This is a genomic window from Rhodococcus sp. 06-418-5 (assembly GCF_002258285.1).
Classification (GTDB): Bacteria; Actinomycetota; Actinomycetes; order Mycobacteriales; family Mycobacteriaceae; genus Rhodococcoides.
In genome coordinates this window covers 1-113,239 of the sequence record NZ_NOYE01000037.1, presented here as the reverse complement: position 1 = coordinate 113,239, position 113,239 = coordinate 1, and the positions used below count along the sequence as shown (strand labels likewise).

The following is a 113,239-nucleotide window of genomic DNA, read 5'->3' as shown; positions in this document are numbered from 1 at the left end:
GCGGCGGCGATGGGCGTCGCGATCGGTGGACTGTTCTGGGCGGTGCTGGTAGCCGTCGGGCTGGCGGCGATCGTCGAGCAATCCGCGACCGCGTATCGCGTCGTCAAGATTCTCGGCGGACTGTATCTGCTGTACCTGGGCGTGAAGGCTTTCCGCGCCCGACGGAAGAACAAGGTGGCCGGTGAGCCGCTGGTGCCTGTCGCTGCGTCTGCGTGGTCGGCGTTCGGTGCCGGAGTTCTCTCGTGCGCGCTCAATCCCAAGGTCGGGCTGTTCTACCTCGCAGTGGTGCCGCAGTTCCTCACCGTGGTCACCTTCACCGGTGCCATGACGCTCGGGCTGGTCGAGGTGGTGGTGGCCGCTCTGGTGATGGGAGTGTTTTCCGTTCTCGCCTCACGTGCGGTGGCTCTGCTGAGCAGGCCCGCGGTGACCGACTGGCTGGACCGCATCAGCGCCGGATTCCTGGTCGCGCTCGGCATCGGAACTGTCGGGTCCGCCGCCTAACGGAGCGCGCCGATCACGGCTCGAGGTCCGGCTCGCCCACATCCCAGCCGCCGCGTCGGATGCGCAGGATGTAGACCAGTTCGTTGCTGCCGAACGCCTCGACGGTGGTGAACCGTTTCGGCTCGGTGTTGACCTCGGGATTGCGTGCGTGAGCTTCCTCGTAGAGTTGAGTGGCTCGCAGATCGGCCAACTCCACACGGGTCCAGAAGTCGTCGGACTGCACCGAGTAGACCAGCCTGGGCGCGCCGTCGGTGACGTGTGCGATGTCGATGTCGTCATCGTCGGAATCGGAGTCCTCGAGGTCCAGATCGAGGTCGTCCTCGGAATCGGTGTCCTGCTCTGCGTCGGTTCCGATCAGATAGACACCCGCCTGCAGGTCACCAGCGGCGACCGTCATGTACTCGGCGTAGTCGCCGGTGTCGATTCCGTCCACGTCCATGTATGTACGGTAGCCATGTGCTGCTTCGTTCACTGAACCCACTCGCCGTTGCGCGGGGAGACGATATTCCCGACGCCATCACGATCGACGGAGTCTCCCTCTCTCGTGCCGATATCCTGGGCGCGGCGACGTCCGTGGCCGAGCGCATCTCACGAGCCGACCGCCTCGCGATCTACGCGACGCCGTCGGTGAAGACGGTGCTCGCCGTCGTGGGTGCACTGATCGCCGGTGTCACCGTGGTACCCGTTCCGCCCGATGCCGGGGTGGCCGAACGTGAGCACATCCTCCGCGACTCGGGCGCGCAGGCGTGGCTCGGTGAAGCACCGCCCGATACCTCCGGCCTCGATGTTCTGCCGGTGCGTCAGCATGCACGGTCGTGGCACAGCTACCCCGAACCTCTGCCGTCCTCGGTTGCGTTCGTGCTCTACACCTCCGGTACCACCGGCCCGCCGAAAGGCGTCCTGATCTCTCGCAGCGCCATCGCGGCCGGGCTCGACGCGTTGGCGCAGGCCTGGGCATGGACGTCGAAAGACACTGTGGTGCAGGGGCTTCCGTTGTTCCACGTGCACGGCCTCATTCTCGGTGTCCTCGGCCCGCTTCGGGTGGGCAGCCCGCTGATCCACACCGGTAAGCCGACGCCGGAGCTGTACGCGGCCGCACGCGGATCCCTGTACTTCGGGGTGCCGACCGTATGGTCGCGCATCGCCGCGGACGAGGACTCGGCCCGCGCTCTTGCCGGTGCCCGTCTGCTGGTTTCCGGCAGTGCCCCGCTTCCGGTCCCGGTGTTCGAGAAGCTGCGTGAACTCACCGGCCAGGCTCCGATCGAGCGATACGGCATGAGCGAAACCCTCATCACCATCAGCACCCGCGCCGACGGGGAGCGTCGCGCAGGCTCGGTCGGACTGCCGGTCGCGGGCGTCGAGACACGGTTGCGCGGTGAGAAGGGCGAAATCCTGCCGCACGACGGCGAATCCATCGGAGCGTTGCAGATTCGCTGCCCGATGCTGTTCGACGGCTACCTGAACAACCCCGAGGCGACGGCGAAGACCTTCACCGAGGACGGGTGGTTCGACACCGGGGACGTCGCTCTCATCGAGCCCGACGGCTTCCACCGAATCGTGGGACGAGCCTCGACCGATCTGATCAAGTCCGGCGGATATCGCGTCGGCGCAGGGGAGATCGAGACGGTGTTGCTGGGGCATCCGAGCGTCGACGAGGTGGCCGTGGTCGGTGTGCCCGACGACGATCTGGGTCAGCGCATCGTCGCGTTCGTCGTCGGAACCGATGTGGAGGATCGGGTGCTGATCGATCTGGTGGCCACCGAGCTGTCGATTCACAAGCGGCCCCGTGAGATTCGCGTCGTCGACTCCCTCCCGCGTAATGCGATGGGGAAGGTGCAGAAGAAGTTGCTCGGCTGACGCTGTTGACGTTATAGGTTAGGCATGCCTATTGTTCTGGGCCATGACCGCACCTGCGCCCGCAATCGCCATCGGGGCAACCCAGCTCGAGACCGGCACGATCGAGGCCGCGACGCGTCGTGAGTTCCTCATCGGCAGCGTCGCGATCGCGGCCCTGCTCGCCGGATGCGGTACCGGTGAGGAGCAGGCCCCGGGCGACGGGACGGCGGCGGACGGCTATCCGCGCACGATCGTCGACGATGCCGGTGAGTCCGTCGTGATCGACCGTCGGCCACAGCGGGTGGCGTGTGTGGCCAACCTGTGGGATCTGGACACGGTGCTCGCGCTCGGTGTCGTCCCCGTGCAGTTCGGGGTGCGTGAGGGCTTCGCCGAGATGACCGGCGCACCGAACCGGTCGTGGGAATGGCACGAGAACGCTCTCACCGAACTCGGCGGGTCGAGTGAGCGGATCTCCCTCGGCGAGTCGATCGACACCGAGCGCATCGCCGCGGCGGAACCGGACCTCATCATCGGAGACGACGGGGTGGCCGAGTCTCGTTCCCAGCTCGAATCGCTCGCCCCGGTGCTTCAGATCGCGTACTTCGATTGGCGACGCAACCTGCAGATCATCGGAGACGCACTCGATCGGCGAGATCGCGCGGACGAGCTCATCTCGGACACCGAGGCGAGAATGTCCGCCGCGCTCGAAGGCCTCGACGTCGCGGGTGCGACGGTCGGTCTGATTGCCGCCTACGACACGGCGACGTTCTACGGACTCGGTCACGAGTCGATCCCTGCCGTGGATCTGTTCCGGCGGGCCGGGTTCACGACGGTCGCCGCCCTGTCCGACGGAGCGACCGCCGACGCCCCGCGCCCCGAGTTCTCCGCAGAGAACGCCGACATCCTCGCCGATGCCGACGTGCTCGTCGTGTTCGACTTCGGCTCGACCGGGATCGTCGATACCGGACTGTTCACCTCGTTGCCGAGCGTCGCAGCGGGCCGGGTGGTGGTGCTCGAACAAGGTGAAGTGGCTCAGGGCTTCTCGACGTTGAGCCCGCTCAATCTCGACATCTGCATCGATGTGGTCCGCCGCGCAGCCGAACTGCTCTGATGAACGCCGTCGTCAGCGAGAGTGCGAGGCGGCGGTTAAATTCGAGAGATGACCACTATCGATGGTGCGCGCATTCTCGTATTCGGTGCCAGTGGCGGTCTCGGCGGTCCGATCGTCGAGCAGCTCGCGAAGGCCGGTGCTCGGCTGACCGTGAGCGGCCGGAGCATCGAGTCTGACCACCACACGGTGAATGCCGATCTGACGCTGCCTGATTCGGCTCGCTCGGTGGTCGCGGAGGCCGTCGAACACCACGGCGGACTGGACGGGATCGTCATCGCCGCAGGTGTCGTGGCGTTCGGGCCGGTCACCGAGGTGGACGACGACACCGTCGACGAACTGTTGCTGCTCAACTATCTCGCACCACTGCGGGTACTTCGAGAAGCGCTGACCACCCTGGATCAGGGCGGGTTCGTGCTCAACATCAGTGCCGTCGTGGCCGACAAGCCGATGCCGAACATGGGTGCCTACTCGGCGAGCAAGGCCGCGGTGACGGCACTGCTGAAAAGCGTTCGTACAGAGGCACGTAAGTCGAAGATCAGGATCGTGGACGTGCGTCCGCCGCACACCGAGACGGGTCTTGCGACGCGGCCGATCGCCGGGCAGGCACCGAAACTGCCCCAGGGTCTGACGCCGGAGGCGGTGGCGGAACGTATCGTCGCGGCGATCACCGACGACGAAACCGACGTCGGCGCAGACCAGTTCTCTTAGGCTATTGTCGGCACCGTGACCGAGACACATGTGACCGACGCGGGCAGAAGGCTCGTGCGTCGTCGCACCATCGATCTGTGCCTGGTCTGCACTTCTTCCTGTTCGTAACTGTCGATCGAACCCAGCCCCGACGAGCTCTACGTGCTCCTCGGGTTCTTCCGGCAACCTTTTTCGACGAACAGGATCACTCATGACCACATCTGTGTCCCACCTCGGCGGCATCATCGCCGCCACCGACGAGGCCGTGCAGGCCGACGCCAAGAACGCCCAGGCGGTCTTCCGGGCCTCGGTCACCGCGCACGATGCCGTCGCCAGCACCGTCACCCTGGGCAAGTACAGCGTCGAGGTCGACGAGCCGCCCGCCCTCGGTGGTGAGAACAAGGCGGCCAACCCGGTCGAGTACTACCTGGCGTCACTGCTGTCCTGCCAAGTGGTCACGTACCGCGTCTGGGCGGAGAAGCTCGGTATCGTCGTCGACGACATCAAGGCCAAGGCCGAGGGTGACCTCGACGTTCGCGGATTCTTCGGTTTCGACGACGACGTTCGTCCCGGTTTCGGTGAGGTGCGGGTCGTGGTGACCGTCACCGGTCCCGAGTCGCGGGAGCGGTACGAGGAGCTGCAGCAGGCCGTCGACGATCACTGCCCCGTGCTGGATCTCACGCGCAATCCCACCCCGATCCACACCGTTCTCGAAACGGCCTGACGTCATGAGCGAACGGACATTCGGTCTGCGTACCAGAGCAATTCACGCCGGAGCGAGACCTGACCCTTCCACCGGTTCGCGTGCGGTGCCGATCTATCAGACGGCGAGCTACGTGTTCGAGAATTCGGCGGACGCGGGCGATCTGTTCGCTCTGCAGAAGTACGGCAACGTCTACAGCCGCATCGGGAATCCCACCGTCGCCGCCTTCGAGGAGCGCATCGCGAGCCTCGAAGGCGGTATCGGGGCGGTCGCGTTCGCCAGTGGGTTGTCGGCCGAGTTCGCGGTGTTCGCTGCGCTTGCCGGTAGCGGAGACCACATCGTTGCCGCGGCCGGGCTCTACGGCGGCACGGTGACCCAGCTCGATGTGACCCTGCGCCGCTTCGGCGTCGAGACCACCTTCGTTCCCGGCACCGATCCGGCGGATTACGCAGCGGCGGTGACGGATTCGACCAAACTGATCTACGCCGAGATCATCGGCAACCCGTCGGGCGAGATCGCCGACCTCGAGGGTCTCGCCGCTGTCGCGCACGATCACGGAATTCCGTTGGTGATCGACGCGACGATGGCGACTCCCTGGCTCAGTCGGCCCATCGAATTCGGTGCCGACATCGTGATCCACTCGGCCACCAAGTTCCTCGGCGGACATGGTTCCACCCTCGGGGGAGTGGTGATCGAATCCGGTCGATTCGATTGGGGCTCGGGAAAATTCCCGCAGATGACCGAACCGGTTGCGTCGTACGGCGGGCTGTCGTGGTGGGGGAACTTCGGCGAGTACGGCTTTCTGACGAAGCTGCGCAGCGAGCAGTTGCGCGACATCGGGGGCGCATTGGCACCGCAATCGGCATTCACGTTGATCCAGGGAGTGGAAACGCTGCCGCAACGGATGGATGCGCACGTCGGTAATGCCCGAGTGGTCGCCGAGTGGCTCGAGGCAGATCCCCGGATCGAGTACGTGAGATGGGCCGGGCTGCACAGTCACCCACACCACGACCGAGCAGCGAAGTACCTCCCCACCGGTCCCGGTGCGGTGTTCGCTTTCGGAATCGACGGTGGCCGCGAGGCCGGGCAGGCGTTCGTCGAGAGCGTCCAGGTCGCCAGCCACGTCGCCAACATCGGTGACGTGCGCACGCTGGTTATCCACCCGGGCAGCACCACGCACCGACAACTGACCGACGAGCAACTGCGCGGAGCAGGTGTCGGTCCCGAGCTGATTCGTATCAGCGTCGGCCTCGAAGACGCCGAGGACATTCTGTGGGACCTGGATCAGGTCCTGACGCTGGCAACAGGAAAGGCTCGGTCATGAGCGAACGCACCTGGCAGGGCCCGTCCGCGCCGCAGCGGCAACGCATCCTGCGAGAGACGAAGACCGTCGCGATCGTCGGTGCGTCGAAGAACCCCTCGCGGGCAAGCTACTTCGTCAACCGATACCTCTCGTCGACGAGCAACTACGAGATCTTTCTGGTGAACCCGACGGTCACCGACATCGAAGGAACGACGGTATACCCCACACTCGCCGAACTACCGAAGCCGCCGGATCTGGTCGACGTGTTCCGCAAGTACGACGACCTTCCTGAAGTGCTTTCGGAAACCATTGCAGCGCAGGCGAAGACGATCTGGCTTCAGCTGGGGCTGTGGCACGAGCAGGTGGCCAACGACGGCGAGGCAGCGGGATTGAACGTCGTCATGGATCGGTGCCTCAAGATCGAACACGCCCGATTCCACGGGGGATTGCACCTGGCCGGATTCGATACGGGAGTGATCGATTCGCGTCGGACACGGGGGTAGGCGCGCGTACGCCTCACCACGTGAGGACGGTGTTGTCCTCGAAAACCAGTCCGGTGGGTCCGTCGGCGTCGAGGGTGGCGAGTCGAATCGCCACGGCCGCACCCTCGTCCGGCGATCGCGTTCCGCGGAATCCATTGAAGTCGGTGGCGACGTGCCCAGGAGCTGCTCCGTTGACCTTGATCGGGGTATCGGCAAGGTCTCGGGCGTAGTGGACGGTGAGGGCGTTCAGAGCGGTCTTCGAGCTCGAATACGCCATCGATGGCGTGCCCACCCATGCGCCGTCCTCGCCGATGGAACCGCGCTTGCTGGTGACGTTGACGATCCGACCGGCCGGGGACTCTCTCAGTAGCGGCAGGAATGCGTTGGTCACATCGACGACGGCGAAGACGTTGACGTCGTACACCTTTCGCAGATCCGACGAATTCTCCTCGATAGGGCGGTGATAGCCGACGTTGATGCCTGCGTTGTTGATCAGAGCGTCGAGGTGGCCCACTTCGGTGTCGATGTGTCGGACGGCCTCGTCGATGTCGTCGGCCGAGGTGACATCGAGCCGAATCGGGCGTACGTCTCCGTCGATCCCGGTGGCCGCGGTGACGCCCCCGGCGAGATCTCGCGAGCCCAGATAGACGACAAACCCCTGGGCGGCGAGGCCGCGGACGATGGCAAGGCCGATGCCTCGGTTGGCACCCGTGACCAAAGCAGTGTGTGTTGTCATATCAACACCATGCACCCGGTTGTGTTGTCATGTCAACAGGTCGGTGGATAGGGTGGCGCAATGACGCTGTTGAACGAATCCGAGATGGCCCTGTGGCACGCGTGGAAGCGGGCGCAGGACGCCGTATGGACTCGCGTCACCGCGGAGATCGCGGACAGAACTGGCTTGTCGGATCAGGACTTCGCGGTTCTGACCCGAGTGCACGAAATAGGGCATGGGGTGCTGCGGCAGAGCGCATTGGCGGCGTTGCTCGAGTGGCATCGCAGTCGGCTGTCGCATCATCTGACCCGAATGGCCGACCGCGGACTGATCACTCGTCGTCCGGTCGACGGGGGAGTGGAGGTAGTTCTCACCGAGGTGGGGCGCGACGCCGTCGTGCGCGCGCGGCCCGTTCACGCGGAGGCGGTCAGACGGTATCTGCTCGACGCGATTCCGGCTTCCGAGCGAGTGGTGTTCGAGCGCATCCTTGCCGGCCTCATGCTTTCAGCAGGCGACCACTGATCACGGTGGCCAGTGCACGTGGAGCAAAACGGACACTGCCGGCGCTGATCTTGTTGGACAGGCCGGACACGATGCTGGCGGGGGTGCGGCGAGAGTCCAACGCGCGCAGAGCCGTCGCGACCACTTGCTCGGAGGTCTGGAAGTTGCCCACCGCGGCGTCTTTGGACCCCACGACGTCGAAGAACTCGGTGCGGGTGGGGCCGGGGGAGAGCGCGAGAATCTTCAGCGGCGAGCTGCGGTGCTCGAAGGCCAAGGCCTCGGTGAAGTTGAGGACGAAGGCCTTCGTGGCACCGTAGACAGCCATGTTGGGGGTGGGTTGGTACGCAGCGGTACTCGCGATGTTGATCAGCGCGCCGGTGAGGTTGGGCAGAAACGCATGCGTCAGGTCGACCAGCGCGCTCACGTTCAGCGCGATCTCTGCGGCGATGCGCTCGGGATCCTCGTCGGCGAATTTCCCGTGAGTTCCGAAACCTGCGTTGTTGACGAGTGTGGTGGGGATGATTCCTTTGTCGGCCAATGTGGTTCGGAGGGTCTCGCCGACGCCGGGAACTCCCAGATCCATCGCGACAACGGTTGCGGTGACGCCGTGGTCGGCTTCGATACTTCGTGCCAGGGTGTCCAGTCGGTCGGCACGCCGTGCCACCAGGACGACGTTCTCGCCCCGTGCCGCGAATCGAGTGGCGAACTCCTCGCCGAGGCCCGAACTTGCTCCGGTGATCAGTGCTGTGGAAGTCATGTCCGCCAATGTAGGCAGTGTCAGCATTGTTGTCAACGCCAACATCGCCTAGGGTGGAACCCATGGCAACGCAGCGGTACCACCACGGTGACCTGCGCGCGGTACTGCTCGACGAGGCCGAACGGAGCATCGCGCACCGCGGAGTCGACGCGTTGTCACTTCGACAGCTGGCCAGAGATGTCGGGGTCAGTCACGGTGCTCCCGCGCGCCACTTCCGCGACAAGCAAGCGCTGTTGGATGCGCTGGCCCTGCACGGTTTCGAGGAGCTGAACCGCCGGATGGTCGCCGCGGCAACTGGACCCGGTGAGCTGATGGCTCGGTTTCGTGCAGTCGCTCGCGCCTACCTCGGATTCGCCGTCGAACATCCGGAGTTGCTGGACGTCATGTACAGCACCAAGCATCATCCCGACGCCAGCGAGAAGCTGAAAACTGTTGCGCACGAGAGCATGACCGCCACCGAGGCATTGCTCGGCGAAGCCATCGCCGCGGGTGTGATCACCGATGCCCCGCCCGCGATCCTCGCGCGGGTTGCTTTCGCGAGCGTGCACGGACTTGCGATGCTGGCCACCGGGGACCTGCTCGACGGCGTCGCGATCGAGGATCTTCTCGACGCGACCGTCGACACGCTGCTGCGTGGGTTCACCTAGGTTGAACGGCATGACCGAATACGACCTGCAACGCTTCGTCGATGCCCAGGACCCCGTCTGGACCGCGGTGACGAAGGAACTGAAGGCGGGACGCAAGCAGACACACTGGATGTGGTTCGTGTTCCCGCAGTTGGCGGGACTGGGGCGTAGCGCGACCGCTCAACACTTCGGCATCGCCGATCTGACCGAGGCGGAGTTCTATCTCTCGCACGAAGTGCTGGGCCCTCGCCTGAAGAAGGCGGCAAGGCTTGTTGCAGCTGTCGAGGGGCGGACGGTCGACGATATCTTCGGTTATCCCGACAACCTGAAGTTGCATTCGTCCATGACGCTTTTCGCCGAAGCTACCAAGGGCCCGTCCGTATTCGGCGAAGTGTTGCAGAAGTATTTCGCCGGTGAATTCGATAGCCCGACACTCGACTTGCTCGACGCGCGATACCGCTAGCATCGCATCCATGACGACTCCACTCGCCGGATCCATTGCCTTCGTCCACGCCAGCTGGCACTTGGACATCGTCGATCGTGCGCGAGTGGGATTCGCTGCCGAGCTGAAGAATCTCGGAGAAACCGAGACGACTGTCGACGTGTTCGAGGTACCCGGGGCCTTCGAGATCCCACTGCACGCACAGCGGCTCGCCAAGACGGGCAAGTACTCCGCGATCGTCGCCGCTGCACTGGTGGTGGACGGCGGAATCTACCGACACGACTTCGTCGAAACGGCGGTCATCGACGGCCTGATGCGAGTGCAGCTGGACACCGACGTGCCGGTGTTCTCCGTGGTGCTGACGCCACACCACTTCCACGAACACGCCGACCACAACGCCTTCTTCACCGCTCACCTCGAAACCAAAGGCGCAGAAGCCGCGCGGGCTGTAGTGAAAACCCTGGCGTCACTGGGGACCATCGGCTGACGCTCGGCGGGCAATCCTGTGTTCGACGAGTATGCGGTGCTCGAGGAGCTCGAACGACGAGAGCCGATTTTCCATCGCCGTGAGTTCGGCATCACGCGTGAGGATTTCGATCGCCTGACGGACGTGGGTTTCTGGGAGGTCGGTGCGTCGGGCAGGCGATACGACCGCGAGCACGTCTGGGCCGTTCTCGAAAAGCGATACGCATCCGACCCCACCGGGCAACTCGATGTCGACTGGACAGCCAGTGAATTCGAGCTCCGAGAAATTGCCTCGAATACGTATTTGCTGACCTACATTCTCGAGCAGGGCGGCCGATCCACCCGCAGGATGACGTTGTGGCAACGCCGCGCGGGTGATTGGAAAATCCTTTATCACCAAGGCACGACCGTATCCGATACCACACCCCACCGACAGGTTTGGAATACTGAATAGTCAAGCAGCGCAATAGTTTTCGATTCAACGAAGGTTGTCAGTCGAACGCACGTTCGATACACTTCATGGCATGACCACAGCGATCTGGCAACTGACCGAGGCCGAACTCCTCGCCGACGCCGCCGCGGTCTCCCACCAGATCCAGCTCCTCGAAGCCCGACGCATCGCCCTCGTCGCCGACATCGACACCCGCGTGAGCCGGGAGAAACTCGGCTTCCCCGGACCCGCAGTCTGGCTCACCTCCACCACCCTGCTCTCACCGTCCAAGGCCACCAAGATCGTCGCCCTCGCCCGCGGACTGAAGAACTTCCCCGACATCGCCGACGCCGTGAACGCCGGCGTCATGACCATCGACCATGCCGCCCTGATCCTCGCCTTCGCCGAAACCCCACCGAAAAAGCTGCCGCAAGAAGGGCAAGACATCGCCCGGAAAGCGATGATCACCGCCGCCACCGGACCTGGAGCCCGCACCGGCCGCATCCGGGAAGCGATCACCAGACTCCACGACACCTACGGCGGCAAGACACCACCCGCCGACGACACCGATCGCAACGAACTCCTTGCCTCCAAAACCCTCAACGGGCGGCTGGTGTTGAAAGGGGACTTCGATGCCGTCACCGGCGAGAAGCTGCTTACCGCACTCTCACCGTTGACCGAACCACGACCCGACCCCGACGGCACCGAGACACCCAAAACCGGAGACGACCGCAGCCCCGCCAAGCGACGAGCCGACGCCTTCGGACACATCCTCGACCAATACCTTGCCTCGAGTGATCGACCCATCGAAGGCGGCGAGAGACCGCACCTGAACCTGCACATCACCCTGCGCGATCTCACCGACCTCCGCGACAATGCCGACGCAGACGACATCGCCGACGACGAAACCACGCGCGCTGCAGCCGAATCCGACACAGAAGCAGGCGATCCGGTCGACATCAACACCGGTAGCCTCATCATCGACGACGCACCAACCGAGCCGGACAACGGCAGTGGCAGTGACCGCCGTGCAACGGATCGCGGCGCATACCGGGACCTGTTCGGCGACGGTACTTCGGTCGGGTGGCTGCCCTGGATGGGACCGCTCTCCCGCAACACCTCCCGGCAACTGGCCTGCGACTGCCTGCTCACCGCCATCGTCATGGACGAGAACGGCTCCCCGATCAACCTCGCTCGCACCGCACGCACCGTCACCGCCAAACAGAAGAAGGCGCTCATCGCCCGAGACCACACCTGCGCCTTCCCCGGCTGCGGTAAACCCGCATCCTGGACAGAGGCACACCACATCCGGCACTGGGCAGACGGCGGACCCACCGACATGAACAACCTCGTCCTACTGTGCGGATTCCACCACCGACTCCTCCACCACAGTGACTGGGAAGTGTTCATCGGCGTCGACAACCACCCCTGGTTCGTGCCACCGGCCACCGTCGACCCATATCGACAACCCCGACCATCCCACGCCCGAGCAGGCCCCCACATCGCCTGAGCCTGCCCAGACGAACCGCAGAAACAATCCAGCCCCGCACCGAGAACACGGTGCGGGGCTGGAAGAGGTTGGCAGTAAGCCTGATTCGGGAATTCAGCTCTCAGTCGTTGGCGTGCAGTGCCGCGTTCAGTTCGACGCCGGTGCCCTTCCACGGCACCACCTCGACAGCGCCCGACAGCGAGTTGCGACGGAACAGCAGGTTGGACTTGCCGGACAGTGTCGCCGCCTTCACCACTGTTCCATCCGGGCCACTCACCTTGGTTCCTGCGGTGATGTAGAGCCCGGCCTCGACGACGCAGTCGTCACCGAGTGAGATGCCGAGTCCGGAGTTCGCGCCCAGCAGGCAGCTCTTTCCGACGGAAATGACGTTCTTGCCGCCGCCGGAGAGCGTGCCCATGATCGACGCGCCGCCGCCCACGTCGGAACCGTCACCCACGACGACGCCCGCGGAGATGCGACCCTCGACCATCGAGTTGCCGAGCGTGCCGGCGTTGAAGTTGACGAAGCCCTCGTGCATGACCGTCGTTCCGCTGGCCAGGTGCGCGCCGAGACGAACGCGGTCGGCGTCGGCGATCCGAACGCCGGTGGGAACGACGTAGTCGACCAGGCGCGGGAACTTGTCGACTCCGTACACGGTCACCGGACCACGGGCACGAAGTTTCGCGCGCACCGTCTCGAAACCGTCCACCGCTGCGGGCCCGAAGTTGGTCCACACCACATTGGACAGCAGACCGAACACGCCGTCGAGGTTCTGCCCGTGCGGCTGAATCAACCGGTGCGAAAGCAGGTGCAGTCGCAGATACGCGTCGTGGGCGTCGATCGGAGCGTCGTCGAGAGAGGCGATGCTGGTGCGCACTGCGACTACCTCGACGCCGCGCGCCTCGTCCGGCCCGACGAGAGCGGCCAGCTCCTCGGGGATGTCCGAACCCTCGAGCCGGACGGTGCCGGTCTCGAAGCCCGACCCGAGCTCCGGGTTCGGAAACCAGGTGTCGAGAACGAGCCCCGACGTCGTGATGTTGGCAATACCTACTGCTGATGCTCCCTGTGCGCTCACGGCTCGAAGAATACGCGGTGGACCCGGAGGGCGGGTTGGCCCGTCATTGCGGGAACGTCGACTGTTCCTGGACGCCGTTCCCGACGCGGCGTCGGTTCGTTATCGGTTCGACCGTCGAGCGTGATCGCATCGGAATGCCGGCGGAGGCATCGACGGCGGGGAAGCTGACAGAGTTTCCCGGTGACCACACGTCCCGACTCCCGCATCCGTGGAGTGACCTCGGTGATGGCGGACGGTGTGTCCTTCACAGGGTTGGTGACGACCCTGGCGACGACGATCGTGCTCGGGGTCGCCCTGGGTTTGCATGTCGCAGGCGCGTGGTAGACATCGTCATCGGCTGACAGGGGGTCGCCGAGGTTGGGGGAGTGTCATGGGTTCGAGCAAGTCCGCGCGTATGCGTTCGGTCGTCACGGCGATCGCTGCTGCGATGGTGGTGGCCGGGAGCGTCGTCGTCGGGTCCGGCACCGCAGTCGCTGATCCCTCCTGCGCCGGCGCAGGCGGTCCGTCGGCAGTGGTCGCACGGATCCCGGGTGCGGCTCTGGAAGGCCTGGCGGTCGACGCGTCGGGCCGGGCCTACGTCACCGACATCGTCTCCGGACGGGTGTACCGCATCGACGCGCCGGGGCAGGCCGCCTACCCCATCGCGACGGTTCCCAGCGGCGGCGGTGGTGCCCTGGCCTGGATGCCCGACGGCACCCTGCTGGTCGGCTACGGGGCCGACCCTCGCGTCTTCGTCGGAGACATCGTCAAGGCCGCCGGGATCGTGCGGCTCGACGTGAACACCCTGACCGTGACCCCGTTCGCCACCGGTCTGAGCGCAGCCAACGGACTCGCCGTCGCTGCTGATGGAACGGTGTACGCCACCAACGACTTCGGCTCGCTCATCGGCCGGATCGGCCCCGATGGTTCGGTCGACCCGGCGTGGGCGAGCTTCCCCAGTGCCAACGGCGCAGTGCTCGACGCCGCCGATCGGTACCTCTACGTCTCGCGCACCTTCGTGAACCCGGGCGTCAGCCGGATTCCGCTCGCCGACCCCTCGGCACCGGAAAGCGTGCTCGACCTGACGGGGCTCGACTCGTTCGCAGCTCCGGACGGGCTCACCCTCGACGACGCCGGACGTCCGGTGGTGCCGCTGAATGCAGGCGGCTCCGTCGTCCGCATCGATGCGCCGGGGGCGACGTGCGTCATCGGCACCGGAACTCGGTTGACCAGCGTCGTCGCCTACGGTCGCTCCGACCAGGGGTTCTCGAACGGAAGATTGTTCGGTGCAGGCTTCGACGGCGTGGTCCGCGAGATTCCGGGATCCACGGCCTAGAGTTTTCACCCGTGACGCTCGAACTGAATGCAGACCCGATCGACCTCACCGCGGCGCTGGTGGACATCCCCAGTGTCAGTGAGGACGAATCGCGCATTGCGGACGAGGTGGAACAGGCGCTCCGCGACCAGACCACCGGCTTCGAGATCATCCGCAGTGGCAACGCCGTGCTGGCCCGGACCAACCTCGGGCTCGGGTCGCGCGTGATGCTCGCCGGGCACCTCGACACGGTTCCCATCGCAGACAACGTGCCGTCGAGGCGGGAACACGACAGCGCCGAAGGTGACATTCTGCACGGCTGCGGAACCGTCGACATGAAGTCGGGCGACGCAGTGTTCCTGCATCTCGCCGCGACGATCGACAATCCTGCGCACGATCTCACTCTGGTGTTCTACGACTGCGAGGAGATCGCGGCTGCCCGCAACGGGCTGGGCCGCATCGAACGCGAACTTCCCGAATGGCTGGTCGCCGACGTCGCGATCCTCGGCGAACCGTCCGGCGGGTTCATCGAGGCCGGTTGCCAAGGGACACTCCGTGTTCGGTTGACGGCGTCGGGAACACGGGCCCACAGTGCCCGGTCCTGGTTGGGCGACAATGCAATTCACAAATTCGGAGCGGTCCTGAACCGGCTCGCAGCGTACCGCGCACGCACCGTCGACATCGACGGCTGCGTGTATCGGGAAGGGCTGCAAGCGGTCCGGATCTCCGGTGGGGTCGCGGGCAACGTCGTTCCCGACGCGGCCGAGCTCGATGTCAACTTTCGCTTCGCACCCGATCGCAGCGTCGACGACGCCGTCGAACACGTTCGTGAGGTGGTCGAGGGACTGGATCTCGGCTTCGAGGTCACCGACTCGTCGCCGGGTGCCCTTCCCGGACTGAACCAGCCTGCGGCGGCTGCGCTCATCGAAGCCGCGGGCGGACAATTCCGCGCCAAGTACGGCTGGACGGACGTCTCCCGGTTCTCGGCGCTCGGTATTCCGGCGGTCAACTACGGGCCCGGCGACCCCAATCTCGCCCACAAGCGCGACGAACGCGTCCCCGTCGAGCAGATCACCCACGTCACGCAGGTTCTCCGGAGCTACCTCACTGCCGGATAGCCTGAACGCCATGAACAGCGACCAGGACCCAGGTAGTTCCGAGGAACACGGCAGTTCCGAAGAACACAGCAGTTTCGAGGGGCACAGCAGCGAGAAGCCGGCCAAGCACAAGGGATCCGTCGTACTTCGGCGTGGCCGGAACACCGAGACCTCCACCTCGGATCAGCGCCTGCTCGACGAGCGAGGACCAGGGAACTGGATTCACTCCGACACCTGGCGAGTCTTGCGAATCCAGAGCGAATTCGTCGAGGGATTCGGTGCACTCGCCGAGGTCCCCAAGGCCGTGACGGTGTTCGGTTCGGCGCGCACCCCCGTCGACCATCCCGAGTACGCCCGAGCCCGGCAACTCGGAGCCGCTCTCGCGAAGGAGGGCTTCGCCGTCATCACCGGTGGTGGGCCGGGCGCGATGGAGGGGGCGAACCGAGGTGCGAGCGAGGCCGACGGCTACTCGATCGGGCTCGGGATCGAGCTGCCGTTCGAGCAGGGCCTCAACGAATGGGTCGATCTGGGCGTCAACTTTCGCTACTTCTTCGTTCGCAAGACCATGTTCGTGAAGTACTCGCAGGCGTTCGTGTGCCTTCCCGGCGGCTTCGGTACTCTCGACGAACTCTTCGAGGCGCTGACCCTGGTGCAGACGGCCAAGGTCACCAGGTTCCCGATCGTGTTGCTGGGCAAGGACTTCTGGTCGGGACTGCTCGATTGGATCAAGACGACTCTCGTGAAAGAAGGCAAGGTGTCCGAGAAGGACCTCGAACTGATCCACTGCACCGACAGCGTCGACGAGGCTGTCCGGATCGTCCGCGAGGCCCAGCAGTGAGCGATCGTGGCACGACCGAACGCGCGATCAGTGTCTGCGTCTACTGCGCGTCCGGTCCCGTCGACTCCTCCTTCATCGACCTCGCCGCCGAGGTCGGCACCGAGATCGGCCGACGAGGCTGGCAGCTCGTCTCGGGCGGCGGCAACGTGTCGATGATGGGCGCCGTTGCTGCGGCGACGCGAGCTGCGGGCGGCAACACGGTCGGTGTGATCCCCAAAGCACTCGTGCATCGCGAGGTCGCCGATGTCGATGCCGACGAGTTGATCGTCACCGACACCATGCGCGAGCGGAAGAAGATCATGGAGGACCGCGCCGACGCGTTCATCACCTTGCCGGGTGGCATCGGGACGTTGGAGGAGCTGTTCGAGACGTGGACCGCGGGCTATCTCGGGATGCACAGCAAGCCGATGGTGATGCTCGACCCATTCGGACATTTCGACGGCATGATGCAGTGGATCGACGGGCTGCTGGCCACGGGCTTCGTCCAGCAGCGCGCTGTGGATGCCCTGATCAGAACCGCGTCGGTCGAGGCTGCCCTGGACGCCTGTGCAACGTTGTGACAGGTCACCAACCGTGGCCGACGAGCGCGCTCCTCAAAGTTGTTACTCTCAAGTAGGGTAAGAAATCTCACATCGTCTTCAAAGGGGAGTACATGGCTGTCGATGCCCGTCAGAAAATTGGAGTGACCGACCTCGCGGTCGCGTTGCCGAAAATGGTGACGGAGGTGCCCAGTCTCCTCAAGGGCCTGGCGGGATTCACCCGCAAACCCGACCACAAGGCGTCGATCGGTCAGGTCTTCCAGGATGCCGCCGCGAAGAACAGCGACCGTCCGTTCGTGCGGTTCGAGGGTGAGTCGATCACCTACCGGGACGCGAACGAGCTCGTCAACCAGTACGCCGCGGTGTTCGCAGACCACGGAGTCAAGCGCGGCGACGTCGTCGGCATCCTCAGCAAGAACCGTCCGGAGGCGCTGTTCGCCGCACTTGCCGCCGTCAAACTCGGCGCCACCGCGGGAATGCTGAACTACAACCAGCGCGGCGATGTACTCGAACACAGCCTGGGCATTCTCGAGGCGAAGGTCCTCGTACTGGACGAGAACGCGCAGGAGGCGCTCGATTCGCTCGACGGGGAGCCGAAGGTCGGTGCCGTACTGCCGCTGAAGAAACTCGCCGAACTCGCCGCGACGGCGTCGACAGCCAACCCGAAGGTGACCGCCGAGATCCAGGCCAAGGAGAAGGCGTTCTACATCTTCACCTCGGGCACCACCGGCATGCCGAAGGCGAGCCTGATGAGCCACTTCCGCTGGCTCAAGTCCATGTCCGGTCTCGGCAACATGGGTGTCCGGCTGCGCAGCAACGACGTCATCTACTGCTGCCTGCCGCTCTACCACAACAACGCGCTGACGGTGACGCTGTCCTCGGTGCTCGCGGGCGGCGCGACGATGGCCATCGGCAAGCAGTTCTCGGTGAGCAATTTCTGGGACGACATCCGGGTCAACAAGGCCACCGCGTTCACCTACATCGGCGAGCTGTGCCGCTACCTGCTGACACAGCCGAAGAAGAGCTCCGACCGCGACAACTCGGTGAAACTGATCGTCGGCAACGGACTGCGCCCGGAGATCTGGGAGGAGTTCACCGAACGATTCGGCATCTCCCGCGTCGCCGAGTTCTACGGTGCAAGCGAGTGCAACATCGCGTTCATCAACGCCCTCAACATGAAGAAGACCGCCGGAATCTGCCCGCTCCCGTACGCCGTCGTCCAGTACGACGAGGAGTCCGGCAAGGCCAAGCGCGGTCAGGACGGCAAGCTCCGCAAGGTCGGAAACGGCGAGGTCGGACTGTTGCTGTCCAAGGTGACCGACCGGGCACCGTTCGACGGCTACTCCGACGACAAGGCCACCGAGAAGAAGTTGGTGCGCGACGGCTTCAAGGACGGCGACGCGTGGTTCGACACCGGCGATCTGGTTCGTAAGCAGGGCTGGATGCACGTCGCATTCGTCGACCGTCTCGGCGACACCTTCCGTTGGAAGGGTGAGAACGTGGCCACCACCCAGGTCGAAGGTGCGCTCGGTGGGCATCCGTCGATCGACGGTGCCGTCGTGTACGGCGTCGACATCGAGGGAACCGACGGCAAGGCAGGCATGGCTGCGGTGACGCTGCGCGAGGGCGAGACCTTCGACGGCAAGTCCACGGCCGCGCACCTCTACGACAAGCTCCCCACGTACGCGGTGCCCCTCTTCGTCAGGGTCGTCGACAGCCTCGAGCAGACGTCGACGTTCAAGAGTCAGAAGGTGGCCCTGCGCAAGCTCGGCTACGAGGAAGACGGCGACAGCGACCTGTACGTGCTGCGCGGCAAGTCCGGTGGCTACGAGAAGGCGTACGACGGCTACGTCGCCGAGGTCGCCGCAGGCAAGGCTCCCAAGGGCTGAGCACCCGAAAGATGCGCTCGTGCCACTATTGATTTCATGAGCACCCTCTGCGGCAAACCGGTCGCCGACGATCGCGCATTGGTCATGGCCATCGTCAATCGCACCCCCGATTCGTTCTACGACGGGGGTGCGAACTTCAGCGACGACGCTGCGATGGCGTCGGTGCACCGGGCTGTCGCAGAGGGTGCCGACATGATCGACATCGGTGGTGTGAAGGCAGGTCCCGGCGACATCGTCGACGCCGAGGAGGAGATCCGCCGTGTCGTTCCGTTCGTCGAGGCCATCCGGGACGCGTATCCGGAGCTGCTGATCAGTGTGGACACCTGGCGCAGCGAGGTAGCTCGACTGGCCTGCGGTGTCGGAGCGGATCTGATCAACGACACGTGGGCCGGGGCCGACCCCGAGCTGGTGCGCGTCGCTGCCGCCGAAGGAGTCGGCATCGTCTGCTCGCACACCGGCGGTGCGGTGCCCCGTACTCGCCCGCATCGGGTTCGGTACGCCGATGTGGTGGCCGACGTGATCACCGAAGTCACCGCCGCCGCGGAGAACGCCGTTGCGGAGGGGGTGAAAAAAGATTCGATTCTGATCGATCCGACGCACGATTTCGGGAAAAACACCTATCACGGGCTCGAGTTGTTGCGTCGCGTGGACGATCTTGTAAACACCGGGTGGCCTGTGCTCATGGCGCTGAGCAACAAGGACTTCGTAGGCGAGACTCTAGGGGTAGAGCTCGCCGACCGGTTGGAGGGAACATTGGCAGCGACAGCATTGGCCGCAGCAGGCGGAGCCCGAATGTTCCGGGTGCACGAAGTTGCGTCGACCAGAAGAGTCGTCGACATGGTGGCAGCGATCCAGGGACTGAGAACCCCGGCGCGGACGGTCAGGGGTCTGGCATGACACTTGCAGATCGAACGGACGTCACCCGGGCGTGGTCCGAGACCAACAGCTGGGACACCCCGGAGTGGACCATTGCCGAGCTCGAGGCCGCCAAAGCGGGCCGAACGGTGTCGGTGGTACTGCCGGCACTGAACGAGGAACAGACGGTCGCCGCTGTCATCGACACCATCCACCCGTTGCTCGGTGGCCTCGTCGACGAGCTGATCGTGTTGGACTCCGGTTCCACCGACGAGACGGCCGTGCGCGCGACAGCGGCCGGCGCACGCGTCATCAGCCGAGAAGAAGCGGTACCCGGCGTGGACCCGGTACCGGGCAAGGGCGAGGTGCTGTGGCGATCGGTCGCCGCGTCGACCGGTGATCTCATCGCGTTCGTCGACTCCGACCTGATCAACCCCGATCCTGCGTTCGTGCCCAAGTTGCTCGGCCCCCTGCTGATGGGCGACGGCATCCACCTCGTCAAGGGCTACTACCGCCGTCCGTTGCGGACCAGTGGAACAGAGGACGCCAACGGCGGTGGACGCGTCACCGAGCTCGTGGCAAGGCCGCTGCTCGCTGCCCTTCGGCCCGAGCTGACCGGGGTCATTCAGCCCCTCGGCGGTGAGTATGCCGGTACGCGTGAGCTTCTGTCCGCGGTGCCGTTCGCACCCGGCTACGGAGTGGAGATCGGGCTGCTGCTCGATACCTACGACAGGCTCGGACTGCGGGCGATCGGCCAGGTCAATCTGGGTGTGCGCAAGCACCGCAACCGCCCGCTGGTCGAACTCGGGGCCATGAGCAGACAGATCGTCGGGACGATGCTCAATCGGTGCGGGATGGTCGATTCCGGTGCCGGTCTGATGCAGTTCCGGGTCGACGGCGACTCGTTCGAGCCGTTCTCGACCGAGGTGTCGTTGCTGGACCGACCGGCGATGAACTCGCTGAAGTAGCGTGTCGGGCGGTCGTGACAAGATCGTGGCATGTTGACGCTGCTGATCTACGTCGTCGTCATTGCCGTCGTCGCCGCTGCATTGTTCTTCGTGGCGTCAGCGGTGTTCGGTCGCGGTGAGGAACTGGGCCCGCTGCCCGAGGGAACCACCGCGACCGTTCTGCCGGCCGAAGGCGTCACCGGTGCCGACGTGCACGCGCTGAAGTTTCAGCAGAGCCTGCGCGGCTACAAGCCCAGCGAGGTCGACTGGGCGTTGGAGCGACTGGGCGGCGAGATCGACATGCTCCGTTCGCGACTGTCGGCTGCGCAGCAGGCACAGGAGACGGTCGCCCCGTCCCCGGATGAGCCGGACGAGCGATGAGCGCTGTCGCCGGACCGGACGGCCGACTGCGCTGCCCCTGGGGTGCCACCGACGACGACCTGTACCGGAACTACCACGATCTCGAATGGGGACAGCCGCTCCACGGCCGCAACGAGCTCTACGAGCGGCTCTGTCTCGAAGCGTTCCAATCGGGCCTGTCGTGGATCACGATCCTGCGCAAACGCGACAGCTTCCGCACGGCATTCGCCGGATTCGATCCCGGGCTGGTGGCCCGGTTCGGCGACGCCGATGTCGAACGGTTGATGAACGACGCGTCCATCGTGCGCAACAGGCTCAAGATCGACGCAGCGGTGAGCAACGCGCGTGCCATCGTCGATTTCGACGATACCGACCTCGACACCCTGCTCTGGTCGTTCGCTCCGAAACCCAGGCCGGCGCGCCTGACCGAGTTCTCCGATGTGCCCGCCTCGACTCCGGAGTCCACCGCTCTGGCCAAGGAGCTCAAGCGGCGGGGCCTACGGTTCGTCGGTCCGACAACTGCCTACGCCTTGATGCAGGCCACCGGAATGGTCGACGATCACCTGTCGGGGTGTTGGGTGCAGGTCGTCAATACCGACTCCGGTTCCCGGTATCGACGACGATAGGGAAGAATAGGGGACAACACCCGTCGCCCCGCGACGAAATTGTCTTTTTGGCCTAGGCGCCGAGCTGGTGGGCGCAGATCTGGAGGGAGCAGAGGATGGCGGCGATGAAGCCCCGGACCGGGGACGGTCCCCTCGAAGCAACCAAAGAGGGACGAGGAATCGTCATGCGCGTCCCGCTCGAGGGGGGCGGCCGATTGGTCGTCGAATTGACCCCCGACGAGGCCGCGGCGCTCGGTGACGAATTGAAGGGTGTCACCGGCTGACCGTTCTGTCGATCGATCATCGCTCAGCCCCGCTCGCCGTGACGGCAAGCGGGGCTTTGTGTTGTGTTCACGACTGTGCCGTTCGGCAGAGTCGTGACGGAGGAGGTGTCCGATGCTGACCGACGTCGTGGATGTGCTGCTGTGTCCGCAGTGCCGAGCACGCGAGGTCGACTCCGGGCTCGGTGTCGGCGACACGGATCGGGCGCTGTGGTGCGATCGAGGGCACTCGTTCGATGTCGCTCGGCAGGGGTACGTCAGTCTGCTGACCGGTGACGGCGGCAAGTTCACCGGCGACTCGGCCGAGATGATCGCCGCGCGCGATGCGTTCCTGGGGGAGGGGCACTTCGACCCGATCGCCCGAGCAGTGTCTGCGGGGGTCCCGGTGGACAGTGAGGTGGTGCTCGACGTCGGGGTCGGAACCGGTCACTATCTCGCGGCTGTTCTCGACGACCACCCCGAGGCTCGGGGGATGGGCGTCGACGTGTCGAAGTTCGCGGCCAGGCGCGCTGCCCGGTCCCATCCCCGGCTGGGGTCCGTGGTCGCCGACATCTGGAGCGGACTTCCGGTGCGGTCGGGTGCCCTGTCCGCGGTGACGTGCGTGTTCGCTCCGCGCAACGCCGGAGAACTGAATCGGGTACTCGTCGACGACGGCGTGTTGGTGGTTGTCACGCCCACGACGCGGCATCAGCGCGAGTTGCGGGGGCCGCTGGGACTCATCGGTGTCGACGAGGACAAGCCCCGCCGCCTGAGCGAATCGTTGTCCGGTCTGTTCGAACCGGTCACGGAATCTCTGCTGGAATATCCGATGATGCTGTCGCACAACGACATCGAGGCTTTGATCGGCATGGGCCCGTCGGCGCGTCACGGTGACCCCGAGGCGCGGGCTGCGGCGCTGACGCAGCTACCGGACACCACCGAGGTCACCGCGTCGGTGACGGTGTCGATCTATCGCAAGACGAATCGCTGAGTCGTCCCGATCAGCGGCGGCGCGCCAGAGCGTCGTTGTAGACGGCGAGAGTCTGCTTCGCGATCGACGCCCAGGAGAACTCGGCGACGGCCCGCTCTCGACCCGCCTTGCCCATCGCTGCCGCGAGCGCGGGATCGAGGGCGACCTCGTTGACGGTCTCGGCCAGGTTCCGCTCGAAGGCATCGGGTTCGTAGGAGTTGTAGTGCACCAGGCGTCCGGTGCGGCCCTCGTCGACGACCTCGGGAATGCCGCCGACATCCGATGCCACCACAGCAGTTTCGCAGGCCATCGCCTCGAGGTTGACGATGCCCAGTGGCTCGTACACCGAGGGGCAGACGAAGACGGCTGCTGCAGTGAGGATCTCGCGAATCTTGTCGGTGGGCAGCATGTCCTTGACCCAGAACACACCGCCGCGCTGCTCGGCGAGCAGGGCGACGGCCCGCTCGGTTTCCGCGGCGATCTCCGGAGTGTCGGGGGCACCAGCGCACAGGACGAGTTGGATCGACGGGTCGAAGTGGTGGGCGGCAGCGATCAGGTGGCCCACACCCTTCTGCCTGGTGATGCGGCCGACGAACGCGACGATCGGCTTGCTTCGATCGACGCCGATCTCGTCCAGAGTTGCGGTGCCCTGGTCGGCGAACCACCGCTGCGTGTCGATTCCGTTGCGCACCACATGAACACGGCTCGGATCGAGCCGCGGGTACGCGTCGAGCACGTCTTTGGCCATGCCCTCGCTGACGGCGATGACCGCGTCTGCGTATTCCACGGCATTGCGCTCGGACCACGACGAGATGCGGTAGCCGCCGCCGAGCTGCTCGGCCTTCCACGGCCGCCGTGGTTCGAGGGAGTGTGCGGTGAGGATGTGCGGAACGTCGTACAACTCGGCGGCGAGATGGCCCGCGAGGCCGGTGTACCAGGTGTGTGAGTGCACCACATCGGCGTCGGCGGCGGCGTTGGCCATCCGCAGCTCGGCCGACAGCGTCGTCAACGCGGCGTTCGCTCCGGCGAGTGCGGGATCGGGGTCGTGTACCTGCGCGGTGTCGCGCGGCGCGCCCATGCAGTGGATGTCCACGTCGCACAGCGATTTCAGCTGCGCGGTCAACTCCGTGACATGGACTCCTGCGCCACCGTAGATCTCCGGGGGATATTCCTTGGTCATCATTGCTACGCGCACGTGAACGAACCTACATTCCCCAGCAGTTGTGCGTGTACTGCTAGCAAGGTTCTCTCGGTGCGGATAGGTTGAGTGGGTGAGGACACAACCGCACGTACTAGGGATTGTGCTTGCCGGCGGTGAGGGTAAGCGCCTTTACCCGATGACCGCGGACCGAGCCAAGCCAGCCGTGCCCTTCGGGGGCGCCTACCGACTCATCGACTTCGTACTGAGCAATCTCGTCAACGCCGGCTACCTCCGGCTCTGCGTGCTCACCCAGTACAAGTCCCATTCACTGGACCGCCACATCTCGCAGACATGGCGACTGTCCGGTTTTGCCGGGGAGTACATCACTCCGGTCCCGGCACAGCAGCGTCTCGGGCCCCGGTGGTACACCGGCAGCGCCGACGCCATCTTCCAGTCGCTGAACCTGGTGTACGACGAGGACCCGGAGTACATCGTGGTCTTCGGAGCCGACCACGTATACCGGATGGACCCGGAGCAGATGGTGCAGCAGCACATCGACTCCGGTGCCGGCGTCACCGTCGCCGGCATCCGGGTTCCGCGTAGCGAGGCATTCGCGTTCGGATGCATCGACTCGGACGAGAACGGCAAGATCACCCAGTTCCTCGAGAAGCCGGCGCAGCCGCCCGGGACACCCGACGATCCCGACGTCACGTACGCCTCGATGGGCAACTACGTGTTCACCACCAAGGTGCTCGTCGACGCCATCAAGGCCGACTCCGAGAACGTCGACTCCGACCACGACATGGGTGGCGACATCATTCCGGCACTCGTCGAAGCGGGCGTCGCCTCGGTCTACGACTTCAACGACAACGTCGTTCCCGGTGCCACCGAACGCGACCGCGGATACTGGCGAGACGTCGGCACCATCGACGCCTTCTACGACGCCCACATGGACCTCGTGTCGGTGCATCCCATCTTCAACCTCTACAACCGTCGCTGGCCCATCCGCGGATCGGCCGAGAACCTGCCGCCCGCCAAGTTCGTCCAGGGCGGCTTGGCTCAGGAGTCGGTCGTCGGTGCCGGCTGCATCCTGTCCGCGGCCACCGTCCGCAACTCGGTTCTCAGCTCCAACGTCATGATCGACAGTGGTGCGACCGTCGAGGGCAGCGTCCTGATGCCCGGCGTCCGTATCGGCAAGGGTGCCGTGGTGCGGCACGCGATCCTGGACAAGAACGTCGTCGTCGGTGACGGCGAGATCATCGGTGTCGATCACGAACGCGACCGCGAACGCTTCAACGTCAGCGCCGGGGGAGTCGTCTCCGTCGGCAAGGGCGTCTGGATCTAGAGCCTGCGGCATGTGAGTGGTAATTGGTAGTCTGCTACGAAGAACCACTCACATGCTTACGCTCGCGACGCGCAGATCAACCCGTCGCCCAGAGGCAGCAGCACCGTCGTCAGGCGCTCGTCCTCGGCGATGGCCCGGGCGGCGGATCGAACGGCAACCGCGGTGGCGTCGCGCTGAGTCGGGTCGGCGACTCGCCCACCCAGTAACGCGTTGTGCAGCACCAGAACTCCACCGGGTCGCAGGAGTCGAACACTCTCGGCGACGAAGTGCGGATGGTCGGCCGGACTGGCATCGATGAAGACCAGATCGTAGGTGTCGTCGGCCAACCGGGGGAGCACATCGAGCGCCCAGCCGTTGATCAACCGGGTGCGCGAAGGCGCAATTCCCCCCGCGCGGAACGCTTCTCGGGCTGCACGCTGGTGCTCGGGCTCGGTGTCGATGGTGGTGAGCACACCGTCCACGCGCATCCCGTCGAGCAACCACAGACCGCTGATTCCAGCGCCGGTACCGATTTCGACGACAGTCTTCGCACCGAGCATCTGGGTGAAGATGGACAGAATCGCTCCGACCGACGGCGGTACCGGTGCGGCACCCAGGTCGACGGCTCGCTCTCTGGCTGCGATCAGAACCTCGTCCTCCTGAGCGGAGTCTTCGGCGTAGGCGAGCATCTTCTCGGCGTTGGTCGGCACGCCCCGAGGCTATCGTGCCCAGGGCACATTCTCACGCACACATTCTCAGGTGCGCCTCAGCTGTTTCATACCGGACCCACACGCGGGTCCGTCAGGCTGTGCAGGAGTCGAAGGTCCATCTCGATTGCGAAGTGTGAGCTGGAACATCCGAGGGTAGTCGTCGGTTGAATCAGAAGGACGTACGCAGTCCTGAGCAGGAGGATCCAACTATTTACAAGATCAACGGCGATCGCGACAGCGCGCGTCTACCCGAGTCCGTACCCGCACCCGACGATCTCAGCGGCACCGCAGTGTTCGATGCGACCGGCGAGAACTCCAGCATGCCGTCCTGGGACGAACTGGTTCGCGAACACGGCGACCGCGTCTACCGACTGGCCTACCGCCTGTCCGGCAACGCCCAGGACGCCGAGGACCTGACGCAGGACACCTTCATTCGCGTGTTCCGCTCCCTGTCGAATTACCAGCCGGGCACCTTCGAGGGGTGGCTGCACCGCATCACCACCAACCTGTTCCTGGACATGGTTCGTCGTCGCAGCCGCATCCGTATGGAGGCGCTCCCCGAGGACTACGACCGCGTTCCCTCGGACCGACCCAACCCCGAGCAGATCTACCACGATGCTCGCCTCGACCCCGATCTGCAGTCCGCGCTCGACTCGCTGGCACCGGAGTTCCGTGCCGCAATCGTGCTGTGCGACATCGAAGGACTGTCGTACGAGGAGATCGGTGCGACACTGGGCGTCAAGCTCGGAACTGTTCGCAGTCGCATTCACCGTGGACGCCAGGCGCTACGCGAGTACCTTCGAGTGCACGGGAAGGTCGACTCCGGTCACGCAAGTGTCCACTAGCTACGAGGAGGGTTGGATGACGCAGGCGCGCAAGCCGAAGCGATTCAGCTCCACCGAACATCTGGCCAGTGAGGCCATCGCGGCGTACGTCGATGGCGAATTGCGAATGCCCGCCTATCTCCGCGCAGCAGACCACCTGTCCGAGTGCCCCGAGTGCGCCGCCGAGGTCGAGGCCCAGCAGCAGGCGCGCAAGGCACTGCGTGGAGCAGGGGAGATGTCGATGCCACACTCCTTGCTCGGCCTGCTCAGCCAGATACCGTCCTGCGCGGGCGAGGATCGGCCGACCCACACCAAGAGAACGTTCATGTCCGCCGTCGCCGACGTCCGCCGTCGCCGACGCTGATCGCATCGACATCTGCCCCACGACTTCTCACCTGCATCGAGCCGCGCCGACCGCTCGAGTGATACTGAACTCTCACACCGACGTATGCGAGGGGTAACCGGACGCGTGACATCGAATTCGACCAGCACCGAGGCCGCAGGCACCGACCCATCGGAGATCGAGCCCGACGGCATCGGCTCGGCGGGACCGGAGGGTCCGCGGTTGCCACCTCGTCCGGTGTATCGACCTTCCGTCGATCCGGTGTCTGCTTCGGTGTTCGGACGTCCCGACGATGTGGACGGTTCGTTCTCTCCTCGTAGGCCCGGTGAGGAACTTCCCTCACGTGTGTCGGTGCGTCCACCCGATCCCATCCTCGCCGAGGCGTTCGGACGCCCCGACGATGCCACGGAATCGCTGCAGCGCGACCCGAACGCCGAAGACGACAGCGACGCCGCTCCGTCGGCTCCGGCAGATCCGTGGCGCGACCCCACCGCTCGGGTGTCCCTCGGCAGCGCGGCGCTCGACACCCCGCCCCCTCCTGTGCTGCCGCCGGGAACCAAACTCGGTGTGCGCGACGTGCTGTTCGGGCGGTCGGTATCGGCCCGAGCTCTGGTGGTGCTCGGTGTTCTGGCACTCGTCATCGGATTGGTCGGCGGGTTGTTCGGTCGCCTCACCGCCGAGGTGACCGGCGCGTTGACCAGCCAGAAAGTGACTCTGACCCAATCCAGCGGCGACGACATCCCGCGCGGACAGATCAGCAAGGTCGCCGACGCGGTCCTGCCCTCCGTGGTGTCGATCCAGGTGACGCTCGGCGACACCGGCGGTACCGGCTCGGGCGTCGTCATCGCAGGTGAGGGCTACATCGTGACGAACAATCACGTGATCTCACTGGCCGCATCCGACCCGGAGAACTCGACCCTCGAAGTGACCTTCTCCGACGGCACCAAGGTGCCCGCGGACATCGTCGGACGAGACACCAAGACCGACCTCGCCGTCCTCAAGACCGACGTCGGCAACCTCACCGTGGCCGAGCTCGGTCGTTCCGCCGACGTTCGCGTCGGGCAGGACGTGATCGCCGTCGGCTCACCGCTGGGATTGAACAAGACCGTCACCTCCGGCATCGTCAGCGCGCTCGACCGACCCGTCGCCCTGTCGGGTGAAGGCACCGACACCAATGCCGTCATCGATGCCGTGCAGACCGACGCCGCCATCAACCCCGGCAACTCCGGTGGCCCGCTCATCGACTTCGAGGGCCGCGTGATCGGCATCAACTCCGCCATCCGCAGCGAGAGCGGCGGATCGGTCGGCCTCGGCTTCGCCATTCCGGTCGACGAGGTGTTCGAGGTGACACAGGCGCTGATCCGGGACGGCGTGATGCGGCACCCCGACATCGGAATCAATGCCCGCTCGGTCATCAACGACACCTCGGCCGGCGCGGAAGTGGCGAACGTCCGCTCGGGGGGTCCTGCCCAGCAGGCCGGAATCGTCGAAGGAGATGTCATCACCAAGGTCGGTGACCGAGCAGTGGGCGACGCCGACGAACTGGTCGTCGCCGTGCAGGCCACGACGATCGGGGAGCCCGTTCCCGTGCAACTCGTTCGGTCCGGGCGGCTGGTGGACCTGTCCGTCACGCCGGTTTCGGACTGACGACGTAGGCTGGCAGACGTGTTCGGCAACATCGGTTGGGGAGAGCTCGTCATTCTCCTCGTAGCAGCTCTCGTCATCCTCGGCCCCGATCGCCTCCCCGGCGCGATCAGCTGGGTGTCCAAGTCGATCCGCCAGGTCAAGGACTACGCCAACGGCGCGAGCCAGCAGCTCAAGGACGAACTCGGCACCGACTTCGAGGACCTCCGCAAGCCGCTGGCGGATCTCAACCAACTTCGCGGCATGACCCCTCGGGCAGTGATCACCAAACATCTGCTCGACGGAGACGACTCGGTCTTCAAGAACCCACTCGAGGACACCTTCAAGGGCAAGCCCTTCGACGCCAAGCCGAAAAGCTCGGGCGGCCCGACGCCCCAGATCAACACATCACAGGGTGGGGTGTCGATGAGCAAGAACGAGCCGAAGCTGTCCGCAGGCGACACCCCACCCATCGACGCCGACGCCACCTGACGCTGCTTCGCGCATGCCGACCCCGCTGCTGCGTGAATGGACCATTGCACACGTCTGAGCGCGGGAATGGTCCATTCATGCCGACCCCGCTGCTGCGTGAATGGACCATTGCACACGTCTGAGCGCGGCAATGGTCCATTGACGCAAAGGGGAGCGGGGCTAGAGGACCTTGTTCAGGAAGTCCTGGGTGCGCGGGTTCTGCGGGTTACCGAACAATTCGTCGGGGGTTCCCTCCTCGACGATGACGCCCTCGGCCATGAAGATCACGCGATCCGCGACCTCGCGTGCGAAGCCCATTTCGTGGGTCACGACGACCATCGTCATGCCGCCCTGCGCGAGGTCTCGCAACACCTGCAGGACTTCGCCCACCATTTCTGGGTCGAGAGCACTGGTGGCCTCGTCGAACAGCATGATCGACGGGCTCATGGCCAACGCTCGGGCGATGGCGACGCGCTGCTTCTGCCCGCCGGAGAGGTTGGCGGGTTTGTAGTCCGCGCGCTCGGACAGGCCTACTTGTTCGAGCAACTTCGCAGCCGACTCCTTCGCCTGCGACTTCGACATCTTCTTCGTCTCGACGGGCGCGAGCATGACGTTCTCGAGTGCGGTCATGTGTGGGAAGAGGTTGAAGTGCTGGAACACCATGCCGATGTTCTGGCGCACCTTGTCCAGGTCGACGTTCTTCGCGGTCAGGTCGGTGCCGTCGACGACGACCGATCCGGCAGTGATGTCTTCGAGCTTGTTGAGGCAACGCAGGAACGTGCTCTTGCCCGAGCCGGATGGCCCGATCACGCACACCACTTCACCGTTGGAGATCTCGGCGTCGATGCCCTTGAGGACCGTGTTGTCGCCGAACGCCTTCTGCAGACCCTTGATGGAGATCTTGGTTCCGGAACCGCTGTCGACCGGCAGGTCCTTGGTCAGGTCGGTGCTCATTTGTTGATCCTCTTCTCGAGCCGGTTCGACAGCTTGGTGAGAGCCATGATGATGATGAAGTACAGAACGCCGACGATGAGCCACATGTTGAACGACTCGAAGTTGCGGGCGATGATCAGACGACCGGTCTGTGTCAGTTCGGCGAGGCCGATGACCGAGAGCAGTGACGTGTCCTTGAGCGTGATGACGAACTGATTGATGTACGACGGGATCATCGTGCGAATTGCCTGTGGCATCACCACTTTTCGCATCGACTTGAGGTAACTGATGCCGAGGCTGCGGGACGCTTCCATCTGGCCCTTGTCGACGGCGAGAATGCCACCGCGGACGATCTCGGCCATGTAGGCACCGGCGTTGAGCGAGAGCGTGATGATGCCCGCGGTGAACGCCGACATCTGGAAGTTCAGCGCCGCGGGGACACCGAAGTAGATGAAGAATGCCTGCACCAGAAGCGGTGTGCCACGGAAGATGTCGACGTAGGTGGTGCCGATGCCGCGGAGCACGATGTTGGTCGAGACGCGGAACAGGCCGAAGATCGCGCCGAGTACCAGCGCGATGGCGATGGAGATGACGGTCAGCACGATGGTCAGCCACAGGCCCTTGAGCAGCAACTGCCAGCTGCTGGCGATCAGGCCCGGGATGGACGTGTCGGCGGTGGAGGCATCGGCATTGAGGTAGGTGTCGAGAATCTGGTCGTACTGGCCGTTGGCGCGCAGGTTCTCGAGGCCGGTGTTGAACTGTTCGAGCAACTGGGCGTTGGTGCCCTTGGCGACGGCGAATCCGTAACTGGCACCGGCTTCTTTCTCGGTGACGGTCTTGAATCCGTTGCCCTGGGTGATGCCGTAGGCGAGCACCGGGTAGTCCTCGAAGGCGGCCGCGGAGTTGCCGGTGCGCACTTCCTCGAACATCGTTGCCGAGTCGTCGAAGCTCCGGATGGTGAAGCCGTACTGATCTGCGATCGACGCGGCGAAGGTCGCGCCCTCGGTGCCGTTCTTGACTGCGACGGACTTGCCGCGCAGATCCTCGTAGCCCTTGATCTCGTCGTTGGAATCCAGAATCGCCATCTGGACACCGGAATCGAAGTACGGCTCGGAGAAGTCGAAGGTGGCCTTGCGTTCGTCGGTGATCGACATGCCGGCGATCATTCCGTTGAACTGGCCGCTGGTGACGCCCTGGAGTGCGGTATCGAAACCGACCTGCTCGACGGTGTAGTCGAAGCCCTGATCCACCGAGATCGCGGCGAGTAGGTCCATGTCGATTCCGACGAGTTTGCCGCTCTCGTCCTGGAATTCGAACGGTGCGAACGTGGTGTCGGTCGCGATCGAATAGTTCTGTGCAGGCGGGGCGGGTTGTGCGGATGCCATAGCGGGACCGAGCAGCGATCCCAGCAGGGTGATCAGCAGTGCGATCAGAACCGGAACGACGACCGGCCTGACCCGATGCGGCTTCTTCATGAAGGCCACTCTCTATCGACAATAGGATCGAAGGCAAATCCTAAGGCCCCAACCCTGTTTCCCGCGTCGTTTGTCGGGTATAAGCGCGACTTATAGTTTGCGCGCCGAATCGATGCCGAGTGACATTCCCACCAGACCGCGCTCGCGTACGGCGAGTTTCGCTGCGACGGCCTCGAGTGCCTGTGCCGCAGGCGATTCCGGGTTACTCAGCACGATCGGCGTGCCTGCGTCACCGCCCTCTCGGACGGCGGTGTCGAGCGGAATCTGGCCGAGAAGGGGAACGCTGGCACCCACTGCCTTGGTGAGTCTGTCCGATACGTCCTGTCCGCCACCGGATCCGAAGATGTCCATGCGGGTGCCGTCGGGCAGTTCGAGCCACGACATGTTCTCCACGACGCCGGCGACGCGCTGCCGAGTCTGCAGTGCAATTGCACCCGCGCGCTCGGCGACCTCGGCCGCGGCCTGCTGCGGGGTGGTGACCACGAGGATTTCCGCGCTCGGAATGAGCTGAGCGACAGAGATTGCCACGTCTCCGGTACCGGGAGGAAGGTCGAGCAGCAGTACGTCCAGGTCGCCCCAGAAGACGTCGGCGAGGAACTGCTGCAGCGCACGGTGCAGCATCGGTCCGCGCCAGACGACCGGAGTGTTGCCCTGCGTGAACTGGGCGATCGAGATGAACTTCACGCCGTGCGCCTGCGGCGGCATGATCATCTTCTCGACCTGGGTCGGTCGTGCGTCGTTGCCGAGCATGCGAGGTACCGAGTGACCGTAGATGTCGGCGTCGAGCACACCCACCGACAGCCCACGAGCGGTCAGCGATGCAGCGAGGTTGACCGTCACACTGGATTTGCCGACGCCACCCTTGCCCGACGCCACCGCGTACACGCGCGTCAGGGATCCGGGTTGCGCGAAGGGAATGATCGGCTCCGCGGAATCGCCGCGCAGTGACTTGCGGAGTTCGGTGCGCTGCTCGTCGTTCATCACGTCGAGTTCGACCGAGACGGTGCCGACGCCTGCGACGTCGGCGACTGCGTTCTTGACGCGGTCGCTGATCTCGGTCTTCATCGGGCACCCGGAGGTGGTGAGGTAGATGCCGACGCCGACGGCTCCGTCGTCGGAGATGTCGATGCTCTTGACCATCCCCAGATCGGTGATGGGTTTGCGGATCTCGGGGTCGATCACCTTCGAGAGCGCGGTCCGAACGTCGGATTCGGTCAGTACAGCCATTGCCTCATGCTAGGCGGTGGGCTGTGCGCCGATGGACAGCAGGGCAGGCGCGGACGGCCGATCAGTGAATGCGCGGGAGCTGGTCCGAGGTCGGGACGATGCCGGTGGCGTATCCGGCCGACCACGCGAGCACGTTCGCCACGTAGGCCATCGAGTTGTTGTAACGCAGGATCGCTTTGGTGGTCGATCCCAGGTCACGCATGTTGGTGCCGTCGTCGCACAGGTACATGCCGGTGGCCAGGGCCGCGTCGAACAGATTCTGTGGGTCGGAGACTCCGTCGCCGTTGCCGTCGGCGTGATAGAGGTTCCACGTCGAGGGTAGGAACTGCATGGGTCCGACGGCACGGTCGTATTCGGTGTCGCCGTCGAGCGCGCCGCCGTCGGTGTCACGAATCACCTGATTGCCCGCGAGGGTGCCGTTCAGTCGTGGCCCGAGGATGGGCTCGTGCAGCTCGCCCGAGTCGTCGACCTTGCCGTTGTTGGCATGGGTGGATTCGACACGGCCGATGCCGGCGATCACGGTCCAGCTGATGCCACAGCCGGGTTGCTGCTGGGCGAGGATGCGCTCGGCGTTCTTGTACGCCGAGACGTTGACGACCGGAATCGCGATGGGACTGACCGCGAGGTTGGTGGGCAGCTCCGGTGTGGGCGGGATCTCGGGAACCGGCGCGGGTGCGGGGACGGCAGCGGGCACGGGAAGCTCGGCCTGGGCGACCGGCTGCGCCTGTCCGTCCTGGGCGATCGGCTGCGGAGTTTCGACGACGGAGTTCGATTCCTGCGCGGCGGGGGACGTCTTCGCGCTGACGAACGGGATGTATTCGGTGGCTCCGGCGCTGGTGGCGGCGGTGACGAGTCCTGCGGGGACGAGACCTGCCAGAGCAATCACCGAATTCCGTCTGACCTTGGAATTCGATGCTTTTCTGTGACGACCCACGCGTGCTGTACCTCCTGATTTCCCCGGATGACAACCGGGGCCCGACCTGATGACCGGGATCGAGGGTACCTGATTCGAGACTGTTCCGTTATCGGGCTGTTACCGAGCGGACCTAGTGCGTATCGGGGTCCGACGCGTCCGGCATGCCCATGTCGTCGTGCACCCGCGCGGCCGCCTTCTTTCGTGCCTTCTTGGGAGAGACCGTAGGTTGACCCGTCGCCTGCTCGAGGAGTGCCTTGATCTCGTCCAGTTCGCGGCGCAGGTAGTCGCGGGTGGCGACCTCGCCGACGGCGATGCGCAGCGCGGCGAGTTCACGAGCGAGGAACTCGGTGTCGGCCTTGGTCTGTTGGGCGCGAGAACGGTCCTCCTCGAGGGAGACGCGGTCGCGGTCGTCCTGCCGATTCTGGGCCAGAAGAATCAACGGAGCTGCGTACGCGGCCTGGGTCGAGAACGCGAGGTTGAGCAGGATGAAGGGGTAGGGGTCCCACTGGAGGTTGACCGCCACGACGTTGAGGAAGATCCAGACGATCACGATTCCCGTCTGGATGGCCAGGTAGCGGCCGGTGCCGAGGAATCGTGCGGCCTTCTCGCCCGACTTGCCGAGGTCGAAGTCGAGGTTCACATTGAACATCCGCGACCCGCGCGGCGTGTCCATTCTCTGGCGTGCTGTTTCTTTCACTGTCCCGCCACTTCCTGATCTCGCCAGTCCTCGGGCAGCAGGTGATCGAGGACGTCGTCCACGGTCACGGCCCCGACCAGGTGGTCCTCGTCGTCGACCACCGGGCCGCAGACGAGGTTGTACGTCGCGAAGTACCGCGTCACGGCGGTGAGACTGTCCTCGGGGGACAATCGCGGCAGAGCGCTGTCCACCACACCGCCGACCAGGCTCGCCGGGGGTTCTCGAAGCAATTGCTGCAGATGCACGCAGCCGAGATACGGGCCGGTCGGTGTCGCGGTCGGGGGCCGCACGACGAACACCAGGGAGGCCAGCGCAGGCGTCAGATCGGGATTACGTACCCGGGCGAGCGCCTCGGCCACCGTCGTCGACGCGGTGAGAACCACCGGCTCGGGGGTCATCAGACCACCGGCGGTATCGGGGGAGTGTTCGAGCAGACGACGGACAGGCGCGGAGTCCTCTGGATCCATCAGGCGCAGAAGCGATTCCGCCTCGGTCTCGGGCAGCTCGCCCAGCAGGTCGGCGGCGTCGTCCGGGTCCATGGCCTCGAGCACGTCGGCACCACGGTCGACACCGAGGTAGTGCATCAACTCCACCTGATCGTCGTCGGGCAGTTCCTGGACGACGTCCGCGAGCCGCTCGTCGTCGAGAGCGCGCGCCACCTCCATCCGGCGCTTGACGGGCAGCTCGCGCATCGCGTTCGCCACGTCGGCCGCGCGAAGATCCTCGAACTGCATCAGCAGCTGCGCCACACCCTGATCGGGCATGGACAGCTCGTTCTGTGTCAGCCCCTGTACGTGCTGCCAATCGACGACGTGGATGGCACCACGCCGCGCGAGCCGTTGCCGTTGCTTGCGGACCGCCACCCGCGCGACCACCCAGTCGCGAGTTCGGGTGAGTTCGATGCCGAGGTCGACGACGATGGAATCGACGTCGTGCAGCTCGTCGAGCTCGGGGTCGTCGACGCGCACCTTGGAGTCGAGGATCTGCGCGAAGACCAGGATCTCGTTGGCGCGCTGGGTGAATCGACGAAGACTGACGTTTCCGGTCGTGAGTTGAACGGAATTGGGCTCGATGCTCGTCACTCGTAGCATCGGCACGAAAATTCTTCGGCGAGTTGCCAATTCGACCACAAGGCCGAGGACTCTCGGCTGCGCTCTGCCGACACGCATCGAGACGACCACGTCACGAACCCGGCCGATCGATTCGCCGTCGGGGCCCAGGACGCCCAGGCCGGCGAGCCTGGCCGCGAATACCTTGCTCAGTGCTGCCATGATGGCAAGGTTAGAGGCTCGGCAGTACAGAGGGTGAATCAGACAGGGGTTGTGCTTTCGTGAGAGCTTCGGGCATGCGGCGGTCGGTACTGGCCGTTCCGGGCAGTTCGGACAAGATGATCGACAAGGCGAAGGGACTGCCCGCCGACGCGGTCTTTCTCGATCTCGAGGACGCCGTCGCGCCGCTGGCGAAAGTGGCGGCCCGAGCGCGCATCGTCGACGCACTCAACTCCGACGGTTGGGGCGATCAGATCAAGGTCGTGCGCGTCAACGACTGGACGACGCAGTGGACGTACGGCGACGTCATCGACGTCGTGTCGGGTGCCGGACGCAATCTCGACGCCATCCTGCTGCCGAAGGTCGAATGCGCCGCGCACGTGCAGGCGCTGGATCTGCTGCTCACTCAGCTCGAGAAGGAGCACGGTCTCGAGGTCGGTGCCATCGGGATCGAGCCGCAGATCGAGAGCGCACGCAGTCTGCGCAACATCGACGAGATCGCGACGGCGAGCCCGCGCGTGCAGACCCTGGTGTTCGGCCCTGCGGATCTGATGGCGAGCGTCAACATGCGCACTCTGGTCGTCGGCGAGCAACCGGTCGGATACGACACGGGCGACGCCTATCACCACATTCTGATGACCATTCTGCTCGCTGCCCGGACCCACGGTCTGCAGGCGATCGATGGCCCCTACCTGCAGATTCGAGATCTCGACGCCTTTCGTCGGGCGGCCGGGCGCACGGCCGGCCTCGGTTTCGACGGCAAGTGGGTGCTGCATCCGACGCAGATCGAGGCCGCCAACGAGATCTTCGCGCCGCGTCAGGCCGATTACGACAAGGCCGAGATGATTCTCGACGCCTACGAGTTCCACACGTCCGCGGCGGGTGGCGGTCGCGGTGCGGTGATGTTGGGCGACGAGATGATCGACGAGGCGAGCCGCAAGATGGCGCTCGTCGTCTCGGCGAAGGGCCGCGCCGCAGGAATGACGCGCACGACCGCTTTCGTGCCGCCCACAACCTGACCGACCACGTCCTGACCGACCGTCAACCTGCTGTGAACCGCTACAACGGGTGTGCCGGGTGTCCGTTTCGGGGCACAATGGAGTCATGACTAATCCCCTCTCGCAGTCGGGCCGCCCAGGGCAGGGACTGCCGACGCCGCCTTCCGGTTGGCCGATCGGTTCCTACCCCACCTACGCCGAGGCGCAGCGCGCCGTCGACTACCTGTCCGACGAGGAGTTCTCGGTACAGGACGTGACGATCGTCGGCGTCGACCTGATGCAGGTCGAGCGCGTCCTGGGCCGGCTCACGTGGCCCAAAGTGATTGGTGGAGGCATTGTTTCGGGTGCATGGCTGGGTGTCTTCCTCGGCCTGGTCCTCGGTATCTTCAGCGAGAACATCCTCGGAGCTCTGCTCATCGGCGTCGGCGGCGGCATCATCTTCGGCCTGATCTCGGCGTCCATTCCGTACGCGGCCACCAAGGGGCAGCGAGATTTCGCGTCGAGCATGCAGTTGGTCGCCGGTCGTTACGACGTCCTCTGTGAACCCCGTACCGCGGAGAAAGCGCGCGACCTGCTCGCGAAACTGTCGATCTGATCACACCTGGTGGACGACCAGGCAACCGGCAGGTAACGGAATAGCCCCAATCTCCCCTCAATGCCAGTGAGTTCGGTTACGTTTCTTTCGTGCACGGCAGTCCCACACAGTGTGCTGCGCGAGTAACTGAACGTACGGAGGCGGAAAGTGCCGAGACATCGTGGTCGTAGGCGTGGAAAAGCAACGAGGATAGGGGTGTTGGCGGCAGCGGCTCTGGTGACGAGTCCGTTGCTCGCAGCGTGTGGTTCGTCCGACAGTTCGGTTCCGGTTCTGAGTTTCTACACTGCCGCAGACGGCGCAGAGCAGTACGCCGCTGCGGCACAGGTGTGTTCGGATGCCTCGAACGGTCGCTACCGCGTGGAGCAGCGAACGCTGCCCAAGAGCGCAAATGATCAGCGTCTCCAGCTCGCGCGGCGCCTCGCAGGCAACGACCGGACGCTCGATCTGATGACACTCGACGTGGTGTGGACGGCCGAATTCGCCGAAGCCGGATGGGCATTGCCCGTGCCCGACGACCTGTCCGAAAAGCTGCGCGACGGCTCCACCCTCGAAGGTCCGCTCGCCACGGCCGAATGGCAGGACCAGCTCTACGCGGTTCCGCTGAACTCCAACACCCAGTTGCTCTGGTACCGGCCCGACGAGGTGCCGGACGGGGTGCCGCCGCAGACGTGGGATCAGCTGATCGACGTGGCCGAGGCCAATGCGGCCGCCGGTAGGCCCTCGGAGATCGGCGTCCAGGCCAAGCAGTACGAGGGCTTCATGGTCTGGTTCAACTCGCTGCTCGAGAGCGCAGGAGGATCGGTCGTCGGCGAAGACGGAACGACGGTGACACTGAACGACACTCCCGAGCACCGCGCCGCCACCGAGAAGGCCCTCGAGATCATCAAGCGGGTCGCCACCGCCGATGGCCGCGACCCGTCGGTCTCGCAGAGCGACGAGGGAACCTCCCGGCTCGGGATGGAAGCGGGACGGATGGCCTTCCAGGTCAACTACCCGTTCGTGCTGCCCGGTCTGAAGGAGAACGCCGTCGCCGGTGCCGTCTCGTTCCTCGACCTGTCGAACGTGCCTGCCGACCAGCAGGACGCGCGGATCGCCGAGGTCTTCCGCAGCGCCCCGTATCCGGAGGTCGATGCGGGCGAGCCCGCCAAGGTCACCATCGGTGGGTTCAACATCGGCGTCGCCAAGACCACCCAGCACGAGGACCTCGCGTGGGAAGCCGTCGAGTGCCTCACCAACGAGGAGAACCAGCGCAACAACGCCGTCAACGGTGGTGTGCCGCCGGTGCTTGCACGCCTGTACGACGATCCGGAGTTCCAGGCCGTCTATCCCGCGTGGGAAGGGGTGCTCGGTTCCATCGAGTCGGCGGCCGTCCGGCCCGTTTCACCTGCGTACCAAAGCATCTCGATTCTGTTGACCGATGCGCTCAACCCGCCGCAGAACATCGATCCGGTGGCCGACGTGGACAAGCTCGCTGATCTGGTCACCAAGGCCGTCAATTCCGAAGGGTTGATTCCATGAGCGCCACCACCGAGTCACAGCCCGCATCGCAGCCTGTCGACAAGCAGGCGGCTCTGAAGAACGTCTCCGACGGCAAGAAGGCCGAACGACGGTTGGGTCTGCTGCTCATCGCACCCGCAGCCCTGCTGATGATCGCGGTCACCGGGTACCCGATCATCTACGCGTTCTGGCTCAGCCTGCAGAAATACAACCTCGCATTCCCCGAGGATCGGGAATTCGTCGGCATCTCCAACTACGTGACCGTGCTCTCCGACGGCTACTGGTGGACCGCGTTCGGTGTGACGGCGGGCATCACGATCATCTCGGTGATCATCGAGTTCATCCTCGGCCTGGCGGTGGCTCTGGTCATGCACCGCACCATCTTCGGCCGTGGACTGGTGCGCACCGTGGTGCTCATTCCGTACGGCATCGTGACCGTCGCCGCCGCGTACAGCTGGTACTACGCGTGGACCCCCGGCACGGGCTACCTCGCCAATCTGCTGCCCGACGGCAGTGCCCCGCTCACCGAGCAGTTCCCGTCACTGGCGATCGTCGTGTTGGCCGAAGTGTGGAAGACGACGCCGTTCATGGCGCTGCTGCTGCTCGCAGGCCTGGCGTTGGTGCCCGACGACCTGCTCAAGGCCGCCGAGGTCGACGGGGCGGGTGGCTGGACCAGGCTGATGCGGATCACCATTCCGTTGATGAAGCCGGCGATCCTCGTCGCGGTGCTCTTCCGCACCCTCGACGCGTTCCGCATCTTCGACAACATCTACGTCCTGACCCGAGGCAGCAACGAAACCGGATCGGTCTCGATTCTGGGTTACAACAACCTCTTCGGTGCGTTCAACCTCGGACTCGGGTCGGCGATCAGCATCCTGATCTTCTTCTGCGTCGCGATCATCGCGTTCGTGTTCATCAAGTTGTTCGGTGCATCGGCACCGGGATCCGACGACGGAGGCCGCAAGTAATGACCACTGTTACGCCTCGCAAGAAGGTCGGTTGGACGGTCGTCAACGTCCTCGTCCTGCTCTACGCACTCGTTCCGCTGCTGTGGATCATCAGTCTCTCGTTCAAGTCGACGGCGACCATCGCCGACGGCAGGTTCATTCCGCAGTCGTTCACCCTCGAGAACTACAAGGGCATCTTCCAGACGAACCAGTTCACCTCGGCACTGGTGAACTCGATCGGCATCGGACTGATCACCACGGTGATCGCCGTGGTGATCGGCACGATGGCCGCGTATGCCGTTGCTCGCCTTGACTTTCCGGGCAAGAAGGCGCTCGTGGGTGCGGCACTGCTCATCGCGATGTTCCCCCAGATCTCGCTGGTGACACCGCTGTTCGACATCTCCCGCTCGCTGGGGCTGTTCGACACCTGGCCGGGACTGATCATTCCGTACATCACCTTCGCGTTGCCGTTGGCGATCTACACCCTCTCGGCGTTCTTCCGCGAGATTCCGTGGGAGCTCGAAAAGGCAGCGAAGATGGACGGCGCGACGCCCGCACAGGCGTTCCGCAAGGTCATCGCTCCGCTGGCCGCCCCCGGCATCGTCACCGCCGCCATTCTGGTGTTCATCTTCGCCTGGAACGACCTTCTGCTCGCCATCTCGTTGACGGCGACGGAACGTTCGGTCACCGTCCCGGCGGCCATCTCGCAGTTCACCGGTAGCTCTCAGTTCGAGGAGCCCACGGGGTCGATCGCGGCGGCAGCAGTCGTCATCACGATCCCGATCATCATTTTCGTGCTCTTCTTCCAACGACGTATCGTGGCGGGCTTGACGTCCGGCGCAGTGAAGGGATAACCGTCATGGCCGAAATCGTTCTCGACAAAGTCACCAAGCTCTACCCCGACGGCGCAGCCGCGGTCAGCGACGTCGACATCACCATCGCCGATGGCGAATTCATCATCCTCGTCGGGCCCTCCGGTTGCGGAAAGTCCACGACGCTCAACATGATCGCCGGTCTCGAGGACATCTCGTCCGGAGAACTGCGCATCGCGGGGGAGCGCGTCAACGAGAAGGCACCGAAGGATCGCGACATCGCGATGGTGTTCCAGTCCTACGCGCTGTACCCGCACATGACGGTGCGTCAGAACATCGCCTTCCCGCTGACGCTCGCGAAGCTCTCGAAGTCGGAGATCAACACCAAGGTCGAGGAGGCAGCCAAGATCCTCGACCTCAGTCAGCACCTCGACCGCAAGCCGGCGAACCTCTCCGGTGGTCAGCGTCAGCGAGTTGCCATGGGCCGTGCCATCGTTCGTACCCCCAAGGCCTTCCTGATGGACGAGCCGCTGTCCAACCTCGACGCCAAGCTACGCGTGCAGACTCGCGCCGAGATCTCGCGCCTGCAGAAGCGGCTCGGCACCACCACCGTCTACGTCACGCACGATCAGACCGAGGCCATGACCCTCGGCGATCGCGTCGTGGTGCTGCGCGGCGGGTTGGTGCAGCAGATCGGTTCTCCGCAGGAGCTCTACGACAAGCCGCGAAACCTGTTCGTGGGCGGCTTCATCGGATCACCCTCGATGAACTTCGTTCCCGGACAGCTCACCTCGAACGGCGTGTCCACCGCGCTCGGTGAGATCGACATCCCACTCGAGCGGATGGATGCGATCAAGGCCAAGAACCCGGGCCGCGAGGTGGTCGTCGGCATCCGCCCCGAGCATTTCGAGGATGCGGCGCTGATCGACGGCTACCAGAAGATGAGCGGTGCCACGTTCACGGCGACCGTCGACGTGCTCGAGTCGATGGGTAGCGACAAGTACGTCTACTTCACGCTGAAGGGTGCCAAGGTCGAGTCCAGCGAACTCCAAGAGCTCGCCGCCGATGCAGGCATCGCCGATCTCGGTGGCGCACAGGTGGTTGCGCGTCTGGCCGCCGAATCCAAGGCCGCCGAGGGTGGTCAGGTGGAACTGTGGTTCGACCCGGCGAAGATCTCGGTGTTCGATCAGGCCTCGGGTGCCAACCTGACGCTGTAGAGCGCTGCGCGCATGTGCACGGAACTTCGTAGTGGGCTACGAAGTTCCGTGCACATGGGTCAGAAGGCAGAGCCCGTGCTCGGCAGCTGGTAGCCCTGGAAGAAGTCGAACGGCACCACATTCGGTGCCGGGTTCTGCAGCTGCGGTGCCGGTGCCTGTGGGAACAGTTCGGGCAGGCGGAACTGATCGGGCTGCTGGTTCTGCTGATACTGCGGCGCGCTGTGGTCACGATCGTCGCTGCCGGACCACAGCGGATCGGCCGACGCGGTGCCGGTGACCGCCACCAGAGGGATGGCCACCAATGCTCCGGTGACTGCTGCGCGGGTGAGGATCTTTCGGGTGTTCATGTGTTCCCTTTCGTCGTGGTTCGTACCTCCACGACAGTAGGTATTCGTGAGTTCGCCCGAAAGGCAGATTCGTTGACTCCCAGTAGATTACGAGTTTCCTGCCAGGGGCCCCGACCAGCGGATGGACGGTCTTCGTCCTGGTCGGACGAGGGTGTCGGCTGTCAGGTCGCTGTGTAGCGGTCGGCAGGGCGTCACGCCGCCATGTTCGACGTGCTGGTCGGTTCGGACCCCGCCACTCGCACCGATTCCCGCGCGGCGGGGGTACTCCTGATGGCCAGGGCCGCGAGTACGACGACGAGGCAGGCCACCGCACCTGCGACGAACGCTGCGGTGTACACGCTCTCGCGGGCGACGGCTGTCCCGTCGATGGTGAACATGGCGAGGACGGTGGACAGCGTGGCACTGGCGATCGAGGTGCCGACTGTCCGGACGATCGAATTGACGCTGTTCGCCACCCCGGTGTCCGCTGCGCTGACCTCGGCCATGAGCAGGTTCGGCAGGGCAGCGAACGCAAGACTGACGAACATGTTGATGACGATGCCTGCGGTGATCAGCTGCCAGGTGTGATCGTGGGCGAGTGCGACGAAGACGAATCCGACCATCCCGATCACGGCTCCTGCGATCAGTACTCGGCGCGGCCCGAACGACCGGATGAGGCGGCCACTGACGACGGCCGCGACCACTCCGACCGCTGCGCCGGGCAGCAGATAGACGACACTCGCCTCGAGAACGTTCGCGGTGAAACCGTAGCCGGCCACAGCTCGTGGTGTCTGCACGAAGTACGAGCAGGCGAGGAAATTGACGAACATCCCGATACCGACGAAGAGGGTGGCGACGTTGGTGGCGAGCAACGGTCCGTGGGTGAGCATTCGGGGTGCGACCAATGGCTCGTCGGCGCGCTTCTCGAAGGTCCACCAGATGGCCCCCGCGACCACACCGCCGACCGCGCAGCCGATGGTGGCAAGCGAACCCCACCCCCAGGTGCGGCCCTGGGTCAGGGCGAGGAACAGCAGCAGCAGAGTCACCGCGAGCAGTGCAGCTCCCCACCAGTCGACGGTGCCGCGGCTGGATCTCGGGCGCGCCGGTACGCCGAACCAGGCGATTGCGAGCGCGAGCACCACGAACGCAACAGTGAGCCAGAACACGCGGTGGTAGTCGGCACCGTTGGCCGTCAGTAGCCCGGTCAACACCAGTCCGAAGCCGCCGCCCACGCCGAGTGTGCCGGACAGGACGGCCATCGAGCCGACGAGCTTACGAGGAGGCATCTCGTCACGGAGGACGGCAAGGGCGATGGGGAACAGTGCGTAGGACACTCCCTGCAGGACGCGGCCGACGATCAGCCACAGCAACGAGTGGGTCAGGGCAGCGAGGAGAGATCCGGCGAGGACGACGGTGAGCACACCGATCAGCACCGGACGCTTGCCGTGCAGGTCGGCGAGCCTACCGATGACCGGGGTGGCGATCACCGCCGCGAGGAGGTTGGCCGTCAGTACCCATCCGGCGGCGGTGGTGCCGACCCCGAGTTGGGTGCCGATGGTCAAGACGATGGGGACCACCATCGTTTGCAGAACGGCGAGAGTCATGACGATGAAACAGAGTCCGGGCAGCAGTATGCGGCGGGAGGACATGAAGGAACTACCTCGTTACGTATCGACCAAGCGATGGAACCGAAAAAATTAGAATGATGAACGCATCTAAGTAACTATCAGAGATCGGTGCACCAGGGAAGTGAGCCGGGGCCGTTACCACGGCCGAGCATCGACGCAGGCCTACTGATGCTTCCCCAGAGCTTTCTGACGCAGTTCGCTGACGATCTCGTCGTTCCAGACGTGTTCGCGCACCAGGCGGTAGCGCTCCCGGCTCATCCAGAGGTACGCCTCTGCGTCGGTGCGGTCCTCGAGGATCTCCGCTGCGCGCACCATGCGCACCACCGGTAGGTACTCCTCACCGAACCAACGCCGCGCGACGGTACCGCGGTCGACGAATTCACCGACCTCCTGCATCAACCGGAATCCCCACGCTTCCACCGATTCGCTCAGCTGCGCGTAGTCGAAGGGATCGGTGACCTGGACGGCCTCGCGGGCCCGGCCCACCAACGGAACTCGACTGAGGAAGATGCGTCGGTGATCCTTGATCAGCAGGTCGCCGCGTCGGGTGATGCCCTCGGGGGAGATGCGGGTGATGATCTCGGTGACCACGGCGTCGATCGTCGTTCGGTGCATGGCGAAGGCGATCGACACTCGATGATGGCCGTCGACGACGAAGTGCATGCCACCGATGCGGTACACCTGGATCGGGGGCATCGCCTCGCCGCGGCGTTGGGCGGCTGCAAGTCGCTGCCAGCGTTCGCGGATGCGCGCCGACGTCGGGCGGAAGAAGCGGTCGAAATCGCGAGTGCGGTCGACGCTTCCGACGATGGTCTCGACGCGGATGACCTGCAGACCCAGGTGTCGCTCGCCCACCTTGCCGAGGGCGGCGACCACCTCGTCGAACGGCAGGATGGTGTTGACGTCGTCGGGTTGGCGACGCAGCCACCCGACCAGACGTGCGACGTCGGCGCGTCGGCGCTGGCGGGTGAAGTCGTTCTCCGCGTCGGCGGCCGGGAATCCGGTGTCACGTGCCATGTCTGCGCCTCACGATCTTCGGTGTCTCGAAATCCGTTCTCTCGCTGCCCGGTTCGATCTCGAGAAGGGTGTATCCGACGGTGTTGATCACCGTCGCGCCGTGCAGGGTCAGGTCATCCGGGGTGTGACCGTGTGGATGAATATGCCCGTGCAACAACAACTGTGGCGACAGTCGACGCGTCACCTCGTCCAGGCAGTCGAAGCCGATGTGCGCGGGGTCGGTGTCGTCACCGACGCCGAGCGGGGGACTGTGGGTGAGCAGAATGTCGACGGGGCGAGGATCCTTGCGCACGTTGCGATGCCACGCGAACGTTCGAGTCAGGGTGCGCGATCGCCGTCGTTGCTGCCGTTGGGTCCACTGATTGGGGCCACCGTTGTAGCGGATGGACCCACCGAGGCCGGCTATCCGTAGGCCTGCGGCGGAGACTATTCGACGGTCGACGTTGACGGCACCGACCGGTCCGGGCCAGGTGGCGGGCAACCCGGCGCGCATCCACCCTGCGCGTCCGGCCGAGTATCCGGTGAGGTCCGCGTCGTGATTGCCGGGAACGAACACACACGGAGCGTTCAACGCGTCGGTGAGGTACTCGAGGTAGTCGAACGGGAGGTCGCCCGCGCCGAGAATCAGGTCGACTCCGAGCGTCTTCACCTGCGGACTCCACAGGGATTCGATCGTTTCGTCGGCAACTGCGAGAACGGAGACCACGGGTACGACGGTACCCACCTCCGGTGCGGTGATACCTCCGAACGGACTTCTCGGGCATCGGTGGTGTTGGATGGGTCAGGTGAGCGACAGTGTCATTGCAGCGGTACGCGCACATCTGGTGACCGAGATCGGCGACGAGAATCCGTCGTCGGCGTCGGTGACGTTCCTCGGCCTCGAGTCGCTGGACGTGCTGAGATTCGGCGCGGACTCCGACGTGGTCCGGTACGTCAGTCTCGGCTGTTCTCGTCACCCCATGGCCGATCCCAACGAACTCGTCGCCGATCCCTCGCGCGGCCCCCGAGCAGAACTGGTGCTGACTCTTCGCGGTGGGGCAGGCGTGGCGTCGGGCGTGCACAAGTCACTGGCCGTGCTCGCTGCCTCGCCCGCGGTGGAGGGGGTCGTGCTCGTCGAGGACGCGCTGCTCGATCTGGGCGAGCCGCTCTGGACCAACGCGCCGTTCACCGCGGTGCTGCTCGGCGACAGCGACATCGCCGATCTGACGCTGCCCGAGCCCTACGATCCGGTTCGCTTTCTCGCTGCCGTGCCGTTGACCGGTACCGAGGCCGCCTGGGTGCGTCTGCGCGGTGCCGCGGCCCTGCGTGAGGCCTGGGCCGAGGCCGGGATCGACGTGCGCGATCCGAATCGGTCCGCGGCCAGTCTCTGACCCGGAGTCACCGAGCGTAGGACGCCAATTCCGGTTCTGCGGTGACGGAGTCGTCGATCAGGTGCCGAGGTACCTGGGCCAGGTACTTCAGGCCGGTGATCGCGGCATGCGCGTCGTAGCGCAGGTTCGGCATGCTGGTGGTGAAACACAGATGGTCCGGAATCCGCTCGCGGACAGCAGGTCCGTCGTGTTCGAGTGCATCGAGGACGATACGGAAGGCGACGTTGTCGCCGATGATGTTGAAGTGTTCGACGGGCCGCAGCGGGCAGACGTCCTGAACGGCGATGTTCGCGGCTCCGGCAAGAGTGCTGGCGTGCGGTTGCGGATAGATCAGCTCGTCGAAATTGGTGTAGATCGAGGTGTAACCGGGTCCCTCCGGCAACGGACGCGCCGCCAGCGCGGTGAGGAACTTCGATCCGGTGGCGATCTGCCAGTTCGCAGGCGGGCACTCCTGCGAGTCGTCGCATCCCGAACGCGCCGAGTCGGTGCCGTTGTACGGGGTGGCGAGCGAGATGAGATCCGACACCAGAGCAGGCAGATCCGGCCAGAACGTCAACGCCCACAGCTCGTCGAGCGGGCCGTGCTGGTGGCCCATCATGACGACCTGGCGACCGCTGTCGGCGGCCATCGTCCGAACCGCGTGCACCACGTACTGGGCGGCGATCTGCAGGTCGCCGTACCCCTCGTCCGGCAGGGAGAGGCTGCACACCGGTATTCCGGCGGCGGGCAGCGACTGCAGATAGTTCCACCCGAACGACTGCTGGTCGGTGGCGAAAGCCGGGGTGAGCAGGACCGGATCGCGGGTGGCGTCGTGCAGATCGGGGGTGCACGTCAGAGCGTGGTCGAGGGCGGCCGGATCGACGGTCAGTGCGGGACCCGGATCGAGGTTCGACCCTGCCGTTGCGGTTCCCGGTACCACCGTGGACAGCAACGCGACGGTCGACGCCAGTACGAGTGAGCGGATTCTCATCGATCCCTTCCGGACGACAATGCAGGGCTTCTGCAGTCTCATCCGGCCCGAACCGGTGGGCTCGTCACCGGTCGGCAGTCGGGGCAATCACCAACGATCGGACGATTCGGTTGGGCATCGTCCAATCGAATCGTCGGCCCCTAGAGCCAGTTGTTCTTGTGGAACGTCCTCCACAGTCCGATGCACACGCACAACACCACCGCGACCATCAGGTGGTAGCCGTACGTCCAGTGCAACTCGGGCATGTTGTCGAAATTCATCCCGTAGATCCCCGCGACCATCGTCGGCACGGCGGCGATCGCCACCCACGACGAGATCTTGCGCATGTCCAGGTTCTGCTGCATCGTCACTCGCGCCAGCGCAGCGTCGACGAGTGAGCTGAGCACCTCGTCGTACTCGGAGATGCGTTCGGCGACCGTCGTGTGATGGTCCTGCACGTCGCGCAGGTAGCGTCTCACCGCTTTGGGGACGCTCGGCTCCTGCACCAGACGCGCCAACGGCGTCGACAGTGGTGTCACCGACCGCCGAAGTTCGACGACCTCGCGTTTGAGCAGGTAGATGTTTTCGATGGGCACGTGGTGGTGCGGCGAGAACACTTCCTCCTCCATACCGTCGACGTCCCGCTCGATCGAGTCGGTCACCGCGAGATACTCGTCGACGACGTGGTCGGCCACCGCATGGAGAACTGCCGACGGGCCGAGCGCGAGCTGTTCGGGGTTGCCCTCGAGGCGTTGACGCACGCCGGCCAATCCCGAATGCTCCCCGTGCCGGACGGTGATGACGAAGTCACGGCCGACCATCACCATGATCTCGCCGCTCTCGACGATCTCGTTGGCGGTCGTCACCGACTCGTGCTCGACGTACTTCACCGTGCGCAGTACCAGGAACGCGACGTCGTCGTAGCGCTCGAGTTTGGGTCTCTGGTGGGCGTGCACGGTGTCCTCGACCATCAGCTCGTGCAGGCCGTAGCACTGGGCGATCGCGTTCATCTGTTGGTCGTCGGGTGCGTGCAGACCCACCCACACGAATCCTTCGCCGCGTGCACGCACCTCCGCGATGGCCGAGGTGTGAGTGAATCTGCCGGGCAGTCGAGCGCCCTCGACGTAGACCGCACAGTCGACGATTGCGCGAGCCGTGGGCACCGGAATTCGCGGTGCGTGCACCGGACCGGCCTTGGCCGATCGTCGATGCAGGGACGGCAGCGACGGGCGTGGTGGAAGGGACGGCATGGCGGGCAATCGTACGCCAGCAAAACGACGAGAGAGTGGGCCTGGAACACTGTGCAGGTGCTCATCGACCTTCACACCCACTCGACGGCGTCCGACGGCACCGACAGCCCGGCCGAGCTGGTCCGGGCCGCAGCCGAGGCGGGACTGTCGGTGGTGGCTCTGACCGACCACGACACCACCTCGGGATGGGACGAGGCGGCCTCAGCACTGCCGTCCGGTCTCACGCTCGTGCGCGGCATGGAACTTTCCTGCACCGGGCGAGGCGAGGACGGCCGGCCGGTTCCCGTGCACCTACTGGCGTATCTGTTCGACCCCGCGAACGAGGTGTTCGCAACCGAGCGCGCGCGGTTGCGCAGCGAGCGGGTCACGAGATTGCGTGCCATCGCCGAGAAGATGGCGGCGGACGGTCTGCCCATCGACCCCGACGCGGTGCTGGCCTCGGCCGGTGCGGCGGCCGGGCGACCCCATCTGGGTCGCGCACTGATCGATGCCGGGTACGTCCCGGACATGAACGCCGCGTTCGCCGGTCCGTTGGCGACCGACGGCAAGTACTACGTCGAGAAGGTCGACACTCCCCTCGAAGTAGCGGTGGACATGATCGCTGCGGCAGGCGGTGTCAGTGTGCTCGCGCACGCCAGAGCTCGTACCCGCGGCCGCATCCTCGACCTCGATCACATTCGCGAACTCGCAGCTCGCGGTCTCGGTGGAGTGGAGGTTCATCACATGGATCACTCTCCGGAGGACACCGCGGTGATGGCCGGCCTCGCCGCGGAACTGGACCTGATCGTCACGGGATCCTCGGATTACCACGGCACCAACAAGACGGTGAAGTTGGGCGAATACTCCACTGCCCCAAAGCAATACGACCGTCTGGTTACGGCGGCGCGGCCATGACTTTCGATGTGACGCTCTACTTGACGGTGCTGATCACCCTGTTCGTCATCATGGACCCGCCGGGCGCGATCCCGGTGTTCCTGTCTCTGGTCGGGCGCAAGAGCAAAGAAGTGCGCAACAAGGCCGCGTGGCAGGCCCCCGCGGTTTCGCTGACCGTCATCTCGGTGTTCGCGATCGGCGGCCAGGCGATCCTGAGCTACCTGCACATCGGCATTCCGGCATTGCAGGGTGCGGGCGGGTTGCTGTTGCTGCTCATCGCGTTGTCGCTGCTCACCGGAAAGGGTGCGGGCGGGGACACCGCCGCGGAGGACGTCAACGTGGCACTCGTGCCGCTCGGGACTCCGCTCATGGCAGGCCCCGGGGCCATTGCCGCGGTGATCGTCTACGTCAGCCAGGCCGACGGTGACGCCGGTTCGTTCCTGGCAATTGCGTTGGGCATCATCACCATTCACATTCTGTTCTTCCTGGTGCTTCGATTCTCGACCGCGCTGATCCGGCTCCTCGGGGAGGGCGGTATCTCGCTGTTGGCACGCATCGCCGGTCTGTTGCTGGCCGCTATCGCGGTGCAGTTGATCGCGGACTCGGTTCGCGGATTCGTGGCAGGCGGATGACCGGGGCAGGTGCCGGGCTCCGATTCCTGCGCGGGCTCAGCGGTATCGTCACCGGGGGACTGGTGGTGCTGGCCCTCGGCGTCGCCGTCACGCAGTATCTGGGCCACTCCCGCGGCTTCCCCGGTCCTGGCGCTCTCTCGGTTGCCGCCCATATCGTCGCCGCGATCGTTGCCGTGATCGCGCAGCGCATCACCGATCACCGTCGCGGATTCTCGGCCGTTCTCGGCGCTCTCGTGGTCCTCGTCGCCGCAGGCCTCGTCCTGTGGACACAATGGTGGCAGTGAGAACCGGTGCCGGTGGTTCCTGACGCTGTGGTCAGGTGAGGCGGCGATATGGCACACTGGGGCACCGACAGGGCTACAGCCCATCGCTGATCGTGCAGGCGTACCCGCCTCACATGCGAGACACGCTCTCGGCAGTTTGCAGCCAGCACTGGCGCACTCCGACGGGCCCTCATTTCCACCACTCACTTCGTTGACACTTCGTCGCCTTGCTGGTCGAGGTCGACAGTGCGAGGAGCTTTCACCGTGACGGCAGTCGAAGACACCGCAGCAACACACACCGCACCGGCAGGACCGGCGGCGATCACCGACGAGGAGATCTTCGCCGGGCACCTCGGCGGCAAGCTGTCGGTCGAGTTGGCAGCGCCGCTCGACACGCAGCGCGATCTCTCGATCGCCTACACCCCCGGAGTGGCGCAGGTCAGCCGCGCCATCGCCGCCGACGCCTCGCTGGCCAAGCGATACACCTGGACCGATCGCCTCGTGGCCGTCATCTCCGACGGTTCCGCAGTGCTCGGCCTGGGCGACATCGGTCCGCGCGCGTCGTTGCCGGTGATGGAGGGCAAGGCCGCGCTGTTCAAGAAGTTCGCAGACCTCGACTCCATTCCGATCGTGCTCGACACCAACGACGTCGACGAGATCGTCGAGACCATCGTGCGGATGCGGCACAGCTTCGGTGCCGTCAACCTCGAAGACATCTCGGCACCGCGCTGTTTCGAGATCGAGAAGCGCGTCATCGAGGCGCTCGAATGCCCCGTCATGCACGACGACCAACACGGCACCGCCATCGTCGTACTCGCTGCTCTCAACGGGGCTGCGAAGGTTCAGGGCCGCAGTACGTCCGAACTGAAGGTCGTCGTCTCCGGAGCCGGGGCAGCGGGCGTCGCGTGCGCGAACATGCTCCTCCTGTCCGGCATCCGGGACGTGGTGGTGCTGGACTCGAAGGGCATCGTGTCCGCCGACCGCTCGGACCTCAACAGCGTCAAGACCGATCTCGCCGCGCGTACCAACCCCCGTGCACTGTCGGGCGGTGCGGTCGACGCCCTCGCCGGAGCCGACGTGTTCCTCGGTCTGTCCGCAGGCAAGGTCGACGAGAGCTACATCGCGTCGATGGCCCCGGACTCCATCGTGTTCGCACTGTCCAATCCGGATCCCGAGATCCATCCGGAGGTGGCGAGGAAGTACGCCGCCATCGTCGCCACCGGACGAAGCGACTTCCCGAACCAGATCAACAACGTTCTCGCCTTTCCCGGTGTGTTCAAGGGCGCACTCGACGCCGGTGCACGCCGTATCACCGAAGGCATGAAGCTCGCCGCTGCCGAGGCAATCCTCTCGGTTCTCGGCGACGAGTTGGCTGCGGACAAGATCGTGCCCAGCCCACTCGATCCTCGTGTCGCCCCGGCCGTTGCGGACGCAGTTGCGGCAGCAGCGCGAGCCGAAGGCGTCGCGTAGGAAAACGGAAGAAACACCGGCGAACCCGGCCCTACCCGGGCCAGCGGTTCGCCGGTGTCTTTCGTCTGTCTCTTTCGTGGTCGGACGAGTCAAACCTTCGCGAGTCCGGTCGGCATCCGCCGCAGGCGACCGGTTCCCGGAACGGACGTCCACACCGCGAGGGCGAGAAGGCCGTCGACGATCAGGGTCAGCAGAGCCACCAGGATCGCGCCGACGAGAACGCGGCCGTAGTCGTAGAGCGCGAGCCCGTCGAAGATGTAGCGGCCGAGCCCACCGAGGTTGACGTAGGCCGCGATGGTCGCGGTGGCGATGATCTGCAGTGTGGTGTTACGCAATCCACCGAGGATCAGAGGCAGCGCGTTGGGGATCTCGACCCGAAACAGCACTTGCGTTTCGGTCATCCCCATCGCGCGGGCGGCGTCGACCACGTTGGCGTCCACGTTGGCGATGCCGGAGTACGTGCCTGCCAACAGCGGAGGAATACCGAGCAGCACCAACGCGATGATCGGCGGAACCAGTCCGAGTCCGATCACCAGAACCAGAAACACGAGAATGCCGAGGGTCGGCAGCGACCGCAGCGCGTTGACGAGGCCGACGACGACGGCCTCACCGCGGCGCAGGTGACCGATGAGCAGACCCACCGGAACCGCGACGGCGGCCGAGAGCAACACTGCCAGCAGGCTGTACCACATGTGCTCGATCAGTCGTGCGCCGATTCCCGTCGGCCCGGCCCAGTTTCCGCCGTCGAGAATGTACGAGAACGCCTCGGAGAAGAGATTCATGCGCGTGCCTTCTTCTTCGAAGAGCCCGTGTTCAGTCGCGTCCACGGAGTGAGTCGACGCCCCAGCAGGAACAGGGCCGCGTCGAAGATCAACGCCAGGAACACGATCGAGATGATGCCTGCGAAGATCTGATCGGGATAGTCACGCTGGTAGCCCTGGGTGAAGAGCTGGCCGAGACCGCCGATGCCGATCACCGAGCCCACCGAGACCAGTGAGATGTTGGTGACCGCAACGACTCTGATGTTCGCGATCAGCACCGGAAGCGCCAGCGGCAGTTCGACGGTCACCGCTCGCCGCAGCGACGAGTAGCCCATCGCCTCGGCAGAATCGACCACGGCGAACGGCACCGAATCCAGGGCCTCGGGCACCGCGCGCACCAGCAGTGCGGTCGAGTACACCGACAGGGCGATCACCACGTTCAGTGGATCGAGTACCGGTAGACCGACCACCGCGGGGATGGTGACGAACAGGGCGAGCGAGGGCAGGGTGAACGCGATACTGGCCACCGTCAACGTGATTCGACGAACCCAGCGAGTGTTGCGAATGACGGTGCCCAGCGGGATGGCGATGAGCAACCCGACGAACAGCGGGACGAGCGAGAGATACAGGTGCGTCTTCGTGTAGCCGAGGACCACACCGAAGTTGTCCAGCAGCCAGGTCACTGTTCGGCGTCCCCGCTGGCGAGGAAGTGATGCCGGTTGCGTTCCGAGTCCTCCGACTTACGTTGCGCAGCAAGGTGTTCGAGGATCTCCGCACCGTCGACGCTGCCCACGGCAGCCCCGGCACCATCGACCGCGACGCCGATTCCCGACGGCGAGGAGATCGCGGCGTCGAGTGCCTGACGCAGATCGCCGCCCTCGAGGAACAGCGAGCCGCCCGCTGCCGTGCTCTCGTCGATGCTGCGGCCGCCCCGCACCTTCTCGACTCCGGTCGCGTCGATCCACCCCAACGGTCGGCGCTGTTCGTCGACGACGAGCACCCACTGCCCCTGGTCCAGTCGGAGGCCCTCGATCTCGTCCTGCGTCGCCGTGTGGATCGGGTGCATGGTCACAGCCTGCGCCGACCTGAACGACAGCCCGCGGTAGCCGCGATCGCGGCCGACGAACGACGCCACGAAAGACGTTGCCGGTGCGGCGAGTACGGTCTCGGGCTTGTCGTACTGCTGCAGTCGGCCCTGCGGTCCGAAGACCGCGATGCGATCGCCGAGCCGGACGGCCTCGTCGATGTCGTGGGTGACGAAGACGATCGTCTTCTTCAGGTCGGCCTGCAGGCGCAGCATCTCGATCTGCAGTTCTTCACGCACCACCGGGTCGACCGCGCTGAAGGGCTCGTCCATCAGCAGGATCGGTGGGTCGGCGGCCAGCGCCCGGGCCACGCCCACTCGCTGTTGCTGCCCGCCGGACAGTTGCGCCGGGTAGCGCGAGGCGAATGCCGGGTCAAGGCCGACGCGCTCGAGGACGTCGAGTGCAGCCTTGCGTGCGGCGCGACGCGATTCGCCGTTCAGTACCGGCACCGTGGCGACGTTGTCGACGACGGTACGGTGCGGCAGCAAGCCGGCACTCTGAATTACGTAACCGATGCCGCGGCGCAGCTTCACCGCGTCGATGTCGGCGATGTTGCGACCGTCGACCGTGATCACACCCGAGGTGGGAGTGATCATGCGATTGATCATTCGCATCGAGGTGGTCTTGCCGCAGCCGGACGGCCCCACGAACACGGTGAACGAGTGTGGCTCGATCACCAGGTCCAAGGAGTCGACCGCTGTGGTGCCATCCGGATAGGTCTTGTTGACGTGCTCGAAGGTGATCATCAGCTGACCGGCTGGTCCAGGCCCTTGTCCTTGACCCACGCCGCTGCTGCTGCCGCCGGCTCGACCTTCTCGTCACCCGAGACCGAGGTGTTCAGTGCGATCAGCTCTTCGGTGGTGATCTGCGCCGACACGGCGTCGAGCACCTGAGTGAGCTTGTCGGACTGCTTGGCCGTACGCAGCACCGGAATGATGTTCTGGGCCGCGAAATTGTTCTCCGGGTCTTCGAGGACCACGAGATCGTTCTGTGCGATCGAGGGCGCGGTGGTGAAGATGTCCGCCGCGACGACCTGCCCGGAGACGAGTGCCTCGACCGTGGCCGGGCCGCCGCCGTCGGAGATCGGGATGTAGTTGCCGGGCGAGATGTCCAGGCCGTACTTGTCTCGCAGACCGGGCAGGCCGCCGACGCGCTCCTGGAACTCCGGGGTACCGGCGAAGGTCACCTCGGAGGAGAACGGTGCGAGGTCGCCGATGGTGGTGAGGTTGCGTTCGGTGGCGGTCTGGCGAGTGACGACGACGGCGTCCTTGTCCTCGCCCGGTGCCTGCGCCGTCACGGTGAGATCGTCGCCCAGGGCAGCAGGCAGCGCGGCCAGGACGTCCTCGGACGAGGTCGCGGTCGCGGATTCGTCCAAGTACTGCAGCAGGTTTCCGGTGTAGTCCGGGATCAGGTCGATCGACCCGTCTCGCACTGCGGGAATGTAGGCCTCACGGCTGCCGATGTTGAGCTTGGTGCTCACCTCGAAACCATTGGCGCGCAACGCCTCGGCGTAGATGTTCGCCACGGTCTCGGACTCGGGGAAATTGGCGGAGCCGATGATGATGGAGTTCGTGTCGCTGTTGGTCTCGCCGCCACCGCTCGAGAGTGGATCCGAATTGCCGCCGCAGGCGGTCAGAGCGGTGACCGAGAGAGCGAGTGCGGCAACAGCTGCCACTGCCCTCGGAGCGGAGAACGCACGCGTGATGCGGGAGGTGGTCATGGTGTCCTTCCATCGGTTCGGGCACAGTCCTACCCATTTCCGCCGATCTGCCCCCGGGGGGCAACGGAAGAACCAGGACTCGGGCTGCTCGGGATGGTAGTCGAATTCGGCGTGCCCATAAGGTTGGTTCGACTACCGTCTCGTTCGCACTAGTGCCCCGCGGTCGGGATCGGTAAACCACATGGGCAGTGAACAGGAGAAAATGACAGTGCGATCGTCGGTTCTGGCAGCAGCCCTGGTGATGTCGATCGCCGGTCTGGTCGGCGGTTGCAGTGCGAGTGCATCGACCGACCCTGCTGCGGTGCCCGTCGTCGTCGGAGCGGGCAATTCGGAGCTGTCGCGTCTGCTCGCGCAGATCTACGCCGGGGGACTGCGGTCGACAGGAGCGGAGGTCGAGGTGAAGGAGGAGCTGGGCGATCGGGCCGACTACCTCGCGGCGCTGGACCGCGGTGAGGTGACGATGGTTCCCGACCTCACGGGCGAGCTGTTGCGCACCTTCGACGGTCTTTCCGAGGCAACCGAGGCCGAGGACGTGTACACGGAACTGAACCGATCACTGCCGGCCGGGTTGTCGGTGGGGGATTACGCCACCGCCGAGGATCGACTGGCCATCGCGGTGGCGTCGGGCAGTGAATCGGGCGACGAGACGGTGACGGATTTCCTGGGTCGTGAGGAAAGAACGGTGGGAATCGTCGACGGCCAGGTCGATCCGATGGACGTCCTTGCGCAGGGTACGAGGAGTCCCACGTTCACGGGGGCGTCGGTCACCGATGTCACCCCGTATGCCGATGCGCAGTCCGCCGTCGACGGCTTGAACGCCGGAGAAGTCGACGTGCTGGCGATTCGCACCGCGTCGTTCGGCCCGCTGGCGAAAGACCTGACAACGCTGCCCGACGACGACCACGTGTATCCGGCGCAGAACGTGGTGCCGCTCTATGCCGACGGAGTGCTCGACGAGAGTGCTGTGAGGTCGTTCTCGGTGGTGGCGGGTGAGCTGACGACTGCGGACCTCGCCGAGATGATCGGCGAGGTCCGCAACGGAGTTCCGTCAGGCGATGTCGCCGGCCGTTGGCTCGGCGAGCGCAACCTCTGACGGGCCGGTCGGCTGCGCGGCTCGGAGCTTGCGGCCGAGGTACGAGCCCATGTGCTGGACGGCCTGGGCCGCCTCACGCAGAATCGACGCCTGCAGATGGGCCACGTGCCAGAGCTTCTTGTACTCCACGTGTTCGAGCTCGACACCCGACAGGCGCAGCTTGTCCGCGAATGCAGTGATCTGCGCGTACAGCACCTCGTCGGTACCGACGTGCATGACGATCGGCGGCAAACCGTCCAGGTTGCCCAGCAGTGGGGCGAAACCCTGGTCCAGCGGATCGCCCGCACCCAGATACGCATCGGCCGAGCTGTAGGACCACCCGGTGTTGACCACCATGTCGCGGTCCTTGGCGGCGTCGCGAGCTCCGGGATCGACCCACGGCGAGATCAGGCCGAGGGCAGCCGGGCTGGTGCCGTCGTCCACCAGACGCCGGGCAGCGGCGACCGAGAGACCGCCACCGGCCGAATCGCCGGCAATCGCGATGCGGTCCGCGGTGAATCCGTGGACACGAACCAGCTCGCGGAACGCCGCCACGGCGTCGTCCAGACCTGCCGGGTACGGGTTCTCCGGTGCCAACCGGTAATCGAGCACGTAGACAGCACTGGCCGATTCCCGGGCCAGATGTGCGGCCAGTGACCGGTGCGTGTTGATGGATCCGATCGTGTACGCGCCGCCGTGCAGGTACAGGATCGCGGTGTCGCGTTCGGTTGCCCCGACGGTGACGCGCTCGGCTCGACGGCCCGCGAGTGTCATCTTCTGCGAGACCGTTCCGTGCGGAAGCGTTTGCACGGGAGCGGCGGCCTCGAGGATCAGCCGCTGCGTCCGAAACGAGAATCGCGCATTCAGCGCGAGGCGATAGAACGGCTTCAGCGCAGCCGCGACGATCGGCAGGGGAACGTAGAAGGACTTCACGACGCGACCCGCCTACTTCTTCGTGCGCGGCAGCGCGCGCTTGGACACTGCGGCGATCAGGCCCTGGTAACGCGATCCGGTGATGCGCTGGAGCAGGTCGAGTGCGATGGCGTCGGAACCGATGAGAACGCGTCCCTTGCCCTTCTCGACACCCTTCAGGATGGTCTTGGCCGCGTCGATCGGGGTGGTCTTGGCGAGCTTGGTGTCGAAGAACTTCGCGAAATCGGCCTGGTCGTAGTTCTCGGCCACGGTGGCGTTGCGAGCGATGGCGGTCTTGATGCCACCGGGGTGAACCACGGTCACCTTCACCGGAGCCTTCGAGATCAACATCTCGATGCGGAGCGATTCGCTGAACCCGCGTACGGCGAACTTGGCCGCGTTGTACGCGGACTGCGACGGAATCGCCAACAGTCCGAAGAGGCTGGAGATGTTGATGATGTGGCCGTCACCGGAGGCCTGGATGTGCGGCAGAAAAGCCTTGGTGCCGTTGACGACTCCCCAGAAATCGACGTCGACGATGCGCTCGATGTCCTTGAACGAGGACTTGTCGACGTCACCGTGGTAGGCGATGCCTGCGTTGTTGTAGATCTGGTTGACCTTGCCGAAATGCGCGACGACGGCCTCGGCGTAATCCAGGACGGTCTCGCGCTGGGAGACGTCGAGGAAGTCCGACTTGACCTCGGCGCCGAGTGCCTCGACCCGTCGGACGGTCTCGTCGAGTCCGGCGGTGTCGACGTCGGACAACGCCAGTTTCGCTCCACGGCCGGCCAGCTCGAGGGCCAGTGCGCGGCCGATTCCCGAACCCGCGCCGGTGACGACGGCCACCTTGCCTGTGAATGTGCTCATCGTGCGGACACCTTGTCTGTGTTGTTGCCGGCGGAGTTGTTCGCCGACGATCCGGAGGGCAGGTCTGCGGTAGCGACGCTACGGTACGCATCGAGATCGAACTGCTTGGTGATTCTGCGGAACTCGAACGTGAAGCCCGGCCACAGCGTGGTGTTGTTGCCGTGCTTGTCGAGGTACCAGCTGGCGCATCCGCCGTTCATCCACACGCTCTTGGCGAGCTGATCCTGCAACGTCACGTTGTACTCGTCCTGCACGTCCTTGCGCACCTCGATGGTGCCGATGTCGTGCTTGTCGATGGTGTCCAACGCGTCGACGAGGTAGTTGATCTGCGATTCGATCATGAAGACCATCGAGGTGTGGCCGAGGCCCGTATTCGGTCCCACCAGGAAGAACATGTTGGGGAAGTTCGCGACCGCTGCCCCCTTGTAGCCCTGCTGGCCGCCGTCGTCGAAGGTTTCGGCCAACGTGCGGCCGTCCTTGCCGATGATGCCCTGGTAGGCGGGGGAGTCGGTGACGTGGAAGCCGGTGGCGACGACGAGCGCATCGATCGGGCGCTCGGTGCCGTCCTTGGTGACGATCGATCCTTTGCGGATCTCGGCGATGCCGTCGGTCACGAGGTCGACGTTGCTCTGCGCGAGAGCCGGGTAGTACGCGTTGGAGATCAACATGCGCTTGCAGCCGATGCGGAAGTTCGGCGTCACCTTGGCGCGCAGTGCCTTGTCCTTGATCTGGGTGCGCAGGTGGTTCTCCGACGCCCACTGCAGCGGCTTCATGAAGGCCGGAGCCTTGGCCAGACCGACGACCTGGGTCTCGCGCATCGCGTAGATGCCGGCCCGCGACAGGCGCTGGAACCCGGGAACGTGCTTGAAGGCGAAGCGCTCGAGCTTGGTGTACGGGCGATCGGCGCGGGGAAGGATCCACGGCGCGGTGCGCTGGTACACGTCCAGATGTTCCACCTGGCCTGCGATGGCGGGCACGATCTGGATGGCGGAGGCACCGGTGCCGATGACGGCGACGCGCTTGCCCGCCAACGAGACGTCGTGGTTCCACTGAGCGGAGTGGAAGACGTCGCCCTCGAAGTCGTGAATGCCCTTGATGTCGGGCAGATTAGGCTCACACAGTGCGCCGACGGCCGAGACGACGATCTTCGCGGTGTAGTTGCCGGAGGTGGTCTGAACATCCCAGCGGTTGGTCTCGGCGTTCCAGCGGGCCGAGGTCACATCCGTGCCGAACACGTGCTTGTCCATGACGCCGTACTTGCGCGCCACCCCGGCGATGTAACTCTGGATCTCCGGCTGTGTGGAGAACGACCGAGTCCAGTTCGGGTTCAGGGCGAACGAGTACGAGTACAGGTGCGACGGCACGTCGCAGGCAGCACCGGGGTAGGTGTTGTCGCGCCAGGTGCCGCCGACGTCGTGGCCACGTTCGATGACGACGAAGTCCTTCTTGCCTGCCTTCGTCAGCTTGATCGCGGCACCGAGGCCGGCGAACCCGCTGCCGATGATCAGCGTATCGACGTGACGCGGCGTCGTTGCACGGTCCGAAGTATCTGTTACGGGAAGACTCATGTAGGGGAGCGTAGAAGCTTATTGAGTGTGAGTCAATAGTTATTGACTAACATTCAGTAGGGTGGTTGCATGGCGTTCGTGAACAGTCCCGGCGCACCGACCACGAAGAGGACGAGACTCAGTCCGCAACAACGACGAGCCCAATTGATCGAGCTCGGCACCGAAATGCTCGCCGACCGCCCCCTCGAGCAGATCTCCGTCGAGGACATCGCCGATCAAGCCGGCGTCTCCCGAGGGCTGCTGTTCCACTACTTCGCCTCCAAGCAGGACTTCCACCTCGAAATCGTGCGTGAATCCTCGCGCGTCATGCTCGAGCGCACCGCACCCGATCCGTCGCTGCCACCGTACGAGATTCTGCGCGACTCCATCGCCAACTACGTCGATTACGTCACCGACAAGCGACAGATGTACGTCTCACTCCTGCGCGGCACCCCCAGTGGCGATCCGCAGATGCGCGCGGTGTTCGAGGAGACTCGCTCCGCCATGGCCGAGCGAACCCTCGCGCAACTCGGGGGACTCGACATCGAGGTGACCCCCACCATCGTGCTGGCCGTTCGCGGCTGGATCGCATTCGTCGAGGAAACGACCATCAACTGGCTCACCGCACCGGAGCTCGGCCGCGACGAACTGATCGACCTCAACGTCAATGCTCTGCCTGCCGTCGCGCTGGCACCGGACATGATCTCCGCACTCCTGGGTGCCGACCGAGACGCCGCCGACGCCTGAGACCTGAGCGCGCCCGCCCCCCCCGCCCCGCGTCAATGGACCATTGCACTCCTCAGACGTATGCAGGGGTCCATTCACTCGTGTCCGGGGGTCGCGTGAATGGACCGTCGTACTGCGCAGACGTATGTAGTGGTCCATTGACGCGGAACGGGGGAGCCCAGAAACGACGACAGCGGCCCACCCCCGAAGGAGTGGGCCGCTGTCGCGAGTGTTTCTAGTCTTCGCCGACTGCCTTGAAGGCCTCGTCGATGATTTCGAGTTGCTCGACGGCGTGCACCTTGCTCGATCCCGACGACGGTGCGGACATGGCGCGACGGGAGATGCGCTTGATGCCGACCAGCTTCTCGGGCATGAGCTCGGGCAGTGCGAGACCGAAGAACGGCCAGGCACCCTGGTTCGCAGGCTCTTCCTGGACCCAGCGGAATTCCGTTGCGTTCGGGTAGCTTTCGAGTGCTTCCCTGATGCGGCGAACCGGCACGGGGTAGAGCTGCTCGACGCGAACGATCGCGACGTCGTCGCGGTTGTCCTTCTGCTTACGAGCGAGGAGCTCGTAGTAGAGCTTGCCGCTGACCATCAGCACTCGCTTGACCGCGCTGCGGTCGCCGGTGCCGGTGTCGTAGGTGGGCTCGTCGAACACCGAGTGGAACTTGCCGTCGGTGAAGTCCTCGATGTTGCTCACCGCTGCCTTGTTGCGCAGCATCGACTTCGGGGTGAAGACGATCAGCGGGCGACGAATGCCGTCCCGCGCGTGCCTGCGCAGCAGATGGAAGTAGTTCGCGGGGGTCGAGGGGAGTGCGACGGTCATCGAGCCCTCGGCGCACAGTGTCAGGAAGCGCTCGATGCGTCCGGACGTGTGGTCGGGTCCCTGGCCTTCGTGGCCGTGCGGCAGCAGCAGCACGACGTCAGAGAGCTGACCCCACTTGGCTTCACCGGACGAGATGAACTCGTCGATGATGGACTGTGCGCCGTTGACGAAGTCGCCGAACTGCGCTTCCCACATCACCAGTGCGTCCGGGTTGCCCACGGAGTAGCCGTACTCGAAGCCTACGGCTGCGAACTCGCTCAAAGCGGAGTCGTAGACCATGAACTTGCCGGGGTTGTCGCTGCCGATGTTCTGCAGCGGCGTGTACTCGGCACCGGTCTTACGATCGATGATCACCGAGTGGCGCTGGGTGAACGTGCCGCGGCGGGTGTCCTGGCCGGAGAAGCGGATGTTGCGTCCCTCGTCCACCAGCGATCCGAGTGCCAGCAGCTCGCCGAAGGCCCAGTCGACCTTGCCCTCGTACGCCATTTCTCGGCGCTTCTCGAGAACCGGCTTGACGCGCGGGTGCACGTTGAAGCCGTCGGGAACGGCGAGGTGCGCGTCACCGATACGGTGCAGCACGGCCTTGTCGACCGCGGTGGTGAGCTTGGCGGGCAGCTGCTGATCGAGCTCGACCGACTCACTGGGCTCAGGGGTGTACTTCTCGAGTTCGCGTACCTCGTTGAAGACGCGTTCGAGCTGGCCCTGGTAGTCGCGGAGTGCGTCCTCGGCTTCCTTGAGCGAGATGTCTCCACGACCGATGAGCGATTCGGTGTAGCTCTTGCGGACGCTGCGCTTGGTGTCGATCACGTCGTACATCGCCGGCTGCGTCATCGAGGGGTCGTCGCCCTCGTTGTGACCGCGACGGCGGTAGCAGATCATGTCGATGACGACGTCCTTGTGGAACTTCTGACGGAAGTCCACTGCCAGCTGTGCGACCCAGGCACAGGCCTCGGGATCGTCGCCGTTGACGTGGAAGATCGGCGCGGCGATCATCTTCGCCACATCGGTGCAGTACTCGGACGAACGCGAGAACTCCGGCGAGGTAGTGAAGCCGACCTGGTTGTTGACGACGATGTGCACGGTGCCGCCGGTGCGGTAGCCCCGCAGATCGGACAGGTTCAACGTCTCGGCGACGACGCCCTGGCCTGCGAATGCGGCGTCTCCGTGCAGCATCAGCGGCAGAACGGAGTAGCCGCCCTGGCCGATGCCCTTGTCCAGCAGGTCCTGCTTGGCGCGAACGAGGCCTTCGAGAACCGGGTCGACGGCTTCGAGGTGCGACGGGTTCGCGGTGAGCGAGACCTTGATGTCGTTGTCACCGAACATCTGGATGTACGTGCCCTCGGCACCGAGGTGGTACTTCACGTCGCCGGAGCCGTGTGCGGCGGCCGGGTTCATGTTGCCCTCGAACTCGGTGAAGATCTTCGAGTAGGGCTTGCCGACGATGTTGGCGAGCACGTTCAGGCGGCCGCGGTGCGGCATACCGATGACGACCTCGTCGAGGGCGTACTCGGCGCTCTGGTCGATGACGGAGTCCATCATCGGGATGACCGACTCGGCACCTTCGAGCGAGAACCGCTTCTGCCCGACGTACTTGGTCTGCAGGAACGTCTCGAACGCCTCGGCGGCGTTGAGCTTGCTCAGGATGTACTTCTGTTGCGCCACAGTCGGTTTGACGTGCTTGGCTTCGACGCGTTCCTGCAGCCAGGAGACCTGCTCGGTCTCGAGGATGTGGGTGTACTCGACGCCGACGTGGCGGCAGTACGAGTCGCGCAGAACGCTGAGCACGTCCCGCAGCTTCATCTTGTCCTTGCCGTGGAATCCGCCGACCTTGAACTCACGGTCGAGGTCCCACAGCGTGAGGTCGTGGCTGATCACGTCGAGGTCCGGGTGCATCCGGAACTTGTCCTTGGTGAACTGCAACGGATCGGTGTCGGCCATCAGGTGACCGCGGTTGCGGTACGCAGCGATGAGCTCGAGCACGCGGGTGTTCTTGTCGACCGTGCCCTCGGGCAGATCCTTGCGCCAGCGAATGGGCTCGTAGGGGATCTTCAGCGAGTGGAACAGCTCGTCGTAGAACTCGTCGCTGATCAGCAGGTTGTGGATCGTCTTGAGGAAATCGCCCGACTCCGCACCCTGAATGATGCGGTGGTCGTACGTCGAGGTCAGCGTCATGAGCTTGCCGACGCCGAACTCGGCGAGACGCTCGTCGCTGGCTCCCTGGAACTCTGCCGGGTACTCCATCGCACCTGCGCCGATGATCGCTCCCTGACCGTTCATCAGACGCGGCACCGAGTGCACGGTTCCGATTCCACCGGGGTTGGTCAGCGAGATGGTGACGCCCTGGAAGTCCTCACCGGTGAGCTTGCCGTCGCGAGCACGACGCACGATGTCCTCGTACGCGTTGTAGAACTGCGTGAACGTGAAGTCCTGCGTGTTCTTGATGGCGGCGACGACGAGGGAACGGTTGCCGTCCTTGCCGGGCAGGTCGATCGCGAGACCGAGGTTGATCGCTGCCGGAGTCACTGCGTTCGGCTTGCCGTCGACCTCGGCGAAGTGGCGGTTCATGTTCGGGAACGCCTTGACGGCCTGCACGATGGCGTAGCCGAGCAGGTGCGTGAACGAGATCTTGCCGCCGCGGGTGCGAGCGAGATGGTTGTTGATCACGAGACGGTTGTCGACCATGAGCTTGGCCGGGATCGCACGGACGCTGGTCGCGGTCGGAATCTGCAACGAGGCGGACATGTTCTTCGCCACCGCTGCAGCAGCGCCGCGCAGAACCTTGCTCGACTCCTCGCCGAACTCGGCTGCGGCGGGCTTTGCGGGAGCGGACTTCGCCGGTGCTGCCTTCTTCTCGGCAGGCTTGGCGGCGGCAGGCTTCGAGGCCTCGGCCTTGGGAGCGGCGGTTTTCGGAGCTGCCTTGGGTGCTGCGGCCTTCGGCGCGTCGGTCTTGTCGGAAGCAGAAGCGGCCGTCTTGGCTGGTGGCGCGGGCGCTGCGGGAGGCGCGGACTTGGTCGAGCTGCCGTTCGAGGATGCGCCGTTACCGGCAGCACCGTTGGATCCGGCGGTCTCGTCGGTCGCTGCATCGGGGTCGTAACCGGTCAGAAACTCGTGCCAGCTCGCGTCGACGGATGAAGGGTCCTTCTTGAATCGCTGGTACATCTCGTCGACCAGCCATTGATTTTGTCCGAATTGGGTAGTAGAGCTGCTGCTCACGGCAGTAGTTCGCCTCGTTTCTGTCTTCGTTCCCGTTCAGCGCGCGTACGTGTCCAGGCTAGACCTTTGGTCCAGCTCACGTGCGTCCGGGACGTAGCTGTGATATGTACTCACCGGTAACCATCGGCCTCGTTGTCGATGACACCTTGGACTATCGAATTATTCCCTCGGTTCGTTTCGGCTGCAGTCCACAAGTGCGCGTAGAACCCGCCCTGCGTGCGCAGCTCCGAATGTCGGCCTACTTCCACGATACGGCCGCCGTCGACGACCACGATCAGATCCGCTCGTGCGGCGGTCGCCAAGCGATGCGCGACGACCACCGCGGTGCGGGTGCGTGCGACGGCACTGCTCGCTGCGAGCACGGTGCGTTCGGTCGCGGGGTCGAGCGTGGCGGTGGCCTCGTCGAGCAGGAGAAGGTCGGGGTCGACCAGCTCGGCCCTGGCCAGTGCGATCAGCTGTCGTTGACCCGCGGACAGCCCTTGACCGCGCTCGCCGACGGGCTGGTGCATACCGCCGCGAAGTGCGGCGATGGTGCTCAGAGCTCCCACGGATCGGGCCGCGTTCTCGATGTCGGCACGGGTGGCGTCGGGCCTGCCGTAGGCGATGTTCGACGCGACGGTCCCGGTGAACAGGTGCGCTTCCTGCGGTACGACGCCGAGTCGGTGCCGGTAGTCCGAGAGGCGATAGTCGCGTAGATCGTGGCCGCCGACGCGCACCGATCCGGAGGTGGGATCGTAGAAGCGGGCCAGCAGTTTCACGACCGTGGATTTGCCCGCGCCGGTGCGCCCGACCAACGCGACGGTGCCGCCGGCGGGGATGGTGAGATTTACCTCACTCAGGGCGTCGGACTGTGCTCCGGCATACCGAAAACCGACGTCGACGAGTTCTATCTCGGCGTGCAGGCGTCCGCCGGGGAGTGCGGTGGTGTCCGATTTGGTGGACGTTTCAATCGAACTCGTGGTGCGGAGGAGATCACCGATGCGGCCGACACCGACACGTGCTTGCTGGTAACCGTCGAACACCTGCGATAGCTGCTGGATCGGACCGAAGAGCAGCCCGAGATAGAGCACGAACGCCACGAGAGTGCCCGCAGTGGTGGTGCCGGTGGCGATCTGATGCGCGCCGACGAACACGACGACGGCGAGGGCGATGTCGGAGAGCAACGTGATGAGGGGGAAGAACACCGAGATCGCGGTCTGCGACCGCATCCGGCTCACCCGGTAGCGGTCGGAGCGTTCGGCGAACCGGGATGCGGCGTACTCCTCGCGTCGGTACGCCTGCGCGGCGCGCAGTCCCGTGACGTTCTCCTGGAAATCGGCGTTGACGATCGAGATGCGCTCGCGAGATGTCGAGTACGCCGCCGACGAGATGCGCCGGAAGATCACGGTGGCCACGGCGAGGGGCGGCACCACCGCCAGCGCCACCAGTCCCAGTGCCGGGTCGGTGACGAGCAGTGCGGCGGCGATGCCGACGACGGTCAGCACGCTGACCACTGCGGTCGAGGCTCCGGTCTGGATGAAGGAAGACAGCGCATCGACGTCGGTGGTCATTCGCGTCATGATGCGACCCGACAGTTCGCGTTCGTAGTAGTCCAGGCCGAGCCGTTGGATGTGCGCGTAGCTGCGCACCCGGAGTCCGAAGAGCACTCGCTCGCCTGCTCGCGCCGTGATGACCGTCGTCCAGCAGACGACGAACCAACTCGCCGCAGCCAACACGACACCGATCGAGGTGGCGATCCACAGGGTGTTCGAGTCTCCGCCGGCCACTCCGCTGTCCACCGCGTAGCGAACGAGCGAAGGGAACGCGATCGAGGCCAGTGAGTCCAGCGCGAGGAGCACCACCACCGCTGCCAGCAACAACCGCACCGGGCTCAGCAGTCTCGACAGCCGGAACTCCGGGTCGGGTCGTCGAAGTTCGACTCCCGATGCAGCTGGATCCTCCGTCGCGGGCGGCAGCGCCGCGACCGCCCGGGAGATCGCCGGAGTCGGCGCGAGTGAGCCGAAGGCCCCCGCCATCGCAGTTCCGTGACCACCTCCGCCTCCGGGCGCGGGCGTTGACACCGCGCCGGGCTCGACGGTCGCTTCCGGTGCGGACTCGGGCCAGAGCGTATCGGCGGACGGTTCCGCTGTCGGTTCCCGGTCGGTGTCGTCGTTCGCGTCGCCGTCCCCGCCTGCGAGGAGGGCCCGGAACAACGGACAGCGCCGATCCAGTTCGTCGACCGTTCCGGTGTCGATGATGCGGCCGTTGTCGAGGACGGCGACGCGATCGGCCAGCGTCAGGGTCGAACGGCGATGTGCGAGAACGAGAGTCGCGCGAGTACGGACGCCGCGCAACGCGTCGAAGATGGCGGCCTCGGTCTCGGCGTCCACGGCGGAGGTGGCGTCGTCGAGGATCAGAATTCGCGGTTCGACCAGAAGAGCGCGGGCCAGTGCGATGCGTTGGCGCTGACCGCCCGAGAGAGTGAGGCCGCGTTCGCCGACGAGGCTGTCGTATCCCTCGGGAAGCGCCTCGACGAACGTCGAGGCCTGCGCGAGCCGCGCCGCATGCCTGATCGCCTCCGCGGTGGCGTCGGGCCTGCCGAGGGCGATGTTGGCGGCGATGGTGTCGGAGAAGAGGAACGGCTCGTCGAACACCAGCGAGACCGCCTCGCGGAGCGACGTCGAGTCGAGGTCGTCGATGTCGATCGACGTTCCGTCGGACGTCAGCGCAATCTGCCCCCGAGTCGGGCGGTAGAAGCGGGGGAGCAGGAGTGCGAGTGCGGTCTTTCCCGAGCCCGCGTGACCGACGACGGCCACCGTCTCACCGGGCGAGATGGTCAGGTCCAGGCCGGTGAGCACGTCGCGTTCGGGCTCGAATCCGAAGGTCACCTCGGAGATACGGACTCCGAGCGGGCCGTCGGGCAACGCGACGGGTTCGGCCGGTTCCGGGTCGGACGGCTCGGTGTCGACCACCTCGTAGACGCGCTCGACGGCCGCGCGGGAGAGTTGGGCCATGATCACCACCGACGAGACGGTGCGGGTCACGGCGGACAGAGTCGCGACATAGGTGGCGAAGGCCAGGAAGGTGCCGATCGTGATGTGGCCCTCCAGGGCCAGATAGCCGCCGAGGGCGATGACTCCGACCAGACCGAGTTGAGGAATGGTGGCCATCGACGGTGCGAACCGTGAGTTGATCTTCGCCGACCGCATGCGCTCGGCGAACAACCTGCGACCCAGTGTCTCGATGCGATCGACCGCGCGGGCTTCCTGCCCGAAGCCCTTGACCACCCGAACGCCGGTGACCGTCTCCTCGACGTGCTGTGCCAGATCGGCGGCGCGTTGCTGCGCCGACCAGGTGGCCGCGAAGAGAGTGGGCCGAATTCGGTAGACCACGATGCCGACCGCAGGAACGATGAGTACCGCGACAACGGTGAGCAGCGGCGACAGATACGCCATCACAGCCAGCGCCAGCACGAACTGCAGGACGGCTCCCGCCGACAACGGCACCATGGCCAGCAGCCCCTGCACCAGTTGGAGGTCGGTGATCGATCTCGAGACGACCTGCCCGGTACGGATCTCGTCCTGCTTGCGCCCGTCGAGCCGCTGCAGTGACGCGAGCAGGTCGAGGCGTAGATCGTGCTGGACGTCGATCGAGAGCCGGCCGGCGAGCATGCGTCGACCGAATTGGCACGCGAAACGCACCAGGCCCAACAGTGCGATGGCGGCGGCGACGGCGGCGATCTTCTCGCCTCTGCCGGCCGTCGCGTCGTCGATGGCGACCCTGGTGAGGAGCGGGAACGAGATGTCGATGACCGCGGCGATCATCGTCACGCCCAGTGCTCCGAGTGCGGTGCGTCGATGCAGCATGCACTGAGCGATCAGACGTCTGATCCACCCACGCCGGGGCCTCGACGCGGGTTCTGCGCTGTCGAGTGTCGACGAGCTGCGTCCGGGTGCCGCTGCACGGTCTTTCACCGCATTACTGTGTGCCATCGCCTCACCACGGTAGACCCGAGTACCGACAGGGTCGGCCCGCGAACGATGCGACGTCAGTCGATGTCGCGGGTGCGGGCCAGGAACCAGCCGACGCCGGTGAGGATCGCGGCCCACAGCGCGAGTCCGAGCGGTGCCCACGGCCACGACGCCAGGTCGCCGGCGTCGTCGAGTTGAGTCGCCGCCATGGTCGGCAGAGTCAGGTTCGACGGCAGCGCTACGGCGACCGATCCGAGCCCGAGTCCGAACAGGATCAGCGAGAGCAGACCCTCGCCGAACGGCAGCCAGGCGACGAGCACGATCGCGGCCCACGTCGGAGATTTGAGCAGCAGACCCAGGCCGGCACCGATCATCGACCACAGCACGACTGCGAGGAGGCACGACAACACCACGCCGACGAACGCGCCGTCCAGCAGCACGGTCCGCTCGTTGAATATCAGCAGGCAGATCAAGCTGGCCAGCAGCACCACCAGGCCGTATCCGAGGCCGAACAGCGCAGTGACGACGAGTTTGGCGGCAATCACCCCGTCGCGGCCGCGAGCGGTCAGGAAGCTGGTGGTGATGGTCTTGTGGCGAAATTCGGTTCCGGCGTTGACGGCACCGAATATCCCGGCGAACAGAATCGCGGCACCGGCGGCGACGTACAGGCCGATCGAGGCGACGCCACCCGAGATGTCCAGGTCCTCCTCGAATTCACCCAGCTGATTCGCGATCACCGACGTGATGACGGACGCGAACACTCCGACGACGATCGGGGCGATCGCCAGCGCCCACCAGAATTTCAGTGTGGTGACCTTACGGATCTCCGACGTCAGCAGTGCGTTCATCGCTGACCCCCGTTCCAGTTCTGTGGCGGACCGTAGTTCTGCGGCGGAGCGCCGTACCCCGGCGGTGGGCCGTAACCCTGCGCAGGACCCGGCGGGCCGTAACCGTGGGGACTCTGCTGAACGGGTGCGGCGTTGTACTGACCCGTGGTCATCGACAGGAACACCTGCTCGAGGTCGACGTGTTCGCCGGTGGTCCCGAAGATCGTCACCTGGGCGGCGGCCGCGATGCGGGCGATCGTCGCCGCGTCGGGACCGGCGACACCGATGCGTCCGTCGGGAAGCAGTTGGCTGTCGTTGAACCCATTCGAAGCCAACGCCAAGGCCAAAGCTGCGGGGTCCGATGCGGCCACCAGTACGCGGCTCGGACGTGTCGATCGCAAATGCGCGATGGAACCCTGGTACACGAGTGCGCCGGCGCTGACGATCACCAGATTGTCGACGGTCTGCTCGATCTCGCGCAGGATGTGGCTCGATACGAGCACGGTGCGACCCGACGCGGCGAATGCCTTGAGGAAGTCGCGCAGCCAGGCGATTCCTTCGGGGTCGAGACCGTTCGCGGGTTCGTCGAGCACGAGGATTTCTGGATCCCCCAGCAGAGCTGTCGCCAACGTCAGGCGCTGACGCATGCCGAGCGAGAAACCGCCTGCAGCGCGGTCGGCGACGTCACCGAGCCCCACGAGGTGCAGGACGTCGAGCGCGCGGCTGTCGGGTATGCCGATCGCAGCGGTGTAGATCTTCAGGTGGTGTGCGGCGCTGCGCTTGGGGTGCAGGCTCAGCGAGTCGAGGACGGCACCCACCGTGCGGGCGGGGTGGGTCGCCGCGCGGAACGGCATGCCGTTGACGAGGCCGACACCCGAGGTGGGAGCGACGAGTCCGAGGAGCATGCGCAGCGTCGTCGTCTTGCCCGATCCGTTGGGGCCGAGGAATCCGGTGACCGTTCCGCGCGGAACGACGAAGCTCAGGTCCGAGACCGCGCGAACTGTGCCGAATTGCTTGGTCAGTGCTTGCGCTTCGAGCGCCGCTCCCGGATAGCTGGACATCTGTGCGCAATCCCCCTGGCCGTAGTTCACCTCGAGTACCGGCTGCGCGCGGCAACCGGTACCCGAGGCTACGGGGTGCGACCGACATCCGGTGCGGCCCCACGTGCGCGAGCCGTCCCGCGTCAGCGATGCAGCGCGGCGGCGATCTCTCGGTAGGTCTCGAGCGGATCGGCCATGTCGGGCAGCGAGTGCAGTGTGACGTGCGAAGCACCTGCATCGATGTGCTCGTTCAACCGTGCTGCGATCGCGTCGGCGGTACCGTGCGCCACCAACGCGTCGATCAGTCGGTCGCTGCCGCCGTCGCCGATCTCCTCGTCGGAGTAGCCGAGTCGGTTCAGATTGTTGGTGTAGTTGCGCAGGTGCAGGTACGGGTTGTTGACCGGTGGTCGGCCGATCGAGCGTGCCTGCTCCGGATCCGACTCGAGGACCACCTTGTGTTCGGGTGCCAGAATCTTGTTCGGTCCGAGCGCCTGGCGTGCTTCACGGGTGTGCTCGGGGGTGGTCAGGTACGGATGCGCACCTGCGGTGCGGTCGGCCGCAAGCGCGAGCACCTTCGGTCCGAGCGCAGCGAGGACGCGTCGCTCCACCGGGACTCCGGCCTCGTCGAGAGCATCGAGGTAGGCGACAAGAGCGTCGTACGGCTTGGTGTACTCCTGCGTCGCCTCCGGATGGCCTGCGCCGATTCCGAGGACGAATCGGCCCGGGTGCTTGCTCTCCAACCGGTGATACGACGCGGCGACGTCGGCCGCTGCGTCCGACCAGATGTTGACGATGCCGGTGGCGACGACGACCGTCTCGGTGGCGTCGAGGATCTCCTCGCTGGTGGTCAGGTCCGCGGGCGGCGAGCCGCCGAGCCAGATCGTCCCGTAGCCGAAGGATTCGATCGCCCGGGACAGTTCGGGTGTGAACGCCGAGTGCAGTCGCCAGACGCCGTACTTGCCGAGTTCAGGTGTGGAAGTCATGTTCGAAGTCAACGCGGCAGAGTCACGAAGATTCCGCTGCCGGTCACTCGTCCGGTTCGATGATTCGATTCTCCGGGAACCGAGCAGGCGGCGGGCCGAAGGCATCGCGGGCATTCTTGATGACACCTTTGCCGACTGCGCGGTTGCCTGCGCCGCCGATCGCCGCACCGATGCCTGCGGGAAGCATCTTGCCGACCAGAAGCGCGCTGCGCTTGGCCAGGTATTTGGTGATGAACTTCTTCACCAGCGACTTGTTCATGCTGGTCATCGAGCCGCCCGGGATGCGGGAGGTGATCAGCGGCCCCCAGTTCTTCGCCGTCTTGCCGACCGTCCGTTGCACGATCTGCATACCCGACTCGCCCAGCGCAACCGAGAGCACCAGGGCGCGTCGTTGCTGGTGGTTCTCGACGGGGATGCCGTGTACGGCGGCCACCGACAGTGTCAGCAGTGCGGAGGACTCGATGAAGAAGGCAGTTTCGGCACCCACCGCTGCGAGCGAGGCGACGGTCCCGACGCCGGGGATCGCCGCGGCACCGCCCACCGCGGAACCGCTGCCGGTTACCGCGAGCAGAAACCGCTTCTCCAGCCGTTCGATGATCTGCGCGGGGTGTCGTACGGGTGTGCTCGACGCACGTGCGCGACGTACTTGTCGACGGCGGGTCCCTGGAGGCGGCTGGCGTTGTCGAGGATGTTGACCAGCGCGCGTTCGAGCTTGCCTCCACCCCCGACCTCGACCTGTGCGTCGTCCTTCTTACCTGCCATGGGTCCTCTTCTCGCCGTCCGCGGTGGTGCCCACCCGGAGACCACTGTAGATATCGACTTCTGTTACCCCGCTTCGCGCTGTTCTACGCTGAGCCGTATGACGGTGGGCGCAGTCTCCGAGGGTTTGCGCTGGTTGCCTTCTGCGCGGCTGCGTTCGTCGGTGCGTCCGTACGACGGGTATTGCCTGCGGGGACACGCCCCCGGGGAGCACGTCGGGATGCCCAGTCCGTATCTGACTCTGATCGTGGCAATCGAGCCCGAGGTGGTAGTTCGCGGTGTGCCGCATCGCGGTGACGGCTCGTTCGAAACCCTCGTCGGTGGGATCTCCTCGACGCCGGTGACGATCGTGCACGACGGCAATCAGTACGGGATTCAGCTTTCGCTCACCCCGCAGGGATCTCGGACGTTGCTCGGTGTTCCGTCCGCCGACTTGGGTGACTGGATCGTACGGCTGGACGACCTGCTGGGGTCCGACGCTGTCGAGATGCGTGAGCGGGTCTGCGCCGCGGCGACGTGGTCCGCACGCTTCGATGTCGTCGATGAGATCCTGGTGCGTAGGTTGATCGGCCAAGAGATCGATCCGCGGTTGGGCTGGGCGTGGGATACGCTCACGGGCGAACCCGCCTCGCGGGTTGCCGACGTCGCGCGCGAAATCGGCTGGAGCACAAGACACTTGATCTCGAAATTCACTGCGGAGTATGGCGTGTCGCCGAAAGTGGCCGCCAGAATCGCCAGGTTTCATCGCTCCCATCAGCTACTACGCCGGCCGATCGTGCAGAGTATGGCGGTCGTCGCCGCCGACTGCGGGTACTACGACCAATCGCACATGAACCGCGACTGGCGCGCGATGGCAGGTATGGCACCTTCGGTGTGGCGCGAGAGAGAAGTGTTCGCATTCGTACAAGACCACGTCATCGAGCGCGGGCACGATGACAGTCATGACTGAAACGCGAACTACCGTGTGGCCGTGCCTGCGTTACGACGATGCTCGTACCGCCATTCGCTTCCTCGTCGATGTTGTCGGGTTCACCGAAGCCGCCGTCCACGGCGAAGGTGACCGTGTCGATCATGCAGAACTGCGCTGGCCGGAAGGCGGGGGCGTCATGCTCGGCAGTGTCCGTGCCGACGGTGCGCTCACCGGTCTGCCGGCCGGCGTCGGTTGTGCCTACGTCGTCACCGATCGCCCCGACGAGATCCATGCACGTGTCGTGGCGGCCGGCGTCACGATTACGCAGCCCTTGCGGGACGAGGACTACGGGAGTCGCGGCTTCACGTGTCGCGACGCCGAAGGCGTCCACTGGTCGTTCGGAACCTACGCGGGGACCCAGTGATCGGCCGGAACGAGCTCGTCAGGCTTGGGCGGCGGGGGAGCGGTTCCGTCGCCGAACGGTGATCCTCCCAGGGATTCGCGGCCGTGGGGTTCGAGCCACCCTGCCAGGTCCGGGCCCTTGGGCACGATCGCCGTCGGGTTGATGTCGGTGTGCACCTCGTAGTAGTGCCGCTTGATGTGGTCGAAGTCGACCGTGTCGCCGAATCCGGGCGTCTGGAACAGATCGCGTGCGTAGTTCCACAGCACCGGCATTTCGCTGAGCTTGCTGCGATTGCACTTGAAGTGGCCGTGGTAGACGGGATCGAAGCGTACGAGGGTGGTGAACAGGCGCACGTCGGCTTCGGTGATGTGCTCGCCGACGAGGTAGCGCTGGGTGGTCAGGCGTTCGACGAGCCAGTCGAGGCGCGTGAACAAGCGGTCGTAGGCCTTGTCGTACGCCTCCTGCGAGCCGGCGAATCCACAGCGGTAGACGCCGTTGTTGACGTCTCGGAACACCAGATCGGCGACCTCGTCGATCTCGGCGCGCAGCGCTTCCGGGTACAGATCGGGGGCACCGTCGCGGTGGTACTGCGTCCATTCGGTCGACAGGTCCAGGGTGATCTGCGGGTAGTCGTTGGTGACGACCTCGCCGGTGGGAACGTCGACGATGGCGGGGACGGTGATGCCGCGCTCGTAGTCCGGGAAGCGAGCGAAGTAGGCGTCCTGCAACCTCGGGATCTGCAGAACGGAGTCGACGCCGCCTGGCTCTTCCTGGAAGTTCCAGCTGCGCGGGTCGTGGGTCGGCCCCGGAATGCCAAGGGACAGCACGTCTTCCAGCCCGAGGAGGCGACGCACGATGATGGATCGATGCGCCCACGGGCAGGCGCGTGCGGCGATCAGTCGATACCGACCCGGTTCCACCGGATAGCCGTCTCGGCCGTCCGCGGTGATTCGCGTCGGAATGTAATTGGTGTCGCGCGTGAATTCCTTGCCCGGTTCCACGTAGGCGGCATCGTCTGCCATTGTGTTCACTCCTCGCATCGATCGGTCCCCGACGACGCTACCCAGTCCGGAGGTACCTCAACCGTGATCGCCGCGAAGCACCGCGGTGTGACGGACGCCGATCTCCACGTAGCCCAGCCGCGCGGCGAGGCGTCGAGCACTGGCGTTCTCCGGTCGCGATCGCCATTGCGGAATCAGGCCGTCGTCGATGGCGTCGTTGGTCGCCAGCCTGCCGACCACCTGGGCGTGGCCTCGTCGGCGATGGTTCGCGTCCGTCAGGACACGCATGTCGGCCAGGATCAGCTGCTGCTCCGAGTAGCCGGCCGACGCGAGGGAGTGCGCCGAGTCCGCAGGCCTGTCGTCGCCGAGCAGAGTGAACCAGTGCCGTGAGACCGGCTCGTCGAACGCCTCGGCGACGTCGGCTTCACTGCAGTGCGCAGCCAGGTTGCGCGCATGCTCCGCTTCGTGGGAGATCAGCGGGTCGTGTACGTCGATGGTGTGGCCGATGTCCGACCCGTAGGCCACGGTGTGTGTGCCGATGTCATAGCGCTCGGATCGGTCACCCAACAGCGCCGAGATCCAGGTGCGGTCGGTACCGGCATGGCCGGTGAGTGTGCGCGAGGCGTCCACCGCCCAGGACGGACCGGAGATCAGGGTGGTCTCGGCCAGTCGCAGGACGGTGATGTCCTCGGTGGCACCGACATGTTCGACGCGGTCGGAGTCGGTGTCGAGGGCTCGATCGTCCATCTGCAGCTGTCGACACCACGCCAACCGGACGATGTCGAGTCGGTGGCGATCGAACGGACCCGCGTCGGGCAGAGGGGAATTCACGCTCGAAACATTAGCCACAGGGCCGCAGGGCTCCATTTCGGTTTCACCGTCCCAAAGCAATCTTTCGAACTTTTTCGCCCCCGGTGTTTCGCTCAGCGCCGATAGATGGCAGACTCGGATTTGAGATTAGAGCTTCGACGTGAAGATCTAGCTCGCTTACAGAAGGTTTACAGAATGACGCAGGGCAGTGTGAAGTGGTTCAACGGCGAAAAGGGCTTCGGCTTCATCGAGCAGGATGGTGGCGGACCGGACGTTTTCGTTCATTACTCGGAGATTCAGGGTAGCGGCTTCAAGTCGCTCGACGAGGGCCAGCGCGTGGAGTTCGAGGTGGGCCAGGGTCAGAAGGGCCCCCAGGCTACCGGCGTCCGCGCCATCTGATTCAAGCTTCGTAACCCGACTTCTCCTGGTGGAGTGAGCTTCTCGAAGTAAATCCCACCAGAAATTCGGTGACAAGGCCGGATACACGGAAGAGATTCCGAGTATCCGGCCTTCGTCTGTCGAAAGGGACATCGACCTCGGTCGATGTCCCTTCTGCATTTCCAGGACATCATGTGCCGTATGTCCGATTGATCCCCAGGTCGGAGCATTGTCCTGGTTGCAGTCGGCCTTCCCGCGAGCTTATATTCCAGTTGGAATAATTCGACTGGGGTATCGGGAGGGAGTGCGATGCGAGGGGCGGCAGTGAACCCGCTGGGCGTATCGGTCCTGGCACTGCTCTCGGAAGGTGCCATGCATCCCTACGAGATGTACCAACTGCTGCTGGAGCGTAAGGAAGATCGAATCGTCAAGGTTCGACCGGGGTCGCTGTACCACGCCGTTGCGCGACTCCACGGGCAGGAACTGGTCGCCGAGGTCGGAACGGACCGCGGCGGCAACCGACCCGAGCGCACCACCTACGAGATCACGCCCGCCGGCCGACGCGTTCTCCTGGACAGGCTCACCGAGATCCTCCGCACCCCGGTGCGTGAGTATCCGCAGTTCACCCTCGGTCTGTCCGAGATGCACAACCTACCGGCGTCCCAGGCGATCGCCCTGCTCCGTGCACGAATCGAAGACCTGTCGCTCGAGATCGAGGAACTGTCCGGTTACCAGCGCCTGGCAGCAGAACGCAAGGTGTCCGAAATCTATTGGGCCGGAATCGATTACACCTACCACATGTTGTCCGCCGAAGTGAATTGGTTGACGAGCTACATCGATCGCGTCGACAGCGGCGCGTTGCCGTGGCCGCACGAGATTTCCGCACACCACACGACCCTGACGGATCGGGACTAGGAGAACAGTATGAACGCCGTCGAGACCGCTCCGCCGCAGAAGGCGATCGAACCCTGGCCCGCCCTGTGGGCACTGTGCCTCGGCTTCTTCATGATTCTGGTCGACACCACCATCGTGGCAGTCGCTCAGCCGGCCATCCTCGCGGGCCTGAACACCGACATCAACAACGTCATCTGGGTCACCAGCGCGTATCTGCTGGCTTACGCCGTGCCGTTGCTCGTCACCGGACGACTCGGTGACAAGTTCGGTCCCAGAAACCTCTACATCGCCGGTCTGGTCGTGTTCACCCTCGCGTCGGCGTGGTGCGGGCTGTCCGGATCCATCGAGATGCTCATCGCTGCGCGTGCCGTGCAGGGTCTCGGCGCTGCGATGATCACCCCGCAGACGATGGCCGTGATCACCCGGGTGTTCCCCGCCGAGAAGCGCGGAACGGCCATGGGAGCGTGGGGTGCCGTCGCGGGGGTGGCGACGCTCGTCGGTCCGATCCTCGGCGGCGTCCTGGTCGACTCACTCGGCTGGGAGTGGATCTTCTTCATCAATCTGCCGGTCGGTGTAGTTGCAATTGCGTTGGCGCTCAAGTTCGTTCCGGTGTTGCCCACCAACGACCACAAGTTCGATCTGCTCGGTGTCGCACTCAGTGCCGTCGGACTGTTCTGCATCGTCTTCGGTATTCAGGAAGGGCAGAAGTACGACTGGGGGACAGGTATCTGGATCCTGATCGGTGTCGGATTACTCGTCTTCGCCGGGTTCGTCTACTGGCAGTCGGTGAACAAGAGCGAACCGCTGGTCCCGTTGGCGCTCTTCCGTGATCGCAACTTCTCGCTCTCCAATATCGGCATCGCCGCAATGGGTTTCGCGATGTCCGGCATGATGTTGCCGATCATGTTCTACGCACAGAGCGTCACCGGGCTCACCCCGACCCGATCGGCACTGCTGTTCGTGCCGATGGCACTGCTGACCGGCATTCTGGCACCCAACGTCGGCAAGCTCGTCGACAGGACACATCCGCGCTACATCGCCGGTTCGGGATTGTTCATCCTGGCCGCATCACTGCTGTGGTTCGCGTACGAGATGACACCCACCACGGCGATCTGGAAGCTGCTGCTCCCCGTCGCCGCAATGGGCGTGGCCAACGCGTTGATCTGGTCTCCGCTGGCGGCCACGGCAACTCGTAATCTTCCGATGAGTCAGGCCGGCGCAGGCTCGGGCATCTACAACACCACCCGCATGATCGGCTCCGTGCTCGGTAGTGCGGGCATCGGCGCGCTCATCCAGTCTCGCCTGGCCGCCGAACTGCCCACCGGTGGATCTGCCTCGGGGGCAAACGAATTCGCCGGCCGAGTGCCCGAGATGCTGCGTGACGGTTTCACGACCGCCATGGCCCAGTCACTGATCCTGCCCGCCGCGGTGTTGATCGTCGGCATGATCGCGGTCTGCTTCTACGCGCGGCCTGCGTTCGAGTAGCCCATGTGAGCGGAACTTCGTAGCCCACTACGAGGCCGGAGTGGAGCCTGCGGAACGACCGCAGGCTCCGCGCTCACATGCGGCGAAGCCGCACTACAGGCCCAGATCGCGGCCGATCAGTTCCTTCATGATTTCGTTCGATCCGGCCCAGATCTTCGTGACGCGAGCGTCTTTCCACGCCCGGGCGGCGCGGTACTCGTTCATGAAGCCGTAGCCACCGTGCAACTGGACGCAGTGGTCGAGAATCTCGTTCTGTACCTGCGAGCTCCACCACTTCGCCTTGGCTGCGTCGATGGCCGTCAGCTCACCGATTCCGTGGGCGGCGATGCAGTTGTCGATGTAGGCCTGTGCCACATCCAGTTTGGTGACGAGCTCGGCGAGCAGGAACTTGTTCCACTGGAGCGAACCTATCTGCTGGCCGAAGGCCTTGCGGTCCTTGGCGTACTGCAGCGTCTCCTCGAGGATCGGGCGCACGTGTCCGAGGTTGGCGACCGAGCAGCTGATGCGTTCCTGGGGGAGCAGCTGCATCATGTGGATGAAGCCACCGTCGAATTCGCCGATCATGTTCGAGCTCGGGACTCGTACGTTCTCGAAGAACAGCTCGGCCGTATCGGACTCGGGCTGACCGACCTTGTCGAGCTTGCGGCCACGGGAGAATCCTTCGGTGCCGTTCTCGACGGCGAAGAGCGTGATGCCCTTGGCCTTCTTCTCCGGCGTGGTGCGGGTGGCGACGATGACGAGGTCCGCGGAGTTGCCGTTGGTGATGAAGGTCTTCGAACCGTTGATGATGAAGTCGTCGCCGTCCTTGACGGCAGTGGTCTTGAGCGCAGCGAGATCCGAGCCGCCGGACGGCTCGGTCATCGCGATCGCGGTGAGGATCTCGCCGCTGCAGAAGCCCGGCAGCCAGCGCTTCTTCTGCTCCTCGGTGGTGAGCTTGACCAGGTAGGGAGCGACGATGTCCACGTGGATTCCGAAGCACGACGCCACCGCGGCACTCGAGCGGGCGAGTTCCTCGGCGAGGACGGCGTTGAATCGGTAGTCCTCGGCTCCGCTGCCGCCGTATTCCTCGGGCACTTCGAGGCCCAGGAATCCGTTGCGACCTGCTTCGAGCCAGATCTCGCGGTCGATGTATCGCTGTTCGACGAGCTTTTCCTCGACCGGTGTGATGGTGCGGGTGACGAACTCGCGTACCGACGCACGGAAGTCCTCGTGATCGGCCTCGAACAGGCTGCGCTTCATCTATCTGTTCCTCTCGGTAACGGTGAGTTACCTGCGCACAATACTCGTTGGTAACAACCGTCCGAGACCGGTGTGGCACTATGCGAACCATGGCTGACGCACCCACTTCGCTCGTTCGATCCACCACCGCGGCAGGCGCCGAGGTCGCCGTCCTCACCTTCGACCACGGCCCGCTCAATCTGTTCGATCAGGCCATGTTCGACGCGGTGGCAGCGAACGTTGCCGACCTCGTCGCGCGGCCCCCTCGTGCGGTGCTGCTTCGCGCCGAGGGCAAGGTCAACTCCGCAGGTGTCGACGTCCATGTGTTCGAGGGCCTGTCCGCCGCACAGGGTGCCGATCTGTGGCGGAATTTGTTCGCACAGATTGCTCATCCGCTCGAGGCGCTGCCCTGCCCGGTGATCTACGCCGCGCACGGTTTGACGCTCACCGCCGCGTTCGAGATCTCGCTGGCCTGCGACATCATTCTCGCCGGTCCCAAGGCCAAGTTCGGTCTGGTCGAGACCGTCGTCGGGTTGACGCCGTCGATGGGTGGCCCGCAGCGCCTCGCCGAGCGGGCCGGTTCGGGTCGGGCTCGTGAGCTCGTCATGACCGGTGACCTGTACGACGCGCAGACACTGAAGGAGTGGGGCGTGGTCAATCAGGTTCACGACGACGTCGATGCCGCGGCGCTCGCGCTGACGCATCGACTGGCCGACGGCCCCACGGTCGCACATGCGGCGACGAAACAGATTGTGGCAGCGTGGCGTTCGGGCGGTGTGGCCCATGCGGACGAGGTCACCTCGGAGGTCTCCGGTGCCCTGTTCGAAACAGAGGATCTGCGGGGTGCGGTGAAGAGCTTCCTCGAGGTCGGTCCGGGTAAGGCGACGTACACGGGCAAGTAGCATCGGGTGAGTGAGTACTGATCAGCTGGCCGAACTGCACCTGCACATCGAGGGGTCACTCGAACCTCCGTTGATATTCGAGCTGGCGGAGCGTAACGGATTGTCGTTGCCGTACAGCGACATCGACGAACTGCGGGCGAAGTACGAGTTCACCGACCTGCAGTCGTTCCTGGATCTGTACTACGCCAACATGGCCGTGTTGCGCACTGCCGAGGATTTTGCCGATCTCGCTCGGGCCTACTTTCGCCGTACGGCGCAGGCCGGGGTGACACACGCGGAGATCTTCTTCGATCCGCAGGCGCACACCGAGCGTGGCGTCCCCCTCGAGGCCGTCGTCGACGGATTGGCGGACGCGTGCGCCTCCAGCGAGCGCGAGTTCGGCGTCACCAGTGGGCTGATCGCGTCGATCCTGCGGGACAAGCCGGTGCTGCACGCCAACCAACTACTCGACGATCTGTTGGCCATGAAGGCCCCCATCATCGGTCTCGGTCTCGATTCCGCCGAGGTGGGTTATCCGCCGTCACTGTTCGTCGACGTGTTCGCCAAGGCGCGCGCCGAGGGACTGCACGTCGTCGCGCATGCGGGCGAAGAAGGGCCGCCGGATTACATCTGGCAGGCACTGGATCTGCTGAAGGTCGAGCGCATCGACCACGGAGTGCGGTGCCTCGAAGACGAAGCACTGGTCGATCGTCTTGTCGAGGAACAGATTCCGCTCACCGTCTGCCCGCTCTCCAACGTTCGGCTCAAGGTGATCGACACCGTCGACCAGCTGCCGTTGCGGCAGATGCTCGAGCGCGGCCTGTCGGTGTCGATCAATTCCGACGATCCCGCCTACTTCGGCGGCTACGTCGACGACAACTTCGCGGCCCTCGAAGCGGGAATGGGTCTCACCACGGCCGAGCGAAAGCAGCTGGCCGAGAACTCGATTCGCGCCAGCTTCGCGACTGTCTAGATCAGCGCGACTGTTCGGATCAGGTCGCCGTCACCGAGATCCGCGGGTAGCCGGTGGCACCGTCGGGAACGGTGTCGGCGGTCTGGTTGGTCTGCAGCTCGCCCGCGGAGTTGGTGGCGCGGGCTCGGATCGCGTGTTGGCCCGAGGGCAGGTCCAGCTCGACGGTCCATTGCCGCCAGGTGTCCTTGGAGTACTCCTCGGACAGTGTGGCCGGCACCCAGTTTCCCTCGTCCACTTGCACTTCGACGGCGTCGATACCGGTGTGCTGATCCCAGGCGACGCCGGCGATGACCGTCTTCCCCGTGGGCACGGAACTGCCCGATCGCGGGGTGTCGATCCGCGAGGCCGTCTTGATCGGCCCGAGCGCGCCCCAACCGCGGTCGGTCCAGTATGCCGTCGCGCGGTCGAAGCGGGTGATCTCGATGTCGGTGACCCACTTGGTCGCCGAGACGTAGCCGTACAGACCGGGTACGACGAGCCGCGCCGGGTAGCCGTGTTCGACGGGCAGCGGTGCGCCGTTCATTCCGACGGCCAGCAGGGCGTCGCGGCCGTCGAGCAGCACTTCGAGGGGAGTGCCCGCGGTGAAGGCGTCACTGCTCGACGACAGTGCCATGTCGGCGTCGGGGGAGATGCCTGCTTCTTCGAGAATGTCCTTGAGCGGGTAGCCGATCCACGTTGCGTTGCCCACGAGGTCGCCGCCGACGATGTTGGAGACACAGGTCAGGGTGACCGTCTTCTCCACGGCCTGGCGCTGCGCCAGGTCGGCGAACGTCAGCTCGATCTCGCGGTCCACCATGCCGTGGATCCGCAACGACCACGTATCCGACGCCACCCGCGGCACGACCAGCGCGGTGTCGATGCGGTAGAAGTCGTCGTTCGGGGTGATGTACGACGCGAGGCCGTCGATCTTCAGGTCCGCCCCGGCCGGGATCGGGGGTTGCGGAGTGGGCGTGGGCAGCATGAAGCCGAGTCGATCCGCGGTGACGGCGCGGGCGGAGGTCAGCATCCGGCCGGCTGTCCCGGCAACGACGCCGAGTACCGCGGCACCGGCGGCGAGGGTCAGGAAGCTACGTCGGTTCATGCCTTCGGTTGCAGGGGCGGCGGCACCGATGAGGGCGTGCAGCACGACGATGCCCACGATGACGCCGCCGATGGTCGGGACTGCGTAGAGCGCGGTGGCGTCGGGTCGAGTCACTGCTGCGAGTACGCCCACAATGCCCAGTGCGGCGAACACCACGGCACCGATCGGCTTTCGGGCGATTCCTGCCGCCGCGGCGATCGCGCCGATCACCACGGCCATGCCGACGAACAGGGCGAGCTTGTCGGAGGTGCCGAACGTGTCGATGGCCCATTCACGGATCGGGGCCGGACTGTTGTCGACGGCCGAGGACCCGACGGCGGTCAGTGGTGACGAGTTGGGTCCGATGGGCACGGCGATCAATTCGCCGACACCGAGGACGACTCCGGCGGCGACGATGCCGGACAGCGCGCGTTTTCCTGTGCTCACTCGCTCCAATGTAAGCGAATTCGTGGTGAGCGGTACTTCGTAGCCTGCTACGAATTACCGCTCACGACAGCAGACGCTCGAGGTAGTCGCTGCCGAACAACTTCTTCGGGTCCATCGAATCGCGAACACGCAGGAAGTCGTCGAAGTGTTCGTAGCAATCGCGCAGCTCGTCGCTACCGAGGGAGTGCAGTTTGCCCCAATGCGGCCTGCCACCGACGCTGAGGCAGATTGCCTCGACGGCGTCGAAGTACTCGCGGTGATCGCGGCGGTGGTACTGGTGGACGGCGATGTAGGCCGTCGGGCGTCCGGATGCGGTGGAGAGCCAGATGTCGTCGCCCGCGGCGAAGCGCACTTCGACCGGGAACGCGATGGACATCGACGACCGTCCGAGCCATCGATCCACCTCGCGCAGCACCCAACCGATCTCGGATGCGGGTACCGCATATTCCATCTCTACGAACTTGACGGTCCGCGACGACGCGAACACCCGGTACGAGCGGTCGATGTACTCGCGAGCCGACAGCGCCCGAGCCGATACCGCATTGACCCGAGGAATCAGTGCGGGTACGCGGGTCACCACCCGGTTGAGGCCCTCGAAGACCGTGTTGGACAGCAATTCGTCGTCGATGTAGGAGCGCACCTTTCCCAACGGCTTCAGCACCACGTCACCGGGCAGGCGGGTGTTGCGTTTGGTCAGCACGCGGTCGGTGTGCGGAAACCAGTAGAACTCGAAGTGGTCGACGGCGGCGACGGTGGCGTCGAGTTCGGCGAGCGTTGCCCGCAACGTCGACGGCTCCTCGACGGCTCGCAGGGCGAAGGCCGGTACGCACTCGAGCGTGACTCGGGTGATGACGCCGAGCGCACCGAGCCCGACGCGGGCCGCGTCGAACAGTTCCGCGTTCTCCTCGCGAGAGCACTGCACGAGTTCGCCGTCCGCGGTCATCAGTTCCACCGTGCACACCTGGGTGGCGATGCCGCCGAAGCGTCCTCCCGTTCCGTGGGTACCCGTGGAGATGGCTCCCGCGATGGACTGTTCGTCGATGTCGCCGAGGTTGGTCATGGCCAGCCCGAGATCCCACAACCGCGCGGTCAGCTCGCGCAGCCGGGTGCCTGCGAGCACTGTCACCAGGGCCGACCCGTCGTCGTCGTGCACCACGGATTCGATGCCGCGCAGCGAATCGAGGCCGATCTGGACGCCGTCGGTCACCGCGATCGGAGTGAAGGAATGGCCGGCCCCGACGCATCGCACCGTGCGAGATCGTTCGACGGCACCGGCCAGCACGACGCGCAGCTCGTCCACCGACGTGGGCTCGGCGCGGTCCGACGGGAACGCGTGTTGATTGCCTGCCCAGTTCTGCCACGACCCCGCGTTCATTCGATCACTATTGCATTGCTCGTACCGCGCGGAGGCGCGCCTGGATCAATCCGAGGCACAGAACTCGGCCGCGCCCTAGGATCGGGTCATGCAATCGAGGCTGCCCGCTGATGTGCGACGCGCACAACTGGTGCAGTCTGCGATCGAGGTCGCCGAGCGCGTGGGAATCGAGTCCCTGACCGTACGTGCTCTGTCGGAGCATGCCGAGGTCACCAAGGGCATCGTGCAGTACCACTTCGAGACCAAGCAGGATCTGGTGATCGCGATGGGCGAGCACCTCATCGTCGACGTCACCGAGATTCTGCACGCCGCGTTGGACAGTGCCGTGGGTACGCGCGAACTCCCGGGCGTCCGCGGTCTGCGAGAGCTGGTGCACGGCGGTCTGAGCGCGGTGTGGTTGCTGATCGAGAAGTCCCCGGATCGGCAGTTGCTCGCCTACGAGATCAAGACCTATCTGTTGCGTCATCGCGCGCTCGGGTCCGCAACGGCCGCCGAGATCGCCACTGGGCAGTACCGAATCCGAGACTCCGAGGCCCGGTTGTTCTTCGAGAAGTGTTCCGCTCACACCGGTACGCGATGGCTCGAGCCGGTGGCGTCGATCGCGCGTTTCGGAATGGCCACCCTCGACGGGCTGGTGCTGCGGTGGTTGGTCGACGGCGACGATCTCGAGGTGCTGGCGCAGATCGACGACCTGTCGGGGCTGATCGCGGGCAAGGCCGTGGACTGCTGAGACTCGGCGTGGTCGATGCTCGCTGGGACTTCTGGGCTGCGGAGTGTTTGACTGTGTAGGCCTGGCAACGACGACGAAGGAATACGCCGCATGAGCTCGATCGCCGGTGTCGCAACCACCGACACGACACCACTGTCCCGTATCGCCGCTGCCACCGAGGGGATCGAATCACCTTTGGCTGCAGTCGATTCGGCTGCCCTCGATGCCAATGCTGCGGCCCTGCGAGCGCGGGCGAATTCGGTGCCGATCAGGATCGCGAGCAAGTCGGTCAGGTGCCGGGCGGTACTGGATCGGGTGCTCGCGGCCGACGGTGTGAACGGGGTCATGGCCTACTCCCTGCGTGAGGCGATCTGGTTGGCACGCAACGGTGTGGAAGACATCCTGATGGGGTACCCGTCGGTCGATCGCACCGCCCTCGCCGAGGTCGTCAACGATCGTGTGCTGTCGGGACGCATCACGCTGATGGTCGACGACGTCGCACAGCTCGACATCGTGCGCGACGCCACCGACAGCGATCTTCTCAAGCCGCGGATCTGTATCGACGTCGATGCCTCGCTGCGGATCGGACCGCTGCACATCGGTGTCCGACGTTCGCCGCTGCGCGAACCCGAGCAGGTCGCCGCCTTCGCGCGGGCGGCGCAGGCGCGCGGGTTCCGGGTGGTCGGTCTGATGTTCTACGAGGCGCAGATCGCCGGTGTGCCCGATGCCAATCGTGCGGTGGAATGGATGAAGTCGCTCTCGTCCCGTGAGATCTCCACGCGCAGAACGGCGGTCGTCGAGGCCGTGACTGCGGCAGTCGGTCGGATCGAGATCGTCAACAGTGGCGGTACCGGGTCGATCGACTTCTCGGCGGCCGATCCGGTCGTCACCGAGGTGACAGCCGGGTCGGGCTTGTTCGCGCCGACGCTCTTCGATCGGTATCGCGCGTTCTCGGCCGAGCCCTCGCTGTTCTTCGCACTGCCCGCGGTGCGCAAGCCGACTCCGCAGATCGCGACGCTGTTCGGTGGTGGCTACATCGCGTCGGGTCCGGCGTCGGCGTCGAGGTCGCCGCGGCCGGTCGCGTGGTCGAGAAGGGCCAGGGGAGTAGTGACGTCCGGTCTGAGGTTGCTGCGCAACGAGGGTGCCGGCGAGGTGCAGACTCCCGTGAGCGGAGCAGGGGAGATCCGGATCGGTGATCGCGTCTGGTTCCGCCATGCCAAGGCGGGTGAGCTGTGCGAGCGGTTCGACACCCTGCATCTGGTGCACGCCGACGGGTCCGTCGAGGTAGTCCCCACTTATCGTGGTGAGGGTATGGCGTTCGGCTGAATCCCGTTCTCGCACAGGCCCATGAACGTTCCGAGAGTGACCAGTCCGGCCGGGGTCGACGGCAGGTACCGGGTCAGTGCCCGCGATCGGATCAGTATCGCGGCCCATTGGCCACGCGAGACCGCGACGTTGAGTCTGTTGCGGGACAACAGGAATCCCATACCTCGCGGAACGTCCTCGATCGCCGACGCGGCCATCGAGATCAGCACCACCGGTGCCTGGCGTCCCTGGAACTTGTCGACGGTGCCCACCGCGACCTCGTCGAGTCCGGCGGCTGCGAGTCGCTCGATGATGACGGCTACCTGCGCGTTGTAGGCCGCGACGACCAGGAAGTCGCCCTGGTGCATGGGCCGCGCACCCTCGAAGGACTGCGGGTCGCGCCATTGCCGGCCTAGCAGAGTCTGCACACGGGTGACGATCTCGTCGGCTTCCTCCACCGAATCGGTGGAATTGCCGTGGTGGTCGAGGTACACGGTGTGGAGTCCAGGTTCCAGCCCTGACAGTGAACGAGCCTGTGTCACCGCACGATTGGATTCGAGTTTGCCCTCGTAGGACAGCGCCGACACCGGGGCACACAGATCGGGATGCATCCGCCATGTCGTGGCCAGGAAGTAACCGCGGTCGACGGGCAGCGTCGGGTGACCGCTGGTGATCCAACCCAGAGCCGACTCGTCGACGGGTTCGGGGTGGGTGCCCTGGCTGACCTGTGGCAGTTGCGCCGGGTCGCCGAGCAGCAGCAGATTACGTGCAGACACCGAGACGGCGATGGTGTTGGCCAGCGAGAACTGCCCGGCCTCGTCGATGACCAGGAGGTCGAGCGATTCGGGCGGGATGCGGCCGGGGTTGGAGAAGTCCCAGGCGGTACCGCCGATCACGCAGCCGTCCTCGGCGTCGGTGACGAATCGGGAGTACTCCGCCGGGTCGACGACGGTGTGGGCTGTCGGTGCCTTCTTGCCCACCCGGCCTGGGTCGACTCCGGCCGCCACGATGGTGTCCAGCACATTGTTGACCACGTGATGCGACTGGCCCACCACGCCGATGCGCCAGCGATGGACGTCGACCAATTCGGCGATCACCCGGGCAGCGGTGTACGTCTTCCCGGTCCCGGGTGGCCCCTGCACGGCAACGTAGGAGTGATCGAGATCGAGCAGGGCCGCCGTGACCGCCGTCGCGTAATCCGCGGCGCGGACCTCGGGAAGGCCTGTGCCGGAGCGGGTTCGGGGTGGGGACAGGGTCAGCAGATCGGCGACGGCCGTGCGCGGAAGGTGCGGCAGTGCCGCACCGACCTCGGCGGCGGCGGCAACGATCGCCTGCTCCAGATACTTGGTCGCCGGAGGCGGCTCGGGTGCGGTGGCGATGGGGAAGTCGGGGTACTCGTCCACTCCCTTGCGGAGGTTCTCCTGCACCACCACCATGTCGAGCGTGCCCTCGTAGCCTGCCTGCACGATCTCGACCGTCGTGGTCGCGCGATGGGTCGGCTGCTGCTTCGGCAGCCCCTCCGGGGCCGGGTCGTCGTAGAGCAGCTTGACCTTCGAGCTCGACAGGACCCCGTTGCTCAGGTGCCCCAGTAGCTTGAGCTGCCGTCGTAGGACGCGTTGATTCGGTGCGGTTTTCATCCAGTCGTGCACCAGTTCGGCGCGCTCGACCTTCTGCACGTCGGCAGCGTCGGCCCACTCGTCCAACGGGTGTGTCAGGCGGTCGAAGTGCGCCCACCAGAACGGCTTTCGTTCGCGTCGGTGATACCCGATGGAACCGGCGAACAGTGCGACGGCCTGTTGCGTCGAGGTGCGCTCCCACGGCAGACCGGCGTACTCGGCGAGTTCGAGCTCGAGCGGGCTGGCGGTGTCCACGGCAGCGTCTTCGAGCTCGAGGTGTTGCGTCGTCCGCGGGTGCACCCCGGCATCCGACGCGCGCGCCAGCAACCAATCCCGCAGTCGCTGTGTCGATTCGCAGTCGGTGCGGTTGTACTCGGCGATCTCGGAGAGCAGTGCCGCGGCCTCGGCGTCCTTGCCCTGATCTCGCAGATCGCACCAGTTCGCGTATTCGACGATCGACGCGGCCGCGTCGGTGACGTCTCCGTCGCGGGCGGCGGGCATGTACAGGGGTTCGAGCTTCTTGATGCTGTAGGACCTGGCTCCGATGCGTACCGCAGATCGCACGATCGGATAGAGGTCGACCAGAACGTCGTCCCGCAGTAGGTCGTCGACCGCGTCCTCACCGACGCCGTAGCGTCCGGCGAGGCGCAGCAGCGCGGTCTTCTCGTACGGCGCGTAGTGGTAGACGTGCATGTTCGGGTAAGCCGCGCGTCGGGTGGTCACGTAGTCGAGGAAGTCGATCAGGGCGCGTCGTTCCTGCGCGCGATCGTGCGCCCAGAACGGCAGGAAGTCGCCGTCGGCGGTGTGGACACCGAACAGGTACTCGAGTCCCCACTCGGAACTGCCTGCCTCTGCCCACAGGGGATCGCCCTCGAAGTCGAAGAAGATGTCGCCCGGATCGGGCTCGGGAATCACACCGAGGGCGTCGGCGTCGAAGATCTCGAACTCGGCGTCGCCGCTGCGCTCCTGGCGCACCTGGAGCTCGGCTTGAGCTCGCAGGTTGGTCAGTGTGCGCGACGACATGCCCTCTACGGTCCCGGTCGACGCAGCCAGCTCGTCCACCGTGGCGATTCCCGCGTCGAGCAGTCTCTCCCGGGTACTCGCGCGCATCCCGGCGACGAGAACCAGGTCGCGGTGCTCTTCCACCTCGATCGTGCAGGCCTCGCACTGCCCGCAGCCGGAGTAGCGCGGGTCGAACCAGTCGACGACGGTGCCCTCGGCGTGGTGCTCGTCGAGGATGTGTTGCAGGTGTTCCCTGGACTGCCGGTAGACCGGAAGGATCTCGGCGAGCGAGTGGACGGAGTCGCTGCCGTCGCCGAGCATCAGGTGCACCTCGTCGCTCGGAGTGATCCCGCCGGACCGCAGCGCGTCCGCGTAGGCCGCCAACTGCAGCAGTGCCGGAACCTTGGCGTGCCGAGAGAGCTTCGTGTCGTACACCGCGTACCGATCGCCCTCGGCCACCAGGAAGTCGCAGAAACCGAGGAATCGTCCGTCGAAGAAGGTCGCCTGACACACCACCGGTGTGCGCGCAGTCAGAGCGGTGAAGGTTGCCCACGCGGCGTCGGCAAGTTCCTGATCGGTACGCCCCGGTCGATCCATCGTCAGGACACCGCCGGGGAACCGCCGCTGGAATGTCTCGAGCTGTCGGCGCTCGTGCTCGAATCCCAGTGCGGAGGTGCGGTCGAGCATCGGATCGGGGGTGGCCGTTGCCCGCGGGATCAGTTCGCTCAGCCCGTCGAGTCGGCGCAGCAGTCCGAATTCGCACGACGCTGCCGCGGCGAGGTCGCTGGCGCTGTAGATGACGCGATCGCCGATGAGGAACACGCGCCCACCCTAGTCACCGCCGGGAGCGGCACCGGTCACGTTGCGCGCGGATGCCGTCGCGAGGAGGCAAAATGATCGAATGCCTTTTTTCGACGGAGCCACCGGTGCTGTCCATTACCGAAACTGGACTGTTCCCGATGCTCGTTTCGGTCTCGTTTTTCTGCACGGTCTCGGCCAGAACAGCGGCCACTATCACCGCTTCGCTCGGGTCCTCAACGGACGCGGAGTCGACGTGTGGGCGGTCGATCACGTGGGCCACGGCCTCACCGAAGGTGAGTTGACCGACGCCGCTCAGATTCCCGGCCTCGCGCAGAATGCGCTGCAGTTGCTCGACATCGCCGAAGCCGAGCACCCCGAGTTGTCGTTCGCCCTGATGGGTCATTCCCTCGGCGCGGCCACGGCCATCGCGGCCCTCGGAGCGCATCCCGAGGCGGTTCGGTGCGCGGTGCTGTGCGGCACCCCCAAGTCCGTGACCGGCTCGGCCAACGATCTCGCCGACAACGTGATTCCGATCCTCGCGGTACACGGAGTCGACGATCGCCTGGCTCCGATCGATGCGGTGCGCGAGTGGATCGGCAGTGTTCCGGACTCGTCACTGCGTGAATTCGAGGACGGGGGCCACGACCTGCTGCACGAGAAGATCCATCTGCAGGTGACCTCGGTGGTGGCGGAGTTCCTCGACGATCACATGTCCTGACCCGACGACGAGGGCCCGGTGCGCATCGCACCGGGCCCTCGTCGTCGGATGGTCGATCTACGAGTAGATCGCCTCGATGTCGCTGCCGCGCTCGGCGTGGATGATGTTGCGCTTGAGCTTCATCGTGGGGGTGAGCTCACCGGTTTCGACGGTGAAATCGTTCTCGAGGATCGTGTACTTCTTGATCTGCTCGGGGTTGGAGACCTTCTTGTTGGCCTCGGCGACGGCCTTGTCGATCTCGGCGACGAGGTCGGCGTTCTTCGACAGCTCCGAGAACGGGATGTCGGCCGAGAGGCCGTGTCGCTCGAGCCAGCCCGGCAATGCCTCGGGGTCGAGGGTGATGAGCGCACCGATGAACGGCTTCGCGTCGCCGACCACGAGGCACTGGCTGATGATCGCGTTCGCGCGGAGGGCGTCCTCGAGCACTGCGGGGGCGACGTTCTTGCCGCCCGCGGTCACGATGATCTCCTTCTTGCGGCCGGTGATCGAGACGTAGCCTTCCTGGTCGATGGTGCCGAGGTCGCCGGTGTGGAACCAGCCGTCGACGATGGCCTCTGCCGTCGCCTTCTCGTTGTGCCAGTAGCCGCTGAACACGACCGGTCCCTTGAGCAGCAGTTCGCCGTCCTCGGCGACCTTCACCGAGTGGCCGTCGATGGGCTTGCCGACGGTGCCGACGCGCTGATCCTTGGTGGTGTTGACGGTGATCGCCGCGCTTGTCTCGGTCAGTCCGTAGCCCTCGTAGACCGGAACTCCTGCACCGCGGAAGAAGTGGCCGAGGCGGGCACCGAGAGGTCCGCCGCCGGACACCGCGCGGGTGCAGTTGCCGCCGAGTGCGGCGCGCAGCTTGGAGTACACGAGCTTGTCGAACACCGTGTGCTTGAGATTCAGGACGAGCCCGGCTCCGCCCTTCTCCTGGGCCTCGCTCCACTCGATGGCCGTCGCGGCGGCCTTGTCGAAGATGGAACCCTTGCCGCCGTCGTGCGCCTTCTGCTTGGCGGAGTTGTAGACCTTCTCGAACACGCGCGGCACTGACAGGATGAAGTCCGGCTTGAACACCGCGAACTGATCCACCAGCGTCGTCACGTCCGAGGTGTGCCCAACGGTCACCTTGGACTCGAACGAGCCGAACGACACGGCGCGGGCGAACACATGCGCCATAGGAAGGAACATCAGTGTGCGATTGCCCTCCTTCATCGAGTCGTGCAGCGCGATCTGGGTGGCCTGAACCTCGGCGTAGAAGTTGGCGTGTGTGAGCTGGACGCCCTTGGGGCGACCGGTGGTGCCCGAGGTGTAGATCAGGGTGGCGGGCGATGCCGCGCTGACCTGATGGCGTCGCGCGTGCAGATCCTCGTCGCTGACCCCGGCACCACGGGTGGTCAGTTCTTCGATGGCTCCGGCGTCGATCTGCAGAACCTCACGCAGATCCTTGGCGCCCTCGGTGACCTCTTTGAGGTTCGAGGCGTGCGCTGCGGTCTCGACGACGAGCAGCTTCGTGGCGGAGTCCTCGAGGATCCATTGCGCCTGATCGGCGGAGGATGTCTCGTAGATCGCGACGGTGCAGCCGCCTGCCGACCAGATGGCGTAGTCGAGGACGACCCACTCGTAACGCGTCGCGCTGAGGATGGCGACTCGGTCGCCGAGTTCGATTCCGGACGCGATCAGTCCCTTGGCCGCTGCGGCGACCTCTTTCGCGAATCGAGCTGCGGTGACGTCGGTCCAGTTGCCGTTCTCCAGTCGCTGGAAGGGTACGAAGTTCGGCGATTCCTTCTCGTACCTGTAGACGGTGTCGGCCATGGATGCGTCGTCAGGAATGGTGAACGACGCCGGCACAGAATATTCGCGCACTGCTGGACCCCTTACGGAAAAATAGCGTGGTAGTTGTGCATTTCATCACATTCGAGGCCGTGGCGCACCATCCGGGGTGTCCGGTTTGTCGACTTTGCCGCGAGTCCGAGGGAGTTGAGTGTGACTCGGGGTACAACTTAACTGCCTGCAGTCGGGTTCGGGCGTCGGGTTGCCGGTGTGAGGCCGCTCGCACCGCATGCCGTCGTGACCGGTTTCGTCACCTGATCAGCGTAGAAGGGGTCGCGGTGCCCGAGCAGGTACTAAACTCGTGCAGCATATGAGCACTTCAGAAACTGAACAGGATGCCGCCGTGACGTCGGACGAGACGAATTCGCCCCCTCAGGAGTCCGCTTCCGATCCGGTCCGCGCGAGCGAGTCGTCCTCGGCGACGGGTGACGACATCACTTTTGCCGATCTCGGCATCGACGAGCGGGTCCTGAAGGCCCTGCGTGACGTGGGGTACGAGTCGCCGTCGCCTATTCAGGCGGCCACCATTCCGCCGCTGATGGCCGGCAACGATGTCGTCGGCCTCGCGCAGACCGGAACCGGCAAGACCGCCGCGTTCGCAGTGCCGATCCTGTCGCGTCTCGACGTCTCGCGTCGAGTACCGCAGGCCCTGGTGCTGGCCCCGACCCGGGAGCTCGCGCTCCAGGTCGCCGAGGCGTTCGGCAAGTACGCCACGCACATTCCGGGTCTGCACATCCTGCCGATCTACGGCGGTCAGGCGTACGGCATACAGCTCTCGGGCCTGCGTAAGGGCGCGCAGATCATCGTCGGTACCCCCGGTCGCGTCATCGACCACCTCGAGAAGGGCACCCTCGACCTGTCCGGCCTCGAGTACCTGGTGCTCGACGAGGCCGACGAGATGCTCAAGATGGGCTTCCAGGAGGACGTCGAGCGCATCCTCTCCGATACCCCGGAGTACAAGCAGGTCGCGTTGTTCTCGGCCACGATGCCTGCCGCGATTCGCAAGATCTCCAAGCAGTATCTGCACGACCCGGTGGAGATCACCGTCAAGACCAAGACGTCGACGGCACCGAACATAACCCAGCGCTACGTGCAGGTGGCGCATCAGCGCAAGCTCGAAGCGCTCACTCGAATCTTCGAGGTCGAAGAGTTCGAGGCCATGATCATGTTCGTCCGCACCAAGCAGGCCACCGAGGAGCTCGCCGAGAAGCTGCGGGCACGGGGCTTCTCGGCCGCGGCGATCAACGGCGACATCGTGCAGGCCCAGCGTGAGCGCACCATCGGCCAACTCAAGAACGGCCAGGTCGACATCCTGGTGGCCACCGATGTCGCGGCTCGCGGTCTCGACGTCGACCGCATCTCGCACGTCATCAACTACGACATCCCGCACGACACCGAGTCCTATGTGCACCGCATCGGTCGCACCGGTCGCGCGGGGCGGGCCGGTCAGGCTCTGTTGTTCGTCGCACCGCGCGAGCGGCATCTGCTCAAGGCCATCGAACGTGCGACGCGTCAGCCGATCACCGAGATGCAGCTCCCCAGCGTCGACGACGTCAATGCGCAGCGCGTGACGAAGTTCAAGGACTCCATCACCGACAGCCTCGGCAACGAGAATCTGGCCTTGTTCCGCCGGCTCATCGAGGACTACGAGCGCGAGCACGATGTGCCGTTGGTCGACATCGCCGCCGCGCTGGCGATCCAGTCGCGCGACGGCGAAGCGTTCCTGTTGAAGCCGGAGCCGCCTGCCCCGCCGCGGGCACCCCGTGAGCCGCGTGAGCCGCGGCCGCCGCGCACGTTCGACGAGGATGCCGCCAGCTCGCATCACCGCAAGACGGGCCAGGAGATGGCGACGTACCGCATCAGCGTCGGCAAGCGTCATCATGTTGCTCCCGGTGCCATCGTCGGTGCCATCGCCAACGAGGGCGGGCTGCGTCGAAGCGACTTCGGGCACATCAGTATTCGTCCCGACCACTCGCTGGTGGAGCTGCCCGCAGATCTTGCCGACGAGACGGTCGAGGCGTTGCGCCGCACCCGTATCAGTGGCGTGCTGATTCAGCTGCAACCCGATTCCGGCCCTCCCGGACGTAGCGGCGGTCCGCGCGGTGGCGGAAAGTTCAAGGGGAAGCGCTAGCGCGCACGCACGACCCCAGCGCGAGCGTTTGGTGGATCCGGCCTCGGGTATCCGCCCGTGCATGACCAACGTCACCCTCCGTGTCAACGGCATCGATCGCCAGATCGACTGCGACACCCGATCCACCCTGCTCGACGCTCTTCGGGAGAACCTCGATCTGATCGGTGCCAAGAAGGGGTGTGACCACGGGCAGTGCGGTGCCTGCACGGTGTTGGTCGACGGACGGCGGATCAACAGCTGCCTGACGTTCGCGGTTGCACAACAGAATCGCGACATCACCACGATCGAGGGATTGTCCGACGGCGACACACTGCATCCCGTGCAGCAGGCGTTCGTCGATCGCGACGCGTTCCAGTGCGGGTACTGCACTTCCGGGCAGATCTGTTCGGCGGTCGCGGTGATCGAAGAGGCGAAGCAGGGTTGGCCGAGCGCGGTCACCGAGGACATCGAGGCCGCCGACGTCGAACTCGACTCCGATGAAGTGCGAGAACGTATGAGCGGCAACCTCTGTCGTTGTGGTGCCTACTGCAATATCGTCTCGGCAGTACGGGACGCATCGTGAAGACCTTCGAGTACGACGCAGCCACCGCGGTCGACGACGCGGTGGCTCGCCTCGCCGAGAACGAGAATGCGATGGTGCTCGGCGGGGGAACCAACCTCGTCGACCTGATGAAGCTCGGTGTCGTGGGTCCGACGACGCTGATCGACGTCACGCGACTTCCGTTGCACGACATAGACGTATCCGACGACGGATCGCTTCGTGTCGGTTCGGGTGTGACCAACAGTGATCTCGCGGTGCATCCGGTGGTGCGTCAGCGTTATCCGGTGCTCTCACGGGCCGTGCTCTCCGGTGCGTCGGGCCAGTTGCGCAACATGGCGACCACGGGCGGAAACCTGTTCCAGCGCACCCGGTGTGTGTACTTCATGGATGCATCGAAGCCGTGCAACAAACGCGAACCCGGTTCGGGCTGCCCGGCCCGGACGGGTGAACACCGAAACCTGGCCATTCTCGGAGCTTCGCAGGCCTGCGTGGCGACGCATCCCTCCGACATGGCGGTCGCGCTGACCGCCCTCGACGCACGCATCGTCGTCCAGGGGGTCGACGGTGAGCGTGTGGTCGATATCGACGACTTCTACCGGTTGCCCGGTGACGCGCCCGAGCGCGACAACACCGTCGCCCGAGACGAAATCGTCACGGCCATCGAGATTCCGGCACCGGCGGCCGGTACCGTCTCGACCTACCGCAAGGTGCGCGACCGGCAGTCCTATGCCTTCGCGATCGCCTCGGTCGCCGCCACTCTCGACGTCGAGGACGGGATCGTGCGCGGGGTGTCGATCGCGCTGGGCGGTGTCGCGCACAAACCGTGGCGGGCCCGCACGGCCGAGCACGCGCTGCTCGGCGCGGCCGCCGACGAGGCGTCGTTCCGGCGCGCGATCGCACTGGAACTGGACGCGGCAGAGCCGTTGCGTGACAACGCATTCAAGGTCCCGCTCGTGACCAACCTGGTCGCTCGCACGTTGGTCGAACTCACGGAGTCGGGAGATCGGTCATGACCGCATCGATCGGACAACCGATCCAGCGCACCGAATCGATCGCGAAGGTCACCGGTCGAGCCCGTTATGCCGCCGAGCAGCCGCCGGCCGTCGGGCAGCTGTACGCCTGGTACGTGCCCGCGACCGTTCCTGCCGGCACGGTCGAACGTGTCGAACTGGACGCCGACGCTACGGTTCACGCAGTTCTGTGGCACGACAACGCCGAGCAACTGGGTGATATCGAGGACGCCGAACTGCATGTGCTTCAGTCGAACACCGTCGCCTATCGAGGTCAGATCGTGGCCGTCGTCGTGGCAGACACCCTCCAGGATGCCCGCGCCGCCGCAGCCCGAGTGCACGTGCGCTACGCCGACGTGCGTTCTCCCGACAACACTCTGACCGCAGACCACGGTTCGCTGTATGCGCCGGAATCGGTCAACGCGGGGTTTCCCACCGACGTCACCGTCGGCGATCCCGATGCGGCGCTCGCATCGGCCGAGCATCTGATCGACAACTGGTACTCCACCGCGCCGATGCACAACAGTCCGATGGAGCCGCACGCCACCACGTCGCAGTGGTCCGACGGCGTGCTGACGGTCTGGGATTCGACGCAGGCACCGTCGGGTGTTCAGGGCGACCTCGCCACGGCCTTCGACCTCGAGCCCGAGAACGTTCGAGTGATCGCGGAGAACGTCGGCGGCGGTTTCGGAGCCAAGGGCAGTACGCGGCCCAACGTGATCCTCGCGGCGATGGCCGCGCGAGCCACCGGCCGCACCGTCAAGTTGGTGTTGCCGAGGCAAGCTCTTTTCGACGTCGTCGGCTATCGCACCCCGACGCTCAATCGCGTCCGGCTGGGCGCTGATTCGACAGGAACCCTGCAGGCCATCACGCACGACTCGTTTCAGCAGACCAGCACGATCTTCGAGTTCTGCGAGCAGACGTCGGAATCCACTCGCCACATCTACGCGTCCCCGAACCGTCGCACCACTCACCGACTCGCGCAGCTGGACGTCGGAACTCCGCGCTGGATGCGGGCTCCCGGTGAAGCGCCCGGCATGTTCGCCGTCGAGACGGCCATCGACGAACTGGCTGTGGCCACCGGCATCGATCCGATCGACCTGCGGATCCGCAACGAGCCGGACGTCGATCCCGCGAGCGGCAACCCGTTCAGCTCTCGCAGCGTGGTCCAGTGCCTGCGCGAGGGTGCCGAGAAGTTCGGCTGGGACCGCCGCGAGTCCGCGCCCGGTCGCCGCCGAGAAGGCAACACCCTGATCGGCGTGGGAGTCGCGACGGCCAGCTACCCGGTGTTGATCTCACCGAGTGCCGCGTCGGCGCGTGTGGAGCAGGACGGCACGATCACGGTGTCCGTCGCTGCGTCGGACATCGGGACCGGTGCGCGCACCGTGCTGCGCCAGATCGCCGCCGATGCCCTCGAGGTGGACGCAGATGCCGTCGTACTCGAACTCGGCGACAGCGCTCTGCCGAAAGCTCCCGGAGCCGGTGGGTCCTCGGGTACCTCGTCCTGGGGGTGGGCCGTCACGAAGGTGTGCCACTCGCTGAAGGCACAGGGTTCGTACGAGCCGGGCAACTCTGCCGATGCCGACACCACCGACGACGTCGAGGGCCAGAAGGAGTTGGCGCGCATGGCGTTCGGCGCTCAGTTCGCGGAGGTCGCGGTCGACATCGACACCGGTGAGGTGCGGGTGCGACGGATGCTCGGGGTGTTCGGCATCGGCGCGGTGATGAATCCGCGGCTGGCCAGGTCTCAGCTCATCGGCGGCATGACGTTCGGACTCGGAATGGCGCTGATGGAGAACGGCATCACCGATCACGAGTTCGGCGGGTTCGCCAATCACGATCTCGCCGAGTATCACATCCCGGCGTGTGCGGACGTCACCGACCTCGAGGCGGTGTGGATCGAGGAGGTCGATACCGAACTCGCGCCGATGGGCGGCAAGGGAATCGGCGAGATCGGCGCAGTCGGATCCTCGGCGGCCATCGGCAACGCGGTCTACAACGCCACCGGCGTTCGCGTCCGCGACCTGCCGATCACCCTGGACAAGGTGCTGACGCAGTGGAGTGGTCAAGTGCCCCTGGCGGCACTTGACCACTCCACTGGCCGCTAGGCCAATATCCGCTGCAGGAATTGCCGGGTGCGGGGCTCGGTCGGATTGACCAACACTTGCTCCGGCGTGCCCCTTTCGAGGACGACGCCGTTCTCGATGAACAGCACCTGATCTGCGACTTGCTGCGCGAAGCGGATTTCGTGGGTGACGATCACCATGGTCCAGCCCTGCGCGGCAAGGCCTTTGATGACGGCCAGAACCTCGCCGACGAGCTCGGGATCGAGGGCCGAGGTGGGCTCGTCGAACAGCATCAGCTTGGGTCGAAGGGCGAGAGCTCGCGCAATTCCGACGCGTTGTTGCTGGCCTCCGGAGAGCTGGAACGGGTACTGGTCGGACTTGGCGTCGAGACCGATCTGATCGAGGATGGCGTGCGCGTCGCGGATGGCGTCGTCCTTGGCGCGTTTCTGCACGATCACCGGTCCCTCGATGATGTTCTGCAGCACCGTCTTGTGCGGAAACAGGTTGTGGCTCTGGAACACCATGCCGCTCTGGGCGCGGAAATGTCGGAGCTGCGGCGCTCCGACGGGCTCGGAGAAATCCACCGACACGTCCCCGATACGAATGATGCCTGCGTCGGCCTGATCGAGTGCGTTCAGTGTGCGCAGCACCGTGGTCTTGCCGGATCCGGACGGTCCGATGATGACGGTGACGGTGCCGGACGGCACGCCGAACGAGATGTCCTTCAACACCTCGAGTGGCCCGAACGATTTCTTCAGTGCGGATACTTCCAGCAGGTCTGTCATTTGGCCACGTACCTGTCGAGTCGGACTTCGAGTTTGCCTTGGAAGAACGAGAGAACGATGCAGATCGCCCAGTAGTACAGCGCCGCAATGGAGTAGAGGGTGAAGAAGTCGAAGGTCGGTGCCGCCGCGAGTTGCGCGACGCGCAGCAGCTCCGTCACCAGGATGGTCGAGGCGAGCGAGGTGTCCTTGACGAGCGAGATCAGCGTGTTCGACAACGGTGGCACCGCGGTACGCAGTGCCTGCGGAAGCACGATGCGCTGCAACGTGGTTCGGTAACCCATCCCGATGGTCTGCGCCGCCTCCCACTGGCCCTTGGGCACGCTCAGTATCGCGGCACGGATGACCTCGGCCGCGTAGCCACCGACATTCAACGAGAATGCGACCACCGCGGCCGGGAACGGCGAGATCACGATTCCGAACTGCGGCAGCCCGTAGAAGATGATGAACAGCTGCAGCAGCAGGGGAGTGCCGCGGATGATCGAGACGTAGAACCGGGCGACGGCGGCGAGCGGCTTGTTCGACGAGATGCGTGCCAGCGCCACGGCGAGGGCGATGACGAGTCCGACGACGAAGCTGATGGCGGTCAGCGGAATCGTCATGGTCACCGTGGCTTTGAGCATCGGCCACAGGTTGTCGAGCACCAACTGCATCTTCGACGGTGCAGTGGTTCCCGCGTCCTCGCTCTCCGGAACCACGGTGTCCGCGGTGGGTGCGGCGACGTCGCTGCCGAAGTACTTGTTCGAGATCTCGGCGATGGTGCCGTTCTCGCGCAGTGTGTCGATGGCCGTGTCGACCTCGTCCATCAGCCCACTGTCCTTGCGGGCCACGAAGGATTGCAGGGTCGTGTCTCCGGTCTCGCCTGCGATCTTCACGCCGGTGTCGCCGGTCTGCTGCAGGTACTCGGCGATGGCGAGGGAGTCGTTGACGGTGGCGTCGACGCGGCCGTCCTTGACGAGCGTGACCGCCTGGACGAATCCCTCGACGGCCTCGACGTTCGCGCCTGCGTTCGCCGCGACCTCCGCCCAGTTGCTCGTCGAGGATTGGGCGGTGGTCTTGCCGGCCAGGTCGGCGAGAGAGGTGATGGTGGAGTCGTCTGCGGCGGTGAGGATCTGGCCTTCCGACACCGTGTAGGGCGTGGACAGGTCGTAGGCCGACTGGCGCGCAGGAGTGATCGAGACCTGGTTGGCGATGAGGTCGAACCGTTGGGACTGCAGGCCGGCGAAGATCGAGTCGAACGGGGTCTGCACGAAGTCGACGCGTACGCCCAGTTCTGCACCGACTGCGTTGATGACGTCGATGTCGTAACCGGTGAGTTGTCCGTCGTCGCCCTGATAGCTGAACGGACTGTAGGTTCCCTCGGTACCGACGACCAGTACGCCCTCGTCCTTCACCCGGTCCAGTAGCGACTGCGAGGACGAGCTGCAGCCGGACAACCCCAGGATGGCGATCAGAATCGCGACCAGAGCAAGAATCGATCTGCGCACCATCTGCGCCCGCTTTCGCCGTATGTACGAGTGGAGCAAACCTACCCGTCGATCTCCAGTTCCGCTGACACCACGACGGTGTTGTTCATCGGCAGTGCGGCCACCCCGAGTGCGGTGCGGGCATGGGCACCGATCTCGGGACCGAAGATGGCGAGAACCAGATCGGAGAAGCCGTTGACGACCGTGGTGGTCTGAGTGAAACCGTGGTCGGCGTTGACCGATCCGGTGACGGTCAGCCACGCGCTGATTCGATCGAGGTCGCCGATCGCACGGGCGAGGCTGCCCAGCACGGCGAGAGCCGCATCGCGCGCGGCATCGGTGGCGGCGTCGAGACTCACCTGCGACGGCACCGCGCCGAACGGGCCTGCCAGGGCACCGTCCTGCTCGAGCGGCGAATGGCCCGACGCGAAGACTCGGTTGCCGCGCACGCGAACCCACTCGAACGAGTACTCGAAACCGGGTGGGGCGGTCGGTTCGCCGGGCAAGGTGAAGCCCAGTTCGGTGATGCGACGTTCGATCTCCATGAAGGAAAACTCTGTCAGACCGGGATGCCGTTGATGGTGCGAACGGTCCAGCGAGAACCGTCGTGTTCGAGGGTCGAGACGCCCGCGTTGAGGATGCGTGGGGAGTGGCGTCGCCGGATCGCGTCGAAGATCGCCCGGATGACGCCGCCGTGCGCCACGGCGATCACCGCGGAGTCCGGATAGCGCGAGGCGATCTCGTCCACGCCGCGCACGCCACGCACGATCAGGTTCGAGCGTGGCTCCAGGCCCGGATACCGGCCGTCCGGCCAGTGCGAGTACGCGTCCCAGTCGGTGAATCCTTCGGCGTCACCGAAATGCCGCTCGGCCAGGTCGGGGAACTCGGCGGTGCGGGTAAGGCCCAGGTGCGCGCCGATGATGTCCGCGGTTTCCGCTGCTCTGATCAGCGGGGAGCTGACCAGGTGGTCCCACGTTCGGTACTCGAGTTCGTGGCCGGCCTCGCGGGCCTGGGCACGGCCGGTGTCGTTGAGAGGAATGTCCGATGAGCCCTGCAGACGCCCGTGCAGATTCCAGTTCGTTTCACCGTGCCGAACCAGTGCCAGAAGAGTCATAGTGAGCGGAGAATATCCCAGAGTTACCAGGGAGTACGGTCGATACGAAGATACGCGAACGAGCTTGGAGGATTGTCGATGAATCTTGCCCTCACAGAAGAAGAGGCCGCGTTCCGTGACGAGATGCGGACGTTCTTCACCACGAAGGTCCCGGCCGAGATTCGCGAGAAGAGCGCGACGGGTCAGGAGTTGAGCAAGGACGAGGTGGTCACGACCATGCGAATCCTCAACGAGAACGGCTTGGCCGTGCCGCATTGGCCGGCCGAGTTCGGTGGCCGCGACTGGACCGCTGTGCAGCGCCACATCTGGCTCGACGAGATGCAGTTGGCGTCGGTGCCCGAGCCGCTGGCGTTCAACGCCTCGATGGTCGGCCCGGTCATCGCGACGTTCGGCTCTCAGGAGCTCAAGGAGAAGTTCCTGCCCAAGACGGCGAACCTCGACATCTGGTGGTGCCAGGGCTTCTCCGAGCCCGAGGCCGGATCGGACCTGGCGTCGTTGCGCACCACCGCGATCCGCGACGGTGACGACTACATCGTCAACGGACAGAAGACGTGGACCACGCTCGGCCAGTACGCCGACTGGATCTTCGCGCTCGTGCGCACCAACCCGGACGCGCCGAAGAAGCAGGCAGGAATCTCGTTCCTGCTCATCGATCTGAACACTCCCGGCATCGAGATGCGCCCTATCAAGCTGATCGACGGCAGCGTCGAGGTCAACGAGGTCTTCTTCGACAACGTCCGCGTTCCGGCGGAGAATCTCGTCGGCGAGGAGAACCAGGGCTGGAGCTACGCCAAGTTCCTGCTCGGCAACGAGCGCACCGGCGTCGCCCGGGCCGGACACACCAAAGTGCATCTGGGACAGGCGAAGAAGCACGCAGCGCAGACGAAGGTCGGCAGTGGCACGTTGCTCGACGACCCCTTGTTCGCGGCCAAGATGGCCGAGGTCGAGAACGAACTGCTCGCCCTGGAGCTGACTCAGCTGCGCCTGGTGTCGAGCTCGGACGACGGTAAGCCGAATCCGGCGTCGTCCATCCTCAAGCTGCGGGGATCGGAATTGCAGCAAGCGACGACGGAGCTGCTGATGGACGTTGCCGGGCCGGACTCACTGCCCTACGAGGCGGGCGAGGACATCGAGAGCGAGGGCTGGGCGCAGCGCTCGGTACCGGGGTACCTCAACTACCGCAAGGTGTCCATCTACGGCGGCTCGAACGAGGTTCAGCGCACCATCATCGCCTCTGCGATTCTCGGACTGTAAGGGAGCATCTGAAAGACATGGATTTCGAACTCAACGAAGAGCAGAAGCTGCTGCGCGACACCACTCGTGAGGTGCTCACGCGGGCCTACGACACCGAGAAGCGCAACAAGATCGTTGCCGGTGAACTGGGCTGGAGCACCGACGTCTGGAAGCAGTTGGCCGAGGTCGGGCTGCTGGGTCTGACGTTCGGCGAGGAAGACGGCGGGATGGACGCCGGTCCCGTGGAGATCATGGCCGTGATGACCGAGGTCGGTCGACGCCTTGCACCCGAGCCGATTCTCGACGCCGTGCTCGTCCCCGGCGGGTTGATCTCCGAGCTCGGCAGCGCCGAGCAGCGCGCGCGGCTCCTGCCGCCGGTGGCCGAGGGTTCGTCGATGTTGGCGTTCGCGCACAACGAGTCCGGCAGCCGCTGGCCGAACATCGAGGTCGCCACCACCGCCACCGAGGACGGTGGATCGTGGGCGATCAACGGCGTCAAGAACCCGGTTCCGCACGGCGGTAGCGCAGACGTCATCGTTGTCAGTGCCACGCTGCCCACCGGTGGCACGGGACTGTTCGTCGTCGATGCCGATGCGACCGGCCTCACGCGCAAGTCCTACGCCACCCACGACGGTCAGCGCGCCGCGCAGATCGAATTCGTCGATGTCGCAGCAGAACCGCTCGGTACCGCCGAGAACGCGGCAGCGGCCATCACCGGCGCCGAGGTGCGGGCTCAGGCTGCGCTGTGCGCCGAGGCTATCGGTGCCATGGAGGAGGCGCTGCGACTGACCACCGATTACTTGAAGGCGCGCAAGCAGTTCGGGGTTCCGCTGGCCAAGTTCCAGGCACTCACCTTCCGTGCGGCGGACATGTACGTGCTGCTCGAACTCGCCCGCAGCATGAGTCTGTACGCCACGATGTCGTTGGCGGATGGCAACGTCGACCCGACCATCGCCTCGCGCGCCAAGCTGCAGATCTCCCGCTCCGGTCGCAAGATCGGCCAGGAGGCCATTCAGTTGCACGGCGGAATCGGCGTCACCGCCGAATATCCGGTCGGGCACTACACCAGTCGGCTCGTGGCCATCGAGCACACTCTCGGTGGTGCCGACGAGCACCTGCGCATCCTGGCGTCGAAGGTAGCCGATCACGACTTGATCGGGATCTGACTCTCGTCAGAAGACACCTCGGGCCCGGCCACCTTCGAAAAGGTGACCGGGCCCGAGGCCGTTGTGGGGGAGGGTGTCAGCTGCCCGCATCCGCCGCGGCGACGAGGTCGGCCACGGCCGTGGGGTTCGAGACCAGGATCGCGTGCGAACCCGGCACCTCGGTCACCTGAGCGCCCGCCCGCTGCGCCATGAACCGCTCGGCGGAGGTCGGGATGATCTGATCCTGCTGGGGGATCAGAGCCCACGACGGCGTGTGCGCCCAGGACGGTGGGCCGCTCGGCTCGAGCAGGGCGCCTGCGGCGATCGTCTTCTGGTGTGCGGCCATGCGAGCGGCCTGCTCCTCGCTGACATCCGGGGCGAAGAACGGACGGAACAGGGCGGGAGTGATGTACGAGTCGACGTTGCGGCCGATGATGTTCGACGCGTCGTCGACGACCGTCAGCCCGATCACCGGCGGTACCAGCGCGGTCACCGGAAATCGGATGGGATCGAGTTCGAGGGCGACGGGTTCGCCTTCGACGGGCATGAACGCGGCGACGTAGACCAGAGCCTCCACGTTGTCGGCGTGCACGTTGCTGATTACCGTGCCGCCGTACGAATGGCCCACCAGGATCACCGGCCCGTCGATGCTCTCGACCACGTCGGTGACCGAGGCCGCGTCGATCGCGGGCCCGCGCAGCGAGTTGTCCGCCGCCACCACGGGGTAGCCGCGGCCGCGTAGATCCTCGGCGACGCCGTCCCAGCTGGTGTTGTCCGCGAAGGCTCCGTGCACCAGCACCACGGTCGGCAGCTCCTGCGCGGAAGCGGGGGCGACGCCGATGCCGACCATCGCTCCCACCGTCAGTCCTGCAGTTGCCAGAAGAGTCGTCAGCGTCGGTTTCGTCATGCCCACAACCTGTCACACGCCGGAAGTTCGTGCGGTGTTCACCGCCGAGATCCGACCAGCTTCCTCTCAGCGAACGCTCGTATGCTTGGCTTGCAGCAGTGGCGTTCGTCCGACCCGGGCGATCGCAAAACCGTAGGTGATGATCGTGAGCGAGAGTTCGATGAAGTCTCGGATGGCCGAGTACCCACGTCCCCATCACTGCTTGTTGCACATCAGCGACACGCATCTCGTCGACGGTGGCGGTCGGTTGTACGGCGGCGTGGACAGTGAGTTGCGGCTCGAACAGGTGATGGCCGACGTACGCAACTCGGGTGTGCGCCCCGACGCGTTGGTGTTCACCGGAGACCTGACGGACAAGGGCGAGGCCGGTGCCTACGAGAAGCTGCGGGCGTTGGTCGAGCCCGTGGCCGAGGAACTCGGTGCGCAGATCGTCTGGGCGATGGGCAATCACGACGACCGTGCGATGTTCCGCCAGAAGCTTCTCGACGCCGAACCGACCGTGCAGTCCATCGATCGCGTCCACGACGTCGACGGTCTGCGTGTCGTCACGCTCGACACGACGGTTCCCGGTCGCCATCACGGAGAGCTCGGCGACGAGCAATTGGCCTGGCTGACAGACACTCTCGCCACGCCCGCCGAGTTCGGCACGATCCTGGCGATGCATCATCCGCCGGTGCCGACCGTGCTCGATCTCGCGGTACTGGTCGAGCTGATCGATCAGCCGCGCCTGGCCGACGTGTTGCGCGGAACCGACGTGCGATCCATTCTCGCTGGGCACCTGCACTATTCGACGACGGCCACGTTCGCGGGTATTCCCGTCTCGGTGGCGTCGGCCACGTGTTACACCCAGGATCTGAACGTGCCCGCCGGTGGATTGCGCGGTCGCGATGGTGCCCAGGGCTACAACCTGGTCCACGTCTACGAGGACACCGTCGTGCATTCGGTGGTGCCGACGGGCTCGTACGACACTGTGGGAGAACCGGTCTCGGCTCAGGAGACCGCACGCAGGCTGAGCGCAGCGGGAGTCACCATCGCGGACAGTGCGAGGCGGAAGACGTTCAGCGACGCCTAGCGCTGCTCTCGTTCCCACGGCGCGACGATGGGGAAGTACTTGTCCAGGAACTGCGTCACCGTCCGGGTGCGCAGGTCGAGGTCGACCTCCGGGAAGCTGCCGTCGTTGAGGCAGAAGAAGTCCACCGACCGTTTGGGGAGCAACTTCTCCATGGCGTCGAGGCCCGCGACCGTCGTGGTATCGATGTACCGAACCTTGGCGTCCTTCTGAACCACGGCGCGTCCACTCATCAGCGCGTAGTAGTGGTAGAGCGAGTTCGTCACCGAGATGTTGGTGCTGGCGCGGAACGCGCTCGCGGCGGTGGACGCGAACTCGTCCGGGAACTCGTTCTCCATTTCCTGCATCACACTGCGCCGCAACGGTGTTGCCGCGTGTTCGAGATGCCGGGTCGTGGTCATACCGAATCTGTCCTGCAGGATTCGACGGTTCACCCGTGCCGCATTCTCGAACCCGCTGCGGTCGGCGTCGCTGTAACCCAACCCGATTCGCGTCGTCGCCTCGATGAACATGCTGATCCCGCCGGGGGAGAAGAACATCGACGGGCTGACCGGTCGGCCGAAGAACATGTCGTCGTTCGAGTACAGGAAGTGCTCGGACAAGCCGGGTATGTGGTGCAGCTGGCTTTCGACGGCCTGCGAATTGTGGGTCGGCAGCACGGAGGTGTCGACGAAGAACGCCTCGCTCGGCACGAACGTCACCTTGGGATGGTCGGCGAGCCACGCCGGCCTCGGAGAGTCGGTGGCCACGAAGATCCGCCTGATCCACGGCGCGTACATGTGCACCGACCGCAGGGCGTACTTCAACTCGTCGATCTGCCGGTAACGGGCCGCCGAGTCGTCGCCCTCACCGACGACGTAATTCGCCATCCGCCGCGCCCGCTGGGCCTGGAATTCGGCCGAGGAGCCGTCGACCCAGGAGAAGACGATGTCGATCTCGAAATTGATGTCCGACGCATGGTCGGCGAACATGTTCTCGATGGTCGGCCAGGTTCTGCCGAAGCGTTCGACGGTACCGCGGACGGCTTCGTCGGGCCGGATGTTGCGCCTGGTCAGCGAATTCTCGATCGGCAGCACGATCTCGGACGGGGAGAACGACCACAGTTCGATCTGCACGGCCGTCGACGCGCCGTAGTACAACCCACTGAACGGCTCGACGCGCGGCCGGTACAGGCGGACGATGCGTGCGTTCGCGGACGGTGACAGCGACCCGTCGGCCACCAACACTGCCTTTCCGCGGGCGTCGACGGTCTTGGAGTAGAACGGCTCGGCGCGGCAGGCGTGCACCAGTGCCGTGGTCAACGCTTCGCGTGCGGCCAGTTCGATGGCGATGACGGGCCGTTCGTCGTTGCCGCGAACGAGCAGGTACTTGATGTGTGCGGCGTCGAGTACGGCGCGCACGAACAGCAGATCCTCGACCATCGCCTGGTGCGGGGTGGTGGAGGTGATGGTCAGTGCGTAGCGGCCGTCGTGGCTGACGACGTCGGATCGTTCGCTCAGTCGCGCTGCGGATGCGGCAGATTCTCGGGTGACGGCATCGTTGGTCTCGTGCTCCGGTGGAACGAGGTAGATATCGTGCGGGGCAGAAGACGAGGTGATGACGTTCCTTCCGGAGTCGCGCGCTGGCCGAGGGACCCCGGTGCAGGGTCAGTCTAGTGCAGGTCCGGGGCGCGTTCGACGCGCTGCGGTAGAACCCGACTCGCTGCGAGCAGGCCCACAGCAACTCCGGCGGCGTCGGCAAGGGCGTCGGCGAGCGATCCGGAGCGTCCCAGAGGCAGGATCGCCTGTAGGACCTCCGAGATCGCCGCGAACGTCAGTACCCACAGTGCGGTTCGGATCCAGTCGATTCCGGCCAGGCGTGAGGTGTACGCCAGCGCAGCGAACAGTACGAAGTGGATGATCTTGTCGCTGTGCTGAAATCCCGAGGGAACCCCGGATGCGGGGGTGAACAGCACGATCAGCGCGACGACGAAGGTGACGACCAGGGGAATTCGTAACGTCGACTGCGTGAACACCGCCCGAGCCTACCGACGTTGCAGCACCACGACCGTGTCGATTCGCTCGTCGCCGTCCGGCGTCGTGCGGGTGCGGTGTTCGGCGTGGATTACCTCGAACCCGTCGCCCGCTGCAGCGACGACCGGTTCCGGTGCGAAGAGTCTGTGTTTGGCTGGGTGCTGCGCGGCGTGGCTGTCGCTGGGACTGTGGCCGACGATCAGCAGACGTCCCTTCGGCGAGACCGATGCGGCGAACCTGCGGGTGGTCAATTCGAGCTCGTCCGGTGGCACCTGGAGGAAGTGCACCGACACGAGATCGAATGCCTCTGTCGGAGGAGTCCAGTCCAGAACGTCGTGCTGCTGCCAGTTCACCGCGAGTGTGTGCGGCTCGAGTGCCTGTTGTGCCGCACGGGCGCGGCCGAGGGCGACATCGGAGATGTCGACGCCGGTCACGTGCCAGCCTTCACCGGCCAACCACAGGGAGTCGGCACCTTCCCCGCAGCCGATGTCCAGGGCGCGGCCCGGAGTCAGCTCGGACGCTTCCTGTACCAACACGGCATTGGGATGTCCGCTCCAGATGGTGGTGCGCTGGTTGTAGAGGTCGTCCCAGAATGCTTCGTCGAAGGCACCGTTCTCGAAGTCCGGCTCTGCGGGGGTCCGGTCGGCGGCATGAGTGTGAGCGTGCGTGTGGTCGGCCATGGTTCGAGAATGCCCGCTCACGACTGTGGACGCAAACAAATTTGCTCGATTGGCAAAACGCGGTCTGGGTAGAGTGATCGTTCATGACCGAACAGGAACGTGAAGTACTGACGTGGGCGACGTTCGGGGACGCCTCGCGTGAACTCACCGAGCAGATCGTCGACGACGGGTTCGTCCCGGACATCGTCATCGCGATCGCTCGCGGCGGTCTCATTCCCGCGGGTGCGATTGCCTACGCCATGGGCGTCAAGGCAGCGGGCACCCTCAACGTCGAGTTCTACTCCGACATCGAGGAGACCCTGCCCGATCCGGTTGTCCTCGAGCCCCTTCTGGACACCGACGCGATCGTCGGTAAGAAGTTGCTCGTCGTCGACGACGTCGCCGATTCCGGCCGCACGCTGGCGCTGGTGATCGACCTGTTGAAGGCGCACACGCCCGAGGTGCGGTCGGCCGTGATCTACACCAAGCCGAGAACCATTGTGCAGCCGGACTATTCGTGGCGTGAGACCGACAAGTGGATCAATTTTCCATGGTCCACGTTGCCGGTCATCACCTGAATCATTCGCTGGAGACGTCGATCAGCACCTTGCCGATCGTTCCGTTCTCGACGGCGTCGTGAGCCGCTGCGGTTTCGCTCAGCGGGAAGCGGTGCAGCGGTAGACCGGTGGCCTCACCCACCTCCAGAACACCGGCTGCTGCTGCCGCGCTGACGTCCGCCTCGGCGTTACGCAGAGCCTCGTGTCCCACGGTGTAGAGGAGTACGAACTGGTAGCGGGTGTTGAGCACCATGTTCGGCCGGACGTCGAGGGTCACGGTGTCGCCGCCGTTGTTGGCGTAGACGGCAACCGATGCGCGGTTGGCTCCCACGGCAGCGTTGAGCGCGGCATTCTGGGCGGGAGCCACCTCGACGACGAGATCGATTCCGGCGGGGATCAATTCGCGGATCTCGGCGGCGGCGTCGTCGGTCTTGTAGTTCACCACGTGGTGCGCGCCCGCGGCGGTCGCCAGTGCGCCCTTCTCCGGTCCGCTGACCGTCGTCACCACGGTCGCGCCCGCCCAGCGGGCCAATTGGATAGCGGCATGGCCGACGGCACCGGCACCACCGGCGACGAGCACCGACTTGCCGTCCAGTGCACCCGGGTGCAGCCGGGTGGGTCCGTCCTCGGAGACGGTCAGTGCGCGGTGTGCCGTCATCGCAGGCACTCCGAGGCTCGCGCCCACGTCGAATCCGACGCCGTCGGGTAGAGGAACCACCCGGGAGGCGGGTAGGACTGCGAAAGACTGCGCTGTTCCGGTCGGACGCTGATGCTGGGCGAGGTAGACCCAGACGCGATCTCCGACGGCCACGCCGTCGACCTCGGGTCCGACGGCGTCGATCACTCCGGCACCGTCCTGGTTGGGTACCACCTCGTCGAACGCAAGTTTCTCGCCCGGTCCGGAGCCGGTTCGGTTCTTCCAGTCCGTCGGGTTGACGCCCGAGACCACGATGCGGACACGCACTTCGCCTGCGGCGGGCTCGGTCACCTCGCGATCCTTCAGTTCGAGGACGGACGAATCGCCGGTGCGGGTGTACACAATTGCTGGAGCAGTCATATTCGGTCCAACGCGCTCGGACCGCACCGATGTTCCCTGCGAGCACATCGGGGTATGCACGAGTGGTCAGCAGTCCCGTCAGAGGAGAAACGGATTTCATGAATCACAACGAAGTGCTCACCGACGCGTTCGGTCGAATCAAGGAGCTCGTCCACTCCGTCCTGGACGACATCCCTGCGGCTGCGTTGACGTATCGTCCGGACGCCGACGCCAACAGCATCGCCTGGTTGTTGTGGCACCTGACGCGGGTGCAGGACGATCACATCGCGGACGTGGCCGGAAGCGAACAGGTCTGGACGTCGGACTCGTGGTTCGAGCGTTTCGGGCTGCCGTTCGACAAGTCCGACATCGGGTACGGCCAGTCATCCGCCGACGTCGCTCAGGTCACCTCGAGCGCCGAGTTGCTGCGTGAATACCACGATGCCGTGCACTCGAAAACCGTTGCCTACGTAAGCAGCGTTTCGACCGACGATCTCGATCGGATCGTCGACGAGAACTGGGATCCGCCGGTCACCCTGGGTGCGCGGCTGGTTTCGGTGGTCTCCGACGACCTGCAGCATGCCGGGCAGGCCTCGTACGTTCTCGGCCTCTACACCCGGCAGGCATAGCAATCAGGCGTAGAGCTTCTGCAGGTTCTCCAGCGTCTTACGGATGTTGCGACGCTGGAACTGCGGGAACGTCTTGCCGCTGGTGACGATCTTGTCGAACACGAGGGCCAGCGCGTCGGGCCACTTCGTCCGGTCGTCGGTCCAGGTCTCGGTGACTTTCGTGCCGCCCTCGACCGGCTCGAAGTCGTAACGCCAGGTTGCGTTCGCGCCCTTGATCTTCGGAGCGCTCTTGCCGATGGCATGGACGCGGAACTCGAAGGTCTTCCCCGGGTCGGCCGCCGTGACGGTGCAGCGAGTGACCCATTTCGCTCGGCCGCGCTTGTTGGTTCCGTCGAACACCATTCCCACGTACGCACTCTCGCGGGGTTCGTGGACGGTGGCACCGGTGTTCTCGGGGCTCCACCGACCCATCTCGGTGGGGTCGCTGATCGCGGCGTAGAGCGTATCGGCGTCGGCATGAACGACGATGCTGTCGGAAACGGTGAGTTCGCGCTTCACGACGATGCACCCTTCTTCAGGCCGGGATGGACACGAGTGAGCATCGGGACCAACAGTGTTCGCGGGGTGATCTGCGCGAAGATCGATCCGATTCGGTTGGCGGGCCCGGGGATCGACACCATGCGTCCCTTGGTCATGTCGTCGACGGCAGTCCTGGCCACCGTTTCGGCAGAGACCCACATGATCGACGGAAGTGCCTTCTCTGCATCGTCTTTCGCGAAGCCTGCGGCTTCGCCGAACCCGGTCCGGACCGGTCCGGGGCACAGTGCGGTTGCGGTCACGCCGGTTCCGCGTAGTTCGCCGGTCAGAGACTGGGTGTAGGAGAGTACGAACGCCTTGCACGCACCGTATCCGGCCTGTCCGGGCAGAGGCTGGAACGCAGCGGTCGAGGCCACGTTGAGCAGCGCGCCGCGTCCTCGTTCGATCATGCCGGGGAGGAACCGGGTGCACAGGTCTGCGACAGCGACGACATCCACCTCGATCATGTGCATCTCGGCGTCGGGATCGGATTCTGCGACCGGTCCGAGTGTGGAAAGGCCGGCGTTGTTGATCAAGATGTCGGGGATCAGGCCGAGTTCGGTGATGCGGCCGAGCAATTCGGCGCGCGCCGTGCGGTCGGAGAGGTCCGCTGCGAGCACTTCGGCTCGGACTCCCCGTGCCCGAATCTCCTGTGCCAACTCTTCGAGCTTGTCGGCGCGCCGGGCGACGAGGGTGACGCCATGGCCACGGGATGCGAGCACGCGGGCGATCGCGGCTCCGATTCCCGAGGACGCTCCGGTCACGACGGCTGTCCGATCAGGGGCGGGACGAGGAAGACTCATGGCTCCCACCGTAGCGAATATGCGCTGCGCAGCGCATTTGAATCCTGATTGAAGGTTAGCCTACTCTTACTTCAATGCTTCTTTGCTTGTCGAAAGGGTAACCATGTTCTCTGCTTCGTCGGGCGGTCGTCGGACTGCCCGCCGTGTGTCCCTGCTGTCTGCACTCGCTGTGTCGGCCCTGGTGGTCGGTGCGTGCTCGTCTTCCGACACTGCCGGGCCCGAGCAGTCGGGAGGCGGTGATTTCGCGGCCGTCACCATCGATTCGGCACTGGGGCAGGCGGTCATCACCGAGAAGCCGGAGCGCATTGTGACTCTCGGTCAGGGTTCGGCGGAGACGGCGATCGCGCTGGGTACCGTCCCGGTCGGCGTCGAGGAGTATTCGTGGGGTGCCGACGACACCGGTTACCTGCCGTGGGTACACGACGCGGTCACCGAATTAGGGGCCGAGCTTCCCGAACAATTCACCGGCGGAACCGAACTGAACATCGAGGCCATTGCCGCCCTCGAGCCGGATCTCGTTCTGGCTCCGTGGTCCGGCATCACCCAGGACCAGTTCGACAAGCTCAGTGCCTTCGCTCCGGTGGTGGCCTACGAGGAGCAGCCGTGGACGATCACCTGGGAAGATCAGATCACCGTGATCGGCAAGGCGATGGGTGAGGAACAGAAGGCAGCGGAGGAGGTCGACAAGATCAAGGCGCGCTTCGCCGACGCCGCCGCCCAGCACCCCGAGTATTCGGACGTGAGCTTTTCGTACATCTACAACACCGGCCCCGGGACGCTCGGAGTGTTCCTCGCCGACGAGCAGCGCGTCGCGATGGTGCGCGGTCTCGGGTTGCAGGTGGACCCGGTGGTGAACACGCTCGACGAGACCGAGGGCACCGACTCGTCGGTCATCGGCTTGGAGAATGCGAATCTGCTGAACGACTCCGACCTGATCTTCACGTTCTACTCGGATCCGCAGAACCGTACCGACACCGAGAATCAGCCTGCGTACCAGCAGATTCCGGCCGTGTCCCGCGGGTCGGTCGTTGCGCCGACGGATCAGTCCTTCGTCACCGGGTCGTCCATCATCAATCCACTGACTGTGCCGTGGGCACTCGAGCGATACGTGCCGATGATCGACGAGGCTGTCGCGAAGCTCGACGCCGGCACGTCATAGCTTGATCGAGCGGAGCGGAGCAACCACGCGACTCGTGCACAACGCCGAAGTCCACGGTCGATCTGGCAGCTCGTGTTCGAGAGATGGGCGGCCGTAGCCCGGAAGATGGCGTCCGCGGGCTGCTCTCTGTCGCCCTTCCTCCACGCTGGCCTTCGTTGGAGGTTCGGGCTGTGCCCGAGGTGGTGCCGCATCACTGCGGTGACGGCATTGGCACTTCACCCGAATCAGCCTGTTGAGCAGTCTCTTCCAGCCCCGCGCCGTGTTCTCGGCGCGGGGCTGGATTGGTATGTGGAGGGGTGTGGGCAGGGTCAGGCGATGTGGGGGCCTGCGCGGGCGTGGGATGGTCGGGGTTGTCGGTACGGGTCGACGGTTGCCGGTGGGATGAACCACGGGTGGTTGTCGGTGCCGATGAACACTTCCCAGTCACTGTGGTGGAGGAGTCGGTGGTGGAATCCGCACAGGAGGACGAGGTTGTTCATGTCGGTGGGGCCGCCGTCGGCCCAGTGCCGGATGTGATGCGCTTCTGTCCAGGCGGCGGGTTTGCCGCAGCCGGGGAAGGCGCAGGTGTGGTCTCTCGCGATGAGGGCTTTGCGTTGTTTGGCGGTGACGGTGCGTGCGGTGCGGGCAAGGTTGATCGGGGAACCCGTCTCGTCCATGACGATGGCGGTGAGCAGGCAGTCGCAGGCGAGTTGCCGGGAGGTGTTGCGCGACAGTGGTCCCATCCAGGGGAGCCACCCGACGGTAG

112 protein-coding genes and 1 pseudogene (1 of these 113 cut by a window edge) are annotated in these 113,239 nt (G+C 65.2%); 63 read left to right on the top strand and 50 right to left on the bottom strand.

The window, feature by feature from the left end:
- Positions 1–501, top strand: the 3' portion of a protein-coding gene (locus tag CH274_RS25705) for a LysE family translocator (protein WP_094641247.1). Its footprint begins 117 nt before the window's first position; the window shows 501 of its 618 coding nt (coding positions 118–618); its start codon lies off the left edge, out of view; it ends in the stop codon at positions 499–501.
- Between the two features lie 13 nt (positions 502–514).
- On the opposite strand, the gene CH274_RS25700 is transcribed toward CH274_RS25705, so the two are convergent.
- On the bottom strand, positions 515–940 hold the full coding sequence (locus tag CH274_RS25700) for a hypothetical protein (RefSeq protein ID WP_094641249.1): 426 nt from the start codon (positions 938–940) through the stop codon (positions 515–517).
- 2 nt (positions 941–942) lie between these two features.
- Between CH274_RS25700 and CH274_RS25695 the strand changes: the two genes are divergently transcribed.
- From CH274_RS25695 to CH274_RS25670, 6 genes are all read left to right on the top strand, one after another.
- Positions 943–2,358 (top strand): acyl-CoA synthetase, encoded by a 1,416-nt coding sequence (locus CH274_RS25695; RefSeq protein ID WP_094659315.1) that lies wholly within the window; start codon positions 943–945, stop codon positions 2,356–2,358.
- Between the two features lie 43 nt (positions 2,359–2,401).
- Positions 2,402–3,448: an ABC transporter substrate-binding protein gene (locus tag CH274_RS25690; protein WP_094659314.1), complete on the top strand. Its 1,047-nt coding sequence runs from the start codon at positions 2,402–2,404 to the stop codon at positions 3,446–3,448.
- Between the two features lie 48 nt (positions 3,449–3,496).
- Positions 3,497–4,156: an SDR family NAD(P)-dependent oxidoreductase gene (locus CH274_RS25685; RefSeq protein WP_094659313.1), complete on the top strand. Its 660-nt coding sequence runs from the start codon at positions 3,497–3,499 to the stop codon at positions 4,154–4,156.
- A 190-nt stretch (positions 4,157–4,346) separates the two neighbouring features.
- Entirely contained in the window at positions 4,347–4,859 is a 513-nt protein-coding gene (locus CH274_RS25680; RefSeq protein ID WP_094659312.1) for an OsmC family protein, read from the top strand.
- 4 nt (positions 4,860–4,863) lie between these two features.
- Positions 4,864–6,162 carry an O-acetylhomoserine aminocarboxypropyltransferase/cysteine synthase family protein gene (locus tag CH274_RS25675; protein WP_094659311.1) on the top strand — a complete coding sequence of 433 codons (1,299 nt, stop codon included), beginning with the start codon at positions 4,864–4,866 and terminating at the stop codon, positions 6,160–6,162.
- Positions 6,159–6,644, top strand: a complete 486-nt coding sequence (locus CH274_RS25670) for a CoA-binding protein (protein ID WP_094629585.1) — start codon at positions 6,159–6,161, stop codon at positions 6,642–6,644. Before CH274_RS25675 ends, CH274_RS25670 begins: the two co-directional genes overlap by 4 nt.
- A gap of 13 nt (positions 6,645–6,657) precedes the next feature.
- On the opposite strand, the gene CH274_RS25665 is transcribed toward CH274_RS25670, so the two are convergent.
- Positions 6,658–7,359, bottom strand: a complete 702-nt coding sequence (locus tag CH274_RS25665) for an SDR family oxidoreductase (RefSeq protein ID WP_068053041.1) — start codon at positions 7,357–7,359, stop codon at positions 6,658–6,660.
- A gap of 60 nt (positions 7,360–7,419) precedes the next feature.
- Here CH274_RS25665 and CH274_RS25660 point away from each other — a divergent pair, with 60 nt between their 5' ends.
- On the top strand, positions 7,420–7,860 hold the full coding sequence (locus CH274_RS25660; protein ID WP_094629587.1) for a MarR family winged helix-turn-helix transcriptional regulator: 441 nt from the start codon (positions 7,420–7,422) through the stop codon (positions 7,858–7,860).
- Here the strand turns inward: CH274_RS25660 and CH274_RS25655 are convergent.
- Positions 7,835–8,596, bottom strand: coding sequence for an SDR family NAD(P)-dependent oxidoreductase (locus tag CH274_RS25655; RefSeq protein ID WP_256993693.1), 762 nt, complete (start codon positions 8,594–8,596; stop codon positions 7,835–7,837). The two genes, CH274_RS25660 and CH274_RS25655, sit on opposite strands and share 26 nt — an antisense overlap.
- A 62-nt stretch (positions 8,597–8,658) precedes the next feature.
- Between CH274_RS25655 and CH274_RS25650 the strand changes: the two genes are divergently transcribed.
- The 5 genes from CH274_RS25650 (at position 8,659) to CH274_RS25630 (ending at position 12,069) form a co-directional block, all read left to right on the top strand.
- Complete coding sequence (locus tag CH274_RS25650; RefSeq protein ID WP_094659309.1) at positions 8,659–9,243, top strand: TetR/AcrR family transcriptional regulator; 585 nt, start codon at positions 8,659–8,661, stop codon at positions 9,241–9,243.
- A 10-nt stretch (positions 9,244–9,253) separates the two neighbouring features.
- A complete protein-coding gene (locus CH274_RS25645) occupies positions 9,254–9,685 on the top strand; it encodes a DUF1810 domain-containing protein (RefSeq protein ID WP_094659575.1) in 432 nt (143 codons plus the stop codon).
- 10 nt (positions 9,686–9,695) lie between these two features.
- Positions 9,696–10,151: a 6,7-dimethyl-8-ribityllumazine synthase gene (locus CH274_RS25640; protein WP_094646999.1), complete on the top strand. Its 456-nt coding sequence runs from the start codon at positions 9,696–9,698 to the stop codon at positions 10,149–10,151.
- A gap of 36 nt (positions 10,152–10,187) precedes the next feature.
- Entirely contained in the window at positions 10,188–10,583 is a 396-nt protein-coding gene (locus CH274_RS25635) for a nuclear transport factor 2 family protein (RefSeq protein WP_256993692.1), read from the top strand.
- A 70-nt stretch (positions 10,584–10,653) separates the two neighbouring features.
- Positions 10,654–12,069, top strand: coding sequence for an HNH endonuclease signature motif containing protein (locus CH274_RS25630; protein ID WP_094659307.1), 1,416 nt, complete (start codon positions 10,654–10,656; stop codon positions 12,067–12,069).
- Between the two features lie 100 nt (positions 12,070–12,169).
- On the opposite strand, the gene dapD is transcribed toward CH274_RS25630, so the two are convergent.
- Positions 12,170–13,123: a 2,3,4,5-tetrahydropyridine-2,6-dicarboxylate N-succinyltransferase gene (dapD, locus tag CH274_RS25625; RefSeq protein WP_094659306.1), complete on the bottom strand. Its 954-nt coding sequence runs from the start codon at positions 13,121–13,123 to the stop codon at positions 12,170–12,172.
- A 180-nt stretch (positions 13,124–13,303) separates the two neighbouring features.
- Here dapD and CH274_RS29400 point away from each other — a divergent pair, with 180 nt between their 5' ends.
- From CH274_RS29400 to CH274_RS25570, 12 genes are all read left to right on the top strand, one after another.
- A complete protein-coding gene (locus CH274_RS29400; protein ID WP_158462611.1) occupies positions 13,304–13,447 on the top strand; it encodes a hypothetical protein in 144 nt (47 codons plus the stop codon).
- Between the two features lie 46 nt (positions 13,448–13,493).
- Entirely contained in the window at positions 13,494–14,438 is a 945-nt protein-coding gene (locus CH274_RS25620; protein ID WP_094659305.1) for an SMP-30/gluconolactonase/LRE family protein, read from the top strand.
- Positions 14,439–14,449: 11 nt separating this feature from the next.
- On the top strand, positions 14,450–15,535 hold the full coding sequence (dapE, locus tag CH274_RS25615) for a succinyl-diaminopimelate desuccinylase (protein ID WP_094659304.1): 1,086 nt from the start codon (positions 14,450–14,452) through the stop codon (positions 15,533–15,535).
- A gap of 10 nt (positions 15,536–15,545) precedes the next feature.
- Positions 15,546–16,352, top strand: coding sequence for a TIGR00730 family Rossman fold protein (locus tag CH274_RS25610; RefSeq protein ID WP_094659303.1), 807 nt, complete (start codon positions 15,546–15,548; stop codon positions 16,350–16,352).
- Positions 16,349–16,912, top strand: coding sequence for a TIGR00730 family Rossman fold protein (locus CH274_RS25605; RefSeq protein ID WP_032394087.1), 564 nt, complete (start codon positions 16,349–16,351; stop codon positions 16,910–16,912). Before CH274_RS25610 ends, CH274_RS25605 begins: the two co-directional genes overlap by 4 nt.
- Positions 16,913–17,004: 92 nt before the next feature.
- Positions 17,005–18,780: a long-chain-acyl-CoA synthetase gene (locus CH274_RS25600; RefSeq protein WP_032394088.1), complete on the top strand. Its 1,776-nt coding sequence runs from the start codon at positions 17,005–17,007 to the stop codon at positions 18,778–18,780.
- Between the two features lie 36 nt (positions 18,781–18,816).
- Positions 18,817–19,677: a dihydropteroate synthase gene (folP, locus tag CH274_RS25595; protein ID WP_032394089.1), complete on the top strand. Its 861-nt coding sequence runs from the start codon at positions 18,817–18,819 to the stop codon at positions 19,675–19,677.
- Positions 19,674–20,603, top strand: a complete 930-nt coding sequence (locus CH274_RS25590; protein WP_032394090.1) for a glucosyl-3-phosphoglycerate synthase — start codon at positions 19,674–19,676, stop codon at positions 20,601–20,603. The genes folP and CH274_RS25590 overlap by 4 nt, the downstream gene beginning before the upstream one ends.
- A 30-nt stretch (positions 20,604–20,633) precedes the next feature.
- Positions 20,634–20,963: a DivIVA domain-containing protein gene (locus CH274_RS25585; RefSeq protein ID WP_032394091.1), complete on the top strand. Its 330-nt coding sequence runs from the start codon at positions 20,634–20,636 to the stop codon at positions 20,961–20,963.
- The gene (locus tag CH274_RS25580; RefSeq protein WP_094659302.1) at positions 20,960–21,568 is read left to right on the top strand and encodes a DNA-3-methyladenine glycosylase I; all 609 of its coding nucleotides are present in this window, start codon (positions 20,960–20,962) and stop codon (positions 21,566–21,568) included. Before CH274_RS25585 ends, CH274_RS25580 begins: the two co-directional genes overlap by 4 nt.
- A gap of 95 nt (positions 21,569–21,663) precedes the next feature.
- The gene (locus CH274_RS25575; protein WP_008714277.1) at positions 21,664–21,831 is read left to right on the top strand and encodes a DUF3117 domain-containing protein; all 168 of its coding nucleotides are present in this window, start codon (positions 21,664–21,666) and stop codon (positions 21,829–21,831) included.
- Positions 21,832–21,943: 112 nt separating this feature from the next.
- Entirely contained in the window at positions 21,944–22,798 is an 855-nt protein-coding gene (locus CH274_RS25570; protein WP_094659301.1) for a methyltransferase domain-containing protein, read from the top strand.
- Between the two features lie 10 nt (positions 22,799–22,808).
- Here the strand turns inward: CH274_RS25570 and glgA are convergent, their stop codons facing one another.
- The gene (gene glgA / locus CH274_RS25565) at positions 22,809–23,972 is read right to left on the bottom strand and encodes a glycogen synthase (protein WP_032394094.1); all 1,164 of its coding nucleotides are present in this window, start codon (positions 23,970–23,972) and stop codon (positions 22,809–22,811) included.
- Between the two features lie 76 nt (positions 23,973–24,048).
- On the opposite strand from glgA, the gene glgC reads away from it, so the two are divergent.
- Entirely contained in the window at positions 24,049–25,263 is a 1,215-nt protein-coding gene (gene glgC, locus CH274_RS25560; RefSeq protein ID WP_032394095.1) for a glucose-1-phosphate adenylyltransferase, read from the top strand.
- A gap of 56 nt (positions 25,264–25,319) precedes the next feature.
- Here the strand turns inward: glgC and CH274_RS25555 are convergent, their stop codons facing one another.
- Positions 25,320–25,931, bottom strand: coding sequence for an O-methyltransferase (locus CH274_RS25555; RefSeq protein ID WP_032394230.1), 612 nt, complete (start codon positions 25,929–25,931; stop codon positions 25,320–25,322).
- 239 nt (positions 25,932–26,170) lie between these two features.
- Here CH274_RS25555 and sigE point away from each other — a divergent pair, with 239 nt between their 5' ends.
- From sigE to tatB, 4 genes are all read left to right on the top strand, one after another.
- Positions 26,171–26,797, top strand: a complete 627-nt coding sequence (gene sigE, locus CH274_RS25550; RefSeq protein WP_052049292.1) for an RNA polymerase sigma factor SigE — start codon at positions 26,171–26,173, stop codon at positions 26,795–26,797.
- A gap of 16 nt (positions 26,798–26,813) precedes the next feature.
- Entirely contained in the window at positions 26,814–27,140 is a 327-nt protein-coding gene (locus tag CH274_RS25545; RefSeq protein WP_032394231.1) for an anti-sigma factor family protein, read from the top strand.
- Positions 27,141–27,224: 84 nt separating this feature from the next.
- Entirely contained in the window at positions 27,225–28,766 is a 1,542-nt protein-coding gene (locus CH274_RS25540) for a S1C family serine protease (RefSeq protein WP_373453945.1), read from the top strand.
- A gap of 18 nt (positions 28,767–28,784) precedes the next feature.
- Positions 28,785–29,234, top strand: coding sequence for a Sec-independent protein translocase protein TatB (tatB, locus tag CH274_RS25535; protein WP_032394097.1), 450 nt, complete (start codon positions 28,785–28,787; stop codon positions 29,232–29,234).
- A gap of 159 nt (positions 29,235–29,393) precedes the next feature.
- Here tatB and CH274_RS25530 read toward each other — a convergent pair whose 3' ends face one another.
- The 6 genes from CH274_RS25530 to CH274_RS25505 all read right to left on the bottom strand — a co-directional run bounded on the left by CH274_RS25530 (position 29,394) and on the right by CH274_RS25505 (position 35,732).
- Positions 29,394–30,167, bottom strand: coding sequence for an amino acid ABC transporter ATP-binding protein (locus tag CH274_RS25530; protein ID WP_094659300.1), 774 nt, complete (start codon positions 30,165–30,167; stop codon positions 29,394–29,396).
- Positions 30,164–31,621: an amino acid ABC transporter substrate-binding protein/permease gene (locus tag CH274_RS25525; protein WP_032394098.1), complete on the bottom strand. Its 1,458-nt coding sequence runs from the start codon at positions 31,619–31,621 to the stop codon at positions 30,164–30,166. The genes CH274_RS25530 and CH274_RS25525 overlap by 4 nt, the downstream gene beginning before the upstream one ends.
- 90 nt (positions 31,622–31,711) lie before the next feature.
- Positions 31,712–32,848, bottom strand: coding sequence for an Mrp/NBP35 family ATP-binding protein (locus tag CH274_RS25520; protein ID WP_032394099.1), 1,137 nt, complete (start codon positions 32,846–32,848; stop codon positions 31,712–31,714).
- 61 nt (positions 32,849–32,909) lie between these two features.
- On the bottom strand, positions 32,910–33,782 hold the full coding sequence (locus tag CH274_RS25515) for a lytic transglycosylase domain-containing protein (protein ID WP_032394100.1): 873 nt from the start codon (positions 33,780–33,782) through the stop codon (positions 32,910–32,912).
- A gap of 112 nt (positions 33,783–33,894) precedes the next feature.
- Complete coding sequence (locus tag CH274_RS25510) at positions 33,895–34,437, bottom strand: DUF1003 domain-containing protein (protein ID WP_045199222.1); 543 nt, start codon at positions 34,435–34,437, stop codon at positions 33,895–33,897.
- A 20-nt stretch (positions 34,438–34,457) separates the two neighbouring features.
- Entirely contained in the window at positions 34,458–35,732 is a 1,275-nt protein-coding gene (locus tag CH274_RS25505; RefSeq protein WP_032394102.1) for a magnesium transporter MgtE N-terminal domain-containing protein, read from the bottom strand.
- Positions 35,733–35,806: 74 nt separating this feature from the next.
- On the opposite strand from CH274_RS25505, the gene CH274_RS25500 reads away from it, so the two are divergent.
- The 6 genes from CH274_RS25500 to CH274_RS25475 all read left to right on the top strand — a co-directional run bounded on the left by CH274_RS25500 (position 35,807) and on the right by CH274_RS25475 (position 41,795).
- A complete protein-coding gene (locus CH274_RS25500; RefSeq protein WP_045199224.1) occupies positions 35,807–36,748 on the top strand; it encodes an HpcH/HpaI aldolase/citrate lyase family protein in 942 nt (313 codons plus the stop codon).
- Between the two features lie 85 nt (positions 36,749–36,833).
- Positions 36,834–37,322 carry a general stress protein gene (locus CH274_RS25495; RefSeq protein WP_032394104.1) on the top strand — a complete coding sequence of 163 codons (489 nt, stop codon included), beginning with the start codon at positions 36,834–36,836 and terminating at the stop codon, positions 37,320–37,322.
- Between the two features lie 195 nt (positions 37,323–37,517).
- On the top strand, positions 37,518–38,840 hold the full coding sequence (locus CH274_RS25490; protein WP_032394105.1) for an ABC transporter substrate-binding protein: 1,323 nt from the start codon (positions 37,518–37,520) through the stop codon (positions 38,838–38,840).
- On the top strand, positions 38,837–39,787 hold the full coding sequence (locus CH274_RS25485; protein ID WP_032394106.1) for a carbohydrate ABC transporter permease: 951 nt from the start codon (positions 38,837–38,839) through the stop codon (positions 39,785–39,787). The genes CH274_RS25490 and CH274_RS25485 overlap by 4 nt, the downstream gene beginning before the upstream one ends.
- Entirely contained in the window at positions 39,787–40,620 is an 834-nt protein-coding gene (locus CH274_RS25480) for a carbohydrate ABC transporter permease (protein ID WP_032394107.1), read from the top strand. Before CH274_RS25485 ends, CH274_RS25480 begins: the two co-directional genes overlap by 1 nt.
- 5 nt (positions 40,621–40,625) lie before the next feature.
- Positions 40,626–41,795: an ABC transporter ATP-binding protein gene (locus CH274_RS25475; RefSeq protein WP_032394108.1), complete on the top strand. Its 1,170-nt coding sequence runs from the start codon at positions 40,626–40,628 to the stop codon at positions 41,793–41,795.
- 59 nt (positions 41,796–41,854) lie between these two features.
- On the opposite strand, the gene CH274_RS25470 is transcribed toward CH274_RS25475, so the two are convergent.
- The 4 genes from CH274_RS25470 to CH274_RS25455 form a co-directional block, all read right to left on the bottom strand.
- Positions 41,855–42,142 (bottom strand): hypothetical protein, encoded by a 288-nt coding sequence (locus tag CH274_RS25470; protein WP_094659299.1) that lies wholly within the window; start codon positions 42,140–42,142, stop codon positions 41,855–41,857.
- Between the two features lie 191 nt (positions 42,143–42,333).
- Entirely contained in the window at positions 42,334–43,770 is a 1,437-nt protein-coding gene (locus tag CH274_RS25465) for an MFS transporter (protein ID WP_094647008.1), read from the bottom strand.
- A 141-nt stretch (positions 43,771–43,911) separates the two neighbouring features.
- The gene (locus tag CH274_RS25460; protein WP_094647009.1) at positions 43,912–44,766 is read right to left on the bottom strand and encodes a chromosome partitioning protein ParB; all 855 of its coding nucleotides are present in this window, start codon (positions 44,764–44,766) and stop codon (positions 43,912–43,914) included.
- Positions 44,756–45,472, bottom strand: coding sequence for a metallophosphoesterase family protein (locus CH274_RS25455; RefSeq protein ID WP_094647056.1), 717 nt, complete (start codon positions 45,470–45,472; stop codon positions 44,756–44,758). Before CH274_RS25455 ends, CH274_RS25460 begins: the two co-directional genes overlap by 11 nt.
- A gap of 70 nt (positions 45,473–45,542) precedes the next feature.
- On the opposite strand from CH274_RS25455, the gene CH274_RS25450 reads away from it, so the two are divergent.
- Positions 45,543–46,136, top strand: coding sequence for a suppressor of fused domain protein (locus tag CH274_RS25450; protein WP_082073932.1), 594 nt, complete (start codon positions 45,543–45,545; stop codon positions 46,134–46,136).
- Positions 46,137–46,143: 7 nt separating this feature from the next.
- On the opposite strand, the gene CH274_RS25445 is transcribed toward CH274_RS25450, so the two are convergent.
- Together CH274_RS25445 and CH274_RS25440 are read right to left on the bottom strand one after the other, a co-directional pair.
- Positions 46,144–47,106, bottom strand: coding sequence for a lipase (locus CH274_RS25445; protein WP_094647057.1), 963 nt, complete (start codon positions 47,104–47,106; stop codon positions 46,144–46,146).
- A gap of 140 nt (positions 47,107–47,246) precedes the next feature.
- Positions 47,247–48,335, bottom strand: coding sequence for a magnesium and cobalt transport protein CorA (locus CH274_RS25440; RefSeq protein ID WP_032394111.1), 1,089 nt, complete (start codon positions 48,333–48,335; stop codon positions 47,247–47,249).
- Between the two features lie 57 nt (positions 48,336–48,392).
- On the opposite strand from CH274_RS25440, the gene CH274_RS25435 reads away from it, so the two are divergent.
- The 4 genes from CH274_RS25435 to CH274_RS25420 all read left to right on the top strand — a co-directional run bounded on the left by CH274_RS25435 (position 48,393) and on the right by CH274_RS25420 (position 51,573).
- Positions 48,393–49,229 carry a PHP domain-containing protein gene (locus CH274_RS25435; RefSeq protein ID WP_094659574.1) on the top strand — a complete coding sequence of 279 codons (837 nt, stop codon included), beginning with the start codon at positions 48,393–48,395 and terminating at the stop codon, positions 49,227–49,229.
- Complete coding sequence (locus CH274_RS25430) at positions 49,226–49,840, top strand: MarC family protein (protein ID WP_094659297.1); 615 nt, start codon at positions 49,226–49,228, stop codon at positions 49,838–49,840. Before CH274_RS25435 ends, CH274_RS25430 begins: the two co-directional genes overlap by 4 nt.
- Positions 49,837–50,124, top strand: a complete 288-nt coding sequence (locus tag CH274_RS25425; RefSeq protein ID WP_094659296.1) for a hypothetical protein — start codon at positions 49,837–49,839, stop codon at positions 50,122–50,124. Before CH274_RS25430 ends, CH274_RS25425 begins: the two co-directional genes overlap by 4 nt.
- A gap of 243 nt (positions 50,125–50,367) precedes the next feature.
- Positions 50,368–51,573 carry an NAD(P)-dependent malic enzyme gene (locus CH274_RS25420; protein ID WP_094659295.1) on the top strand — a complete coding sequence of 402 codons (1,206 nt, stop codon included), beginning with the start codon at positions 50,368–50,370 and terminating at the stop codon, positions 51,571–51,573.
- 89 nt (positions 51,574–51,662) lie between these two features.
- Here CH274_RS25420 and CH274_RS25415 read toward each other — a convergent pair whose 3' ends face one another.
- From CH274_RS25415 to CH274_RS25400, 4 genes are read right to left on the bottom strand one after another with little or no spacing between them, the layout of a single operon-like run.
- Positions 51,663–52,355: an ABC transporter permease gene (locus CH274_RS25415; RefSeq protein WP_032394114.1), complete on the bottom strand. Its 693-nt coding sequence runs from the start codon at positions 52,353–52,355 to the stop codon at positions 51,663–51,665.
- On the bottom strand, positions 52,352–53,017 hold the full coding sequence (locus CH274_RS25410) for an ABC transporter permease (protein ID WP_032394115.1): 666 nt from the start codon (positions 53,015–53,017) through the stop codon (positions 52,352–52,354). The genes CH274_RS25415 and CH274_RS25410 overlap by 4 nt, the downstream gene beginning before the upstream one ends.
- The gene (locus CH274_RS25405; RefSeq protein WP_094659294.1) at positions 53,014–54,165 is read right to left on the bottom strand and encodes an ABC transporter ATP-binding protein; all 1,152 of its coding nucleotides are present in this window, start codon (positions 54,163–54,165) and stop codon (positions 53,014–53,016) included. Before CH274_RS25405 ends, CH274_RS25410 begins: the two co-directional genes overlap by 4 nt.
- Positions 54,165–55,139, bottom strand: a complete 975-nt coding sequence (locus tag CH274_RS25400) for an ABC transporter substrate-binding protein (protein WP_045199238.1) — start codon at positions 55,137–55,139, stop codon at positions 54,165–54,167. Before CH274_RS25400 ends, CH274_RS25405 begins: the two co-directional genes overlap by 1 nt.
- 202 nt (positions 55,140–55,341) lie before the next feature.
- Here CH274_RS25400 and CH274_RS25395 point away from each other — a divergent pair, with 202 nt between their 5' ends.
- Positions 55,342–56,232: a glycine betaine ABC transporter substrate-binding protein gene (locus CH274_RS25395; RefSeq protein ID WP_094659293.1), complete on the top strand. Its 891-nt coding sequence runs from the start codon at positions 55,342–55,344 to the stop codon at positions 56,230–56,232.
- On the opposite strand, the gene CH274_RS25390 is transcribed toward CH274_RS25395, so the two are convergent.
- Genes CH274_RS25390 through CH274_RS25380 form a run of 3 tightly spaced genes read right to left on the bottom strand, consistent with a single transcriptional unit; the run spans position 56,188 to position 59,558 of the window.
- A complete protein-coding gene (locus tag CH274_RS25390; RefSeq protein ID WP_032394118.1) occupies positions 56,188–57,144 on the bottom strand; it encodes an alpha/beta hydrolase in 957 nt (318 codons plus the stop codon). The two genes, CH274_RS25395 and CH274_RS25390, sit on opposite strands and share 45 nt — an antisense overlap.
- Positions 57,145–57,156: 12 nt before the next feature.
- Complete coding sequence (locus CH274_RS25385) at positions 57,157–57,990, bottom strand: SDR family NAD(P)-dependent oxidoreductase (RefSeq protein ID WP_032394119.1); 834 nt, start codon at positions 57,988–57,990, stop codon at positions 57,157–57,159.
- Positions 57,987–59,558, bottom strand: coding sequence for a flavin-containing monooxygenase (locus CH274_RS25380; protein WP_094659292.1), 1,572 nt, complete (start codon positions 59,556–59,558; stop codon positions 57,987–57,989). The genes CH274_RS25385 and CH274_RS25380 overlap by 4 nt, the downstream gene beginning before the upstream one ends.
- Positions 59,559–59,627: 69 nt before the next feature.
- Here CH274_RS25380 and CH274_RS25375 point away from each other — a divergent pair, with 69 nt between their 5' ends.
- Positions 59,628–60,284, top strand: coding sequence for a TetR/AcrR family transcriptional regulator (locus CH274_RS25375; RefSeq protein WP_094659291.1), 657 nt, complete (start codon positions 59,628–59,630; stop codon positions 60,282–60,284).
- A 214-nt stretch (positions 60,285–60,498) separates the two neighbouring features.
- On the opposite strand, the gene CH274_RS25370 is transcribed toward CH274_RS25375, so the two are convergent.
- The 6 genes and pseudogenes from CH274_RS25370 to CH274_RS25345 all read right to left on the bottom strand — a co-directional run bounded on the left by CH274_RS25370 (position 60,499) and on the right by CH274_RS25345 (position 71,864).
- Positions 60,499–64,302, bottom strand: a complete 3,804-nt coding sequence (locus CH274_RS25370) for a multifunctional oxoglutarate decarboxylase/oxoglutarate dehydrogenase thiamine pyrophosphate-binding subunit/dihydrolipoyllysine-residue succinyltransferase subunit (RefSeq protein WP_094659290.1) — start codon at positions 64,300–64,302, stop codon at positions 60,499–60,501.
- A 110-nt stretch (positions 64,303–64,412) separates the two neighbouring features.
- Positions 64,413–68,147, bottom strand: a complete 3,735-nt coding sequence (locus CH274_RS25365) for an ABC transporter ATP-binding protein (protein WP_094659573.1) — start codon at positions 68,145–68,147, stop codon at positions 64,413–64,415.
- 182 nt (positions 68,148–68,329) lie between these two features.
- Positions 68,330–69,100, bottom strand: a complete 771-nt coding sequence (locus tag CH274_RS25360) for an ABC transporter permease (RefSeq protein ID WP_032396491.1) — start codon at positions 69,098–69,100, stop codon at positions 68,330–68,332.
- Positions 69,097–70,140: an ABC transporter ATP-binding protein gene (locus CH274_RS25355; RefSeq protein WP_094659289.1), complete on the bottom strand. Its 1,044-nt coding sequence runs from the start codon at positions 70,138–70,140 to the stop codon at positions 69,097–69,099. Before CH274_RS25355 ends, CH274_RS25360 begins: the two co-directional genes overlap by 4 nt.
- 122 nt (positions 70,141–70,262) lie before the next feature.
- Positions 70,263–71,102 (bottom strand): LLM class F420-dependent oxidoreductase, encoded by an 840-nt coding sequence (locus CH274_RS25350; RefSeq protein ID WP_032396493.1) that lies wholly within the window; start codon positions 71,100–71,102, stop codon positions 70,263–70,265.
- 43 nt (positions 71,103–71,145) lie between these two features.
- Positions 71,146–71,864: pseudogene (locus tag CH274_RS25345) on the bottom strand (hypothetical protein).
- 97 nt (positions 71,865–71,961) lie between these two features.
- Between CH274_RS25345 and CH274_RS25340 the strand changes: the two are divergent.
- A complete protein-coding gene (locus CH274_RS25340; RefSeq protein ID WP_176459376.1) occupies positions 71,962–72,810 on the top strand; it encodes a helix-turn-helix domain-containing protein in 849 nt (282 codons plus the stop codon).
- Complete coding sequence (locus CH274_RS25335; RefSeq protein WP_176459377.1) at positions 72,794–73,195, top strand: VOC family protein; 402 nt, start codon at positions 72,794–72,796, stop codon at positions 73,193–73,195. The genes CH274_RS25340 and CH274_RS25335 overlap by 17 nt, the downstream gene beginning before the upstream one ends.
- Here the strand turns inward: CH274_RS25335 and CH274_RS25330 are convergent.
- Entirely contained in the window at positions 73,177–74,196 is a 1,020-nt protein-coding gene (locus CH274_RS25330; RefSeq protein ID WP_094659288.1) for a glutathione S-transferase family protein, read from the bottom strand. The two genes, CH274_RS25335 and CH274_RS25330, sit on opposite strands and share 19 nt — an antisense overlap.
- Before the next feature lie 57 nt (positions 74,197–74,253).
- Complete coding sequence (locus tag CH274_RS25325) at positions 74,254–75,006, bottom strand: GNAT family N-acetyltransferase (RefSeq protein WP_094629617.1); 753 nt, start codon at positions 75,004–75,006, stop codon at positions 74,254–74,256.
- A 174-nt stretch (positions 75,007–75,180) separates the two neighbouring features.
- Between CH274_RS25325 and CH274_RS25320 the strand changes: the two genes are divergently transcribed.
- The 3 genes from CH274_RS25320 to CH274_RS25310 all read left to right on the top strand — a co-directional run bounded on the left by CH274_RS25320 (position 75,181) and on the right by CH274_RS25310 (position 77,742).
- Entirely contained in the window at positions 75,181–75,384 is a 204-nt protein-coding gene (locus tag CH274_RS25320; protein ID WP_008714360.1) for a cold-shock protein, read from the top strand.
- A 288-nt stretch (positions 75,385–75,672) separates the two neighbouring features.
- Positions 75,673–76,278 (top strand): PadR family transcriptional regulator, encoded by a 606-nt coding sequence (locus CH274_RS25315; RefSeq protein ID WP_032396495.1) that lies wholly within the window; start codon positions 75,673–75,675, stop codon positions 76,276–76,278.
- A 9-nt stretch (positions 76,279–76,287) separates the two neighbouring features.
- Positions 76,288–77,742, top strand: a complete 1,455-nt coding sequence (locus CH274_RS25310) for a DHA2 family efflux MFS transporter permease subunit (RefSeq protein WP_094659287.1) — start codon at positions 76,288–76,290, stop codon at positions 77,740–77,742.
- A gap of 93 nt (positions 77,743–77,835) precedes the next feature.
- On the opposite strand, the gene CH274_RS25305 is transcribed toward CH274_RS25310, so the two are convergent.
- The gene (locus tag CH274_RS25305) at positions 77,836–78,981 is read right to left on the bottom strand and encodes an acyl-CoA dehydrogenase family protein (RefSeq protein ID WP_032396497.1); all 1,146 of its coding nucleotides are present in this window, start codon (positions 78,979–78,981) and stop codon (positions 77,836–77,838) included.
- 89 nt (positions 78,982–79,070) lie between these two features.
- Between CH274_RS25305 and CH274_RS25300 the strand changes: the two genes are divergently transcribed.
- Positions 79,071–79,862 (top strand): enoyl-CoA hydratase/isomerase family protein, encoded by a 792-nt coding sequence (locus tag CH274_RS25300; RefSeq protein ID WP_094659572.1) that lies wholly within the window; start codon positions 79,071–79,073, stop codon positions 79,860–79,862.
- 10 nt (positions 79,863–79,872) lie between these two features.
- The gene (locus CH274_RS25295; RefSeq protein ID WP_094659286.1) at positions 79,873–80,814 is read left to right on the top strand and encodes an adenosine deaminase; all 942 of its coding nucleotides are present in this window, start codon (positions 79,873–79,875) and stop codon (positions 80,812–80,814) included.
- 19 nt (positions 80,815–80,833) lie between these two features.
- Here the strand turns inward: CH274_RS25295 and CH274_RS25290 are convergent, their stop codons facing one another.
- Complete coding sequence (locus CH274_RS25290) at positions 80,834–82,321, bottom strand: molybdopterin-dependent oxidoreductase (protein ID WP_094659285.1); 1,488 nt, start codon at positions 82,319–82,321, stop codon at positions 80,834–80,836.
- A gap of 61 nt (positions 82,322–82,382) precedes the next feature.
- Positions 82,383–83,696, bottom strand: coding sequence for a D-arabinono-1,4-lactone oxidase (locus tag CH274_RS25285; protein WP_094659284.1), 1,314 nt, complete (start codon positions 83,694–83,696; stop codon positions 82,383–82,385).
- A gap of 88 nt (positions 83,697–83,784) precedes the next feature.
- Here CH274_RS25285 and CH274_RS25280 point away from each other — a divergent pair, with 88 nt between their 5' ends.
- Positions 83,785–84,426 carry a TetR/AcrR family transcriptional regulator gene (locus CH274_RS25280; RefSeq protein WP_032396501.1) on the top strand — a complete coding sequence of 214 codons (642 nt, stop codon included), beginning with the start codon at positions 83,785–83,787 and terminating at the stop codon, positions 84,424–84,426.
- 90 nt (positions 84,427–84,516) lie between these two features.
- On the top strand, positions 84,517–85,731 hold the full coding sequence (locus tag CH274_RS25275) for an alanine racemase (RefSeq protein ID WP_094659283.1): 1,215 nt from the start codon (positions 84,517–84,519) through the stop codon (positions 85,729–85,731).
- On the opposite strand, the gene CH274_RS25270 is transcribed toward CH274_RS25275, so the two are convergent.
- Positions 85,701–89,150 (bottom strand): TM0106 family RecB-like putative nuclease, encoded by a 3,450-nt coding sequence (locus CH274_RS25270; protein WP_094659282.1) that lies wholly within the window; start codon positions 89,148–89,150, stop codon positions 85,701–85,703. The genes CH274_RS25275 and CH274_RS25270 overlap by 31 nt on opposite strands.
- 79 nt (positions 89,151–89,229) lie before the next feature.
- On the opposite strand from CH274_RS25270, the gene CH274_RS25265 reads away from it, so the two are divergent.
- Complete coding sequence (locus CH274_RS25265; protein ID WP_045199264.1) at positions 89,230–89,847, top strand: alpha/beta hydrolase; 618 nt, start codon at positions 89,230–89,232, stop codon at positions 89,845–89,847.
- A 57-nt stretch (positions 89,848–89,904) separates the two neighbouring features.
- Here the strand turns inward: CH274_RS25265 and CH274_RS25260 are convergent, their stop codons facing one another.
- Positions 89,905–91,692 (bottom strand): AMP-dependent synthetase/ligase, encoded by a 1,788-nt coding sequence (locus tag CH274_RS25260; RefSeq protein WP_032396505.1) that lies wholly within the window; start codon positions 91,690–91,692, stop codon positions 89,905–89,907.
- Between the two features lie 277 nt (positions 91,693–91,969).
- Here CH274_RS25260 and CH274_RS25255 point away from each other — a divergent pair, with 277 nt between their 5' ends.
- The 4 genes from CH274_RS25255 (at position 91,970) to CH274_RS25240 (ending at position 97,449) form a co-directional block, all read left to right on the top strand.
- On the top strand, positions 91,970–93,790 hold the full coding sequence (locus CH274_RS25255) for a DEAD/DEAH box helicase (RefSeq protein ID WP_256993691.1): 1,821 nt from the start codon (positions 91,970–91,972) through the stop codon (positions 93,788–93,790).
- A 61-nt stretch (positions 93,791–93,851) separates the two neighbouring features.
- The gene (locus tag CH274_RS25250) at positions 93,852–94,352 is read left to right on the top strand and encodes a 2Fe-2S iron-sulfur cluster-binding protein (protein ID WP_094659571.1); all 501 of its coding nucleotides are present in this window, start codon (positions 93,852–93,854) and stop codon (positions 94,350–94,352) included.
- Entirely contained in the window at positions 94,349–95,344 is a 996-nt protein-coding gene (locus CH274_RS25245) for an FAD binding domain-containing protein (protein ID WP_094629625.1), read from the top strand. The genes CH274_RS25250 and CH274_RS25245 overlap by 4 nt, the downstream gene beginning before the upstream one ends.
- On the top strand, positions 95,341–97,449 hold the full coding sequence (locus CH274_RS25240) for a xanthine dehydrogenase family protein molybdopterin-binding subunit (RefSeq protein WP_094659281.1): 2,109 nt from the start codon (positions 95,341–95,343) through the stop codon (positions 97,447–97,449). The genes CH274_RS25245 and CH274_RS25240 overlap by 4 nt, the downstream gene beginning before the upstream one ends.
- Here CH274_RS25240 and CH274_RS25235 read toward each other — a convergent pair.
- The 4 genes from CH274_RS25235 to CH274_RS25220 are packed head-to-tail and all read right to left on the bottom strand — an operon-like array spanning position 97,446 to position 100,769.
- On the bottom strand, positions 97,446–98,192 hold the full coding sequence (locus CH274_RS25235) for an amino acid ABC transporter ATP-binding protein (RefSeq protein WP_094629627.1): 747 nt from the start codon (positions 98,190–98,192) through the stop codon (positions 97,446–97,448). The two genes, CH274_RS25240 and CH274_RS25235, sit on opposite strands and share 4 nt — an antisense overlap.
- Positions 98,189–99,679: an ABC transporter permease subunit gene (locus CH274_RS25230; protein ID WP_094659280.1), complete on the bottom strand. Its 1,491-nt coding sequence runs from the start codon at positions 99,677–99,679 to the stop codon at positions 98,189–98,191. Before CH274_RS25230 ends, CH274_RS25235 begins: the two co-directional genes overlap by 4 nt.
- Before the next feature lie 38 nt (positions 99,680–99,717).
- The gene (locus CH274_RS25225; protein ID WP_032396509.1) at positions 99,718–100,200 is read right to left on the bottom strand and encodes a RidA family protein; all 483 of its coding nucleotides are present in this window, start codon (positions 100,198–100,200) and stop codon (positions 99,718–99,720) included.
- 14 nt (positions 100,201–100,214) lie between these two features.
- On the bottom strand, positions 100,215–100,769 hold the full coding sequence (locus tag CH274_RS25220) for a histidine phosphatase family protein (RefSeq protein ID WP_032396510.1): 555 nt from the start codon (positions 100,767–100,769) through the stop codon (positions 100,215–100,217).
- Positions 100,770–100,847: 78 nt separating this feature from the next.
- On the opposite strand from CH274_RS25220, the gene CH274_RS25215 reads away from it, so the two are divergent.
- Together CH274_RS25215 and CH274_RS25210 are read left to right on the top strand one after the other, a co-directional pair.
- The gene (locus CH274_RS25215) at positions 100,848–102,023 is read left to right on the top strand and encodes an acyl-CoA dehydrogenase family protein (RefSeq protein WP_032396511.1); all 1,176 of its coding nucleotides are present in this window, start codon (positions 100,848–100,850) and stop codon (positions 102,021–102,023) included.
- A gap of 17 nt (positions 102,024–102,040) precedes the next feature.
- Complete coding sequence (locus tag CH274_RS25210) at positions 102,041–103,168, top strand: acyl-CoA dehydrogenase family protein (RefSeq protein WP_094659279.1); 1,128 nt, start codon at positions 102,041–102,043, stop codon at positions 103,166–103,168.
- 76 nt (positions 103,169–103,244) lie between these two features.
- Here CH274_RS25210 and CH274_RS25205 read toward each other — a convergent pair whose 3' ends face one another.
- On the bottom strand, positions 103,245–104,054 hold the full coding sequence (locus tag CH274_RS25205) for an alpha/beta hydrolase (protein WP_094659278.1): 810 nt from the start codon (positions 104,052–104,054) through the stop codon (positions 103,245–103,247).
- 160 nt (positions 104,055–104,214) lie between these two features.
- Here CH274_RS25205 and CH274_RS25200 point away from each other — a divergent pair, with 160 nt between their 5' ends.
- Positions 104,215–105,126, top strand: a complete 912-nt coding sequence (locus tag CH274_RS25200) for a phosphodiesterase (RefSeq protein ID WP_032396538.1) — start codon at positions 104,215–104,217, stop codon at positions 105,124–105,126.
- Here the strand turns inward: CH274_RS25200 and CH274_RS25195 are convergent.
- From CH274_RS25195 to CH274_RS25185, 3 genes are all read right to left on the bottom strand, one after another.
- Positions 105,123–106,544 carry a stealth family protein gene (locus CH274_RS25195; RefSeq protein WP_032396539.1) on the bottom strand — a complete coding sequence of 474 codons (1,422 nt, stop codon included), beginning with the start codon at positions 106,542–106,544 and terminating at the stop codon, positions 105,123–105,125. The two genes, CH274_RS25200 and CH274_RS25195, sit on opposite strands and share 4 nt — an antisense overlap.
- A gap of 230 nt (positions 106,545–106,774) precedes the next feature.
- Entirely contained in the window at positions 106,775–107,137 is a 363-nt protein-coding gene (locus CH274_RS25190) for a VanZ family protein (RefSeq protein WP_032396514.1), read from the bottom strand.
- Positions 107,138–107,146: 9 nt separating this feature from the next.
- Entirely contained in the window at positions 107,147–107,815 is a 669-nt protein-coding gene (locus CH274_RS25185) for a class I SAM-dependent methyltransferase (protein WP_094659277.1), read from the bottom strand.
- Positions 107,816–107,898: 83 nt separating this feature from the next.
- Here CH274_RS25185 and CH274_RS25180 point away from each other — a divergent pair, with 83 nt between their 5' ends.
- Positions 107,899–108,372, top strand: a complete 474-nt coding sequence (locus CH274_RS25180) for a phosphoribosyltransferase (protein ID WP_094659276.1) — start codon at positions 107,899–107,901, stop codon at positions 108,370–108,372.
- A gap of 1 nt (position 108,373) precedes the next feature.
- Here CH274_RS25180 and CH274_RS25175 read toward each other — a convergent pair whose 3' ends face one another.
- A complete protein-coding gene (locus CH274_RS25175) occupies positions 108,374–109,408 on the bottom strand; it encodes an NADPH:quinone reductase (protein WP_094659275.1) in 1,035 nt (344 codons plus the stop codon).
- Positions 109,409–109,506: 98 nt separating this feature from the next.
- On the opposite strand from CH274_RS25175, the gene CH274_RS25170 reads away from it, so the two are divergent.
- Positions 109,507–110,016 carry a mycothiol transferase gene (locus tag CH274_RS25170; RefSeq protein ID WP_094631622.1) on the top strand — a complete coding sequence of 170 codons (510 nt, stop codon included), beginning with the start codon at positions 109,507–109,509 and terminating at the stop codon, positions 110,014–110,016.
- A 3-nt stretch (positions 110,017–110,019) separates the two neighbouring features.
- Here the strand turns inward: CH274_RS25170 and CH274_RS25165 are convergent, their stop codons facing one another.
- Both CH274_RS25165 and CH274_RS25160 read right to left on the bottom strand, forming a co-directional pair.
- Positions 110,020–110,514, bottom strand: coding sequence for an SRPBCC family protein (locus CH274_RS25165; protein WP_094659274.1), 495 nt, complete (start codon positions 110,512–110,514; stop codon positions 110,020–110,022).
- Entirely contained in the window at positions 110,511–111,335 is an 825-nt protein-coding gene (locus CH274_RS25160) for an SDR family NAD(P)-dependent oxidoreductase (protein WP_094659273.1), read from the bottom strand. Before CH274_RS25160 ends, CH274_RS25165 begins: the two co-directional genes overlap by 4 nt.
- A 103-nt stretch (positions 111,336–111,438) precedes the next feature.
- Between CH274_RS25160 and CH274_RS25155 the strand changes: the two genes are divergently transcribed.
- Complete coding sequence (locus tag CH274_RS25155) at positions 111,439–112,494, top strand: iron-siderophore ABC transporter substrate-binding protein (protein ID WP_094659272.1); 1,056 nt, start codon at positions 111,439–111,441, stop codon at positions 112,492–112,494.
- A gap of 308 nt (positions 112,495–112,802) precedes the next feature.
- Here the strand turns inward: CH274_RS25155 and CH274_RS25150 are convergent.
- Positions 112,803–113,239: HNH endonuclease signature motif containing protein (locus tag CH274_RS25150; RefSeq protein WP_143546639.1), on the bottom strand; the 437-nt coding region annotated here is incomplete at its 5' end.

Bases quoted from the DNA above. Each gene is read 5' to 3' on its own strand.
- CH274_RS25700 (WP_094641249.1), bottom strand. From the start codon at position 940: ATGGACGTGGACGGAATCGACACCGGCGACTACGCCGAGTACATGACG.
- CH274_RS25695 (WP_094659315.1), top strand. From the start codon at position 943: ATGTACGGTAGCCATGTGCTGCTTCGTTCACTGAACCCACTCGCCGTT.
- CH274_RS25690 (WP_094659314.1), top strand. From the start codon at position 2,402: ATGACCGCACCTGCGCCCGCAATCGCCATCGGGGCAACCCAGCTCGAG.
- CH274_RS25685 (WP_094659313.1), top strand. From the start codon at position 3,497: ATGACCACTATCGATGGTGCGCGCATTCTCGTATTCGGTGCCAGTGGC.
- CH274_RS25680 (WP_094659312.1), top strand. From the start codon at position 4,347: ATGACCACATCTGTGTCCCACCTCGGCGGCATCATCGCCGCCACCGAC.
- CH274_RS25675 (WP_094659311.1), top strand. From the start codon at position 4,864: ATGAGCGAACGGACATTCGGTCTGCGTACCAGAGCAATTCACGCCGGA.
- CH274_RS25670 (WP_094629585.1), top strand. From the start codon at position 6,159: ATGAGCGAACGCACCTGGCAGGGCCCGTCCGCGCCGCAGCGGCAACGC.
- CH274_RS25665 (WP_068053041.1), bottom strand. From the start codon at position 7,359: ATGACAACACACACTGCTTTGGTCACGGGTGCCAACCGAGGCATCGGC.
- CH274_RS25660 (WP_094629587.1), top strand. From the start codon at position 7,420: ATGACGCTGTTGAACGAATCCGAGATGGCCCTGTGGCACGCGTGGAAG.
- CH274_RS25655 (WP_256993693.1), bottom strand. From the start codon at position 8,596: ATGACTTCCACAGCACTGATCACCGGAGCAAGTTCGGGCCTCGGCGAG.
- CH274_RS25650 (WP_094659309.1), top strand. From the start codon at position 8,659: ATGGCAACGCAGCGGTACCACCACGGTGACCTGCGCGCGGTACTGCTC.
- CH274_RS25645 (WP_094659575.1), top strand. From the start codon at position 9,254: ATGACCGAATACGACCTGCAACGCTTCGTCGATGCCCAGGACCCCGTC.
- CH274_RS25640 (WP_094646999.1), top strand. From the start codon at position 9,696: ATGACGACTCCACTCGCCGGATCCATTGCCTTCGTCCACGCCAGCTGG.
- CH274_RS25630 (WP_094659307.1), top strand. From the start codon at position 10,654: ATGACCACAGCGATCTGGCAACTGACCGAGGCCGAACTCCTCGCCGAC.
- CH274_RS25620 (WP_094659305.1), top strand. From the start codon at position 13,494: ATGGGTTCGAGCAAGTCCGCGCGTATGCGTTCGGTCGTCACGGCGATC.
- CH274_RS25610 (WP_094659303.1), top strand. From the start codon at position 15,546: ATGAACAGCGACCAGGACCCAGGTAGTTCCGAGGAACACGGCAGTTCC.
- CH274_RS25600 (WP_032394088.1), top strand. From the start codon at position 17,005: ATGGCTGTCGATGCCCGTCAGAAAATTGGAGTGACCGACCTCGCGGTC.
- folP (WP_032394089.1), top strand. From the start codon at position 18,817: ATGAGCACCCTCTGCGGCAAACCGGTCGCCGACGATCGCGCATTGGTC.
- CH274_RS25590 (WP_032394090.1), top strand. From the start codon at position 19,674: ATGACACTTGCAGATCGAACGGACGTCACCCGGGCGTGGTCCGAGACC.
- CH274_RS25585 (WP_032394091.1), top strand. From the start codon at position 20,634: ATGTTGACGCTGCTGATCTACGTCGTCGTCATTGCCGTCGTCGCCGCT.
- CH274_RS25580 (WP_094659302.1), top strand. From the start codon at position 20,960: ATGAGCGCTGTCGCCGGACCGGACGGCCGACTGCGCTGCCCCTGGGGT.
- CH274_RS25575 (WP_008714277.1), top strand. From the start codon at position 21,664: ATGGCGGCGATGAAGCCCCGGACCGGGGACGGTCCCCTCGAAGCAACC.
- CH274_RS25570 (WP_094659301.1), top strand. From the start codon at position 21,944: ATGCTGACCGACGTCGTGGATGTGCTGCTGTGTCCGCAGTGCCGAGCA.
- CH274_RS25555 (WP_032394230.1), bottom strand. From the start codon at position 25,931: ATGCTCGCCTACGCCGAAGACTCCGCTCAGGAGGACGAGGTTCTGATC.
- CH274_RS25545 (WP_032394231.1), top strand. From the start codon at position 26,814: ATGACGCAGGCGCGCAAGCCGAAGCGATTCAGCTCCACCGAACATCTG.
- CH274_RS25540 (WP_373453945.1), top strand. From the start codon at position 27,225: ATGCGAGGGGTAACCGGACGCGTGACATCGAATTCGACCAGCACCGAG.
- CH274_RS25530 (WP_094659300.1), bottom strand. From the start codon at position 30,167: ATGAGCACCGACCTGACCAAGGACCTGCCGGTCGACAGCGGTTCCGGA.
- CH274_RS25525 (WP_032394098.1), bottom strand. From the start codon at position 31,621: ATGAAGAAGCCGCATCGGGTCAGGCCGGTCGTCGTTCCGGTTCTGATC.
- CH274_RS25520 (WP_032394099.1), bottom strand. From the start codon at position 32,848: ATGGCTGTACTGACCGAATCCGACGTTCGGACCGCGCTCTCGAAGGTG.
- CH274_RS25510 (WP_045199222.1), bottom strand. From the start codon at position 34,437: ATGGACACGCCGCGCGGGTCGCGGATGTTCAATGTGAACCTCGACTTC.
- CH274_RS25505 (WP_032394102.1), bottom strand. From the start codon at position 35,732: ATGGCAGCACTGAGCAAGGTATTCGCGGCCAGGCTCGCCGGCCTGGGC.
- CH274_RS25500 (WP_045199224.1), top strand. From the start codon at position 35,807: ATGCGGCGGTCGGTACTGGCCGTTCCGGGCAGTTCGGACAAGATGATC.
- CH274_RS25495 (WP_032394104.1), top strand. From the start codon at position 36,834: ATGACTAATCCCCTCTCGCAGTCGGGCCGCCCAGGGCAGGGACTGCCG.
- CH274_RS25485 (WP_032394106.1), top strand. From the start codon at position 38,837: ATGAGCGCCACCACCGAGTCACAGCCCGCATCGCAGCCTGTCGACAAG.
- CH274_RS25480 (WP_032394107.1), top strand. From the start codon at position 39,787: ATGACCACTGTTACGCCTCGCAAGAAGGTCGGTTGGACGGTCGTCAAC.
- CH274_RS25475 (WP_032394108.1), top strand. From the start codon at position 40,626: ATGGCCGAAATCGTTCTCGACAAAGTCACCAAGCTCTACCCCGACGGC.
- CH274_RS25470 (WP_094659299.1), bottom strand. From the start codon at position 42,142: ATGAACACCCGAAAGATCCTCACCCGCGCAGCAGTCACCGGAGCATTG.
- CH274_RS25465 (WP_094647008.1), bottom strand. From the start codon at position 43,770: ATGTCCTCCCGCCGCATACTGCTGCCCGGACTCTGTTTCATCGTCATG.
- CH274_RS25460 (WP_094647009.1), bottom strand. From the start codon at position 44,766: ATGGCACGTGACACCGGATTCCCGGCCGCCGACGCGGAGAACGACTTC.
- CH274_RS25450 (WP_082073932.1), top strand. From the start codon at position 45,543: ATGGGTCAGGTGAGCGACAGTGTCATTGCAGCGGTACGCGCACATCTG.
- CH274_RS25445 (WP_094647057.1), bottom strand. From the start codon at position 47,106: ATGAGAATCCGCTCACTCGTACTGGCGTCGACCGTCGCGTTGCTGTCC.
- CH274_RS25440 (WP_032394111.1), bottom strand. From the start codon at position 48,335: ATGCCGTCCCTTCCACCACGCCCGTCGCTGCCGTCCCTGCATCGACGA.
- CH274_RS25430 (WP_094659297.1), top strand. From the start codon at position 49,226: ATGACTTTCGATGTGACGCTCTACTTGACGGTGCTGATCACCCTGTTC.
- CH274_RS25425 (WP_094659296.1), top strand. From the start codon at position 49,837: ATGACCGGGGCAGGTGCCGGGCTCCGATTCCTGCGCGGGCTCAGCGGT.
- CH274_RS25415 (WP_032394114.1), bottom strand. From the start codon at position 52,355: ATGAATCTCTTCTCCGAGGCGTTCTCGTACATTCTCGACGGCGGAAAC.
- CH274_RS25405 (WP_094659294.1), bottom strand. From the start codon at position 54,165: ATGATCACCTTCGAGCACGTCAACAAGACCTATCCGGATGGCACCACA.
- CH274_RS25400 (WP_045199238.1), bottom strand. From the start codon at position 55,139: ATGACCACCTCCCGCATCACGCGTGCGTTCTCCGCTCCGAGGGCAGTG.
- CH274_RS25395 (WP_094659293.1), top strand. From the start codon at position 55,342: ATGACAGTGCGATCGTCGGTTCTGGCAGCAGCCCTGGTGATGTCGATC.
- CH274_RS25385 (WP_032394119.1), bottom strand. From the start codon at position 57,990: ATGAGCACATTCACAGGCAAGGTGGCCGTCGTCACCGGCGCGGGTTCG.
- CH274_RS25380 (WP_094659292.1), bottom strand. From the start codon at position 59,558: ATGAGTCTTCCCGTAACAGATACTTCGGACCGTGCAACGACGCCGCGT.
- CH274_RS25375 (WP_094659291.1), top strand. From the start codon at position 59,628: ATGGCGTTCGTGAACAGTCCCGGCGCACCGACCACGAAGAGGACGAGA.
- CH274_RS25365 (WP_094659573.1), bottom strand. From the start codon at position 68,147: ATGCTGCATCGACGCACCGCACTCGGAGCACTGGGCGTGACGATGATC.
- CH274_RS25360 (WP_032396491.1), bottom strand. From the start codon at position 69,100: ATGAACGCACTGCTGACGTCGGAGATCCGTAAGGTCACCACACTGAAA.
- CH274_RS25355 (WP_094659289.1), bottom strand. From the start codon at position 70,140: ATGTCCAGCTATCCGGGAGCGGCGCTCGAAGCGCAAGCACTGACCAAG.
- CH274_RS25350 (WP_032396493.1), bottom strand. From the start codon at position 71,102: ATGACTTCCACACCTGAACTCGGCAAGTACGGCGTCTGGCGACTGCAC.
- CH274_RS25340 (WP_176459376.1), top strand. From the start codon at position 71,962: ATGACGGTGGGCGCAGTCTCCGAGGGTTTGCGCTGGTTGCCTTCTGCG.
- CH274_RS25335 (WP_176459377.1), top strand. From the start codon at position 72,794: ATGACAGTCATGACTGAAACGCGAACTACCGTGTGGCCGTGCCTGCGT.
- CH274_RS25330 (WP_094659288.1), bottom strand. From the start codon at position 74,196: ATGGCAGACGATGCCGCCTACGTGGAACCGGGCAAGGAATTCACGCGC.
- CH274_RS25320 (WP_008714360.1), top strand. From the start codon at position 75,181: ATGACGCAGGGCAGTGTGAAGTGGTTCAACGGCGAAAAGGGCTTCGGC.
- CH274_RS25315 (WP_032396495.1), top strand. From the start codon at position 75,673: ATGCGAGGGGCGGCAGTGAACCCGCTGGGCGTATCGGTCCTGGCACTG.
- CH274_RS25310 (WP_094659287.1), top strand. From the start codon at position 76,288: ATGAACGCCGTCGAGACCGCTCCGCCGCAGAAGGCGATCGAACCCTGG.
- CH274_RS25305 (WP_032396497.1), bottom strand. From the start codon at position 78,981: ATGAAGCGCAGCCTGTTCGAGGCCGATCACGAGGACTTCCGTGCGTCG.
- CH274_RS25300 (WP_094659572.1), top strand. From the start codon at position 79,071: ATGGCTGACGCACCCACTTCGCTCGTTCGATCCACCACCGCGGCAGGC.
- CH274_RS25285 (WP_094659284.1), bottom strand. From the start codon at position 83,696: ATGAACGCGGGGTCGTGGCAGAACTGGGCAGGCAATCAACACGCGTTC.
- CH274_RS25280 (WP_032396501.1), top strand. From the start codon at position 83,785: ATGCAATCGAGGCTGCCCGCTGATGTGCGACGCGCACAACTGGTGCAG.
- CH274_RS25275 (WP_094659283.1), top strand. From the start codon at position 84,517: ATGAGCTCGATCGCCGGTGTCGCAACCACCGACACGACACCACTGTCC.
- CH274_RS25265 (WP_045199264.1), top strand. From the start codon at position 89,230: ATGCCTTTTTTCGACGGAGCCACCGGTGCTGTCCATTACCGAAACTGG.
- CH274_RS25255 (WP_256993691.1), top strand. From the start codon at position 91,970: ATGAGCACTTCAGAAACTGAACAGGATGCCGCCGTGACGTCGGACGAG.
- CH274_RS25250 (WP_094659571.1), top strand. From the start codon at position 93,852: ATGACCAACGTCACCCTCCGTGTCAACGGCATCGATCGCCAGATCGAC.
- CH274_RS25240 (WP_094659281.1), top strand. From the start codon at position 95,341: ATGACCGCATCGATCGGACAACCGATCCAGCGCACCGAATCGATCGCG.
- CH274_RS25235 (WP_094629627.1), bottom strand. From the start codon at position 98,192: ATGACAGACCTGCTGGAAGTATCCGCACTGAAGAAATCGTTCGGGCCA.
- CH274_RS25230 (WP_094659280.1), bottom strand. From the start codon at position 99,679: ATGGTGCGCAGATCGATTCTTGCTCTGGTCGCGATTCTGATCGCCATC.
- CH274_RS25225 (WP_032396509.1), bottom strand. From the start codon at position 100,200: ATGGAGATCGAACGTCGCATCACCGAACTGGGCTTCACCTTGCCCGGC.
- CH274_RS25220 (WP_032396510.1), bottom strand. From the start codon at position 100,769: ATGACTCTTCTGGCACTGGTTCGGCACGGTGAAACGAACTGGAATCTG.
- CH274_RS25215 (WP_032396511.1), top strand. From the start codon at position 100,848: ATGAATCTTGCCCTCACAGAAGAAGAGGCCGCGTTCCGTGACGAGATG.
- CH274_RS25210 (WP_094659279.1), top strand. From the start codon at position 102,041: ATGGATTTCGAACTCAACGAAGAGCAGAAGCTGCTGCGCGACACCACT.
- CH274_RS25205 (WP_094659278.1), bottom strand. From the start codon at position 104,054: ATGACGAAACCGACGCTGACGACTCTTCTGGCAACTGCAGGACTGACG.
- CH274_RS25200 (WP_032396538.1), top strand. From the start codon at position 104,215: ATGAAGTCTCGGATGGCCGAGTACCCACGTCCCCATCACTGCTTGTTG.
- CH274_RS25195 (WP_032396539.1), bottom strand. From the start codon at position 106,544: ATGGTCGAGGATCTGCTGTTCGTGCGCGCCGTACTCGACGCCGCACAC.
- CH274_RS25185 (WP_094659277.1), bottom strand. From the start codon at position 107,815: ATGGCCGACCACACGCACGCTCACACTCATGCCGCCGACCGGACCCCC.
- CH274_RS25180 (WP_094659276.1), top strand. From the start codon at position 107,899: ATGACCGAACAGGAACGTGAAGTACTGACGTGGGCGACGTTCGGGGAC.
- CH274_RS25175 (WP_094659275.1), bottom strand. From the start codon at position 109,408: ATGACTGCTCCAGCAATTGTGTACACCCGCACCGGCGATTCGTCCGTC.
- CH274_RS25170 (WP_094631622.1), top strand. From the start codon at position 109,507: ATGAATCACAACGAAGTGCTCACCGACGCGTTCGGTCGAATCAAGGAG.
- CH274_RS25160 (WP_094659273.1), bottom strand. From the start codon at position 111,335: ATGAGTCTTCCTCGTCCCGCCCCTGATCGGACAGCCGTCGTGACCGGA.
- CH274_RS25155 (WP_094659272.1), top strand. From the start codon at position 111,439: ATGTTCTCTGCTTCGTCGGGCGGTCGTCGGACTGCCCGCCGTGTGTCC.